The 113,288-nt window shown below is 71.4% G+C and carries 98 protein-coding genes and 2 pseudogenes (1 of these 100 running past the window's edge); 55 read left to right on the forward strand and 45 right to left on the reverse strand.

The window, feature by feature from the left end; all coding sequences use genetic code 11:
- Positions 1–285, reverse strand: a 285-nt coding sequence (locus ACH4DZ_RS27510) for an NAD-dependent epimerase/dehydratase family protein (protein ID WP_398290026.1), incomplete at its 3' end; no start/stop codon positions are given.
- 83 nt (positions 286–368) lie between these two features.
- Between ACH4DZ_RS27510 and ACH4DZ_RS27515 the strand changes: the two genes are divergently transcribed.
- Complete coding sequence (locus ACH4DZ_RS27515; protein WP_398290027.1) at positions 369–950, forward strand: TetR/AcrR family transcriptional regulator; 582 nt, start codon at positions 369–371, stop codon at positions 948–950.
- A gap of 600 nt (positions 951–1,550) precedes the next feature.
- On the opposite strand, the gene ACH4DZ_RS27520 is transcribed toward ACH4DZ_RS27515, so the two are convergent.
- Positions 1,551–2,528, reverse strand: coding sequence for a GlxA family transcriptional regulator (locus ACH4DZ_RS27520; protein WP_398290028.1), 978 nt, complete (start codon positions 2,526–2,528; stop codon positions 1,551–1,553).
- A gap of 160 nt (positions 2,529–2,688) precedes the next feature.
- Here ACH4DZ_RS27520 and ACH4DZ_RS27525 point away from each other — a divergent pair, with 160 nt between their 5' ends.
- Together ACH4DZ_RS27525 and ACH4DZ_RS27530 are read left to right on the forward strand one after the other, a co-directional pair.
- Complete coding sequence (locus tag ACH4DZ_RS27525; RefSeq protein WP_398290029.1) at positions 2,689–2,997, forward strand: putative quinol monooxygenase; 309 nt, start codon at positions 2,689–2,691, stop codon at positions 2,995–2,997.
- A 974-nt stretch (positions 2,998–3,971) separates the two neighbouring features.
- The gene (locus ACH4DZ_RS27530; RefSeq protein ID WP_398290030.1) at positions 3,972–5,015 is read left to right on the forward strand and encodes an NUDIX domain-containing protein; all 1,044 of its coding nucleotides are present in this window, start codon (positions 3,972–3,974) and stop codon (positions 5,013–5,015) included.
- 140 nt (positions 5,016–5,155) lie between these two features.
- Here ACH4DZ_RS27530 and ACH4DZ_RS27535 read toward each other — a convergent pair whose 3' ends face one another.
- On the reverse strand, positions 5,156–6,511 hold the full coding sequence (locus ACH4DZ_RS27535; RefSeq protein WP_398290031.1) for a dipeptidase: 1,356 nt from the start codon (positions 6,509–6,511) through the stop codon (positions 5,156–5,158).
- A 176-nt stretch (positions 6,512–6,687) separates the two neighbouring features.
- Between ACH4DZ_RS27535 and ACH4DZ_RS27540 the strand changes: the two genes are divergently transcribed.
- The 3 genes from ACH4DZ_RS27540 (at position 6,688) to ACH4DZ_RS27550 (ending at position 9,959) form a co-directional block, all read left to right on the forward strand.
- Complete coding sequence (locus ACH4DZ_RS27540) at positions 6,688–7,902, forward strand: geranylgeranyl reductase family protein (protein WP_398290032.1); 1,215 nt, start codon at positions 6,688–6,690, stop codon at positions 7,900–7,902.
- 111 nt (positions 7,903–8,013) lie between these two features.
- Positions 8,014–9,297 (forward strand): sensor histidine kinase, encoded by a 1,284-nt coding sequence (locus ACH4DZ_RS27545; protein WP_398290033.1) that lies wholly within the window; start codon positions 8,014–8,016, stop codon positions 9,295–9,297.
- Positions 9,294–9,959 carry a response regulator gene (locus ACH4DZ_RS27550; RefSeq protein ID WP_398290034.1) on the forward strand — a complete coding sequence of 222 codons (666 nt, stop codon included), beginning with the start codon at positions 9,294–9,296 and terminating at the stop codon, positions 9,957–9,959. The genes ACH4DZ_RS27545 and ACH4DZ_RS27550 overlap by 4 nt, the downstream gene beginning before the upstream one ends.
- On the opposite strand, the gene ACH4DZ_RS27555 is transcribed toward ACH4DZ_RS27550, so the two are convergent.
- Both ACH4DZ_RS27555 and ACH4DZ_RS27560 read right to left on the reverse strand, forming a co-directional pair.
- Positions 9,920–10,204: a DUF6332 family protein gene (locus ACH4DZ_RS27555; protein ID WP_398290035.1), complete on the reverse strand. Its 285-nt coding sequence runs from the start codon at positions 10,202–10,204 to the stop codon at positions 9,920–9,922. The two genes, ACH4DZ_RS27550 and ACH4DZ_RS27555, sit on opposite strands and share 40 nt — an antisense overlap.
- 72 nt (positions 10,205–10,276) lie before the next feature.
- Positions 10,277–11,788 carry an MFS transporter gene (locus tag ACH4DZ_RS27560; RefSeq protein ID WP_398290036.1) on the reverse strand — a complete coding sequence of 504 codons (1,512 nt, stop codon included), beginning with the start codon at positions 11,786–11,788 and terminating at the stop codon, positions 10,277–10,279.
- 85 nt (positions 11,789–11,873) lie between these two features.
- Here ACH4DZ_RS27560 and ACH4DZ_RS27565 point away from each other — a divergent pair, with 85 nt between their 5' ends.
- A complete protein-coding gene (locus ACH4DZ_RS27565) occupies positions 11,874–12,287 on the forward strand; it encodes a MarR family winged helix-turn-helix transcriptional regulator (RefSeq protein ID WP_398290037.1) in 414 nt (137 codons plus the stop codon).
- Positions 12,288–12,362: 75 nt separating this feature from the next.
- Here the strand turns inward: ACH4DZ_RS27565 and ACH4DZ_RS27570 are convergent, their stop codons facing one another.
- Positions 12,363–13,265 (reverse strand): NAD(P)-dependent oxidoreductase, encoded by a 903-nt coding sequence (locus ACH4DZ_RS27570; RefSeq protein WP_398290038.1) that lies wholly within the window; start codon positions 13,263–13,265, stop codon positions 12,363–12,365.
- 167 nt (positions 13,266–13,432) lie between these two features.
- Here ACH4DZ_RS27570 and ACH4DZ_RS27575 point away from each other — a divergent pair, with 167 nt between their 5' ends.
- Both ACH4DZ_RS27575 and ACH4DZ_RS27580 read left to right on the forward strand, forming a co-directional pair.
- A complete protein-coding gene (locus tag ACH4DZ_RS27575) occupies positions 13,433–13,699 on the forward strand; it encodes a hypothetical protein (protein ID WP_398290039.1) in 267 nt (88 codons plus the stop codon).
- A gap of 45 nt (positions 13,700–13,744) precedes the next feature.
- The gene (locus tag ACH4DZ_RS27580; protein WP_398290040.1) at positions 13,745–14,491 is read left to right on the forward strand and encodes a carbonic anhydrase; all 747 of its coding nucleotides are present in this window, start codon (positions 13,745–13,747) and stop codon (positions 14,489–14,491) included.
- A gap of 102 nt (positions 14,492–14,593) precedes the next feature.
- Here the strand turns inward: ACH4DZ_RS27580 and ACH4DZ_RS27585 are convergent, their stop codons facing one another.
- The 4 genes from ACH4DZ_RS27585 to ACH4DZ_RS27600 form a co-directional block, all read right to left on the reverse strand.
- Positions 14,594–15,415: a DUF2382 domain-containing protein gene (locus tag ACH4DZ_RS27585; protein WP_398290042.1), complete on the reverse strand. Its 822-nt coding sequence runs from the start codon at positions 15,413–15,415 to the stop codon at positions 14,594–14,596.
- A gap of 98 nt (positions 15,416–15,513) precedes the next feature.
- A complete protein-coding gene (locus ACH4DZ_RS27590) occupies positions 15,514–17,022 on the reverse strand; it encodes a tripartite tricarboxylate transporter permease (protein WP_398290043.1) in 1,509 nt (502 codons plus the stop codon).
- A 1-nt stretch (position 17,023) separates the two neighbouring features.
- Positions 17,024–17,581: a tripartite tricarboxylate transporter TctB family protein gene (locus ACH4DZ_RS27595; protein WP_398290044.1), complete on the reverse strand. Its 558-nt coding sequence runs from the start codon at positions 17,579–17,581 to the stop codon at positions 17,024–17,026.
- Positions 17,578–18,561 (reverse strand): Bug family tripartite tricarboxylate transporter substrate binding protein, encoded by a 984-nt coding sequence (locus tag ACH4DZ_RS27600; protein ID WP_398290361.1) that lies wholly within the window; start codon positions 18,559–18,561, stop codon positions 17,578–17,580. Before ACH4DZ_RS27600 ends, ACH4DZ_RS27595 begins: the two co-directional genes overlap by 4 nt.
- A 313-nt stretch (positions 18,562–18,874) precedes the next feature.
- On the opposite strand from ACH4DZ_RS27600, the gene ACH4DZ_RS27605 reads away from it, so the two are divergent.
- Both ACH4DZ_RS27605 and ACH4DZ_RS27610 read left to right on the forward strand, forming a co-directional pair.
- A complete protein-coding gene (locus ACH4DZ_RS27605) occupies positions 18,875–20,596 on the forward strand; it encodes an ATP-binding protein (protein WP_398290362.1) in 1,722 nt (573 codons plus the stop codon).
- Positions 20,593–21,339 carry a response regulator gene (locus ACH4DZ_RS27610; protein WP_398290045.1) on the forward strand — a complete coding sequence of 249 codons (747 nt, stop codon included), beginning with the start codon at positions 20,593–20,595 and terminating at the stop codon, positions 21,337–21,339. The genes ACH4DZ_RS27605 and ACH4DZ_RS27610 overlap by 4 nt, the downstream gene beginning before the upstream one ends.
- A 122-nt stretch (positions 21,340–21,461) precedes the next feature.
- On the opposite strand, the gene ACH4DZ_RS27615 is transcribed toward ACH4DZ_RS27610, so the two are convergent.
- Positions 21,462–22,241, reverse strand: a complete 780-nt coding sequence (locus tag ACH4DZ_RS27615) for a DeoR/GlpR family DNA-binding transcription regulator (protein ID WP_398290046.1) — start codon at positions 22,239–22,241, stop codon at positions 21,462–21,464.
- Between the two features lie 162 nt (positions 22,242–22,403).
- Here ACH4DZ_RS27615 and ACH4DZ_RS27620 point away from each other — a divergent pair, with 162 nt between their 5' ends.
- The gene (locus ACH4DZ_RS27620; protein WP_398290047.1) at positions 22,404–23,309 is read left to right on the forward strand and encodes an SIS domain-containing protein; all 906 of its coding nucleotides are present in this window, start codon (positions 22,404–22,406) and stop codon (positions 23,307–23,309) included.
- Between the two features lie 10 nt (positions 23,310–23,319).
- Positions 23,320–24,174, forward strand: coding sequence for a ketose-bisphosphate aldolase (locus ACH4DZ_RS27625; RefSeq protein ID WP_398290048.1), 855 nt, complete (start codon positions 23,320–23,322; stop codon positions 24,172–24,174).
- 107 nt (positions 24,175–24,281) lie between these two features.
- On the opposite strand, the pseudogene ACH4DZ_RS27630 reads toward ACH4DZ_RS27625, so the two are convergent.
- A pseudogene (locus ACH4DZ_RS27630) lies at positions 24,282–24,508 on the reverse strand (phytanoyl-CoA dioxygenase family protein); the annotation flags it as partial.
- 115 nt (positions 24,509–24,623) lie between these two features.
- On the opposite strand from ACH4DZ_RS27630, the gene ACH4DZ_RS27635 reads away from it, so the two are divergent.
- Positions 24,624–25,412, forward strand: coding sequence for a helix-turn-helix domain-containing protein (locus tag ACH4DZ_RS27635; protein ID WP_398290049.1), 789 nt, complete (start codon positions 24,624–24,626; stop codon positions 25,410–25,412).
- On the opposite strand, the gene ACH4DZ_RS27640 is transcribed toward ACH4DZ_RS27635, so the two are convergent.
- Positions 25,393–26,559 carry a methyltransferase gene (locus ACH4DZ_RS27640; RefSeq protein WP_398290050.1) on the reverse strand — a complete coding sequence of 389 codons (1,167 nt, stop codon included), beginning with the start codon at positions 26,557–26,559 and terminating at the stop codon, positions 25,393–25,395. The two genes, ACH4DZ_RS27635 and ACH4DZ_RS27640, sit on opposite strands and share 20 nt — an antisense overlap.
- A 96-nt stretch (positions 26,560–26,655) precedes the next feature.
- On the opposite strand from ACH4DZ_RS27640, the gene ACH4DZ_RS27645 reads away from it, so the two are divergent.
- Both ACH4DZ_RS27645 and ACH4DZ_RS27650 read left to right on the forward strand, forming a co-directional pair.
- Positions 26,656–27,318, forward strand: a complete 663-nt coding sequence (locus ACH4DZ_RS27645) for an alpha-ketoglutarate-dependent dioxygenase AlkB (RefSeq protein ID WP_398290051.1) — start codon at positions 26,656–26,658, stop codon at positions 27,316–27,318.
- Between the two features lie 50 nt (positions 27,319–27,368).
- Entirely contained in the window at positions 27,369–28,610 is a 1,242-nt protein-coding gene (locus ACH4DZ_RS27650; protein ID WP_398290052.1) for an ROK family protein, read from the forward strand.
- A gap of 55 nt (positions 28,611–28,665) precedes the next feature.
- Here ACH4DZ_RS27650 and ACH4DZ_RS27655 read toward each other — a convergent pair whose 3' ends face one another.
- The 5 genes from ACH4DZ_RS27655 to ACH4DZ_RS27675 form a co-directional block, all read right to left on the reverse strand.
- On the reverse strand, positions 28,666–29,601 hold the full coding sequence (locus ACH4DZ_RS27655; protein ID WP_398290053.1) for a phosphotriesterase: 936 nt from the start codon (positions 29,599–29,601) through the stop codon (positions 28,666–28,668).
- The gene (locus ACH4DZ_RS27660; protein ID WP_398290054.1) at positions 29,598–30,182 is read right to left on the reverse strand and encodes a DUF4865 family protein; all 585 of its coding nucleotides are present in this window, start codon (positions 30,180–30,182) and stop codon (positions 29,598–29,600) included. The genes ACH4DZ_RS27655 and ACH4DZ_RS27660 overlap by 4 nt, the downstream gene beginning before the upstream one ends.
- Before the next feature lie 17 nt (positions 30,183–30,199).
- On the reverse strand, positions 30,200–30,808 hold the full coding sequence (locus ACH4DZ_RS27665; RefSeq protein WP_398290055.1) for a TetR/AcrR family transcriptional regulator: 609 nt from the start codon (positions 30,806–30,808) through the stop codon (positions 30,200–30,202).
- A 552-nt stretch (positions 30,809–31,360) separates the two neighbouring features.
- On the reverse strand, positions 31,361–31,906 hold the full coding sequence (locus ACH4DZ_RS27670) for an ATP-binding protein (RefSeq protein ID WP_398290056.1): 546 nt from the start codon (positions 31,904–31,906) through the stop codon (positions 31,361–31,363).
- A 217-nt stretch (positions 31,907–32,123) separates the two neighbouring features.
- A complete protein-coding gene (locus tag ACH4DZ_RS27675) occupies positions 32,124–32,447 on the reverse strand; it encodes a hypothetical protein (RefSeq protein ID WP_398290057.1) in 324 nt (107 codons plus the stop codon).
- Positions 32,448–32,825: 378 nt separating this feature from the next.
- Here ACH4DZ_RS27675 and ACH4DZ_RS27680 point away from each other — a divergent pair, with 378 nt between their 5' ends.
- Positions 32,826–33,959, forward strand: a complete 1,134-nt coding sequence (locus ACH4DZ_RS27680; protein ID WP_398290058.1) for a PLP-dependent cysteine synthase family protein — start codon at positions 32,826–32,828, stop codon at positions 33,957–33,959.
- An 83-nt stretch (positions 33,960–34,042) separates the two neighbouring features.
- Here the strand turns inward: ACH4DZ_RS27680 and ACH4DZ_RS27685 are convergent, their stop codons facing one another.
- Complete coding sequence (locus ACH4DZ_RS27685; protein WP_398290059.1) at positions 34,043–34,528, reverse strand: SRPBCC family protein; 486 nt, start codon at positions 34,526–34,528, stop codon at positions 34,043–34,045.
- Between the two features lie 139 nt (positions 34,529–34,667).
- Positions 34,668–35,510, reverse strand: coding sequence for a DeoR/GlpR family DNA-binding transcription regulator (locus tag ACH4DZ_RS27690; RefSeq protein WP_398290060.1), 843 nt, complete (start codon positions 35,508–35,510; stop codon positions 34,668–34,670).
- 315 nt (positions 35,511–35,825) lie between these two features.
- Here ACH4DZ_RS27690 and ACH4DZ_RS27695 point away from each other — a divergent pair, with 315 nt between their 5' ends.
- A complete protein-coding gene (locus ACH4DZ_RS27695; protein WP_398290061.1) occupies positions 35,826–38,216 on the forward strand; it encodes a hypothetical protein in 2,391 nt (796 codons plus the stop codon).
- A gap of 58 nt (positions 38,217–38,274) precedes the next feature.
- On the opposite strand, the gene ACH4DZ_RS27700 is transcribed toward ACH4DZ_RS27695, so the two are convergent.
- The 4 genes from ACH4DZ_RS27700 to ACH4DZ_RS27715 all read right to left on the reverse strand — a co-directional run bounded on the left by ACH4DZ_RS27700 (position 38,275) and on the right by ACH4DZ_RS27715 (position 42,987).
- A complete protein-coding gene (locus ACH4DZ_RS27700; protein WP_398290062.1) occupies positions 38,275–40,710 on the reverse strand; it encodes a right-handed parallel beta-helix repeat-containing protein in 2,436 nt (811 codons plus the stop codon).
- A 178-nt stretch (positions 40,711–40,888) separates the two neighbouring features.
- Positions 40,889–41,494: a hypothetical protein gene (locus ACH4DZ_RS27705; protein ID WP_398290063.1), complete on the reverse strand. Its 606-nt coding sequence runs from the start codon at positions 41,492–41,494 to the stop codon at positions 40,889–40,891.
- Between the two features lie 160 nt (positions 41,495–41,654).
- A complete protein-coding gene (locus tag ACH4DZ_RS27710) occupies positions 41,655–42,479 on the reverse strand; it encodes an MOSC domain-containing protein (protein WP_398290065.1) in 825 nt (274 codons plus the stop codon).
- Between the two features lie 46 nt (positions 42,480–42,525).
- On the reverse strand, positions 42,526–42,987 hold the full coding sequence (locus tag ACH4DZ_RS27715; RefSeq protein ID WP_398290066.1) for a DUF6643 family protein: 462 nt from the start codon (positions 42,985–42,987) through the stop codon (positions 42,526–42,528).
- A 275-nt stretch (positions 42,988–43,262) separates the two neighbouring features.
- Here ACH4DZ_RS27715 and ACH4DZ_RS27720 point away from each other — a divergent pair, with 275 nt between their 5' ends.
- Positions 43,263–44,561, forward strand: coding sequence for a TerD family protein (locus ACH4DZ_RS27720; RefSeq protein WP_398290067.1), 1,299 nt, complete (start codon positions 43,263–43,265; stop codon positions 44,559–44,561).
- Positions 44,562–44,595: 34 nt separating this feature from the next.
- Here the strand turns inward: ACH4DZ_RS27720 and ACH4DZ_RS27725 are convergent, their stop codons facing one another.
- Positions 44,596–45,771, reverse strand: a complete 1,176-nt coding sequence (locus ACH4DZ_RS27725; RefSeq protein WP_398290069.1) for a glycosyltransferase — start codon at positions 45,769–45,771, stop codon at positions 44,596–44,598.
- 58 nt (positions 45,772–45,829) lie between these two features.
- Here ACH4DZ_RS27725 and ACH4DZ_RS27730 point away from each other — a divergent pair, with 58 nt between their 5' ends.
- Positions 45,830–46,615, forward strand: a complete 786-nt coding sequence (locus ACH4DZ_RS27730) for a glutamate racemase (RefSeq protein ID WP_398290070.1) — start codon at positions 45,830–45,832, stop codon at positions 46,613–46,615.
- Between the two features lie 120 nt (positions 46,616–46,735).
- The gene (locus ACH4DZ_RS27735) at positions 46,736–47,293 is read left to right on the forward strand and encodes a hypothetical protein (RefSeq protein ID WP_398290071.1); all 558 of its coding nucleotides are present in this window, start codon (positions 46,736–46,738) and stop codon (positions 47,291–47,293) included.
- A gap of 33 nt (positions 47,294–47,326) precedes the next feature.
- Here the strand turns inward: ACH4DZ_RS27735 and ACH4DZ_RS27740 are convergent, their stop codons facing one another.
- Positions 47,327–48,361, reverse strand: coding sequence for an O-antigen ligase family protein (locus tag ACH4DZ_RS27740; protein WP_398290072.1), 1,035 nt, complete (start codon positions 48,359–48,361; stop codon positions 47,327–47,329).
- Between the two features lie 263 nt (positions 48,362–48,624).
- On the opposite strand from ACH4DZ_RS27740, the gene lnt reads away from it, so the two are divergent.
- The 4 genes from lnt to ACH4DZ_RS27760 are packed head-to-tail and all read left to right on the forward strand — an operon-like array spanning position 48,625 to position 53,607.
- Entirely contained in the window at positions 48,625–50,253 is a 1,629-nt protein-coding gene (gene lnt / locus ACH4DZ_RS27745) for an apolipoprotein N-acyltransferase (RefSeq protein ID WP_398290074.1), read from the forward strand.
- A 26-nt stretch (positions 50,254–50,279) separates the two neighbouring features.
- Positions 50,280–50,753 (forward strand): NUDIX hydrolase, encoded by a 474-nt coding sequence (locus ACH4DZ_RS27750; protein ID WP_398290075.1) that lies wholly within the window; start codon positions 50,280–50,282, stop codon positions 50,751–50,753.
- Positions 50,754–50,813: 60 nt separating this feature from the next.
- Positions 50,814–51,614 carry a 3-hydroxybutyrate dehydrogenase gene (locus ACH4DZ_RS27755; protein WP_398290076.1) on the forward strand — a complete coding sequence of 267 codons (801 nt, stop codon included), beginning with the start codon at positions 50,814–50,816 and terminating at the stop codon, positions 51,612–51,614.
- Between the two features lie 58 nt (positions 51,615–51,672).
- Positions 51,673–53,607, forward strand: a complete 1,935-nt coding sequence (locus ACH4DZ_RS27760; RefSeq protein WP_398290077.1) for a helix-turn-helix domain-containing protein — start codon at positions 51,673–51,675, stop codon at positions 53,605–53,607.
- Positions 53,608–53,717: 110 nt separating this feature from the next.
- On the opposite strand, the gene ACH4DZ_RS27765 is transcribed toward ACH4DZ_RS27760, so the two are convergent.
- Complete coding sequence (locus tag ACH4DZ_RS27765; RefSeq protein WP_398290078.1) at positions 53,718–55,163, reverse strand: MFS transporter; 1,446 nt, start codon at positions 55,161–55,163, stop codon at positions 53,718–53,720.
- Between the two features lie 330 nt (positions 55,164–55,493).
- Here ACH4DZ_RS27765 and ACH4DZ_RS27770 point away from each other — a divergent pair, with 330 nt between their 5' ends.
- Complete coding sequence (locus tag ACH4DZ_RS27770; protein WP_398290079.1) at positions 55,494–57,713, forward strand: NADP-dependent isocitrate dehydrogenase; 2,220 nt, start codon at positions 55,494–55,496, stop codon at positions 57,711–57,713.
- Positions 57,714–57,857: 144 nt separating this feature from the next.
- Here the strand turns inward: ACH4DZ_RS27770 and ACH4DZ_RS27775 are convergent, their stop codons facing one another.
- A complete protein-coding gene (locus ACH4DZ_RS27775) occupies positions 57,858–59,123 on the reverse strand; it encodes an alpha-L-fucosidase (RefSeq protein WP_398290080.1) in 1,266 nt (421 codons plus the stop codon).
- A gap of 206 nt (positions 59,124–59,329) precedes the next feature.
- Here ACH4DZ_RS27775 and ACH4DZ_RS27780 point away from each other — a divergent pair, with 206 nt between their 5' ends.
- The 3 genes from ACH4DZ_RS27780 to ACH4DZ_RS27790 all read left to right on the forward strand — a co-directional run bounded on the left by ACH4DZ_RS27780 (position 59,330) and on the right by ACH4DZ_RS27790 (position 64,197).
- Positions 59,330–62,305, forward strand: a complete 2,976-nt coding sequence (locus ACH4DZ_RS27780) for a carbohydrate binding domain-containing protein (protein WP_398290081.1) — start codon at positions 59,330–59,332, stop codon at positions 62,303–62,305.
- A 125-nt stretch (positions 62,306–62,430) separates the two neighbouring features.
- Positions 62,431–63,672 (forward strand): acyl-CoA dehydrogenase family protein, encoded by a 1,242-nt coding sequence (locus ACH4DZ_RS27785; RefSeq protein ID WP_398290082.1) that lies wholly within the window; start codon positions 62,431–62,433, stop codon positions 63,670–63,672.
- Between the two features lie 120 nt (positions 63,673–63,792).
- Positions 63,793–64,197 carry an SseB family protein gene (locus tag ACH4DZ_RS27790; RefSeq protein WP_398290083.1) on the forward strand — a complete coding sequence of 135 codons (405 nt, stop codon included), beginning with the start codon at positions 63,793–63,795 and terminating at the stop codon, positions 64,195–64,197.
- A gap of 237 nt (positions 64,198–64,434) precedes the next feature.
- Here ACH4DZ_RS27790 and ACH4DZ_RS27795 read toward each other — a convergent pair whose 3' ends face one another.
- From ACH4DZ_RS27795 to ACH4DZ_RS27810, 4 genes are all read right to left on the reverse strand, one after another.
- A complete protein-coding gene (locus ACH4DZ_RS27795) occupies positions 64,435–65,418 on the reverse strand; it encodes an AraC family transcriptional regulator (protein ID WP_398290084.1) in 984 nt (327 codons plus the stop codon).
- An 87-nt stretch (positions 65,419–65,505) separates the two neighbouring features.
- Entirely contained in the window at positions 65,506–65,928 is a 423-nt protein-coding gene (locus tag ACH4DZ_RS27800; RefSeq protein ID WP_398290085.1) for a MarR family winged helix-turn-helix transcriptional regulator, read from the reverse strand.
- A gap of 99 nt (positions 65,929–66,027) precedes the next feature.
- The gene (locus tag ACH4DZ_RS27805; protein ID WP_398290086.1) at positions 66,028–66,378 is read right to left on the reverse strand and encodes a VOC family protein; all 351 of its coding nucleotides are present in this window, start codon (positions 66,376–66,378) and stop codon (positions 66,028–66,030) included.
- A 151-nt stretch (positions 66,379–66,529) separates the two neighbouring features.
- A complete protein-coding gene (locus ACH4DZ_RS27810) occupies positions 66,530–67,111 on the reverse strand; it encodes a TMEM165/GDT1 family protein (RefSeq protein WP_398290087.1) in 582 nt (193 codons plus the stop codon).
- Positions 67,112–67,481: 370 nt separating this feature from the next.
- Here ACH4DZ_RS27810 and ACH4DZ_RS27815 point away from each other — a divergent pair, with 370 nt between their 5' ends.
- Positions 67,482–67,871 carry an SseB family protein gene (locus ACH4DZ_RS27815; RefSeq protein WP_398290088.1) on the forward strand — a complete coding sequence of 130 codons (390 nt, stop codon included), beginning with the start codon at positions 67,482–67,484 and terminating at the stop codon, positions 67,869–67,871.
- Positions 67,872–67,880: 9 nt separating this feature from the next.
- On the opposite strand, the gene ACH4DZ_RS27820 is transcribed toward ACH4DZ_RS27815, so the two are convergent.
- Genes ACH4DZ_RS27820 through ACH4DZ_RS27835 form a run of 4 tightly spaced genes read right to left on the reverse strand, consistent with a single transcriptional unit; the run spans position 67,881 to position 72,050 of the window.
- Entirely contained in the window at positions 67,881–68,912 is a 1,032-nt protein-coding gene (locus ACH4DZ_RS27820; RefSeq protein WP_398290089.1) for a LacI family DNA-binding transcriptional regulator, read from the reverse strand.
- Positions 68,909–69,814, reverse strand: a complete 906-nt coding sequence (locus ACH4DZ_RS27825; protein ID WP_398290090.1) for a carbohydrate ABC transporter permease — start codon at positions 69,812–69,814, stop codon at positions 68,909–68,911. Before ACH4DZ_RS27825 ends, ACH4DZ_RS27820 begins: the two co-directional genes overlap by 4 nt.
- Complete coding sequence (locus ACH4DZ_RS27830; RefSeq protein ID WP_398290091.1) at positions 69,811–70,734, reverse strand: carbohydrate ABC transporter permease; 924 nt, start codon at positions 70,732–70,734, stop codon at positions 69,811–69,813. Before ACH4DZ_RS27830 ends, ACH4DZ_RS27825 begins: the two co-directional genes overlap by 4 nt.
- Positions 70,731–72,050, reverse strand: coding sequence for an extracellular solute-binding protein (locus ACH4DZ_RS27835; RefSeq protein WP_398290092.1), 1,320 nt, complete (start codon positions 72,048–72,050; stop codon positions 70,731–70,733). Before ACH4DZ_RS27835 ends, ACH4DZ_RS27830 begins: the two co-directional genes overlap by 4 nt.
- 309 nt (positions 72,051–72,359) lie before the next feature.
- On the opposite strand from ACH4DZ_RS27835, the gene ACH4DZ_RS27840 reads away from it, so the two are divergent.
- Entirely contained in the window at positions 72,360–74,408 is a 2,049-nt protein-coding gene (locus ACH4DZ_RS27840; RefSeq protein WP_398290093.1) for a beta-galactosidase, read from the forward strand.
- A gap of 328 nt (positions 74,409–74,736) precedes the next feature.
- Positions 74,737–76,305: an arabinogalactan endo-beta-1,4-galactanase gene (locus ACH4DZ_RS27845; protein WP_398290094.1), complete on the forward strand. Its 1,569-nt coding sequence runs from the start codon at positions 74,737–74,739 to the stop codon at positions 76,303–76,305.
- A gap of 103 nt (positions 76,306–76,408) precedes the next feature.
- Here ACH4DZ_RS27845 and ACH4DZ_RS27850 read toward each other — a convergent pair whose 3' ends face one another.
- Complete coding sequence (locus ACH4DZ_RS27850; protein ID WP_398290095.1) at positions 76,409–77,920, reverse strand: AMP-binding protein; 1,512 nt, start codon at positions 77,918–77,920, stop codon at positions 76,409–76,411.
- 187 nt (positions 77,921–78,107) lie between these two features.
- On the opposite strand from ACH4DZ_RS27850, the gene ACH4DZ_RS27855 reads away from it, so the two are divergent.
- The 9 genes from ACH4DZ_RS27855 (at position 78,108) to ACH4DZ_RS27895 (ending at position 87,168) form a co-directional block, all read left to right on the forward strand.
- Complete coding sequence (locus ACH4DZ_RS27855; RefSeq protein WP_398290096.1) at positions 78,108–78,509, forward strand: nuclear transport factor 2 family protein; 402 nt, start codon at positions 78,108–78,110, stop codon at positions 78,507–78,509.
- Positions 78,510–78,561: 52 nt separating this feature from the next.
- Positions 78,562–79,050, forward strand: coding sequence for a fluoride efflux transporter CrcB (gene crcB, locus ACH4DZ_RS27860; RefSeq protein ID WP_398290097.1), 489 nt, complete (start codon positions 78,562–78,564; stop codon positions 79,048–79,050).
- Entirely contained in the window at positions 79,047–79,421 is a 375-nt protein-coding gene (gene crcB, locus ACH4DZ_RS27865; protein ID WP_398290098.1) for a fluoride efflux transporter CrcB, read from the forward strand. The genes crcB (ACH4DZ_RS27860) and crcB (ACH4DZ_RS27865) overlap by 4 nt, the downstream gene beginning before the upstream one ends.
- Positions 79,422–79,508: 87 nt before the next feature.
- Positions 79,509–80,417 carry a FadR/GntR family transcriptional regulator gene (locus ACH4DZ_RS27870; RefSeq protein WP_398290099.1) on the forward strand — a complete coding sequence of 303 codons (909 nt, stop codon included), beginning with the start codon at positions 79,509–79,511 and terminating at the stop codon, positions 80,415–80,417.
- Positions 80,414–81,883, forward strand: a complete 1,470-nt coding sequence (locus ACH4DZ_RS27875) for an amino acid permease (protein WP_398290100.1) — start codon at positions 80,414–80,416, stop codon at positions 81,881–81,883. Before ACH4DZ_RS27870 ends, ACH4DZ_RS27875 begins: the two co-directional genes overlap by 4 nt.
- A complete protein-coding gene (locus ACH4DZ_RS27880; protein WP_398290101.1) occupies positions 81,880–82,911 on the forward strand; it encodes an asparaginase in 1,032 nt (343 codons plus the stop codon). Before ACH4DZ_RS27875 ends, ACH4DZ_RS27880 begins: the two co-directional genes overlap by 4 nt.
- 273 nt (positions 82,912–83,184) lie before the next feature.
- Positions 83,185–84,108 (forward strand): glutaminase, encoded by a 924-nt coding sequence (locus ACH4DZ_RS27885; protein ID WP_398290102.1) that lies wholly within the window; start codon positions 83,185–83,187, stop codon positions 84,106–84,108.
- A 178-nt stretch (positions 84,109–84,286) separates the two neighbouring features.
- Positions 84,287–85,693, forward strand: coding sequence for a polyprenol phosphomannose-dependent alpha 1,6 mannosyltransferase MptB (gene mptB / locus ACH4DZ_RS27890; RefSeq protein WP_398290103.1), 1,407 nt, complete (start codon positions 84,287–84,289; stop codon positions 85,691–85,693).
- Positions 85,690–87,168 carry a glycosyltransferase 87 family protein gene (locus ACH4DZ_RS27895; RefSeq protein ID WP_398290104.1) on the forward strand — a complete coding sequence of 493 codons (1,479 nt, stop codon included), beginning with the start codon at positions 85,690–85,692 and terminating at the stop codon, positions 87,166–87,168. The genes mptB and ACH4DZ_RS27895 overlap by 4 nt, the downstream gene beginning before the upstream one ends.
- Before the next feature lie 59 nt (positions 87,169–87,227).
- On the opposite strand, the pseudogene ACH4DZ_RS27900 reads toward ACH4DZ_RS27895, so the two are convergent.
- Both ACH4DZ_RS27900 and rho read right to left on the reverse strand, forming a co-directional pair.
- Positions 87,228–88,136, reverse strand: a pseudogene (locus ACH4DZ_RS27900) (D-alanyl-D-alanine carboxypeptidase family protein); the annotation flags it as partial.
- A gap of 114 nt (positions 88,137–88,250) precedes the next feature.
- A complete protein-coding gene (gene rho / locus ACH4DZ_RS27905) occupies positions 88,251–89,396 on the reverse strand; it encodes a transcription termination factor Rho (protein ID WP_398290105.1) in 1,146 nt (381 codons plus the stop codon).
- Positions 89,397–89,747: 351 nt separating this feature from the next.
- On the opposite strand from rho, the gene ACH4DZ_RS27910 reads away from it, so the two are divergent.
- The 4 genes from ACH4DZ_RS27910 to ACH4DZ_RS27925 all read left to right on the forward strand — a co-directional run bounded on the left by ACH4DZ_RS27910 (position 89,748) and on the right by ACH4DZ_RS27925 (position 94,020).
- On the forward strand, positions 89,748–90,935 hold the full coding sequence (locus ACH4DZ_RS27910) for a flavin-dependent monooxygenase (RefSeq protein WP_398290106.1): 1,188 nt from the start codon (positions 89,748–89,750) through the stop codon (positions 90,933–90,935).
- 39 nt (positions 90,936–90,974) lie between these two features.
- On the forward strand, positions 90,975–92,255 hold the full coding sequence (locus tag ACH4DZ_RS27915; RefSeq protein WP_398290107.1) for a cytochrome P450: 1,281 nt from the start codon (positions 90,975–90,977) through the stop codon (positions 92,253–92,255).
- Between the two features lie 107 nt (positions 92,256–92,362).
- Positions 92,363–92,704, forward strand: a complete 342-nt coding sequence (locus tag ACH4DZ_RS27920; RefSeq protein WP_398290108.1) for a YciI family protein — start codon at positions 92,363–92,365, stop codon at positions 92,702–92,704.
- Positions 92,701–94,020 (forward strand): RNA polymerase sigma factor, encoded by a 1,320-nt coding sequence (locus tag ACH4DZ_RS27925; RefSeq protein WP_398290109.1) that lies wholly within the window; start codon positions 92,701–92,703, stop codon positions 94,018–94,020. The genes ACH4DZ_RS27920 and ACH4DZ_RS27925 overlap by 4 nt, the downstream gene beginning before the upstream one ends.
- Before the next feature lie 9 nt (positions 94,021–94,029).
- Here ACH4DZ_RS27925 and ACH4DZ_RS27930 read toward each other — a convergent pair whose 3' ends face one another.
- Positions 94,030–95,613 (reverse strand): alpha-amylase family glycosyl hydrolase, encoded by a 1,584-nt coding sequence (locus ACH4DZ_RS27930; RefSeq protein ID WP_398290110.1) that lies wholly within the window; start codon positions 95,611–95,613, stop codon positions 94,030–94,032.
- Between the two features lie 143 nt (positions 95,614–95,756).
- Between ACH4DZ_RS27930 and ACH4DZ_RS27935 the strand changes: the two genes are divergently transcribed.
- The 7 genes from ACH4DZ_RS27935 to corA all read left to right on the forward strand — a co-directional run bounded on the left by ACH4DZ_RS27935 (position 95,757) and on the right by corA (position 103,134).
- A complete protein-coding gene (locus ACH4DZ_RS27935) occupies positions 95,757–96,491 on the forward strand; it encodes a class I SAM-dependent methyltransferase (RefSeq protein ID WP_398290111.1) in 735 nt (244 codons plus the stop codon).
- A gap of 310 nt (positions 96,492–96,801) precedes the next feature.
- Positions 96,802–96,909, forward strand: coding sequence for a K(+)-transporting ATPase subunit F (kdpF, locus tag ACH4DZ_RS27940; RefSeq protein WP_398290112.1), 108 nt, complete (start codon positions 96,802–96,804; stop codon positions 96,907–96,909).
- A 7-nt stretch (positions 96,910–96,916) separates the two neighbouring features.
- Positions 96,917–98,581, forward strand: a complete 1,665-nt coding sequence (gene kdpA / locus ACH4DZ_RS27945) for a potassium-transporting ATPase subunit KdpA (protein ID WP_398290113.1) — start codon at positions 96,917–96,919, stop codon at positions 98,579–98,581.
- Positions 98,578–100,701: a potassium-transporting ATPase subunit KdpB gene (kdpB, locus tag ACH4DZ_RS27950; RefSeq protein ID WP_398290114.1), complete on the forward strand. Its 2,124-nt coding sequence runs from the start codon at positions 98,578–98,580 to the stop codon at positions 100,699–100,701. Before kdpA ends, kdpB begins: the two co-directional genes overlap by 4 nt.
- Before the next feature lie 34 nt (positions 100,702–100,735).
- The gene (locus ACH4DZ_RS27955; protein ID WP_398290115.1) at positions 100,736–101,365 is read left to right on the forward strand and encodes a potassium-transporting ATPase subunit C; all 630 of its coding nucleotides are present in this window, start codon (positions 100,736–100,738) and stop codon (positions 101,363–101,365) included.
- A gap of 145 nt (positions 101,366–101,510) precedes the next feature.
- Positions 101,511–101,924 (forward strand): VOC family protein, encoded by a 414-nt coding sequence (locus ACH4DZ_RS27960; protein WP_398290116.1) that lies wholly within the window; start codon positions 101,511–101,513, stop codon positions 101,922–101,924.
- Between the two features lie 127 nt (positions 101,925–102,051).
- Complete coding sequence (gene corA, locus ACH4DZ_RS27965; protein ID WP_398290117.1) at positions 102,052–103,134, forward strand: magnesium/cobalt transporter CorA; 1,083 nt, start codon at positions 102,052–102,054, stop codon at positions 103,132–103,134.
- A 48-nt stretch (positions 103,135–103,182) separates the two neighbouring features.
- Here the strand turns inward: corA and ACH4DZ_RS27970 are convergent, their stop codons facing one another.
- Positions 103,183–104,004 (reverse strand): alpha/beta fold hydrolase, encoded by an 822-nt coding sequence (locus tag ACH4DZ_RS27970; protein WP_398290118.1) that lies wholly within the window; start codon positions 104,002–104,004, stop codon positions 103,183–103,185.
- A gap of 164 nt (positions 104,005–104,168) precedes the next feature.
- Positions 104,169–106,241 (reverse strand): ATP-binding protein, encoded by a 2,073-nt coding sequence (locus ACH4DZ_RS27975; protein ID WP_398290119.1) that lies wholly within the window; start codon positions 106,239–106,241, stop codon positions 104,169–104,171.
- 169 nt (positions 106,242–106,410) lie between these two features.
- Here ACH4DZ_RS27975 and ACH4DZ_RS27980 point away from each other — a divergent pair, with 169 nt between their 5' ends.
- Both ACH4DZ_RS27980 and ACH4DZ_RS27985 read left to right on the forward strand, forming a co-directional pair.
- Entirely contained in the window at positions 106,411–107,316 is a 906-nt protein-coding gene (locus ACH4DZ_RS27980) for an MEDS domain-containing protein (RefSeq protein WP_398290120.1), read from the forward strand.
- Positions 107,313–108,281: an anti-sigma factor RsbA family regulatory protein gene (locus tag ACH4DZ_RS27985; RefSeq protein WP_398290121.1), complete on the forward strand. Its 969-nt coding sequence runs from the start codon at positions 107,313–107,315 to the stop codon at positions 108,279–108,281. The genes ACH4DZ_RS27980 and ACH4DZ_RS27985 overlap by 4 nt, the downstream gene beginning before the upstream one ends.
- A 33-nt stretch (positions 108,282–108,314) precedes the next feature.
- Here ACH4DZ_RS27985 and ACH4DZ_RS27990 read toward each other — a convergent pair whose 3' ends face one another.
- Positions 108,315–108,893, reverse strand: coding sequence for a TetR/AcrR family transcriptional regulator (locus ACH4DZ_RS27990; protein WP_398290122.1), 579 nt, complete (start codon positions 108,891–108,893; stop codon positions 108,315–108,317).
- Between the two features lie 111 nt (positions 108,894–109,004).
- On the opposite strand from ACH4DZ_RS27990, the gene ACH4DZ_RS27995 reads away from it, so the two are divergent.
- The gene (locus tag ACH4DZ_RS27995; protein WP_398290123.1) at positions 109,005–111,203 is read left to right on the forward strand and encodes an MMPL family transporter; all 2,199 of its coding nucleotides are present in this window, start codon (positions 109,005–109,007) and stop codon (positions 111,201–111,203) included.
- Between the two features lie 53 nt (positions 111,204–111,256).
- On the opposite strand, the gene ACH4DZ_RS28000 is transcribed toward ACH4DZ_RS27995, so the two are convergent.
- Both ACH4DZ_RS28000 and ACH4DZ_RS28005 read right to left on the reverse strand, forming a co-directional pair.
- Entirely contained in the window at positions 111,257–112,003 is a 747-nt protein-coding gene (locus tag ACH4DZ_RS28000) for a GntR family transcriptional regulator (RefSeq protein WP_398290124.1), read from the reverse strand.
- Positions 112,004–112,183: 180 nt separating this feature from the next.
- Positions 112,184–113,288, reverse strand: the 3' portion of a protein-coding gene (locus ACH4DZ_RS28005; protein ID WP_398290125.1) for a serine hydrolase domain-containing protein. 50 nt of this gene lie beyond the right edge of the window; only the last 1,105 of its 1,155 coding nucleotides appear in the window; the start codon falls outside the window, past its right edge — the gene reads right to left on this strand; its stop codon occupies positions 112,184–112,186.

Raw genomic sequence — 113,288 nt, forward strand, 5'->3', positions numbered from 1 at the left:
GGCGAGGGCCTCCTGCTCCTCGCGGACGCACCGCGCGAGGGCCTCGGGTGAGGTGAAGTCGTTGCCGAAGGCGAGGTGGATGACGCCGTCCGCCTCCTGGGCGCCGGTTTGCAGCGTCCGGAGGTCGGTGAGTTCACCCCGCAGTACCTTGGCGCCGGCGGCCTCGGCGTGTGCAGCGGAAGCGTTGGAACGGGCGAGAGCGGTGACCGTATGGCCCGCGCCGAGCAGTTCGGCGACGACGGCCGAGCCGATCAGCCCGGTTCCGCCCGTGATGAAGACACGCATGGCTGGCTCCTCAATGTGATGCGACAGATGTCGCATCACCATACGTCTGATGCGACACCTGTCGCATCGACTAGGATGGCCGCATGCCCAGATGGAAGCCGGACGCGCGCCAGCGCCTGATCGTGGCGGCGCTTGAGTTGTTCACCGAGAAGGGTTACGACGACACGACGGTGGCCCAGATCGCCGAGCGCGCCGGGCTCACGCGGAGCACCTTCCACCGCCACTTCGCCGACAAGCGGGAGATGCTCGCGGCAGGGCAAGAGACTCTCAGCCGCCTGCTGGCCGAAGGGATCAGCGCCGTCGCCCCTGACGCGACACCGATGACGGCCGTCGCGGCGGGCCTGGAGCGCGCCTCGATGCAGATGACCTCCTTCAACCGTGAGCTCGGGCCGCTGATGCACGCGGCGGTCGAGGCGAACGACGAGCTGAAGCAGCGCGATGCGTCGAAGAGCACAGGCATGGCCGCGGTCATGACCGACGCGCTGCGGGGCCGGGGCGTCCCCCAGGCCGTGGCGCAGGTGGCTGCGGAGCTCGGCGTCCTCGCGTTCAGGACCGGATTCGCCCGATGGACCGACCCCGCCCGAGATGCGAACCCCGGCGAGCTGGCACCCCTCACCCGCGCCGCCCTCGACGAACTCCACATGGCGGTCACGGAGCTGCGCTAGTACTCCAGTGGTACTTCACCATTCCCGCTGGTCAGACGCAGTCTTTCGAGCGTAGCGGGCTGATGGTGCCTCAGTGGCCGGTTCCGGGAAGCTGTCATGGACGGCGGCCCTAGAGGTGCAGGCTCGGGACATGATGGCGGACTTCGTTACGGGACGCTGGAGTGCCGAACTCGGTACAACCAGTGGTGCCCGGGTGGAGTCGAACCGACTGAACGCGGTGTTCCGCGTGTTCAGCCGACCCACTCGAAGGTCGGTCCGCCGCTCGGTAGCCGGGCAGGATCCGGTCCTGGGCCCGTCGGTCCCCACCTTCGTGCCGTCCTCCAGCCGCGCCGCTCGGCCATGGCCGCCCACGCCTGCCTGACTGTCCTGCGAGCCGGAGAACTGGACGCGGACAGAGCAGAAACGGATTCCCCCCCAGCTCATCCACCTCAGCGTTGCCGAAATCAGGCGCCTGATCACCCGACTCACCGGCCGCCGTCCCACCCCGGTCGACCACATCCTGCACTGGTCGACATGACAAGTACCGTTGCAGTACTGGAGCTCATTGGCTCGGGCGGCGATCTGGGCGGCTTCGCGCAGCTCCGCTCGCCTTGACTGTCGTCAGTCCTGGTCCGTGCCTCCTTGGCGTAGGGCCCGCAGGGTTGTGCCCCGGCGGCGGCGGACCAGTTTCCGCAAAGTGCTGGTGTTGCGGTAGCCGACACGGTCAGCGATGGCGTCAGGGTTCAGGGATGTGGTGCGCAGCAGGAATGTCGCCTCGTCGAGGCGGATTTCCTGGACGAAGTCCAGAGGTGACATGCCGATCACCGACTGGGTGGTGCGCTGCAGTGTCCGTTCACTTATACCCAGAGCCTGGGCAGCTGTCCTGAGTGAAGGTGGGTCGGACATGTGGTCGCGTGCCCAGCGCTCGAACGCGGCTACTACAGGATCGGCTTGGGCCAGCAGGGTTGGAGCGGCGAAAGCGGCTTGCGAGGGACGGTCCCCGATCAGGAGATATCGGGCAACTGTATCGGCCAGGGTCGGGCTGTAGCGGTGCACTACGGACAACGCGAGGTCGATGTGCGCGAAGGCCGCGCCCGCTGTGGTGACGGGGCCGTCGTGGACCAGGGTTCGCGAGTCGTCCAGGTGCACCTTCGGGTAGCGGGCGCGGAAGGCCGGCCCCGCCCACCAACTGGTGGTGGCGCGTCTCCCGTCAAGAACTCCGGACTCCGCCAGGAAGAAGCTGCCGGTACACGCGGCTGCGAGTTCGGCCCCGGTCGCGTGTGCCTCGCGTGCGAGCGCCGTAACCCACGCGTTGGCGTCCGACCGCACACTCGCGATGATCCGGTCGACGCTTTCGAGCCCGACCGCAGGCAGCAGCAACAGGTCTGGGGTGTCGGTCAGTTGGGCAAGGGGCCGGGTTGTCAGGAGCAGTCCGTTGCCCGTGCGGACCTGCGAACCGACGCTCACGGTGCTTACGGCGAACGGGACAGAGTCCGACCCCTGCTCCCTCCCCAGCGTGTTGGCCGCTCCGAGCACATCAAGGACGGCGCAGAGTCCGGAGTCGAAAATTCCGTCAACAACAGCAACAGCAATGCGCATGACGGAAACAGTACTGAAGGAGTCGCTTCCGCCACTTCAGGACGGATCACGGTCCCCGTACCTTCATCAGTAAGCGGTGCGGAACGATCACTTGTCCCCGCACCGTCCACCATGAACAAGCCCTCCGGACGAGATGTCTGGCAGAACGAAGGACGACGACATGACGCTCAAGCTGGGTGTGCTGGCACTGCTGAAGGCCAAGCCGGGCAGTGAGAACGAGCTCGCGGCGTTTCTGGAGAGCGGGGGCAAGATCGTGGCCGACGAACCCGCTACCCGCACCTGGTACGCATTCCAGGTCGACGACAACACCTTCGGCATCTTCGACACCTTCGAGGATGAGGCGGGCCGCCAGGAACACCTGAACGGGAAGATCCCCGCCGCCCTCGGCGAGGTCGGCGACTCCCTGCTCGCCGACGCCCCCGATATCCGCCTGACCAACATCCTCGCCGTGAAGGACGGCTCCTACTGAGGTTTTCAGGGTGGGGTCGGTGGTGCGAGGGTCAAGCCGGTGGCGGTGAGGCAGCCGTCGATCAGGTGGGGCCGGAACCGGATCCCGCGTAAGTGCCTGACGCTGTCGAGATCTTGTTCCCGGTGGGCGGCAACGGGGCAGGTAGTACCTGGAGCCCTGGTCGTATCCGAGATCCCCGACGGCATCGGGCACTGAAGGTCCGCGGCGCGCTCGGGCGGGCAGACGGGCGTGCAGGTGCGCGTCGACCCGGCCGATCCGGGCCCATGCCCGCAGCCGCTCCGCGAGCGGGAGGCAGGCGACGGCATCCGAAGCGGCGAGGACGAGGACCGTACGGCGGGCCGGCAGCAGCCCGGCGAAGGCCGCCGGGCCGCCGATACGGACCTCGGCGAGGTCGACGTCGTGAGGAAGTCCATGCGCTGTCTCGGTAGCGGGCCGGGCTGCCGTCTTTGCTTCGCAGTAATTCGCAGTAAGAGGGTCGTAGTGCAGGTACACCTGCGGAATGAGTGCGGGTAGTCCGGGGCCTCCGAAACGGAAGTACGGAAGTACAGCGCGGCACAGGTATGGAACAGCACCTCCTCCGGTGGCGACACGGTCCCTGGCCCACTTTGGGGCAGCGGCCACGGCCACTTCGAGATCCGCCGGATCAAGGGCGCCACCGGTCAGTAACTTGCTCTTCCCCGGCACCTGCCAGGCTGTCCGGATGAAGCGCCACCGCACCGACCGCAAGACCGGCAAGGTCACCATCGCCACCGTCTATGCGGTCACCAGTTGGCATGAGCTGCCCGGTGTGGAGGGTACGTACAGCGAGGTGACGCTCGCGATGGAAGAGCGGATCGTAGGCATCTGCAGGGAGTCTGGGAGAAGGAGGTGGTGGGAGCAGGGCTGTGGACCCCCTCCTTTCCCCTACCTCTCCCAGACGAACCGGCGAATCCGGCTCCGCCGCTGGAAAGCGGCCTTCCCACCCTGGAGTACTAGTGATTGTCGTCTGGATCAACGGTGCGTTCGGTGCGGGGAAGACCACCACCGCACGGGAACTGATCGACCTGATCCCGAACAGCACACTCTTCGACCCCGAGCTGATCGGCACCGGGCTGGCGCACCTGCTGCCAGCCAAGCGCCTGGCCGAGGTCGGCGACTTCCAGGATCTGCCGATCTGGCGGCGGCTCGTGGTCGACACGGCCGCCGCGATGCTCTCCGAACTCGGGGGCGTGCTCGTGGTCCCCATGACCCTGCTCCGCCAGGACTACCGCGACGAGATCTTCGGCGGACTCGCGTCCCGCAGGATCGCGGTACGCCATGTGCTTCTCGCCCCGGCGGAAACGATCCTGCGCGAACGAATAGCCGGCCGGGAGGTCCCGCCGGACCTCCCCGACGGGGAGATGCGGGTGCGCCAGTGGTCGTACGACCAGATCGAGCCCTACCGCGCCGCACTCGCCGGCTGGCTCTCCGCCGACGCCCACCCCGTCGACAACGGCACACTCACCCCGTACGAGTCCGCCGTGCGCGTCGCCGAGGCCGTGCACAGCGGATCCGTGCCGGTCTGCGACATCGTGCAGACCCCCGAACCGACCTCGGAGACCGTCGCGGCGGGGGTACTCCTCTTCGACGAGCAGGACCGGGTGCTGCTCGTCGACCCGACGTACAAGGCCGGGTGGGAGTTCCCCGGCGGCGTCGTCGAATCCGGCGAGGCACCCGGGCGCGCGGGCATCCGCGAGGTCGCCGAGGAGACCGGCATCCGGCTCACCGAAGTCCCCCGGCTGCTGGTCGTCGACTGGGAACCCCCGGTGCCCCCCGGCTACGGCGGTCTGCGCCTCCTCTACGACGGCGGCCGGCTGGACGCCGTCGGGGCCCGGCAGATGCTGCTGCCGGGCCCCGAACTGCGCGGCTGGCGCTTCGTCACCGAGGAGGAGGCCGCCACGCTCCTGCCGCCCGTCCGCTACGAGCGACTGCGCTGGGCACTGCAGGCGAGGGAGCGGGGGGCGGCGCTGTACCTGGAGGCAGGGGTGCCCCAGGGATAGCGAACGCTCATTTTCAGCCCGTCCGGCGTGTGCCGTTCAGCCCGTCCGGCGTTTGAGGACGAGGCCGTTCAGGCCGATGGGGGGTCTGGGGGCGCAGCCCCCGGAATCCCGGGGCACGCCCGAGTCGGGGCGTGCCCGGTTCACCCCGCCGCGTAGTTCCGCAGGAACAGCGCCTCCGCGACGGCGAGCCGCTCCAGCTCGTCGGGCGACACGCTCTCGTTCACCGCGTGAATCTGCGCCTCCGGCTCGCTGAGCCCGATCAGCAGGATCTCCGCCCGCGGGTACAGCGACGCGAGCGTGTTGCACAGCGGAATGGACCCGCCCTGTCCCGCGTACTGCATCTCCGCGCCGTCGTACGCGACACTCATCGCCTCGGCCATCGCCGCGTACGCCGGGCTCGTGGTGTCGGCACGGAACGCCTGCCCCTGTCCGATCTGCTCGGTGCTCACCCGCGCTCCCCACGGCGTGTGCGCCTCCAGGTGGGCCTGGAGCAGCTTGGTCGCCTCGACGGCGTCGACGCCCGGCGGCACGCGCAGACTGACCAGCGCGCGGGCGCCGGCCTGCACGGACGGGGTGGCGCCGACCACCGGCGGGGCGTCGATGCCGAGCACGGTCACGGCGGGCCGCGCCCAGATGCGGTCGGCGACCGTGCCGGAGCCGATCAGCTCCACACCGTCGAGCACCTTGGCGTCCTTGCGGAACTGCGTTTCGCCGTACTGCAGGCCCTCCCACGTCGAGGAGCCCACGAGCCCGTCGACCGTGGTCGAACCGTCCTCGGCGCGCAGCGAGTCGAGTGCGCGGATCAGCGCGCTCAGCGCGTCGGGGGCCGCGCCGCCGAACTGGCCGGAGTGCAGATTGCCTTCGAGGGTGTCGACCTGGACGCGGACGAGCGTCATGCCGCGCAGCGCGGTGGTGACCGTCGGCACACCGACCCGGAAGTTCCCGGAGTCGCCGATGACGATCGCGTCGGCCGCCAGCAGCTCCGGGTGTTCCTCGGCGTACCGCTCCAGACCGCCCGTGCCCTGCTCCTCCGAGCCCTCCGCGACGACCTTGACACCGACCGGGACGCCGCCGTTCGCCTTGAGCGCGCGCAGCGCCAACAGGTGCATGACCAGGCCGCCCTTGCAGTCGGCGGCCCCGCGCCCGTACCAGCGGCCGTCCCGCTCGGTCAGCTCGAAGGGCGGCGTCTCCCAGCCGGCCTCGTCGAGGGGCGGCTGCACGTCGTAGTGCGCGTACAGCAGAACGGTCTTCGAACCCTCGGGGCCCGGCAGGAAGCCGTACACCGACTGTGTGCCGTCGGGGGTGCCGAGCAGGGCGACGTCCTGGAAACCCTCGGCGCGCAGCGCGTCGGCCACCCAGTTCGCGGCGCCCTCGCTCTCGCTGCGCGGGAACTGGTCGAAGTCCGCCACCGATGCGAAGGCCACCAGCTCGGTCAGCTCCGTCTTCGCCCTGGGCATCAGGGAGACGACGGTCTCGGCGACCGGATTCGACGACATGGGCACGCTCCTCGTGGGTGCGACGTTGTACGAGTGGGTACGGCTGCGGATGAGCGCGCGAACGGGTGTGCGCGCTGCATACGCTGCCGATCCTCCCACAGCGGTCTTCGCCGGACGCCGCCGTAGGATGCGTGGAGTAGGTGCGGCAGGCGGCTGGATCGGAGCAGCAGACCATCGTGAGCAGCGAGAACTCTTCGGACGACGGACAGGACGACGGGCAGCGGGTGTGGGACGTCGTCGTGGTCGGGGCGGGACCGGCGGGCGCCTCGGCCGCCTATGCGGCGGCGGTCGCGGGGCGCCGCGTCCTGCTGCTGGAGAAAGCGGAGTTGCCCCGCTACAAGACGTGCGGCGGCGGCATCATCGGACCCACCCGTGACGCGCTGCCGCCCGGTTTCGAGCTGCCGTTCCGGGACCGGATCCACGCGGTCACGTTCTCGCTGGAGGGCAGGTTCACACGGACGCGGCGCTCCAAGCAGATGCTCTTCGGGCTCATCAACCGGCCGGAGTTCGACCAGCAGCTCGTCGAGCACGCGCAGAAGGCCGGCGCCGAACTGCGTACGGGGGCCACGGTCTCGCGGGTGGAACAGCACGGCTCGGCGGTCCCCGACCGGCGCTCGGTCGCCGTCGTCCTCCAGGACGGCGAGACGCTGCTGGCGCGGTCGGTGGTCGGCGCGGACGGCAGCGCCAGCCGGATAGGAGCGCACGTCGGGGTCAAGCTCGACCAGGTAGACCTCGGCCTGGAGGCGGAGATCCCGGTGCCGGAGACGGTCGCGGAGGACTGGAAGGGCCGGGTCCTCATCGACTGGGGCCCGCTGCCCGGCAGTTACGGGTGGGTGTTCCCCAAGGGCGACACCCTCACCGTCGGAGTCATCTCGGCGCGGGGCGAAGGCGCCGCCACCAAGCGGTACCTGGAGGACTTCATCGCCCGGCTCGGCCTCGCGGGCTTCGAGCCCAGCGTCTCGTCCGGGCACCTGACCCGCTGCCGCGCCGACGACTCGCCGCTGTCGCGGGGCCGGGTGCTGGTGTGCGGGGACGCGGCCGGTCTGCTGGAGCCGTGGACCCGCGAGGGCATCTCCTTCGCACTGCGTTCCGGGCGGCTCGCGGGGGAGTGGGCGGTGCGGATCGCCGAGGCCCACGACGCCGTGGACACGCGACGGCAGGCGCTGAACTACGCCTTCGCGATCAAGGCGGGGCTGGGCGTGGAGATGAGCATCGGCAGGCGGATGCTCACGATCTTCGAGCGCCGGCCCGGAGTGTTCCATGCCGCGCTCACCGGTTTCCGGCCCGCCTGGAAGGCGTTCGCGGGGATCACCCGAGGCTCCACCTCGCTGGGTGACATGGTCCGTTCGCACCCGATGGCGGAGCGGGCCCTGAGCAGGATCGACCGCTGACAGTCCGCCGCTGACGCCGAGGGTCGGCCCGGGGCCCGGGCGCGTACTCCGCCGGGAGTACGCGTGATCACCACGCTCGGCGGACGCCCCGGGCGGGCCGTGGCGTCTAGCGTGGCGGGCATGGCAGAGCAGCGCACACGCCGGTGCGGCGGACCCCCCTGGGCCAGGGGCGGTCCACCGGGCAGCCGGTGGCACGGGCCCCCGTGGTGGAACCACCGCGGGGAGGAGGAAGAGGGCGGCGGCCGTCCCCGTCGGCCGTGGCGTTCGACGCTGCTCCTCACCGCGTTCGTCATGGTCGGCAGCACATTCGCCGCCGAGGCGCAGCCCGGGCGGGAGCAGCTCGACGGCCTCGCGCGGGCCCTGCTCCTCGGCGGCGCACTCCTGCTCCTGTGGCGGCAGCGGTACCCGGCGCTGGTGGTGTGCGGCACCGCGGCCTCGGCCCTTGTCTACCTCAGCGCGGGATACCCGTACGGACCGGTCTTCCTCACGGTCGCGCTCGCCTGCTTCAGCGCGGTCGTCGCAGGGCACCGCGGACCTGCCTGGGCCGCGCTCGGCACCCTGTGGACGGTCCATCTCCTGGTGGGGCACTGGCTCTACCGGTGGCTGCCGCCGGAGGGCGACCCGGCGTCGTCGTGGGGCGAGGAGGTCGCCGTCGCCGCCTGGATCGTGGCGATCCTCGCGGTCTCCGAGCTGGCCCGTGCCCGCCGGGAGCAGGGGGACCGCGACCGGGCGGAACGCCGTCAGGCGGCCGGGCGGCGCGCCGACGAGGAACGGCTGCGCATCGCCCGCGAACTGCACGACGTCCTGGCGCACAGCATCTCGGTCATCAACGTCCAGGCGGGAGTCGGCCTCGCGCTGCTCGACTCCGACCCGGAGCAGGCACGTACCGCGCTCACCACCATCAAGGCCGCGAGCAAGGAGGCGCTGGGGGAGGTGCGCCAGGTGCTCGACACGCTCCGGACGCCCGGGGACGCGCCCCGCGCTCCGGCGCCCGACCTCGACCGGCTCCCCGAACTCGTGGAACAGGCCGCGGGCGCCGGTCTGACCGTCGCCGTCGAGAGCGGGGACGGGGGCCGGAACCTCTCGCCGGGCGCCGATCTCGCGGCCTTCCGCATCGTCCAGGAGGCGCTGACCAACGTCGTACGGCATTCCGGGTCACGGCACGCGCGTGTGCGGGTCGACCGGACGGGCGACGCCCTGCGGCTCCGTATCGACGACGACGGCCCGGCGACCGGAGAGGAAGCGGGCGGCAGCGGCAACGGACTGGCCGGAATGCGGGAGCGCGCGGCGGCCCTGGGTGGCACGATCGAGGCCGGACCGCGCAAGGACGGAGGGTTCCGCGTGCTCGCCGTGCTGCCGCTGAAGAAGTCCCGCATGCCCGGGGAGGACCGGTGATCCGCGTACTGCTCGCCGACGACCAGTCTTTGGTCCGCGCGGGATTCAAGGCGCTGCTGGACGCCCAGCCGGACATCGAGGTGGTCGGGGAGGCCGCGGACGGGGCGGAGGCCCTGCGGGAAGTACGCCGACTGCGGCCCGACGTCGTGCTGATGGACATCCGGATGCCGGTGCTCGACGGCCTCGCCGCGACGCGCCGCATCACCGGCGCGCCGGACCTGGCGGACGTCAAGGTCGTCATGCTCACCACCTTCGAACTCGACGAGTACGTCTTCGAGGCGATCCGTTGCGGGGCGTCCGGCTTCCTCGTCAAGGACACCGAACCGGAGGAACTCCTGCGTGCCGTCAGGGCGGTGGTCGAAGGCGACGCGCTTCTGTCGCCGGGCGTGACACGTCGGCTCATCGCCGAGTTCGCGGCCCGCTCGAAGGAGCCGGCCGCGGCGGACGCGCTTGCCGAACTCACCGGGCGGGAGCGGGAGGTGATGGCGCTGGTCGGCATCGGACTGTCGAACGACGAGATCGCGCGACGCCTTGTGGTGAGCCCGCTGACGGCCAAGACCCATGTCAGCCGCACCATGGTCAAGCTGGGCGCCCGCGACCGGGCCCAACTGGTCGTGCTGGCCTACGAGTCGGGGCTGGTGCGGCCGGGCTGGCTGGGCTGAGGCCCCTGCCGGAAGCGCGTCAGCACCGAGATCACCCGTAGGAAGAACAGGGCGGTCGCGAGCGCCGTTCCGGTGACGAGGAGGGCCCTCTCGACCGTCGTCGGCAGGTCGAGGAGCAGTGCGGGGCCGGCCAGGACTCCGAACAGCACGGCCGCGGCGAACGCGGCGCTGGCCAGGGCGTATCCGATCTCCACGGTGATCGCGTCCCGCTCGGACTGCATCCGTCGCCCCCTGGTGTGTCCCATACGGGGAGTGTCACAGCTGTGCGCCCGGCAGGGCAAGGAAGCCCGCCGGACGCACGATGCCGAGGCCGGGGATCAGTCGCGTACCGCCACGCGTCCGTCGTCCTGCTGCTCCTGCGTCCTGTGCGCCGTTTCCGGGGCGGGGTCGGACTTGGCGACCAGGATCGTCGTCCGCGGCGTACGCTGCCGCCGCAGCCCGGTGGCCGTGATCAGCAGGCCCGCCAGGGTGACCGCGGTCACCACGACGAGACCGGGCCGGTAGCTGTCCAGGATCGCCTGCGGCGAGGAACCGCCGGACGAGTTCGCCGCCACGACGGCCGTCACGATCGCGAGGAAGATCGCGCCGCCCACCTGTACCGAGGTGTTGAGCAGACCAGAGACCATGCCCTGCTCGTGGTCGTCGACGCCGTTGGTGGCCTGGATGTTGAGCGAGGGGAAGACCAGCGCGCAGGCCGCGCCGATCAGCAGCATCGACGGCAGGATCACCGCCGCGTACACGGGGTCGAGGTCGACGCGCAGGAACAGCGCGTAACCGGCCACCATCAGGGCGAAGCCCAGCACGAGGAGACGTGGCGTCCCGAACCGGTCGACGATCGCGCCCATCTTCGTCGCCGAGAGCGCCACGAGCGCGCCCGCGGGCAGGAAGGCGAGAGCGGTGTGCAGGGCCGACCAGCCGAGCAGCGACTGCATGTACAGGGTGACGAGGAACTGGAAGCCGACGTACGAGCCGAAGAACATCATGGCGCCCAGCTGGGCGCGGACCTGGTCGCCGGAGCGCAGCACACCGAGCCGGATCAGCGGGCTCGCACTGCGCAGCTCGACACGTACGAAGACGGTGAGCAGGACCGCGACCGCGAGGAACGACAGCAGCGTACGGGCCGAGGTCCAGCCCGCCTCGGGTGCCTCGACGACGGTGAAGACGAGCAGCAGCATCGAGGCGGTGCCGATGACGGCGCCGGGGACGTCGTATCCGCGGTGGGTGCGGTCGCGTTCGCTGCGCGGAATGAGCTTGAGGCCGGCGATCAGGGCGAGGACCGCGATCGGCGCGGGCAGCAGCATGGTCAGCCGCCAGCTGGCCTCGGTGAGCAGCCCGGACAGGACGAGGCCCATCGAGAACCCGGTGGCGGCGCAGGTGGTGTAGATCGACAGGGCGCGGTTGCGCAGCGGGCCCTGCGGGAACGTCGTGGTGATGATCGACAGCCCGGCGGGGGCGGTGAACGCCGCGCTCAGGCCCTTGATGAACCGGCTCGCGATCAGCAGCGGTCCGGAGTCGACCAGCCCGCCGAGCAGGGAGGCGAGGGCGAAGACGCCGAGGGCCACCAGGAAGACCCGGCGTCGGCCGAGGAGGTCGGCCGCGCGGCCGCCGAGGAGCAGCAGGCCGCCGTAGCCGAGTATGTAGCCGCTGACGATCCACTGCAGGGTCGAGGTGGAGAGGTCCAGTTCGGAACCGATGGACGGCAGGGCGACGCCGACCATCGACACGTCGAGCGCGTCCAGGAACATCGCGGCGCAGAGCACCAGCAGGGTGCCCCACAGGCGAGGCGTCCAGTGTCCCTGGGACGCGGGAGCGGTGAGCGGAGAGGTCATGTGCGCCACAGTACATGCGCATGCATTGAATGCAAGTGCATTTAATTCCGATGCAACAAAGTCGGGCTCTTGGTAAGGTGCGGCCATGGCGGCTGTGGAGAAGGCCGAGCAGGGGCTCGTGGACCGATGGCGCGACATCCTCGCGGTGCACGCGCGCACGCTGTGCGAACTCGACCGCGCGCTGCATCAACACGGCCTGGGCGCCAGCGACTTCGAGGTTCTCGACGTACTGGCCGCGGGCGCCTCCGCGGATGGCGGGAACGCCTACCGCGTCCAGGAGATCGCCGAGCGGGTGCATCTGAGCCAGAGCGCGCTGTCCCGGCTGATCGGCCGCCTGGACAAGGACGGCCTCGTGGAGCGCTGCATGTGCCCCGAGGACCGGCGGGGCGTACGCGTGTCCCTCACCGAGAAGGGGCGCACCCTGCACGGTGAGGTGCTGCCCCTCCAGCGGGCCGTGCTGGAGCGGATGCTGACGGGCGGGCCGGGGTCGGGGGACTGACCGGCGCCCGCCGGTCCTGCGGCTCGGCTCGGGCGGCTCACCCCAACTCGGCCCTCGGCTGCCTCGGTTGGGGCCCTACCGGGTGGTCGTCCCGTCGGAGTCCTCGTCGAAGCTCGCGAAGTAGGCGGCGGCCATGTCCTCGTCCGCGTGGCCCTGCGCGGCGGCCCTGGCGAAGCGTTCGGCGCTCGCCGCCGCGACGTCCAGGCGGACCCCGTGCTGCTCGCCGGCCTCGACGATGAGACGGGCGTCCTTGCCCGCGGTGGACACGGCGAAGGCGGCGGGCGACAACCGGTCCTCCAGGATGAGGGCGCTCTTGGCGTGCAGGTACCCCATGTCGAGCGGGCCGCCGGCGATGACGTCGAAGAAGCTCTGCGGATCCACGCCGAGCGCCTTGGCCAGGGCGAGGGTCTCGCCGGTCGCGCTGGTGGCGGCGATGACCCAGCTGTTGGCGACGAGCTTGAGACGGGTGGCGCTGCCCGCCGCCCCGTCCTCGCCCGTCCACACCGTACGGGCGCCGACCGCGTCGAAGACCGGTGCCGCGGTGGCCCGGCCGTCGCTCGGTCCGGCGGCGAGGACGAGCAACTGCCCCGCCTCGGCGGGCTGTCGGGTGCCGAGCACGGGCGCGTCGTAGAAGACCAGGCCCTTGTCGCGGGCGAACTCGGCCAGTCGGCCGACGCTGTCGATGCCCGCGGTCGTCGACTGGATCCATGTCGTGCCCGTGCGCAGGGCGGGCGAGGCCTGCCGCATCACGTCCAGCGCGGCGGGACCGTCGTACAGCATGGTCAGGACGACATCGGCGCCCTCCACGGCCTCGGCGGGCGTGCCGGCGATGTGGGCGCCCTCGGTGGCGAGGGGTTCGGCCTTGTCCCGGCTGCGGTTCCAGGCCCGGACGGTGTGTCCGGCCCGCGCGAGGTTACGGGCCATCGCGGCGCCCATGATCCCGGTGCCGAGGACACTGACAGTGAGCTTGTCGGTCATGACATCAACTTCCCTATCCGTTCGGTGCGGGAAATGCCCGCCCGCCGACCATCCTGACCCCTTACCGGTCAGCCCTGATCAGTAACTCACCAACAGGAGTCAGCGGTCCTCGGGGCTCGCGGGGCGTAGTTACGTTGGCGGTTTCCGCGTCGTCCTGGGGGCCGCACTTGAGAACCGCACTCTGGATCGTCCTTGCGACCCTGCTCACCTACGTCACCGGGGCCGGCCTCTACAACGCGGCCCGCAGCGACGACAGGGAGACCCTGATCGGCAACGTACTCCTGAGCTGGTCCGTCGGGTGGTACGCGGTCAGCAGTTGGCGGCACGCGTACGGTTCGACGCGCCGACGCGCATCCTGGGCCGAGGCGGGAGCGGGTGGGGCAAGGGCATCTCTCGGAATGGCCAAGAGTGGTTCAACAACCGCTCAGGATTGAGCAACCCGAACAGAGGGGCGGCGGGGCGGACATACGTTCCCCTCCGTGATCTCTGACCCAGCACCCCACATAACCGCCGGCGCGACGCCCACCGCCCGGCGCTCTCTCCTGCGTGCCGCTCTCGCCGGGACCGCCGTCGTCGGCGCGGGGCTGACCGCCGGCGCGGGACCCGCGCTCGCCGCGGCCCCCGGCGCCGCGCGCAAGCGGCCCACCACCGCCGCGGAGGCCCTGCGGGAGCTGTCGGCGGGCAATCGCCGCTGGCGTACCTTTCGCGAGAAGCATCCCGACGAGTCTCCCGCCGTCCGGCAGACACTGACGACCGGTCAGCACCCCTTCGCGCTCCTGCTCGGCTGTATCGACTCCCGGGTGCCTCCGGAGCTGGTCTTCGACCAGGGCCTCGGTGATCTGATGACCGTCCGCAGCGCGGGCCAGGTCCTCGACGAGGCCGTGCTCGGCAGCCTCGCGTACGGGGTGCTCGAACTGGGCATCCCGCTGCTGATGGTGCTCGGGCACCAGTCGTGCGGAGCCGTGAAGGCCACGGTGGAGGCGGACGAGTCGGGTGCGGAACTGCCCCGCCACATCCAGTACCTGGCCGACCAGATCAGCCCGGCCATCGACCGCGGCACGGAGGGCGACGCACGCGTCGACGCGACGATCGACGCCAACATACGGCTCGTCCGCTCACGGCTCGCCGCGGAGCCCGACCTCGCCGCCAAGGTGGACTCGGGGGCGTTGCGGATCGTCGGCGCCCGCTACGAACTGACCACCCAGCTGGTGCACCGCGTCGGCTGAACCTCGTGACGACGGTCGACCCGACCGGCACGGCCGCAGGTTCGAACCACTCAAGGGTTCGAACCTGCGGCGCGTGCGGACCTTCGGCGCGGCGCGTGCGCACTACCGGCGCGGGCGGCCCTCGTCGTCGTTCTCGATGCCGTCGGCGGCGATCCGTTCCTTGCGGACCTGCCCCCTGACGGTCTCCTCCTCGGTGACCTCCTCGGTGCTCAGCCGCACCCGCTCCACCGGAACCGCCTCGGTCTCGACGACGGGGCGCTCGGCGTGCAGCGTGACCTCGTGCTCGGCCTCGGAGATCTCCGCGCCCGACATGGCGTCGCCCGCGTTGGCGTCCGTGATCGGCTCGCGCACGACGCGTACCTCCTCGTGACGCAGGGGTACCGTCTGCTGGACCTCCTCCGTCACCACGTACTTGCGCAGCCGCGCCCGGCCCGTCTCGTACCGTTCGGCGCCGACGTGCATGTGCTCCTCGGACCGGGTCATCGCCTCGTCCTCGGACGTGGCCATGTCCATGCTCCCGGTGCCGGCGGCCGCGGTCGTCCCGGCGGTGCCGGAATGGGCCCAGCCGCCCCCGCCGGCCTGGTTCGCCTGCTGCCAGGCGTCGTCCCAGGCGATGCCGTAGTGCTCGTACAGCCGGACCTCCTCCGACTCGGACAGGTGGCCGCCGCTGTCGACGTCGACGTTGGGCGCGTCCTTGACCATGCCCTTGGCGTAGGGCACCTCAAGGTGGTCCTCGACCACGACCGCATCCCGGATCGGCACGAACGACTCGCTGGTGCCGAAGAGGCCGGTCTTGATGCTGACCCATTCCGGACGGCCGGTCGCATCGTCGAAGAAGACGTGGTTCGCGTCCCCGATCTTGCTGCCCTCGGCGTCGTACACGGGATGCTCCAGTACTGCCGGTATCTGCTCCTGGGTGATCATCCTTCAGCACCCTCCTTCTGGGTCCGGTGTGCTGTCCGGGTCACCGCGACAGAAGGCATGAAACATAGTAAAAGCGACAATAGTGATGGAAGAGGCAACTACTTGGCGACCGGGTGGGGCCTCGCGCGGACGCGGGTCGCGAGTTTTCGCAGCAGAGGCCAGATCAGCAGCAGGGCCGTCACCGCGTACACGGTCACCGCGAAGGGGGTGTCGACCAGCCCCGAGACGCTGCCGTCGCTGATCTGCAGGGCGCGCCTCAGCTGCTGCTCGGCGTTGGGGCCGAGGATCACGCCGATGACGGCGGGCAGCACCGGCAGTCCGTAGCGCCGCATGCCGAAGCCGATCAGGCCGATGATCAGCAGGATCACCAGGTCGATGACCTCGCCGCCGACCGCGTACGCGCCGACCGCCGCGAAGAACAGGATTCCCGCGTACAGGTACGGGCGGGGGATGCGCAGCAGCTTCGCCCAGACCGGGGCCAGGGGGAGGTTGAGGGCGAGCAGCAGGATCATGCCGACGAAGAGGGAGGCGATCAGGCCCCACACCAGGTCGGGCTCGCGCTCGAAGAGGAGCGGGCCCGGCTGGATGCCGTACTGCTGGAAGGCCGCCAGCATGACCGCCGCGACCGCCGTCGTGGGCAGGCCGAGCGTCAGCATGGACACCAGCGTGCCCGCCGCGGAGGCCGACGCCGCCGACTCGGGACCCGCCACTCCCTCGATCGCGCCCTTGCCCCAGTCGTCCGGGTGCTTCGACAGCCGCTTCTCCGTGGCGTACGACAGGAACGTGGGGATCTCGGCGCCGCCCGCCGGGATCGCGCCGAACGGGAAGCCGATCAACGGCCCGCGCAGCCACGACTTCCAGGTCCGCCGCAGGTCGTCGAGGCCCAGCCAGGGCCGGCCCACCGGGATCGGCTTGCCCGGGCTGCGCCGCAGGTGCGCCGCCACCCACAGGGCCTCGCCGATCGCGAACAGGCCGACCGCCACGATCACCACGTCGATGCCGTCGGCGAGTTGCAGCGAGCCGAAGGTGAGCCGCTGCTGCCCGGTCATCTGGTCCAGGCCGACGAGACCCAGGGTCAGACCGATGAGCAGGGACGCGAGACCTCTGATCCGGGACGAGCCCAGCACCGACGTCACCGCGATGAACGCCAGCACCATGATGGCGAAGTAGTCCGGCGCGCCGATGTCCACCGCCAGGTCCGCGACCGTCGGGGCGAGCGCCACCAGCAGGAGCGTACCGATCAGGCCGCCCGCGAAGTGCCCGATGGCGGCGGCCGCGAGCGCCTGCGCGCCCCGCCCCGCCTTGGCCATCGGATTGCCCTCCATGGCCGCGACCACGGCGGCGCTCTCACCGGGTGTGTTGAGCAGGATGGAGGTGGTCGAACCGCCGAACATCGCCCCGTAGTAGATCCCCGCGAACATGATGAACGCGCCGATCGGTTCGAGTCCGTACGTCACCGGCAGCAGCAGCGCGACTGCCATCGCGGGTCCGATGCCGGGCAGCACGCCGATCGCGGTGCCGAGCAGCACACCGAGGGCCGCCCACAGCAGATTGACCGGCGTGAGGGCCGTACCGAAGCCGTCCATCAGGGAGTTGAGGGCGTCCATGTCACAGCACTCCCATCAGCGGGCCGCCCGGCAGCGGTACCCCGAGCAGGTTGTTGAAGACGACGTACGTGACGAGGGAGAGGACAGCCGCGATCAGAGGGTCCTTGTCGAGGCGGCGGCTGCCCAGCGCGAAGGCGGCGCCCCAGAAGAGGAGGGCGCCCGCGACGGGGAAGCCGAGCGGTTCGATGAGGACGGCCGAGCCGAGGAACACCCCGGCGAGCAGCGACACCGTCCGCCAGTCAGCCGGTTCGGACAGGTCGACGTCCTCGCCGCCCTCCGCCTCGCCACGGCCGCCGCGCAGGACGTCGACGGCGAGCAGCGCGGCGATCACGAGCAGGCCGACGCCGACCACGACCGGGACGGTCTTCGGTCCCACGGGCCCGCGCTGGGTGATGTCGACGTCCATGGTGAGCGCGTCGGTCAGGACCAGCACGCCGAGCGCCAGCAGCAGGACGCAGACGCCGAGTTCGGAGTGCTCCCGCAGCCAGGTGCGGCGCGTGCCGGCGGGCGCCGGGGGTGTCGGCGGCGTCGGGGAAGCGTCGGTGGTCCGCGTCGTCACAGTCCCAGCTCCTTCAGCACCGACACCACGCGCTCGTCCTGGGCGTCCAGGAAGTCGCCGAACTTCGCACCGGTCAGGAAGGCGTCGTCCCAGCCGTTCGTCTTCAGGGACTTCTGCCACTCGGGGGAGCCGTGCAGCTCCTCGACGAGGCGTACGAGCTTGTCGCGTTCGGCGTCGGACAGGCCCGGCGGGGCCACGATGCCGCGCCAGTTGGTGAAGTCCACGTCGTAGCCGGACTCCTTGAGGGTGGGCGCGTCCAGCTCGTCGACCCGCTCGGGGCCGGTGACCGCGAGCACCCGCAGCTCGCCCGCCTTGATCTGGTCGAGGTACTCGCCGACGCCGGACACCCCGAAGGCGACCTTGTTGCCGAGGATCGACGCGAGCAGTTCGCCACCGCCGTCGAAGGGGATGTAGTTGACGTCCTTCGGGGCGATGCCCGCGGCCTTCGCCATCAGCATCGGCGCGAGATGGTCGGGGCCGCCGGGCGAGGAACCGCCCCCCACGGGCAGCTTGCCGGGATCCGCCTTCCAGGCGTCCACGAGCTGGTCGACCGATTCGTACGGGGAGTCCTTGGAGACCACGACGACGTCCTGCTCCTCGGTGAGCCGGGCGATCGGGGTGGTGTCGGCGAGGGTCTTGGGCGCGTCGTTGGAGCGCACCGCGCCCACCACACCGAGACCCATCGACATGGCGAGCTTGCCGTTGCCGTGCTCGCTCACCAGCCGGCTCAGCCCGACGGTGCCTCCGGCGCCCGGCAGGTTGAACACCTCGATGTTGTGCGTGAGTTCGGCGTCCTCGGCGTTCTTCGCCGCCGTACGGGCCGTGATGTCGTAGCCGCCGCCGGGCGTGTTGGGGACCATGAAGCGCAGGCCGGGGATCTGGGTGCCGGTCTCGGCGCCACTGCCGGCCGTGAGCAGCGGAGGTCCCACGAGCACGAGCACGGCGGCCCCGAACAGGGCGAGGGGAGCGCTCAGGCGCACGAGTTCCACCACCTGTGGATGAGATGTGGGGAGGGGCGCCCCCGTACTGGAGCAGGGGGGATACGGGGACGCCCTGGATGGGGGGGGAGGGTGACGTGGGCCACATATTGCCCGCGCGTCGCGTGGCTGTCTCTCTTGCGGAACCAACGGAGGTTGTGGTCTTTGTGTCAGCCCCGGACCGCTCCCTTTTCCCGGCCGCGCGCGGGGGCCATGATGGTGCGAGCCGGCAGCCGAGCCGTTCGTCGCCGTGTCAGCACGAGAGATTGAGTCCGTCGTGGTCGCCGTCCTCCGTCGCCAGACCCTCGCGGGCGAGATGCTGGTGCTGCAGCTCGCCATCGTCGTGGTGGTGCTGCTGGCCGTCGCGGCGGTCTCCCTCAGCCAGTCGGAGGCGACCTTCAACCGCGTCGAGGGCCGCCGGGTCATCGCGCTCGCCGAGCAGCTGGCCGCGAACCCCCTGACCCGCAGCCAGCTGACACAGCCGGCGCCGCGGCTGGCCCTCGCCCCGCTGGTGAACTCCACGCAGACACAGTCCGGGGTCACCTCGGTGACGGTCGCCGACGCCGACGGCCGGATCGTCAGCTCCACCGACCCCACCGCGGTCGGCGGCCGGCTCTCCCTCGGTGCGGGGGTCGCCGACGGCCGCGGCTGGTCCGGCTCGCTGACGCTGGACGGCAGCCGCGAACTCGTGGCCCAGGTACCGGTGCTCGGCGCGACGCAGGAGAACCTCGGACAGCCGCTGGGTACGGTGATGATCGGCGAGGCGGACCCGACGGTGTGGCAGCGGCTGAGCGGGGCGTCCTCGTACCTCCTCGCCTATCTGGGCATCGCCAGCGGGCTCGGCCTGGCCGGCTCCTTGCTGCTGGCCCGGCGCGTCAAACGGCAGACACTCGGCCTGGAACCCCGCGAGATCGCCGGCCTCGCCGAGCACCGGGAGGCGATGCTGTACGGGATCGCCGAGGGCGTGATCGCGCTGGACCCGCAGCACCGGCTCACGCTGGCCAACGACATGGGGCGGCGCCTGCTCGACCTCCCCGCGGACTGCGTGGGCCGCAGTCTCGCCGAACTCGGCATCGAGGGACGGCTGCGGGATGTCCTGGCGGGGGACCGGGAGAGCGCGGCGGGTGCGGGGAACGGGCACGGCGACCGCGGGAAACGCGGCGCGGGCGGCGAACGCGACGAGGTCGTCGTCCTGCACGGCCGGGTGCTGGTGATGAACCGGATGACCGTCGCCAAGGACGGCCGCCCGCTCGGTTCGGTCACCACTCTGCGCGACCGTACCGAACTGGCAAGACTGGAACGGGAGATCGGATCCTTCCGCAGCTCCTCGGAGCTGCTGCGCGCGCAGGCCCATGAGTTCGCCAACCAGCTCCACACCATCTCGGGGCTGATCCAGATCGGTGAACAGGACGAAGTCGTGCGCTACATACGCGCGTTGAACCAGCGCCGCCAGTCGCTGGACGTCACCCTCAGCCGCCGTGTCCGCGACACCGCGGTCGCCGCCCTGCTGATGGCGAAGGCCTCGCTGGCCGCCGAACGGAAGGTCAGCCTGCGCATCTCGGACGCGACCGCACTCGACCGGCTCACCCCGGAGGACGCCGCCGATGTGGCGACGGTGGTCGGCAACCTCGTCGACAACGCCGTCGACGCCGCGTCCGTCGCGGCGGCGGGCCGTGACCCCCACGGTCGCGAGGCGTTCGACGGCCATGAGGCACCCGGCGACCATGGGGCGCGCGGCGGCCACGAGGCGTGGGTCGAGGTCGAACTGCGGCAGGACGCCTCCAGCGTGGAGATCGTGGTCCGCGACTCGGGCCCCGGCGTCGCTCCCGAACTCGCCCGGGAGGTGTTCTCGCACGGCTTCACCACCAAGGCCGCCCAGGAGGGCGAGCGCGGGATCGGCCTGGCGCTCACCCGGCTGGTCTGCGAACGTCACGGTGGCGAGATCTCGGTGACCAACACCCCCGACGGGGCGATGTTCACCGCACGCATGACCGTCAGCCACCTCACCGACGCGGTGGCGGAAGGAGCGGCACGATGAACGGGGCGCCCGGTGGGGCAGACACGATCGACGTACTCGTGGTCGACGACGACTTCATGGTGGCCCGGGTCCACCGCGCCTTCGTCGACCGCGTCGAGCCGTTCCGGGTCGTGGGGGTCGCCAGCACCGGCGAACAGGCCGCCCGCGCGGTGGACGAGCTGCACCCCGACCTCGTCCTGCTCGACCTGTATCTGCCGGACGTCTTCGGGCTCGACGTCATCCCCCGGCTGCGTACCGCGGGACACGACTGCGACGTCATGGTCATCAGTGCGGCACGGGAGACCGACACGGTCCGCGGCGCCGTCCGGCACGGCGTGGTCGACTACCTGCTCAAGCCCTTCGAGTTCGAGGACCTGCGGGCCCGGCTTGAGCGGTACGCGGTCCAGCGCGGCCGTGTGCTCGCCACCGTCGTGCACGGTCAGGCCGATGTCGACCGGGTGCTCGCCGGAGCGGCCGTGCCCGCCTCGGCGCCCGCCACCCTGCCCAAGGGTTTGAGCGTGGAGACGGCCGCGCTGATCGAACGCACCCTGCGAACCGCGCAGGACACCCTGTCCGCCGCCGAGTGCGCGACCCTGGCCGGCATCTCCCGCGTCAGCGCCCGCCGCTACCTGGAGCACTTCCACTCCACCGGCAGCGCCGAGGTGACCCTGCGCTACGGGGCGGCGGGGCGGCCCGAGCGCCGCTACCGCTTCCACGGACACCCCCGGGCGGCCCGACGACCAGGCGACGAGGCCCGAACCTAGGGCGCCTGGCCCACGTCCCACGCGGGCTTCGTCCGGCCGCGTCACCCAGCGGCCCCTCGGCCCCCGCGAGCCGGGCGAAGCCGGGGGCGGGTACGGGTGCGGGTCGCGCCGGACGACGGCTCTCACACCCTGACGACCCCGACGCCCGCCTCCTCGAACCGCTCCACCGTCTCCTGGTCCGCCCCCGCGTCCGTGACCAGCGTGTCCACCGAGCTCGCCGGGCAGATGCGGGCGAAGGCCCGCTGCCCCAGCTTGCTGGAGTCGGCGGCGACGATCACCCGCTCGGCGCGCTCGCACAGCAGGCGGTTGATCGCGGCCTCCGCCTCGTCGGTCGCCGCGGCGCCATGGGCGACGTCGAAGGCGACCACGCCGAGCACGGCCACGTCCAGGGAGATCTGGCCGAGCACGCCGTCGGCGAGCGGGCCGACCAGCTCGTACGACTGCGGACGGGCGACGCCACCGGTCAGCACGATCTTGAACTGGGGGCGTACGACCAGTTCGCCGGCGATGTTGAGGGCGTTCGTGACGATGGTGAGGGCGGGGGAGCCGGCGGCGAGGTCGCTGTGCAGGGCCAGGGCGCGGGCCACCTCCGTGGTGGTCGTGCCACCTGTCAGGCCCACCACCTCGCCGGGGGCCACGAGATCCGCCACGGCCTTCGCGATGCGCTGCTTCTCCGAGGCGCGGCGGGCGGTCTTGTAGCGCAGGGGCAGTTCGTACGACACCCCGTGGACGACCGCCCCGCCCCGGGTGCGTACGAGCATCTGCTGGTCCGCGAGCTGGTCGAAGTCGCGCCGGATCGTCGCGGCCGACACCGCCAGGTCGGCCGCCGCCTCCTCCACATCGAGCCGGCCACGCTCGACGAGCAGTTCCAGCAGCGCCTGCCAGCGGGCGTCGCGCGACATCCGCACTCTCCGTCCCTCGATCGTCCCAGAGATCGTGACAGTGCCCGTTCTCCGATCTTGCGGCGACCCTAACGCACGTCGTTCACCGTGGAATGCTTGATTGTGCTCGAAAACTCGCTATATCTTGCACAAACAAGCATTTCACCATCGGGAGGCCGCGGCGTGAGCCATGTCGAGAACGAACTGATGTCCCAGCCCGAGTGCTGGGTGCGGGCCGCCGGGGAGGCCGCGGAGCACGCGGCCGTGCTGCCCGCGCCGGGCGAGCGCGTCGCGCTGGTCGGCTGCGGCACCTCGTGGTTCATGGGGCAGGCCGTCGCGGCCCTGCGCGAGCAGGCGGGGCAGGGTGAGACGGACGCCTTCGCCGCGTCCGAGTTCCCGCACGGCCGCTCGTACGACCGGGTGATCGCCCTGACCCGCTCCGGCACCACCACGGAGGTGCTCGACCTGCTGGGCCGGCTGAAGGGGCGCACCCGCACGGTGGCGATCACCGCGGATCCGCGAACTCCCGTGCTGGAAGCGGCAGATGACGTCGTCGTACTCGACTACGCCGACGAGGAGTCGGTCGTCCAGACGCGGTTCGCGACCACCGCGCTCACCCTGCTGCGCGCCCATCTCGGCCTGCACACCGACGCCGTCGTCGCCGACGCCCGCACCGCGCTGGCCGAGCCGCTGCCCGAAGGACTCGTCGACTGCACGCAGTTCACCTTCCTGGGGCGGGGCTGGAGCGTCGGGCTCGCGAACGAGGCCGGACTCAAGATGCGCGAGGCCTCCCTGGCGTGGACCGAGGCCTACCCGGCGATGGAGTACCGGCACGGCCCGATCAGCGTCACCACCGCCGGCACCGCGACCTGGATGCTGGGCGAGGCGCCCGAGGGGCTGGCCCAACAGGTCCGTGACACCGGGGCGTTGTGGGTGGACGGCGGCCTGGACCCGCTCGCTGAACTCGTCCGCGCCCAGCGCCTCGCCGTGGCCGTCGCCGCCGCACGGGGGCTCGACCCCGACGAGCCCCGCCACCTCACACGCTCGGTCGTCCTAGGTGATCCCGCCACCACGCCCGCCACGCCCTGAAGGACGGTCCATGCCTCTCGTAGCAGCCGGTGAGCTGGTCTCCCGGGCGGCCGCCGCCCGAACCGCCGTCGCCGCGTTCAACGTCATCACGCTGGAGCACGTCGAGGCCGTCGTCGCCGGCGCCGAGGCGGCGAACTCCCCCGTCATCCTCCAGATCAGCGAGAACGCGGTGAAGTTCCGCGGCGGACGGCTGCTGCCGCTCGCCCGCGCCACCGCCGCCACGGCCGAACACGCCGCGGTCCCGGTCGCGTTGCACCTCGACCACGTGCAGAGCGACGAACTGCTCCGGCAGGCGGCGGACGCCGGTTTCGGTTCCGTCATGTACGACGCCGCCCACCTGCCCTATGCCGAGAACCTCGCCGCCACCCGGGCCGCCGCGGACTGGGCGCATGCCCAAGGTCTGTGGATCGAGGCCGAGTTGGGTGAGGTCGGCGGCAAGGCGGGGCAGCGTCCGCTGGACGCCCACGCGGCGGGGGCCCGTACGGATCCGGGCGAGGCACGCGCCTTCGTCGCCGACGCGGGTGTGGACGCCCTGGCCGTGGCCATCGGCAGCAGCCACGCCATGACCACCCGCACCGCCGCCCTCGACCACGACCTCCTCAAGCGGCTCACCGCCGCCCTCGACGTACCGCTCGTCCTGCACGGCTCGTCCGGCGTCCCGGACTCCGAGCTGAGGGCGGCCGTCACCGGCGGCATCACCAAGGTGAACGTGGGCACCGCCCTGAACATCGCGATGACGGACGCGATCAGGCAGTTCCTGACCGCGCACCCCGAGGCGGTGGACCCGCGCAAGTACCTCGTGGTGGCACGTGAGGCCATGGCGGAGGCGGTGACCCGGATCATCGGCGTACTCGACGCCCGCTGACCCGCTGCCCCGCAGAGCCGCTCACCCGTCCACCGGGCCATCCGCCGGACCCTCCGACGGCAGTTCGGCGAGCTTCTCGAAGAAGAACTCGTGCTTGAGGAACGACACCGGTTGCCGTCGCTGTCGTTGCGCCGACCGCCGTGCCGGAGTCCGTGGTGCAGAAACACCGCGGTGCCCGCCGGGCAGACCAGCCGTGACTGGCCGAGCAGGTTCTGGTGGCGGCCGGTGTCCGACTCGTTCGTACACCGGAGACGGCTGCCCGGCACGCTCAGGGTGCCGCCCATGTCCAGGGTCACGTCCTGCGGTAGTACATCAACTGGACGTCGAAGGCGTCCGCCACCGTGCTGTCGTACGGCACGTCGGGTACGCCCCGGCCCAGGAAGCCGATCGCCTCGGCGTTCAGCTCCGCAGGGACCACCCCCTCTCACCACCACTGGTAGTTTTTCACCATGCTGGAGACGACCATCCACCTCGGCGAGCCACCCGTCGTGGCCGACGCGGGCGTCGGCGTGCACGGTGTCGCGAGCCGCACGGACGTCTTCCGGCTGCCCGAGCTGTGGCAACTGCACCTCTACCAGTACGAGGCCGAGCTGACCGTGGACGGCACACCGCACCTCGTCCGGCCCGGCCGGGTCAGCCTCGTACCGCCCGGCGCGAGGGTCCGCTACCGCTACCAGGGCCGCTCGGAACACCTGTACGCACACCTGCGCATCGCCGCCACCGGGACGCCGCGCACCGTACCCGTGCTGCAGGACGCCGGAGCCGAACTCCCCGTGCTGACCGGCCTGTTGCTTCAGGCGGTGGCCTCCGCGCCGGGCGAACCCGAGCGCACCAGGGCCGAGGTCTGGACCGCGCTGTGGCGCGTCGCCCACCTGACTCCGGCCGCCGATCGCCCGGGCCCGCATCCGGCCGTCACCGCCGCGATGGCGTACGTCGAGGGCAATCTCGCCGCCCCGCTCACCGTGCCCGCGGTGGCCCGCGCCGCGGGCGTCTCGCACAACCACCTGACCCGGCTCTTCCGCGCCGCGACCGGCGGCACCGTGGTCGCGTACATCCGCCGCCGCAGGCTCGATCGCGCCCGGCACCTGCTGCGGGCCTCGACCCTGTCCATCCCGGCGGTCGCCGCGTCGGTCGGCATCCCCGATCTGCAGGCCTTCAACAAGGCCTGCCGACGCGAACTCGGCGGATCGCCGCGCTCCCTGCGCGGCGGGACCGGTGCTACTCCTGCCCCTGCTTGACGGCCTTCAGGACCACGAACTTCGCGTCGCTCGCGACCAGTTCGCTGTTGCCGAAGAGGCGCCGCAGCTTCACGTGATAGCCCAGATGGCGATTGCCGACCACCCACAGCTCCCCGCCCGGCCGCAGCGCGCGGCGCGCCCCGACGAACATCCGCCACGCCGTGGCGTCGGTCGTCGCCTGGTGCGAGTGGAAGGGCGGGTTGGTCAGCACCAGGTCGACGCTGTCCTCCGGCACACCGTTCAGGCCGTCGTCGACGCGGAACTCCGCCTTGCCGTGCTCGGCCGCGCCGTCGGTGTTCACCCGGTACGTCGCCTCCGCCGAGGCCACCGCCTGGTACGACTCGTCGACGAACAGCACCTCGCTCTCCGGCTGCGCCAGTGCCACCGCGGCACCGACGACACCGTTTCCGCAGCCCAGGTCCACGACACGCGCGGCCCGGCGCCCGTACGGCAGGTGCTGCAGGAAGAACCTGGTGCCGATGTCCAGGCGCTCGGCGCAGAAGACGCCCGCCTCGTTGACGACCGTGCGGCCGGAGACCGGGCCGATGCCGTCGGGCAGCGTGTAACTGAGCGGCCAGGGGTTCGCCGACGGCACGATTCCGGGGTTCGGCGTGCAGAAGATCAGCCGGGCCTTCTTCTCGGCCAGTGACGTCCGCGTCGGTCCGATGATCCGCTCGAACAGCTTGAGCGTCGAGGTGTGGATCTCCTTGACCATGCCGGTGCCGACGACGACGGTCCCCTCGTGCACGGAGGGCGCCAGCCGCAGCAGCTGGTCCTCCAGCAGCGCGAGGCTCTTCGGCACGCGCACCAGCAGCACGTCGACGCGCTCGGGCACCGCGTCCTGCGTGGTGAGAAGACGTACGGAATCCTGGTCGGCGTCGTTGCGCGACAGATTGGCGCGGGTCGCCTCCCGGGTGAGGAACGAGTCGGTGATCTGCACCGGCGCGTGCGCCCGGAGGGCCGTGGTGAGAGCACCCCAGCGGTCACCGACCACGACGACCGTGCCGTCGAGCGCCTGGCCGCTGTCCGCGAGATGCTTCAGCAGGTACTCGTCGGAGGCGTCCCACGCACGGAGCTGGTCACGGGAGTCCTCGGGGAAGCGCGCCAGCATCAGCTCGGCCGAGGGGGTCGTCATACGGTCGGTCATTGGGTCCAGGCTAACTGAGGCGCAGCTCAGGGACGCCCGGTGACCACGTGAGGGTACGGCGTGAGCGGGTGCGGACCCTGCGGGAGGATGGGAGCCATGGACGCCGAACTGTTTCCCAGGAGCCGCAGGGAGATCGCGCCGGGCGCCGTGCACGTGCCGGACTGGCTGTCGCCCGGGCGCCAGAAGGAGCTGCTGGAGGCCTGCCGCGACTGGGCCCGGCCGCCCGCGGGACTGCGCACTGTCCGTACCCCGGGCGGCGGCACGATGACCTCCCGGCAGGTCTGCCTCGGATGGCACTGGTATCCGTACGGGTACGCGTCAACGGTCGTCGACGGGGACGGGGCGCCCGTGAAGAAGTTCCCCGCCTGGCTGGGGGAGCTGGGGCGCCGGGCGGCCCGGGACGCCTTCGCGGACGGCACGCAGGCACCCCCGTACGAGTACGACATCGCGCTGATCAATTTCTACGACGCCGACGCCCGCATGGGTATGCACCGCGACAGCGACGAGAAGTCCGACGCCCCCGTGGTCTCGCTGAGTCTCGGCGACACCTGCGTCTTCCGGTTCGGCACCACCGGGTCGAGAGGCCGCCCCTACACGGACGTGGAACTGCGCAGCGGCGACCTGTTCGTGTTCGGCGGCCCGGCCCGGCTCGCCCACCACGGCGTGCCGCGCGTCCACGCGGACACGGCGCCACGCGAGTTGGGACTGACCGGCCGGCTGAACATCACCCTGCGGGTGAGCGGCCTCCGGAGCGTGTGACCGGCTGCTGACCGGTCACCCGGCCACCGGATCATGGGAGACTCGCCCTCATGAGCGGTGATGCGGCCCCCGGCGCGGTGGGAGAAGGAAGCACCAGGACACGGCTGGACCGGGGGCGGGGTGCGCTCGGACCCGCGTTGGAACTCGTGCACACGGGACGCGCGCCGACCCGGGCCGTGCTCACCGCCGAGCTGGGTGTGACCCGTGCGACGGCGGGCGCGGTCGCCGCGGAGCTGGAAGCGCTCGGTCTGATCCGCGTCGACGCCCGTCCGGGCGCCGCGGCCGGTTCGCAGGGCCGCCCCTCGCACCGGCTGGAACTCGCCGAGGACGGCCCCGTGGCCCTTGCCGCCCAGGTGCACGCCGACGGCTTCCGGGCCGCCCTGGTCGGCCTCGGCGGCCGTCTCGTGGCGACCGCGCCCGGCTGCGAGACCGTGGACGCCGACCCGGCGAAGGTGCTCCGCTCGGTCGTGGAGGCGGGCGCCGAACTGCTCCGGGAGACGGGCCGCCGCTGTGTGGGCGCCGGAGTGGCCGTCCCGTCGGCCGTCGCCGAACCCGAGGGCACCGCGCTCAACCCGCTGCACCTGGCCTGGCCGGCCGGCGCGCCCGTGCGGGAGATCTTCGCGGAGTGCGTCCGCGCGGCCGGCATCACCGGTCCGGCGTTCGCGGCCAACGACGTCAACCTCGCCGCGCTCGCCGAACACCGGCACGGCGCCGGCCGCGGCGCGCGCGATCTGCTGTGCGTGGCGACCGGACACCGGGGCGTCGGCGGTGCGCTGGTGCTCGACGGGCGGCTGCACACGGGCAGTTCGGGCCTCGCGCTCGAAGTCGGCCACCTCACGGTCAACCCGGAGGGCCGCGCCTGCCACTGCGGCAGCCGGGGCTGCCTGGACGTCGAGGCGGACCCCCTGGCGTTCCTGACGGCGGCCGGCCGCGACCCCGGCCCCGAGGTGTCGCTGCTCCAGCAGTCCAACGAGCTGATCCGCGACCACTACGCCGAGCTGGGCGTACGCACCGCCGTCGAGGCGCTGATCGACCGGCTGGGCCAGGGCCTCGCGGGCCTGGTCAACATCCTCAACCCGGACCGCATCATCCTCGGCGGCCTGCACCGGACCCTCCTCGACGCCGACCCGGAGAGGCTGCGGGCCGTCGTGGCGGACCGGAGTCTGTGGGGGCAGAGCGGCGGCGTACCCATCCTGGCCTGCACGCTGGACCACAACAGCCTGGTGGGCGCGGCCGAGTTGGCGTGGCAGCCGGTGCTGGACGACCCGATCGCGGCTCTGGCACACGCCTGAGCCGCTCCGAAGCGCGACCGCCTGCCGTCGGCCCCAGGGCGCGTCGGCCGTGGGTCTACGTCCACCCGACGGCGTACGCCCGTTGCGGATTCGCCGTCAGGATCTGCTCCACCAGCTCACTCCCCAGGGCGAGTTCGAGCCTTGGACGGACGCGGCGCAGCAGGTACGGCATGCCCGGCCCGCCGTTCACCGAGCGGGCCCCGGCCGTGGTCGTGTCCCCGCCGAGGAGCAGCCGGTCGCCGAACCCGGCGTCGGCGAGCTCCCGTACGGCTTCGGGCATGCGCCAGTCCGTCGCGTGGTTCGCCCGTGAGGGGCCGTCAAAAGCCAGGTAGGCGCCGGACTCGGCGGCCTGCCGGTGCACCACCGGGTCGGGGGAGCGGTTGAGGTGCCCGAGGATCACACTGCTCGGCGCCACCCCCGACTCACCGCACAGCAGATCGAGTACGTCGAGCGCGCCCGTGCCCAGCTCCAGGTGGACGGCGACGGGCGCCCCCGTGGCGTGGTGCGCCTCGGCCGCCGCGGTCATCGTCCAGCGGGCATGCGCGTCGAGCGCGTGGAAACCGCCCGCCACCTTGATGAAGCCCGCACGCACACCGGACGTGGCCAGCCCTTGCGTCAGCTCGGACACGAAGAGGTCGGCGAGCCCGCCCCGCAGCCGGTCGAGCACCTCCGGCGCGTAGTGGACGGCCTGGTGCAGTCCTGTGGCGGCCACGACATGCACCCCGGCGGCGCGAGCGAGCAGCGGCAGGTCGGCGGCCCGCCGCCCGAGGCCGTACGGGGTCCACTGGGCGACACTTCCGCCGCCCGCCGCGCCGAACGCGGTCAGTTCGGCCGTCGCGGCGCCCGCGTCCCGCAACTCCTGCCCCGGCAGGCGGGGACTGCTGAAGAAGAGATGGTCGTGGGCGTCGCAGACCCCCAGCTCGGCCGGCGGCACGTCTCCGAGGACCGTACGAACCGTACGAACGGTACGAGCCCCGGGCGCCCCGCTCACCAGTGCCGTCCCCGACGCAGCCGGTCACGCCCCGGCGCCGACAGATGCAGCACGCGGTAAGTCTCACCGTCGGCCTCGGGCGGGTCGTGGGCCCAGAGGGAGAAGTGCGCGACCTCCCAGTGACGTGGGTCGACGGCGGCAGCGGCGCCCACGGCCCCGTCCAGCGCGGCCAGGCGCCGCGTTTCCCGCACGGCCTCCCGCGCCACCTCGGTCGGCGGCACGCCCTCGGGGACGCGCACCCGCCTGCGTACCGCGACTTCGGGCGTCGCACCGGCGGCGCCGCCGTCCTCGTACGCCAGGCCCGCCCAGTGCTGCACCACGGGGCGCCCGAAGTCGTTCACGAGCCCCTGGAAGCCGGGCCCCCAGAGGAAGGAGTTCATGCCCTCGGGGGTGTCCCACAGGTAGAACGGCGCGTACTGGTTGACCGGCGAGCCGTCCACGCCGCGCTCCCGCAGCAGATAGACCTTCATCCCGAGCCCGTCCCAGTCGTCGAGCAGATGCCCGACACGGGCCACCCGGTCCCGGACGACGCCCATGTCGTAGTCCGCGGGCAGGGTGATCTCGTACTGCATGGCGTGCATCGGTGCCTCCCGGCGGCTCAGGCCTTGGTGGGTGTGGGCGAGTTGCCGGAGGGGGAGCGGAGTGCGAGGAGGGACAGCAGCCCGCGCACCCCCGTGTCGAAGGCGGCGGTCGAGCCGGACGCGCGGGCCAGCACGTAGCCTCCCTGGACCGTGGCCACGATCGTCGCGGCGATCTCCTCGCCGTCCAGCGCCGACGCGAACTCGCCCCGCTCCTGGCCCTCCTCGACGATGCCGGCCAGCCGCTCGCACAACCAGTCCAGCGTCTCGTCGACGGGCGCGCGCAGTGCGTCGCTCACGACGACGTCCGGATCCATGGTCAGCCGCCCGACCGGACAGCCGCGCAGGACATCGCGCTCGCGCCGTAGATACGCCTCGATCCGCTCGGAAGGGGAACCGGGCCCGCCGAGAACCGCTTCCGCGGTGGCGCGCATCTCCTCCGCGGTGCGCCGGATCGCGGCCAGGGCCAGCTCGGACTTGCCCGTGAAGTGGTGGTACATGCTGCCCTGGCCGGCGCCCGCCCGCTGCAGGATCGCTTTCGGGCTCGTGCCCACGTAGCCGCGCTCCCACAGCAGCTCGCGGGTGGCTTCGATCAGACGCTCCGGAGTGCTCACACCGCCACTGTACATACTAGTAGTTACAGAGTCGAGGGTCGGCCGAAGCCGCTTGGAGCAGCTGAAGCCCCCGTTCCTACTCCCGCGGAGGTACGCGTACTGCCGCTGGCCGTACGACGCCCCGGACCCCCTCCCGGCGCGAGCCTCGAAGCATCATCCGGAACCCGGCACCCGCAACCCGGAACCGCCGTGATCGCCGGGGTAGGGCTCGCCGCGGGGGCGCTCGCGGGTCTGCGCCCGGCCCGGCGGGCCGCCCGTCCGGACGTACTGAGGGCCATCGCCGCACAGTGAACGCCGGATGCGCCGAGATGCTTCGGCTGCGGGCCGCTGGGGGCCGTTCGCGCAGTTCCCCGCGCCCCTGGGAGCGGGCTGCGCCCCTACGCCCTGGGAGTGGGGCTGCGCCCCTACTCCCACCCTCCCGTACCCCTTCAGCCCGTCCGGCGTTTGAGGGCCGGGGGTTCGGGGGCGGAGCCCCTGAGTACGTGACGGGAACGGGCAGGGGCGGCGGGGGCGAAAACCAGACCGCCACCCCCACCCCCCGCCGCGAAGCAACCTGTCACCGCCCGGTCAGCCGGCAACGGCCGACCGGGCGGGAGCGTGTCCACTCTCAGGAGCCGGCGCCAGCGCATCCCCGGCATGCTCCACCTCCACGAACCCGCCCCCGCCCGACGCCGCGACAGCGGTGTACGGCGGCCGGACGGGCAGCGCCGCCGCGGCGGACGGAGCCGTGAGGGTGAACCACACGACCTTCCCCGACTCGCCGTCCGGCCGCACACCCCAGCTCTCACTCACCGCGGCCACCATCGAAAGACCACGTCCGCAGGTCGCGAGGGAGTTGGCGTCCCGCACCTCGGGAAGGCGCGGGTCGCGGTCGTGCACCGAGACGGTGAGCCGGTCGAGCAGCAGCTCGATCTCGACGGTGCAGAGCTTGTCGGGCCGGGCGTGCAGATGGACATTGGTCAACAGCTCGGTCACACCGAGCGCGGCCCGGTCTATCAAGGGATCCAGACGCCAGTAGCGCAACTGCGCAGATACGATTCTGCGGACCTGGCCGATCCGCGAGGGCAGAGCGTTGAGCTCCACCGTGCAATGTTTGCTTGGCTGGCTGATCACGGCTGCGACTCCCCGAATTGAGGTCCGGAAGAAGACGAGTGCGGATCCAGCGGGCTGCCTGCGCGCGCCGACCGCCTGCTGTCGGTGGCCGGCGGGCTGGTTCGCAGCGTTATCGCCGGTAAACCCAGAGTGACGTGACAACAGAGTGGCTCAGGAGGCGCGCTCCCGCAACTCGCGGTGATCTCGGCGGCCGGACGAACGGCGCCCTGCGCGGGGCTCAGCGCACGCGTCCCGCCGCGTCGCGCACGGCCTCGATGAACCGACGGGCGGCCGGCGGACCGGGCTCTCCGGGAGCCGGATCGTGGTCGCCGAGGGTGAGCAGATAGCGGGTGCCGTTGACGTCCGCCAGCGCCCGGTCCGCCTGGGCGAACCACGGCTTCGACGCACGGACCGCCTGCACCGGCGCGCTGTCGATCTCACTGCCGTAGCTGGTGAGCAACTCCAGTCTGCCGTCGCTGATCCGGACCTGCCCGGCCCGGGTGAGCGAACGCAGCCGCTTCCCGATCCGCACGCCTGTGGCTGTGAACTCCGGCTCCGCCATGTGCCCCACCCCCTTGTGCGCTCGGTCGTGCCCCGTCGTGCATGCCAGTCGTGTACCCCGTGGTGAAGACGGGGCACGCCTTGTCGTGCGTACGGCGCGGGTCCCGTTCTCTTGTGCGTCCCGCCGGGACCGGCGTCCTCTGCGTGCAGTCTGCCCGCGCGGGGCGTCGAGCACCAGTGCGCATCACGGCGTGGCACATGCCCTCCGGCGCACTCGCGTGAATGCGCCCCCCAACCGCTCGGTGTTCGCCCGCACCAGGAGTCCCTTTGAGGTTCCCAAAGGAGTGTTTATGCAGGTGAGAAGCGTGTGCAAGGTGCCTATGATCGAGGCGTCCGACCGCGCGACCCGACGTCGGCAGCCACCCGAAGGAGCCCCGCCGTGACCACCCCACAGCAGGCCCGCCCCCACGAGCCGACGGCCACGCTCGATGTCGACCACAGCGACGCGGAGTACCGGCACTGGCTCAAAGAAGCCGTGCGGAAGGTCCAGGCCGACGCGAACAGATCGGCCGACACCCATCTCCTGCGTTTCCCCCTGCCCGAGCGCTGGGGCATCGACCTGTATCTCAAGGACGAGTCCACCCACCCCACCGGCAGTCTCAAGCACCGGCTGGCCCGCTCGCTCTTCCTGTACGGGCTGTGCAACGGCTGGATCCGGCACGGCCGCCCCGTCATCGAGGCGTCGAGCGGCTCCACGGCCGTCTCCGAGGCGTACTTCGCCAAGCTGATCGGGGTGCCGTTCATCGCGGTCATGCCCCGCACCACGAGCCCGGAGAAGTGCCGCCTGATCGAGTTCCACGGCGGCCGGTGCCACTTCGTCGACGACCCGCGGACGATGTACGCGGAATCGGCGGCCCTGGCGGCACAGACCGGCGGCCATTTCATGGACCAGTTCACGTACGCGGAGCGGGCCACGGACTGGCGCGGCAACAACAACATCGCCGAGTCGATCTACCGCCAGCTGGAGCTGGAGCGCTACCCCGAGCCCGCGTGGATCGTGGCCACCGCGGGGACCGGCGGCACCTCGGCGACCATCGCACGCTATGTGCACTACATGCAGTTCAACACCCGTATCTGTGTGGCCGATCCGGAGAACTCCTGTTTCTTCGAGGGCTGGACCACGGGTGACGCGGAGGTCACCACCGACTGCGGCTCGCGCATCGAGGGCATCGGCCGCCCGCGGATGGAACCCAGCTTCGTACCCGGGGCCGTCGACCGGATGATGAAGGTGCCGGACGCGGCGAGCGTGGCGGCCGTGCGGGCGCTGGAACAGGCCATCGGGCGCAAGGCGGGCGGCTCGACCGGCACGGGCCTGTGGAGCTCGCTGAAGATCGTGGCGGAGATGGCGGCGGCGGGCCGGACCGGGAGCGTGGTCACGCTGCTGTGCGACCCCGGGGACCGCTATCTCGACAAGTACTACTCGGACGACTGGCTGGCCGGTCAGGGACTGGACATCGCGCCCTACGCGGCCACGATCGACGCGCTGCTGGCCACCGGGATCTGGCCCGCCTGAGCGGCCCGTCCCCGGCGCCCTCGGGGTGGCGCGAGCCCGGGTGCGCGCCGGAGGGAGCCGCGGGCCTGCCGGGACGGCGGCCGTCAGGGCGCGTGCGGCGAACCGATCCGCCGGTCCAGCTTCCCCACCGCGTGGCGGAACGCCCGGCCCAGCCCCGCCCGGCTCAGCCTCGTCACCAGGCGGAACGCCGCCGTGCCGTCGGCGGCCAGGGTCCACCGCACCCGCGTGCCGCGGGCGCCGTCCGGAGTGAGCCGCCACTCCTCGACGAGGGCGTGCACGCCGGGGGCGTTCGTCACGTCGACGCGGTACGCGTACACCTCGTGGGGCTCGGCCGCGACGACCGTCTCCTCGAAGCGGGTGCCGCCCCTGAGACGGATCCGCCGTCCGGAGCCGCCGTCGGCCGACCGCGCCGAGGAGACGGCGGAGAACCACTGCGGCCAGCCTTCGACGTCCTCGGCCAGCGCGCGGTAGACCGCCTCGGGGGACGAGGTCACCCCTTTCGCGAACACCAGACGCACGGGAGCGTTCTCGACGAAGTCGAGTTCTACGGGGCGCAGTCGATGGACCATGCGTACGACCCCTTCGCGGGAACGAAGTCGGGAACGAGCCCTGAACGCAGTCCCGCGACACGGCAGTCGGCGGGGCGGGGTCACCATAACCGGCGGCACGTCAGATGTCTTTACCGTCCATGGAAGCCCGGGCGGACACTCAGGCGTCCGACGCGTCCTCGTCCTCGGCCTCGGGTTCGCCCGCCACCATCAGGCGCCGCAGGTGCTCGGAGATCTCCGTGCGCGCCTCCGCGGGCAGCCCGTCGTCTGTCACCAGTGTGTCGACCTGTTCCAGCGCGGCGAACGAACTCAGCCCCACCGTGCCCCACTTGGTGTGGTCCGCGACCACGACGACACGCCGTGCGGACTGCACGAGTCGCCGGTTCGTCTCGGCCTCCGCCAGGTTCGGCGTGGACAGACCCGCCTCCACCGATATGCCGTGCACCCCGAGGAAGAGCACGTCGAAGTGGAGTGCCTCGATCGCCTGGTCCGCGACGGGACCCACCAGTGAGTCCGACGGTGTGCGCACGCCGCCCGTCAGCACGACCGTCGCCGCGCCCTGCCGCTGCCCCGACGTGCGCTGCGCCGAGTGGAAGACGTCGGCCACCCGCACCGAGTTGGTCACGACCGTCAGGTCCGGCACGTCGAGAAGCTGATGGGCGAGCGCGTACGTCGTCGTGCCGCCGGACAGCGCGATCGCCGTGCCCGGGGCCACCAGCGACGCGGCGGCCCGCGCGATGTCCTCCTTGGCCGTCAGTTCCAGGCCCGACTTGGCCTCGAAACCCGGCTCGTGCGTACTCGCCTCGACCACCGGGACGGCACCGCCGTGCACCTTCTCCACCACGCCCTGCCGGGCGAGCGCGTCCAGGTCGCGACGGACCGTCATGTCGGACACGCCGAGTTTCCTGGTCAGTTCGTTCACGCGGACGCCACCGCGCCGCCGGACCTCGTCCAGGATCAGAGCGCGCCGCTGCTCCGCGAGCAGGTTCTGATTCTCGCTCACGTCCGCTCCGGTTCCCTTCGCCTCGACCCGCCCGACATACCCCTGTGCAGCCCCTGCGCCGAACACCGGCAAGGACATTCCCCTCACCTGTGGTCCGCGGGACGCCCCATCCTCGCACGGGCCTCCGCAGGCCGCGCCACTGCCTGTGGCGACGCGCACACGTCACGCTGCCACCTCGTGTCCGCCACCGTCACACGGATCGGGGAGATTCCGTGACGAGTGGTGCGCGCAGGGTCAACAGAGGAGATCCTTGTATCTGGACACGACACATGGACATGACACATGCCGCACGGGCATCACGGGGGACACACGACAGTGGAGCGTCTACAGAAGCACGGACCGCTGAGCGGGGCGACCGGTCCGGGGCCGCAGCAGGCGGCCGACACCGCGCTGGAACTCCTGGTCCACGGCGTCGGAGGCACGACGCCCCAGGAAATGCTGAACGATCCGCGCACGGTCCGGATCACCGGCGACGACACGGCCGCGGTCTTCCGCCGCGCCGACGACGTCGAGGCCGAGACGAACGCGACGCGGCGGCCCGCGGAGCACCAGGGCAAACCGATTCCCGAGGCGTACGTCTGGTGCAACCTCACCTCGGGCAACGGCTCGCGGGCGCTGTGGCTGCTGCTCCTGCCGTTCATGGTGGTCAACCTCGCCCACTGGATGCGGCCCACGGTGAGCGACAACCGCAAGCCCGCGGTACGGCTCTACGGCCTGCTGGTGCGCCTGGCGGGACTGACCCTCACGGTGCTCCTGGTCGCCGCGGCCTGCGAGGTCGCCCTCGACCTGGCCGCATGGCAGTGCGCGGGGACGCCCGACTGCGCCAGGGAGCACTCCTGGCTCGGCTTCCTCTCCCCGGCGGTCTCCGACGGCGGCTGGTGGAGCCAGCCCGGCCGCCGCCTCGCCCTCGCCTCACTGGTGCCCGCCGCTCTCACAGGTCTCCTCTGGTACCTCTCGCACCGCACCTGGAGCGCGTACGAGTCCCAGCAGCCGAGGCCGCGCGAGAACGAGCCGGAGGAGGAGGACAGCAGGGCCGGGCTCGGCCGCCCCGGCTTCTGGTACGGACGCCGGCTGGTCGCCCGGCTGCGGGTCGCCCACACCGCCGCGGGTCTGCTGACGATCGCCGCGGCGGTCGGCGCCGCCGCCGCCCGTCACGACCGCGAGGCCGGCGGGCCGGCCGCCCTGAACGTGCTCGGCTGGCTCCTGAACGGGTCGCTCGTGCTGGGGGCGGTCTTCGTGCTGTGGGTCGTCTGCAGCCGGGGCCGCAGCGAGCACCGGCTCGACCGGCAGCTCGACGCGGCCCTCGTGCGCCGGCTGCCCCTCGGCTCGCTCGCCCTGCTCGTCCTCACCTTCGTCTACGCGGGCTGGTCGCGTCCCGAATGGAGTTCGGACCACCGGCTGTCCGGCGGCGGCACCGCCTTCGGCACCATCGCGCTGGTCGAGTGCCTGCTCGTGATCGCCCTCGGGGCCGTGGCCCACGTCCTCTACCGCGCCCAGCCGGATCCCCGTACCGCGATGCGGGGCCTGGCGGGGCCCGCCGTCGCGATGCTGGCCTGCGCGCTCGGCGGGGTGATGTCCGGCGGAGTCTCCCAGCGCGTCGCCGACTGGCTGGACGGCACCGGCGGCACGATCGCGGGACCGCCCGTGCTGCTGACCTGGCAGGCGTCCGTCATCCCGCCCCTGCTGCTGGTCCTGTTCGTCCTCGTCGGCTGGCTGGCCCGGCGCACGGTGGTGCTGCGCCGCACCGAGACGGCCGCGGTGGAACGCGCCTACGAGGACGAGCCCAAGGACGAGTCCACCACCCGCCGCATCGCGAGCATCCGCGCCATGGCCTCCCTCACCGACCGGGCCCCCCGGATCATCGGCGTCACCTCCGTCGTGACGCTGATCCTGGGCGGCCTGGCACTCGCGGGCGCCCTGGCCACCCAGGACGCCCCGGGCGAGGCGGCCCGCGGCACCTACCCCGTCGTACGGGGCGCGGCCGAGACCGCCCAGGCACTCGGCTCCTGGCTGATCGGTGTCGGCTTCATACTGTTCGTCACCTGGGGCCGCCGCGCCTACAAGGACCAGACCGCCCGCCGCACCATCGGCATCCTGTGGGACGTCGGTACGTTCTGGCCGCGCGCGGCACACCCCTTCGCGCCCCCTTGCTACGCCGAGCGCGCCGTCCCCGACCTGACCTGGCGCATCGCCGGCTGGACCCGCGCCACCGGCGGCCGTCTCGTCCTCTCGGGCCACTCCCAGGGCAGCGTCCTCGCCGCCGCCGCGGCCTGGCAGCTCGAACCGGCGGTACGCAAGCGGGTAGCGCTGCTGACCTACGGCTCACCGTTGGAGCGGCTCTACGGGCGCTGGTTCCCGGCGCACTTCGGGCCCGCGGCGCTCAGCGGCCTGCACCGGGACGTCGACTGCTGGCGCAACCTGTACCGGGCCACCGACCCCATCGGCGGCCCCATGCGACTGCCCGGCGACTGCGGGCCCAAGGTCGACCGCGAGGCCCTGGAGGACCCGCTCGCGTACTGCCGGTCGGAGAAGCACCCGCTGCCCGCGCCGATCCTCGGGCACTCGGACTACCAGGCGGACCCGGTCTTCGCCGAGGAGCGGGAGAAGCTGCTCGCCCGGCTCAGGCCCGACATCCCGGCACCGCGACCGGGCACCGGGCCCGCGGAACCACAGGGCGACCCCGGAGCGGAACCGACATCGACCTAGACCCAGGTCCAATTCCAGGTCCAGGGACGGGGACGGGGACGGGAACGGGAACCGGGGCTCAGGGAAGCTCCGGCAGGTCCTCCGCGTACAGCAGGGTGAGGTCGTCCGTGCTCGTCTCGGCGAGCTGGGCGACCCGCCCCGCGTGCCGTTCCACCATGGCCTCGAAGGTCTGCCGCGCGGTACGGCCGTTGCCGAACGCGGGCCCCTTCGGGATCGCCGTGAAGTACTTGACCAGCTCCTGGTCCGTGCCGGGTGCCAGCCGGTACTCGTGCTCCTCCGCCTGCTGCTCCACGATCCGCAGCAGTTCCTCGGCGCCGTAGTCGTCGAAGGTGATGGTCCGTGAGAAGCGGGACGCCACACCGGGGTTGACCGACAGGAAGCGCTCCATCTCGGCCGTGTAGCCCGCGACGATCACGACCACCGCCTCCCGGTGGTCCTCCATCAGCTTCACCAGGGTGTCGATCGCCTCGCGGCCGAAGTCGCGCCCCGAGTCCTCCGGCGACAGCGCGTACGCCTCGTCGATGAACAGCACGCCGCCGCGCGCCCTGTCGAACGCCTCCTGCGTACGGATCGCCGTGGAGCCGATGTGCTCGCCGACCAGGTCGACACGGGACACCTCGACGAGGTGCCCCTTCTCCAGGACACCGAGGGAGGCGAGGATCTCGCCGTACAGCCGGGCGACCGTCGTCTTGCCGGTGCCGGGGGAGCCGGTGAAGACGAGATGGCGCCGGGCGGAGGCGGCCTTGAGGCCTGCCTGCTGGCGTCGGCGGCCCACCTCGATCATGTCGGTGAGCGCCCGCACCTCGCGCTTGACGCTCTCCAGGCCCACCAGCAGGTCCAGCTCGCCGAGCACGGCCTCCGAGGTGCGCGAGGGCCGCTCCGGCTCCGACGCGGCGACCAGCGGCTCCTGCTCGGTGACGCGCTGGCCCGGGATGGCGCCCAGCAGACCGGAGGACTGCCCCGCGGTCTGTACGACGGGTTCCGGGGCCGGGGTTCGCGCGTGGGCGCTCTCGTCGCTCGTGCAGTCCTCGACCAGCGGCCCGGTGCCGGCCGCCTGGTCGCCCCCGGCGTCGGCGAACTCGTAACCACCGCGCGCGCACCGCTCCGTACGGCACTTCTTCAGGGTGGCGCGGCAGCCGTCGATCACATGGAAGCCGTATCCGCCGCTGCCCGTCACCCGGCAGCCGTGGAAGCTGCCACGACCGCCGGCCGACACGTAGAAACCCGCCTCCGCGGGCGAGGTGACCGTGCACCGCTCGATCGTGGGATCGGCGCCCTTGGTGACGATCACGCCCGTCTGCGTGCCGTCGATCGTGCAGGCGGAGAGCGTCCCGCCGCTGCCGTGGTCGCGGAACCAGGCGCCCGTCGCGGCGTCCCGGATCCGGCAGTCGTCGAGCTGCGCGGTGGCGCCGTCGCTCACCGACACGGCCGTGTTGCGGACCTGGGTGATGTCACTGTCGACGACGTCGGCGCGCGAGCCGCGGTCGAGCACGAACAGGGCGTCCGGCACGTCGTGCACCCGGCAGGATTCGAGGACGACCGTCGCGCCGTCGCTGACCCACACCGCCGGGTAGTCGCCCGTACTGTCGTGGATCTCGCACTGGTTGGCGTCCACCCGCGTGCCGGGATCCCAGACCGACAGGCCGTTGCGCCCGAACTGGCGCACGGTGGAGCGCGTCATGGTGAGGACCGACCGGGACCGCAGGTCGACCGCGTTCTCCGGGATGTCGTGGATACGGCAGTCGGCGAGCGTCAGCACGGCGTCCGTGTCGAGCGTGACACCGTCCGACGTCGTACGGTGCACATCGCAGTCCGTGAGGTGCGCCGTGGCCCGCGCGGAGATCTGTACGCCGCTGCCCCTGACCTCGTAGACCTCGCAGCCCACCGCTTCGAGGGCGGACTGCTCGCCGGTCACCGACAGGCCCGCGCCCGCCGTGTGGTGCACCCGGCAGCGTTCCAGCCGCGGATGGGCACCGCCGCGCACCGAGACGCCCGACTGGCCGGCGGCCACGACCTCGCACTCCTCGAAGACCCCGCCCCCGCCGTCGAGCACGGAGATGCCGACGCCGGCCGGATTGTCCACCGTGCACCGCCGCACCGTCGGGCGCGCGCCGCCGCGCACCTCGATGCCGGCCGCGGACCGGGTGACGATCCGGATGTCCATGAGCTCCGGGGTGCCCTCCTCGACGAGCAGCGCGGGCGCGGCCGAGTCCTGGCCCTCCACGAGCAGGTCCTGGACCACGGCGGAGGCACGTACGGTCAGCGGCACTCCGTCGACGGGCGCGATACGCACGGAACCGGCCGATCCCTCGGGGCCGCGCAGCGTCACCGCCCGCTCTATGACGAGGTTCTCCCGGTAGGTCCCGGCGGCGATGGTGAGCACGTCACCGTCGGCCGCGGCCTCCAGGGCGGCGGCGAGCGATGCGTACTCACCTGTACGGCGCCGCCACCGCGACGTGCCGGTGTGCGTCACCTGGACCGTGCCCTGTGCCATGGCGCTGCTGTGCCCCCACCTCGTCGTACGCGGGTCCTGAGAAGCCGTGTTCCGAGCGCCTGGCCGTCAACTCGGCTCGCGGGGAACGGGAAACAGCCTCTCATGACGGTGCCGAACACCTCGGCCGGTCCACCGTAGCGTGCGCGGGGCCGCGCGGTTGACCGGAGCGCGGAGGCCGTCAGCTGCCCGTGCCCGTCCTGCCCCAGTCCGGCCCCGCCCGGGACCACGCCTGGTCCCAGCGGTCGTACCGGCGCCGCACCATGCGCCAGACCAGCAGACGCCGGGTGCCCTCGACGAGGCCCGCGCAGGCGGCGGCCGTACCGAATCCGGCGAGGACGGCGTGCGTCGCGGCGGTCGCGGTGTCCAGCGGCCGGCCGACTATGCGGCCCTGCCCGTCCGTCCACACCGTGAAGTGGTCGCCGCGCTCGGGGGTCTTGAGGTCCGCCATGGCCGTGCCCCGGCGCGCGGTGCCGTCCGGAGCCGTCCAGCGGGCCACCACCCGGCTGTGGGAGTCCCGTCCGGAGGCCGTCTCGGGGTCGGGGTCCAGCGGAGTGCGGTCCGATCTTCCGATCACGGTCGCGACCACCGGGTAGTTATTCTCCCGCTGCTCCCGCACGGACCGCTGGAGGGCGTCCCCGGCGATCCCGCCGACCAGCACACCGACCAGGGGCGCGGCGACGAGGATCAGCAGAAGTGCCCCCAGCGCCAGCCACGCCTCGAAGAGATCCGTCGTACGCCGCAGCGGATTGCGCCGCCAGCGCCAGAGTCCCCGAATCGCCCGCACCGCTCCGCACCCCCTCCGCGTCCGTGATAACCCCCCTCGGAGCCGTTCACGCGCGCGGCCGGGCAAGAGAGAGGGAAATCACCCCTCCTGCCGGCCCCTCATGAACTCCTCCCACGGACTCAACGGCTGTGCCCGGCGTGGGTGTTCCCCGGGCGAAGTCCTATTCGAGGATCCGCACCGGGTCGCCCACCCGGACCGAGCCGGGGGACTCCGGCACGAGATTCTGCCCGAAGACCAGCTTGTCGCCGAAACGGCGGTGCCGGGCGAGGGTGCGCAGCGGCTCCCTGCCGCGCTCGGCCGTCGTTTGGTCGGTGGTGGTCACGACACAGCGCCCGCACATCTTGGCGACGCGCAGGACGACCTCGCCGACGGCGATCCGGGACCAGTCGTCCTCGGCCCAGGCGTCGGTGCCCTCGACCACGATGTTCGGCCGGAAGCGGTTCATGGGGAGCGGGCCCTCCTCGGGCCGGTCGCCCCGCGCGATCAGCGTGTTCAGGGCGTCGAGCGAGGCGAGCGTGGTGACGAGCAGGGGGTAGCCGTCCGCGAAGCTGACGGTCTCGCCCGGCCGCGCGAACCGCGGGTCGACGGGTCTGCGGGTGGCCGGGTCGTCGAGGTGCACGAGTCGCACCTCGATGCCGAGGAAGTCACTGAACCAGGCGTCCGCCGTGACCCCGGCGGGGACCCCCTCCACCTTGTCGTTCCAGATCTCCACCGTCGTGGTGCCGCCCGGTTCGGGCACGGGGACGGTCAGTGGCTCACGGCCGGGCGCGGACACCAGGATCGCGCCGCCTGCCAGTGCTCCGACGGAGACCAACGCCATCCGCGGTCGCGCGCGTTGGGTGATGATCCTGTTCTTCTCGTCGGTCAGCACCCAACGCCGGTCGCCCGCCGGACCCCATGGCTCCACGACGACCTCGTGCGGGGCGTACCCCGCGGCCGCCTTCAGCGGGTAGACGTGGATCGAGTGCAGTACCGGCTTCGACATGAGGTCATCCTGCCGGAGGGCTCGGACGACCTCGGCCGCATCCCCCTCAGTAGCCGCGGTACTGCTGGTTGTTGTACGGGTCCTGGTACGGCGCCGGAGCGGGGCGCGGGGCCGCGGGGGCGGGACGCGGTGCCGCCGGACGCATTGCCTCGTAGCCCGTGCCGCCGCCGTTCATGGGGCGCTGCGGCTGCGGCGCCTGGGGGCCCGGGTAGCCGCGCGGCGCGCCGTTCTGCTGGGGGATGTACGGGGCCGCGGCCTGCTGCAGCGGAGCCGGTTGCTGGGCCTGGGGGTAGCCGTACTGGGGAGCCTGCTGAGACGGTGCGGCGGGCAGAGCGGGCAGCGCCGACGGAAGCGCGGGCAGGTTGCCGCCCGTGTCGTATGCCGCGGGGACCCGGATCGGGGCGATCTGCGGGGTTCCCCGCTCGGCCACGAGGGAGTCGTAGATCGGGGTGTCCGGGAAGGAGGCGGAGTAGTAACCGCCGCCATAGGTGGAGCGGGGGGAGGTCATGGGACATAAGTTAAGCCCACGATGTGCTGGTTGGGGAGACCGATAAGAGGGTTGTTTTCCGTGTCGGCAATGACGCGGGACCCTCAATGCGAGCGAATTTGGCGAAAAAGGGCAGCGGAGACTGCCAGGATCGTGTAAAGGCCGAGTTCCGGAGGGGTTACCCACGAGTCGGTCGCCGATCTTCCGGGCCCGGTCATGGGCGTTCGCCGCTCGGGGGATTAGGTTGGCGCGGAACGGGCGAACGTACCGAGTCGCGGTCGTCGCGGAGACACCCGATGGGGGCGGACATGTCAATGCCTAAAGGATCGAACGTCGCGGTGCCGACGACGGGGTTCCGCGTCGAACTGGGCTGGCGGACGGGTCCCGGAGTGCCCGACGCGGACGCCTCGGCGCTGCTGCTGGCGTCCGGGAAGGTCCGCTCCGACCAGGACTTCGTGTTCTACAACCAGCCGGCGCACTCCTCCGGCGCGGTGCGCCACGAGGGCAAACGCAACGCCGGCGGCCAGGTGAACGACACACTGTTCGTCGACCTCGCGCGCGTGGAGCCCGGGATCGAGACGGTGGTCCTCGCCGCCTCCTCCGACGGCGGCACGTTCGGACAGGTCCCCGGGCTCTACATCCGTATCCTCGACGCACAGCAGGGCACGGAGGTCGCGCGCTTCGACAGCGAGGGCGCGGGTGCCGAGACCGCGTTCGTGCTCGGCGAGTTCTACCGCAGACAGGGCGCCTGGAAGTTCCGTGCCGTCGGACAGGGCTACGACAGCGGACTCATGGGACTGGCCACGGACTTCGGGATCACCGTCGACGAGCCGCAGCGGCCGGCGCCGCCCGCCCCCGTGACCCTGCCGGTCACGGCCGCCCCGCCCGTCTCGGCCCCCCGGCCGATGGCACCGCCGCCCGCCCCTCCGGCACCCCCGGCCCAGCCAGCGGCCCCCGTACGCCTGACCAAGGTCACCCTCACCAAGGACGCCCCGTCCGTCTCGCTGACCAAGCAGGGCGGCACCTCGGGTGTGATGCGAGTGAACCTCAACTGGACGGTGCGCAAGCAGTTCTCGGGATGGCAGGCCAAGCTGGGCCGGGCGATCGCCATGCACGCGGACCTCGACCTCGACCTGTGCGCCCTCTACGAACTCTCCGACGGAAGCAAGGGCGTCGTCCAGGCCCTGGGCAACGCGTTCGGAGCGCTGCACCAGCCCCCGTTCATCCACCTCGACGGCGACGACCGGACCGGCGCGTCGTCGAGCGGCGAGAACATCAGCGTCAACCTCGACCACATCCGGGACTTCCGCCGCATCCTCATCTTCGTGACCATCTACGAAGGGGCACGCTCCTTCGCCGACCTGGACGCCTCGGTGACCCTCCAGCCGCTGCACGGCGCACCCGTCGACTTCTCCCTCGGCGAGTGCACCGTGCCCTCCACGGTGTGCGCGCTCGCCCTCATCACGAACACCGGCACCGACCTCGTGGTCCAGCGCGAGGCACGCTTCCTCGTCCCCGACCGGGGCGTGAGCCCGCAGCGCACCGTGGACTACACCTACGGCTGGGGCATGAACTGGACCCCGGGCAGGAAGTGAGCCCACCGGACGCGCCTCTGTCCCGCGGAAGCGCTCACTGCCGCTCGGGCGCCGCCTCGGGCCGGGCGTAGGTGCGGCCCTTCCAGGCCGCGCCGCGCCCCCTGTAGTGCTGCACCGCGGAATCCACGGTCATGAAGAGGTACATCAGGGCCGTGAAGGGAAGCAGCGGGGCGAGCGCGAGAGGTTGCCGGTAGTACCGCAGCATCGGCAGATACGTCGCCGTCATCACCAGCCACGCCAGTCCGCCGGCCGCCGCCGCCAGGTGGACGCCCGTCACGACACCCACGACGAGCGCCACCGGCGGCACCAGATACACCACGACGAGACCCGCCACGGTGCCGGCCAGCACCAGCGGGTTGTGCCGCAACTGGGCGTACGCGCTGCGCGAGACCATCCGCCACAGATCGTGCAGCCGCGGATAGGGACGCACACTGTCCACGCGCTCGGCGAGGCCCAGCCAGATACGCCCTCCGGACCCCTTCACGGCCCTCGCCAGCGCCACGTCGTCGATGACGGCCTGCCCGATGGCGTCCGGGATCCGGGCCCGCTCGGCGGCCGTGACGCGCAGCAGGACACAGCCCCCCGCCGCGGCAGCGGTCCGTGAGCCCTCCTCCGCGATCCACCGGAACGGATACAGCTGCGCGAAGAAGTACACGAACGCGGGCACCACGAGCCGCTCCCAGACGCTATGCACGCGCAGCCGCGCCATCTGGGAGACGAGATCGAAGTCCCCGGTCACGGCCGAGGCCACCAACTCCCGCAGGCTGTCCGGCGCATGGGCGATGTCCGCGTCCGTGAGCAGCAGATACTCGGGTGCACGCGCGCGTGCCAGGCCGATGCCGTGCCGTACGGCCCAGAGCTTGCCGGTCCAGCCCGCGGGCGGCTCCCCGGGCGAGCCGACGGTCAGCGGCAGTCCGCCGTACCGCCGCCCCAGCTCACGTGCCAACTCCCCGGTGCCGTCCGAACTGCCGTCGTCGACCAGGAAGATCTCGGCCCGCCCCGGATACTCCTGCGCGAGGAGCGACGGCAGGCTCTCGGGCAGGACGGCGGCCTCGTCGCGCGCCGGCACCACCACACCCACGGACGGCCAGCTGTCCGGCTCCCCGCGCGGCGGCAGCCGCAGGTCCGTACGCCAGAAGAAGCCCTGGCCGAGCAGCAGCCACAGCCAGGCGGCCAGCGATCCGACAGCGGTCCACACAAGGGCGCTCACCCGCCGCAGTCTGCCCCACCGCCGCGGCCCGCAGAGCCGAATCGACTATGGTGACCGGGTGAAGATCGCGCTCATGGACTCCGGAATCGGACTGCTCGCGGCGGCCGCCGCGGTACGTCGGCTGCGCCCCGACGCGGAGCTCGTTCTCTCCTCGGACCCCGGCAGCATGCCCTGGGGGCCGCGTACGCCCGAGGACGTGACCGCGCGCGCCCTCGCCGTCGCGGAGGCCGCCGCCGCGCACCGGCCCGACGCCCTGATCGTCGCCTGCAACACCGCGTCCGTGCACGCCCTGCCCGCCCTGCGGGCCCGCCTGGAGCCGGGGATCCCCGTCATCGGCACGGTCCCCGCGATCAAACCGGCCGCGGCGGGTGGCGGACCCTTCGCGATCTGGGCCACGCCGGCCACCACCGGCAGCCCCTACCAGCGGGGGCTCATCCGCGAGTTCGCCGACGGAGCGAGCGTCACAGAAGTGCCCTGCCCCGGCCTCGCGGACGCCGTCGAGCACGCCGACCAGGCGGGCATCGACACCGCGATCGCCGCCGCCGCCGCGCGCACCCCCGACGATGTGACGACCGTCGTCCTGGGCTGCACCCATTACGAACTGGTCGCCGAGCGCATCCGCGCGGCCGTGCAGCGGCCCGGCACGGCACCGCTCGTCCTGCACGGCTCGGCCGGCGCCGTGGCCGCGCAGGCACTGCGCCGCACCGGCGAGGCCGCGGCCCCGCAGGCGCCCGAGCAGGGCACGCTCACGGTGCTGCTCGGCGGCCGGGAGGGCGTACTGCCCGCCACCGCGCTGACGTACGACGAGGGCCGACTGCTCCAGGCGGTCAGCCCCGCCCGCTGAACCCGCCCGCCGGCCCGAGCGCGCGGCGGCGCTCGTCCGGCGGAGGCTTCGCCTCCACGCGCGACGGTCACGGTCCGCGATCAGGTGCCCTCTCTGCGGAACGTGAGTACGCTCATTGGCATGACGGACCACCCCCACGGCGAACAGGGCGCTGCCGACGCCCCGCATACCGAGGTCTGGCACGGCCGCGCGTCCAACCGTATGCAGTGGCTGCTCGCGAGCATCGGCGCCGCCTGCCTGGCACTGGGCATCCAGCTGGCCGTCGATTCGACATGGACGTCGGGCATCGCCGCCCTCGCCATGTCCGTGGTCGGCTGCATCGCGGCGGGGCTTCTCGTCCTCTTCGGGACGCTGGCGTTCGTGCATGTGGCCGTGAAGGTCGACAAGGAGTGCCTGGAAGTACGCTGCGGCCACATGGGCGTCCCGCGCCGCCGCATCCCCCTGTCGCACATCACGGGAGCCGACTTCGCGCCCCGGGTCACTCCGCGGCAGTGGGGCGGCTGGGGGTACCGCTGGCGGCCCGACCAGGGAACCGCCGTGGTCGTCCGACGCGGCGAGGGACTGGTGCTCCTGCTGGGCGACGGGCATACGTTCACCATCACGGTGGACAACGCCGAGGCGGCCGTGCGGGTGATCCGCGACCGGCTGAGGCTCGCCGCCACGGGCCGGACCCTCTGACGCCGTAGACACTGTTCCGCCCGGGTCCGCCGGCTACCCCGTGGAGGAGGTCGGCGCGGTCGGTGTGGGACGCGCTGTGGCCAGGCCCGCGAGCAGGCCCGCGCCCGCCGTGACCGTCGTGAAGCTCAGAGCGTTGCCGACCGCGGCGATCGCGGCCAGCGCCGTCAGGGCGGCGCCCGCGGTGAGCACGACCGGGGTGGGGCGTGGTGACCTCCACAGGGCGTACAGCACCCAGCCGAACACCGCGGCGAGCAGGACCATGCCCAGGACCCCCTGCTCGGCGGCCTGCTGGAACGGTGCCGAATGGGGTTTGCCGTCGGGCGGCAGCGTCCGCGTGACGGTCGGGCTCAGCTCCGCGAAGCGTCCGGGGCCGATGCCCAGCCCCGGTTCCCGGGCCGCCATGTCGAGCGCGTCGTGCCACAGCAGCACCCGGTGCGGGGTGAGCTGCCCCTCCAGGGACGAGGTCAGGCCGTCCGGCAGCGCGTTCTCGGCCGTCGCCCAGGTCGCGCCGGTCACCAGGGCCACGGCGAGCGCGAGACCGCCGAGCCCCACCGCCCGGCGGCGCATACGGTCGGCGGCGAGCGAGCAGAGCAGCACTCCCAGACAGGCCACGAAGCCCGACGTCGATCCCAGGACGGCCGCGGTGACGGCGATACCGGCGGCCAGCAGCCGCAGGGCGAGCCGCAGTCCCGGCGGGCGGGCCGCCCAGGCCGCACAGCACGCGGCTCCCGCGGAGAGGGTGAGCAGCGCGGCGGTCGCGCCGGTCTGGCCGAGCGGTGAGGTCACCTGACTGCCCGGATTGATGTGCGGGGCGGCCACGGCGAGACCGAGTCCGGCGAACGCGCCCGCACCGGGCACGGCGACCGGCAGCAGTTCGCCGCAGATCCGCCCCACCGCGTAGCCGGCGGCCACGGCGAGCACCGCGAGCAGGACCCCCTCGGGCCGTCCTCCGCGCGCCGCGGCGGTGATCAGGGACCAGGCGGCGCACGCGCCGAGCACGACGACACCCGTCGCGTCCGACGCGCTGCGTCTGCCGTGTGCCGACGCCGGACCGGTCGCCGAAGTCATCCCCGTGGACCCCACCCCGACGCCCCCCGACCTGTGACGGGCCCCGTCCGCCCGGCCGGAAACGGCCCGTACGTCGAAGGCTCCGGCACACCGTAACGGGTGATGCGCCGGTTTGTGGACGAGTTGCGCAGAAACGATGCGGCAGGTGAGGACAAACGCCCGGCCGGTACCTGGTCAGCACCCGGTCAGCACCTGGGCGACGCCCGGTCGGGCGCCGGGGGCCGCGCTGTCGGCGCCGCGGTCACGCGCCGTAGACTCCCCGGGTGACCGCCACAGCGACCCCCGTAGACGAGCCGGAACAGCTCGAACCGCAGGACCGGCCCGTCTCGCGCATGGTTCGCCTGGCGCGACGGCTGCTTCCGGCCGCCGCCGCGGCACTCTCCGGGGTGCTGCTGTACGTCAGTTTCCCGCCACGCACCCTGTGGTGGCTGGCCCTGCCGGCCTTCGCGATCCTCGCCTGGTGCCTGCACGGCCGCACCTGGAAGGCGGCCCTCGGCCTCGGCTACCTCTTCGGCCTCGGCTTCCTGCTGCCGCTGCTCGTCTGGACCGGCGTCGAGGTCGGTCCCGGACCCTGGCTGGCGCTCGTCGTCATCGAGGCGGTGTACGTCGCGCTGGTCGGCGCCGGCATCGCGGCCGTCTCGAAACTGCCCGGCCGGCCGCTGTGGGCCGCCGCCCTGTGGATCGCCGGTGAGGCGGCACGCGCGCGTGTGCCGTTCGGCGGCTTCCCCTGGGGCAAGATCGCCTTCGGCCAGGCCGACGGGGTCTTCCTGCCGCTCGCGGCGGTGGGCGGCACCCCCGTGCTCGGTTTCGCGGTCGTCCTGTGCGGCTTCGGCCTGTACGAGACCGTCCGCCTCGGCCTCGAAGCGCGGCGCACCCGTGTCGTACGCCGGGGCGCCGCCGCGGTGACCCTGCTCGCTCTCGTCCTTCCCGTGGCGGGCGCCCTTGCCGCACGCTCCCTCGTCAGTGACAGCGCCGAGGACGGCACCGCGACCGTCGCCGTCATCCAGGGCAACGTCCCGCGCGCGGGACTCGACTTCAACTCCCAGCGCCGCGCCGTCCTCGACCACCACGCACGGGAGACCGAGCGCCTTGCCGCGCGGGTCAAGGCGGGCAAGGTCGCCCAGCCCGACTTCGTGCTGTGGCCGGAGAACTCCTCCGACATCGACCCGTTCCGCAACCCCGACGCCTACGCCGTGATCGACAAGGCGGCCAGGGCGATCGGCGCGCCCATCTCGGTCGGCGGCGTCGTGGAGAAGAACGGCAAGCTCTACAACGAGCAGATCCTGTGGGACCCGGTGAAGGGCCCCGGCGCCACCTATGACAAGCGTCAGGTCCAGCCGTTCGGCGAGTACCTCCCGATGCGTTCGCTCCTCGGCGCCATCAACGAGAACTGGACGTCCATGGTCCGCCAGGACTTCAGCCGGGGCGACAGGCCGGGCGTGTTCACCATGGCGGGCACCCAGGTCGGCCTCGCGACCTGCTACGAGGCCGCCTTCGACTGGGCCGTGCGCGACACCGTCACCCACGGCGCCCAGATCATCTCCGTACCGAGCAACAACGCCACGTTCGACCGCAGCGAGATGACGTACCAGCAGCTCGCCATGTCCCGCGTCCGCGCCGTCGAGCACAGCCGGACCGTCACCGTCCCGGTGACCAGCGGCGTCAGCGCCGTGATCATGCCGGACGGGAAGATCACCCAGCGCACCGGCATGTTCGTGGCCGACTCCCTCGTCCAGAAGGTGCCGCTGCGTTCCTCCGAGACCCCCGCCACACGCTTCGGGATCGCGCCCGAGATGGTGCTGGTCCTGATCGCGGCGGGCGGACTCGGCTGGGCGGTGACGTCGGCCGCGCGCGGACGTTCGGAACGCGGTGGTCGGAACGCCGCAGGGTGACGGGACCGGCCCGTTAGGGTCGATCCATGGCAACTCCTGACTTCATCCGTACGATCCGGGCCAGCGCGGGCCGGCAGCTGCTCTGGCTTCCCGGAGTCACCGCCGTCGTCTTCGACGACGAGGGCAGAGTCCTGCTCGGGCGCCGGGTCGACACCGGCAAATGGGCCGTCATCGCCGGAATGTCGGAGCCGGGGGAGCAGCCCGCGGCCTGTGCCGTCCGCGAGGTCTACGAGGAGACGGGCGTACGGTGCGTCGCCGAGCGGATCGTTCTCGTCCAGGCACTGAAGCCGATCACGTACCCCAACGGTGACATCTGCCAGTTCATGGACATCACCATCCGGTGCCGGGCCGTCGGCGGCGAGGCCCGCGTCAACGACGACGAGTCCCTGGAGGTCGCCTGGTTCGCCGTGGACGCGCTGCCGGACCTGAACGAGCACGGGCTGGTCCGGATCAAGCAGGCGCTGTCCGACGAGCCCACGTGGTTCGACCCCACGACCTGAGGGCGAAGTGTGGGTTGTAACCACATGGGTCGAGCCGGAAGGGCTCCCTAGGGTCGAAGCATGACCGCGCGCAGCGTCCTCGCAGGCCCCCACGTCCCCTCCGCCGACCTCGGCGGCCGTACCGCCCTTGTCACCGGCGCCGCAGGTGGAATCGGCCGCGCGTGCGCGCTGCGGCTCGCCGCGGCCGGCGCGAAGGTGCGGGCGGTCGACCGGCGGGCCGAGGGGCTGGAGACGCTCGCCGAACAGGCCCGGGGTCTCACGGGAACCGTCGAGCCGCACGTCCTCGACCTCACGGATCTGGACGCGGCGGAATCCGCCGCGGCGGGCACCGACATCCTCGTCAACAACGCCGGACTGCAACTGGTGCGGCCCATCGAGGAGTTCCCGCCCGACACCTTCCACACCGTGCTGACCGTGATGCTGGAGGCACCGTTCCGGCTCATCCGCGGGGCGCTGCCGCACATGTACGGGCAGGGGTGGGGCCGCATCGTCAATGTGTCCTCCGTCCATGGGCTCCGCGCCTCTGCCTTCAAGTCGGCCTATGTGGCGGCAAAACACGGTCTGGAGGGTCTCTCCAAGACGGCGGCGCTCGAAGGCGCCCCCCATGGAGTCACCTCGAACTGTGTGAACCCCGCCTATGTGCGCACACCCCTGGTCGAGAAGCAGCTCACCGACCAAGCGGCAGCCCACGGCATACCGAGGGAGCGGGTGCTGACGGAGATCCTGCTGCAGGACAGTGCCGTCAAACGCCTCATCGAACCCGAGGAGGTCGCCGAGGCCGTGGCGTACCTGTGCGGCCCTGCCGCGTCCTTCGTCACCGGCACCTCGCTGGTGCTCGACGGCGGCTGGACCGCGCACTGAGAGGAAGTTATCCACAGGGCAGGGCAGGCTGTCGGCGCGACGGGTCATTCTGGTGGACATGTTCCGTGATCAATCGAAGTCGGCCGGGCGCCCCGAGGCGAGCGCGGAGACGCCCTTCCTGAAACTGCTGGCCAGAGGCGCGTCCGCCGACGCGTACGAGCAGCCGGTGCTGCTCGCCCGTGCGGACGGCCTGGCGCCCGGCCGCATCGCCGCTCTGGAGGACGCCAAGGTGCTCGCCCTGCGCGTGCGCTCGGAGATGGAGGGGCGCCGCAGACGCGAAGCCGAGCTGTCCGCGCTCTTCGAGACGGCCCACGACCTGGCGGGACTGCGCGACCTCGACGCCGTGCTCCAGGCGATCGTGCAGCGCGCCCGCTCGCTGCTGAGCACGGACGTCGCATACCTCAGTCTGAACGACCCGGCGAAGGGCGACACGTACATGCGGGTCACCGAGGGCTCGGTCGCGGCGCGCTTCCAGCAGCTGCGCCTGGGCATGGGGGAGGGGCTGGGCGGACTCGTCGCCCAGACGGCCTGGCCCTACGTCACGGACGACTACTTCCGCGACGACCGCTTCCGGCACACCCTGACGATCGACGCGGGGGTACGGGACGAGGGGCTGGTGGCGATCCTCGGCGTGCCCCTCACACTCGGCCCGCACGTCATCGGTGTGCTCTTCGCCGCCGACCGCCGTGCGCGGGTCTTCGAGCGGCAGGAGATCGCGCTGCTCGGCTCGTTCGCGGCCCTGGCGGCGGCTGCCATCGACGCCGCGAACCTGCTCACCGAGACCCGTCAGGCACTGGCGGACCTGGAGCGGGCCAACGAGATCATCGGGGACCGCAGCGGGGTCATCGAGCGGGCCTCGGACGTCCACGACCGGCTCGCCGAGCTCGTTCTGCGGGGCGGCGGGGTCCACGACGTGTCCGCCGCGGTCTCCCAGGTCCTCGACGGCACCGTGCGCTTCGCCGACGCGGGAGCGGCACTCGGGGACGCGGTAGAGGTGTCACGAGCCGAAGGCCACGCCGTCCGCCACGGGGACGACTGGGTCGCGGCCGTCGCCGCCGGCGGAGAACTGCTCGGCGCCCTGGTGCTGGACGGCCAGCCGGGACTCGACCCCGTCGACCAGCGCACCCTGGAGCGCGCCGCCATGGTCACCTCGCTCCTGCTGCTCGCCCGGCGTTCGGCCGCCGAGGCCGAACAGCGCGTCCGTGGCGAACTGCTGGACGACCTGCTCGACGCCCGCGACCGCGATCCCCGGCTGCTGCGCGAGCGCGCGGCCCGGTTCGACGCCGACCTCGACTCCGTCCATGTGGTGCTGGCCGCCCGCCTGGACACCCCGGTGGCGGACGCCGACCAGGAGGCGGCCGCCCGGCGCAGACTGTGGTCCGCGGCGTCCCACCTCGCCGCCACCCGGCACGGACTCGCCGCGGCCCGTGACGGGGGCACCGTCCTGCTGCTGCCCCTCGGCGCCGGCGACACGGCGACGGAGCTGGCCCGCCGCACCGCGAGAGACCTGGGCACGGCCGTGCACGAGGCGGTCACCGTCGGGGCCTCCGCGCCCGTCCGGGATCTGGCCGTGCGACCGGAGGCCGTGGCCGAGGCCTATGCCGAGGGGCACCGGTGCCTCGACGCGCTGCGGCTCCTCGGCCGCCCGGGAGACGGCGCCGCCGCCGAGGACTTCGGGTTCCTGGGGCTGCTGCTGGCCGGCAGCAGGGACATCCCCGGCTTCGTCGAGCGCACCATCGGGCAGGTCGTCACGTACGACGAGAAGCGCGGCACGGATCTCCTGCGCACCCTCGACGCGTACTTCGCCTGCGGGATGAGTCCGGCACGTACCAAGGACCAGCTGCACGTCCACGTCAACACGGTCGCGCAGCGCCTGGAGCGGGTGGGCCGACTGCTCGGCCACGAGTGGCAGAGCCCGGCCCGCGCGCTGGAGATCCAGCTCGCCCTGCGACTGCACCGGTTGTCGTCCTCGGCGCCTCCCGGAGAGCACTGACCCCCGCACGCGGCAGACGAGCGGGGGCCGGCCGCCGCACAACGGCCCAGGCGATACCGGCCGGTGCCGACCGCTGCCCAGAGGATGCCCGACCAGTTGTCGGCCGGTGCTCAGACGGTACGGGCGTCCGCGGGGCGAGTCTCCTCCGCGGCCTCCGCGCCCGGCGGCGCAACACCGGACGGCCCGGTTCCGGCGTCCGCCCCCGCATCCCCGTCGACGTCCGCGAGGTCGCGGTGGCGGGTCTCCTTCGCCACACCCACGGCGATCAGGGTCAGCACGGCCGCCCCGATCACGTACAGGGCGATCGGGGTCGAGCTGTCGTAGTCCGCCAGCAGCGCGGTCGCGATGAGCGGTGCGGGCGCGCCCGCGGCCACCGACGAGAACTGCGCGCCGATCGAGGCCCCGGAGTACCGCATGCGGGTCGCGAACATCTCCGAGAAGAACGCGGCCTGCGGCGCGTACATGGCTCCGTGCAGGACCAGACCCACGGTCACGGCGAGGATCAGGTTTCCGAAGCCTCCCGTGTCGATGAGCGCGAAGAACGGGAACATCCACAGTCCGATACCGGCCGCGCCCAGCAGGTACACCGGCCGGCGGCCGACCCGGTCGGACAGGGCGCCCCACGCCGGGATCGCCGCGAAGTGCACCGCGGAGGCGATGAGCACCGCGTTCAGCGCGGTCTGCTTGGACAGGCCGGTGGACGTGGTGGCGTACACGAGGATGAACGCGGTGATCACGTAGTAGCTTATGTTCTCCGCCATGCGTGCGCCCATCGCGATGAGGACGTCCCGCCAGTGGTACCGCAGCACGGAGACCAGCGGCAGCTTCTCGGCGGCCCCGTCCTGGACCGACCTGCGCGCCTCGGCCTGGGCCAGCGCGGCCTTGAAGACGGGTGATTCATCGACAGAGAGACGAATCCACAGACCGACCATGACGAGCACTCCCGACAGCAGGAAGGGAATGCGCCAGCCCCAGGCCGTGAACGCGGCGTCCGAGAGCAGGGCCGTCAGCAGCGACAGCACACCCGTCGCCAGCAGTTGTCCGGCGGGCGCCCCGGTCTGCGGCCACGAGGCCCAGAACCCGCGTCGCCGCGCGTCCCCGTGCTCCGACACCAGCAGGACGGCGCCGCCCCACTCCCCGCCCAGGGCGAAGCCCTGCACCAGGCGCAGCACGGTCAGCAGCACCGGGGCCGCCGTACCGATGGTCGCGTGCGTGGGCAGCAGCCCGATCGCGAAGGTCGCCCCGCCCATCAGCAGCAGACTCAGGACCAGGAGTTTCTTGCGCCCGAGCCGGTCGCCGTAGTGCCCGAAGACCAGCGCCCCGAGCGGCCTGGCGGCGAACCCCACCGCGTACGTCAGAAACGACAGCAGGGTGCCGACGAGCGGGTCGGAGCCCGGGAAGAACAGCTTGTTGAACACGAGCGCGGCGGCGGATCCGTAGAGAAAGAAGTCATACCACTCGATGGTGGTGCCGATCAGGCTCGCGGCGACGATGCGCTTGAGGCTGCTGGGTGGTGTGGAGGCTGGTGGTGGGGGAGCGGTTGCTGCGGAGGCCATGTGCACCACTTCCGGGTGTTCGGCGGGGACGGGTACGTACCGGCACACCGTAGGAAGACGCAGGTCAGGCGCACATGTGGTGGGACAACATAGTTCTGCCCGGAGAAGTGCGTGCGCCCACCATGACGGATGCCGGAACGCACAGTGACGACCCCGGCCGCCCAGAGGCGGAGCCCGAACTGCCCGGAGGCGGAGCCCGAATAGCCCGGAGGCCGCCGCCCAACCATCCTTGGCGGAGTTGTACAGCCTCCTGTCCGGTCCGGCGCCATCACGAGATATCTTGATGTCGAGCAATGTTGCAGACTTTGCAGACGTGGAGCGGAGCACCCGGTGACTGACTCGACCATCATCTATACGCACACTGACGAGGCCCCGGCCCTGGCGACTTATTCGTTCTTGCCGGTGGTCCAGGCGTACGCGTCGCAGGCCGGTGTCACTGTGGAAACCCGTGACATCTCGCTGGCCGGGCGGATCATCGCCCTCTTCCCCGAGTTCCTTCAGGAGGGGCAGCGCATCCCCGACGCCCTCGCCGAGCTGGGTGAGCTGGCCAAGACGCCCGGGGCCAACATCATCAAGCTGCCGAACATCTCGGCCTCGATCCCGCAGCTGAAGGCCGCGGTCGCCGAGCTGCAGTCGCAGGGCTACGCGCTGCCGAACTACCCGGACGACCCGAAGACCGACGAGGAGCGCGACATCCGCGCCCGCTACGACAAGGTCAAGGGCAGCGCCGTGAACCCGGTGCTGCGCGAGGGCAACTCCGACCGCCGCGCCCCCGCGTCGGTCAAGAACTACGCCAAGGCCCACCCGCACCGCATGGGCGCCTGGACCGCCGACTCGAAGACCAACGTCGCGACCATGGGCGTCGACGACTTCCGGTCCACCGAGAAGTCCGTGGTGATCTCCGAGCCCGGCTCCCTGCGCATCGAGCTGACCGGCGACGACGGCTCCACCACCGTCCTGCGTGAGTCCGTACCCGTCCTCGCGGGCGAGGTCGTCGACGCCTCCGTCCTGCACGTCGCCGCGCTGCGCGAGTTCCTCACGGCGCAGATCGCCCGGGCCAAGGCCGACGGTGTGCTGTTCTCCGTGCACCTCAAGGCCACCATGATGAAGGTCTCCGACCCGATCATCTTCGGCCACGTGGTGCGCGCCTTCTTCCCGAAGACGTTCGCCCGGTACGGCAAGACGCTCGCCACCGCCGGTCTGACCCCGAACGACGGTCTCGGCGGCATCTACAAGGGCCTTGAGTCCCTGCCCGAGGGCGCCGAGATCAAGGCGTCCTTCGACGCCGAGCTCGCCGAGGGCCCCGAGCTGGCCATGGTCGACTCCGACAAGGGCATCAGCAACCTGCACGTCCCCTCCGACGTCATCGTCGACGCCTCCATGCCGGCGATGATCCGCACCTCCGGCCACATGTGGGGCCCGGACGGCGCGGAGGCCGACACCCTCGCGGTCCTCCCGGACTCCAGCTACGCCGGCGTCTACCAGGTCGTCCTCGACGACTGCCGCGCCAACGGCGCCTTCGACCCGTCGACGATGGGCACCGTCCCGAACGTCGGTCTGATGGCGCAGAAGGCCGAGGAGTACGGCAGCCACGACAAGACCTTCGAGATCGCGACCACCGGCACGGTCCGCCTCGTCGACCAGTCGGGGAACGCCGTCCTCCAGCAGGCCGTCTCCGCCGGCGACATCTTCCGCGCCTGCCAGACCAAGGACGCCCCGATCAGGGACTGGGTCAAGCTGGCCGTCACCCGCGCCCGCGCCACCGGCGACCCGACCGTGTTCTGGCTGGACGAGAGCCGCGCGCACGACGCGAAGCTCATCGAGAAGGTCAACGCCTACCTGCCGGAGCACGACACCGAGGGCCTGGACATCCGTGTCCTGTCGCCCGTCGAGGCGACCAAGCTCTCCGTGGAGCGCATCCGCCGCGGCGAGAACACGATCTCGGTCACCGGCAACGTCCTGCGCGACTACCTGACCGACCTGTTCCCGATCCTGGAGCTGGGCACCAGCGCCAAGATGCTCTCGATCGTCCCGCTGATGAACGGCGGCGGCCTCTTCGAGACGGGCGCCGGCGGCTCCGCGCCCAAGCACGTGCAGCAGCTGGTCAAGGAGAACTACCTGCGCTGGGACAGCCTGGGCGAGTTCCTCGCGCTGGCCTCCAGCTTCGAGCACCTCGCGCAGACCACGGACAACGCGCGCGCCCAGGTCCTCGCCGACACGCTCGACCGCGCGACGGCCACCTTCCTGGAGAACGACAAGTCGCCGAGCCGTCGCCTCGGTGGCATCGACAACCGCGGCAGCCACTTCTTCCTCGCGCTGTACTGGGCGCAGGAGCTGGCCGGGCAGACCGACGACGCGGAGCTCGCCAAGGTGATCGCCCCGCTCGCCGAGACGCTCACCTCGCAGGAGGAGACGATCGTCGCCGAGCTGAACGCGGTGCAGGGTGCCCCCGCCGAGATCGGCGGGTACTACCAGCCCGATCCGGCCAAGGCCGCGGCTGTCATGCGGCCGTCCGCGACGCTGAACGCGGCGCTGGCCACGCTGGCCTAGTCCGAGGGCTCCGCCGCGCGCCCGGCCGTTCGTCCGCGGGCGCGTCGTGGCCGGTCGCGCAGTTCCCCGCGCCCCTCTTCGGGGCGCGGGGTTCGCTGTATCCGGACTCCGTCTCGGTACGGGTCCTGCGCGACGGTACGTCGGTCAGAGGCGGCCCGTCCCCGTGTAGAGGTCCAGCTCCCCCTCCAGCTCCACGGCCAGTACGGTCGCCTCCTCGTCCAGATCGGCCGGCGCGGGCGCGTCGATCCAGGTCACCCCCGGTACGGTGTCCAGGCCGCCCGTGACGTGGTGGCCGAGCTCCGTGCCCGTGCCGAGCACCGTGACACGCCGTACGCCGTTGCGCAGGCCCCGTACCGACACGGAGTCGCGCGGCGCGTCGAAGCACACCAGATAGAGCGTGCGCCGGTCCGCGGACAGGGTGCTGGGGCCGTAGTGGTGCCCGGCGGGCAGCCCGGCGACCGTGCCGTACACGGCGTCCGAGTGCCGCCCGATCCACGCGCCGAGGCCCTCCATGCGGGCGATCTGTTCCTCGGGGATCGTGCCGTCCGCACGCGGACCCGCGGCCAGCAGCAGGTTGCCGCCCATGCCGATGGTCTCGGTGAAGTACCGCACCAGTTGCCGCACCGACTTGAAGTCGCGGTCCTGCGGCCGGTGACTCCATGAGCCGTTGATGGTGAGACACAGCTCCCACGGGCCGTCCGGGGCCTGGAGCGGGGCACCCTGTTCCGGCGTGGCGTAGTCGCCGTGGCCCGGCATCCGGCCGTTGAGGACGGTGTCCGGGTTGCCCGCGAGGATCAGGCCGGCGAGTTCGTCCATCCGCCACTGCTCCTCCGTGCGTTCCCACTCGCCGTCGAACCAGAGGATGTCGGGCCGGAAGCGTTCGACGAGTTCGCGTACCTGCCCGTCGCGGTACGCGAGATAGCGTGCCCAGGCCGCCGGGTCCTCCTGGCCGGGCTCCGCCTGCGAGTACGCGTTGAGCGGGACGACGTACGGCCCGGGGTGCCGTTCGGTCGCGTAGTCCGGGTGGTTCCAGTCGGAGTGCGAGTAGTAGAGGCCGACCTTGAGATCCCGGGCGCGCAGCGCCTCGACGAACCCGGTGACGAGGTCGCGGCCGGCCGGGGTGTCCCGGACCACGTCGAGATTGCGGTGGTCGGTGTCCCAGAGCGCGACGCCGTCGTGGTGCCGGGTGGTGAGGACGGCGTACCGGGCGCCGACGCGGGCGAACAGGTCGGCCCAGGCGTCGGGGTCGTAGTGCGAGGCGCTGAAGCCGTCGAGCTGTTCCATGTACTGCTCGTGGGTCATCTCGCCCGTGTAGAAGGACCAGGACTCGGCGGCGCCACCGACGGCGTAGACGCCGTAGTGGATGAAGATGCCCAGCTTGGCAGCGGGAAACCAGGGTTGCATCGGCATGTGTCCACGCTAGGCGCGCGCCCTGCTCGCCGCGTGGGCGCCGGTCACCACTACTGGTCCGTTCTCACCCTTGGGCTCTCGCGCCGCGCGATCCCTTTACGTGGCTGTCATGCACCTGTAGCTTCCGCGCTGCAAGAGGTTTCTGGAACTTGCCGGTTCTTCTTGCAGGGCAACTCGGCGCCCCACGGCCCGCATTGGAGACGCTCATGGGACGTACACCCCTCGGTCGGTCGCGGCGCCCGCTCCTCGCGGCGGTGGTGGCGACCGGACTGCTCGGCGCACTCGCCGGGCCACCGGAGACAGGCCCGGTCGCGATGGGGACGGCCGCCGCCGAAGCGAACACGGCGACCGTCTTCTACTACACGAAGACGAAGAACTGGTCGTCCACCCATCTGCACCACGCGCCGGACGGCGGCACGTGGACCACCGCGCCGGGCACGAGGATGGAAGCGGCCTGCACGGACTGGGTGAAGAAGACCGTCGACCTCGGCCCGGCGGCCGGGCTCGCGGCCACCTTCAACAACGGCGGCGGCACCTGGGACAACAACGGCGGCGCCGACTACGCACTCGGCACCGGGAACATCACCGTCAAGGACGGGGTGATCGCCCACAGCGACCCATGCGCGGGCACCGAACCGGCCGAGGGCAACAAGGTGACGGTCTACTACTCGACGGCCACCACCGGCTGGACGACGGCCAACATCCACTACGCGCCGGCCGGCGGTACCTGGACGACCGCGCCCGGCACCGGCATGGAGGCCGCCTGCACGGGCTGGTGGAAGAGGACCCTGGACATCGGCGCGGCGACCTCACTGAAGGCCGCCTTCAATAACGGCAACGGTGTCTGGGACAACAACAACAGCGCCGACTACGCCCTCACCGCCGGCACCTCGACCGTCGAGGACCGTACGGTCACCAAGGACGCGGCGGACCCGTGCGCCGCAGTGGAGCCGGACACCGAGGCACCGACCGCGCCCACCGGGGTGACCGCGAGCGCCACGAACACCTCCGTCGTCCTGAGCTGGGACGCCTCGACCGACGACACCGGAGTGACCAAGTACCAGGTGACCCGCACCGGCGGCACCAAGGGCACGGCCGTCACCGACATCGGCTCAACGGTGTTCTCCGACACGGGACTTGAGGAGAGGACGAGGTACACCTACACGGTGAAGGCGGTCGACGCGGCGGGGAACACCTCGCCCGTCTCCACCGCGGCCACCGCGACGACCGGCGAGAAGGCCCCCGGGCCCGCCTCGGGCACCCCGCTGGGCACCGACCCCCGCAAGGACCCCGTCTACTTCGTCCTCACCGCCCGCTTCCACGACGGCGACAGCTCCAACAACCGGGGCGGCAGCCAGCACACCAAGTCCGGCAACGCCGCGAACAACGACCCCATGTTCCGGGGCGACTTCAAGGGCCTGATCGAGAAACTCGACTACATCAAGGCGCTCGGCTTCTCGGCGGTCTGGGTCACCCCGGTGGTCCTCAACCGCTCGGACTACGACTACCACGGCTATCACGGCTACGACTTCTACAAGGTCGACCCGCGCCTGGAGTCGGCGGGCGCCTCCTACCAGGACCTGATCAACGCGGCGCACGCCAAGGGCATGAAGATCTACCAGGACGTCGTCCACAACCACAGCTCCCGCTGGGGCGCCAAGGGCCTGTTCACCCCCACCGTGTACGGCGTCCGCGACTCGCAGTGGAGCTGGTACTACGACGAGCGGAACGAGGGCTTCGAGTACGACGGCCTCACCGTCGAACCCAAGTCCGGCAAGGCCTACTACAACGGCGACCTGTGGTCGACGGCCGAACCGTCCGGCAACACCTGCCTCAACTGGGGCAAGCCCACCGGCGGCAAGAGCGCCGAGGGCTACACGCTCTACAACTGCCAGTGGCCGGGCCCCACTTCGGGCATGTTCCCGAAGGCGCTCTACCACCAGTGCTGGATCGGCAACTGGGAGGGCGAGGACGCGCGCTCCTGCTGGCTGCACGAGGACCTGGCCGACTTCGACACCGAGAACACCACGGTCCAGAACTACCTGATCGGCGCGTACGACAAGTACATCGACATGGGTGTCGACGGCTTCCGCGTCGACACGGCCGTGCACATACCCCGCGTCACCTGGAACCGCCGCTTCCTGCCCGCCATCCAGGAACGCGTCACCCAGAAGTTCGGCGCCGAGGCCGCGAAGAACTTCTTCGTCTTCGGCGAGGTCGCGGCCTTCGTCAACGACAAGTGGAACCGCGGCTCGGTCAACCACTCCGCGCAGTTCTACACTTGGAAGGAGCGCAAGGAGTACAGCGCCGACGACGAGGCGGCGGCCCTGGAACAGTTCACCTACGAGAACGACCAGGGCACGGGAAACCAGCCGACGTCCACCAACGCCTTCCTGAACGGGAACAGCTACCACACCCCGGACCGCAGCCGGTTCTCCGGCATGAACATCATCGACATGCGCATGCACATGAACTTCGGTGACGCGCAGAACGCCTACGGCAACGGCAAGGACTCCGACGACAGCGTCAACGACGCCACGTACAACGTCGTGTACGTCGACAGTCATGACTACGGGCCGAACAAGAGCAGTGAGCGCTACACCGGCGGCACCGACGCGTGGGCCGAGAACATGGCCCTGATGTGGACCTTCCGCGGTATCCCCACCCTGTACTACGGCTCCGAGATCGAGTTCCGGAAGGGCAAGAAGATCGACTGCGGTCCGACCTGCCCGCTGGCCACGACCGGTCGCGCGTACTACGGCGGCCATCTCGCCGGCAGTGTGACGGCCTCCGACTTCGGCACGGTCGGCTCCGCGAGCGGCGAGGTCGCCGACACCCTCGCGCAGCCCCTGGTCAAGCACCTCCAGCGGCTCAACCGGATCCGCCGGGCCGTCCCCGCCCTGCAGATGGGCCAGTACTCCACCGAGGGCATCAGCGGCTCGATGGCCTTCAAACGCCGGTACACCAGCGGCTCGACGGACAGCTTCGCCCTGGTCACGGTCACGGGCGGCGCCACCTACACGGGCATCCCGAACGGCACCTACACGGACGCCGTCACCGGGGACGTGAAGACCGTCTCCGACGGCACGCTGAGCGTCGGCGCGCCCGGCAAGGGCAACCTGCGCGTGTACGTGCTGAACGGCCCGGGGAAGATCGGCGCCGACGGCCCGTACCTGAAGTAGGCGCGGGGGCGGCCCACTCAACGGGATCCGGTTGGCGGTATCCGGTGGGTACAGGAGGCACTGGTCGCGTGTTCAATCACGGGTACCGCGTCACATACGGACCGCCCCACCCGTCAGGAGGCACCGTGATCGCCCCTCCCGAGCCAGGACTGACCGAACGCGAACTCATCGACCGGGCGATCGCCCTGCGGCCCGCGCTGCTCGAACGGCAGGCACGGGCAGAGGAGTTGACGCGCTACCCGCAGGAGACGCACGACGACTTCCTGCGGGCCGGCTTCTACCGGACCCTGCAGCCGCGCCGCTACGGCGGATACGAGTTCGGGCTGCCGACCTTCTTCCGCGTGGTCACCGAGATCACCCGCGGCTGCCCCTCCACCGGCTGGGCCCTGTCCCTGACCGCCGCCCATGTCCTGCAGTTCGCCGCGCAGTTCGACGAGCGGGCACAGGACGAGGTCTTCGGCGCCGACGGCGAGTTCCGCGCCGCGTCCACCGTGGCACCCGTCGGCCTCGCCGAACCGGACGGCGACGGCGGGGTCGTCCTGGACGGCACCTGGCCGTACTCCTCCGGCTCCCCGTACTCCACCCACTACCTCGGTCAGACCCTGCGCGCCCCCGAGAAGCCCGGCGACCCGCCCGGACCGATGGTGCTGTTCGTCGCCCCGCGCGCGGTGTGGACACTCGTCGACGACTGGCACGGCGTCCTCGGCCTGCGCGGCAGCGGCTCCAACAGCGTCCGCATGGACCGGGCCCGTATCCCCGAACACCTCACCCGGGAGCTGAGCCTGCTCGACCTGCCCGTCGAGGGCGGCACCCCCGGCTCGAAGCTGCACGGCAACGCCCTGTACGCGGGACGCGCGCCCAGCGTCTACCACGGGGAGCTGGCGGCCATCATGACCGGCATCGCGTACGCCGCCGCCGACGAGTACACCCGGATCCTCGCCGGCCGCCCGCTCACCCTGGAACCGGACCGTACCCGCTCGGAACTGCACGACTACCAGCGTCACCTCGGCGAGGCGCTCGGCCAGATCCACACCGCGCGGGCCGCCCTCCAGCGCAACGCCGAGGACTACATGGAGGCCTGCCGCCGCAACGTCTTGGGCGAGGCGCCCTTCACCCTCGCCGACGACAACCGGCTCGCGATCGTCTTCCTCACCGCCGGCCGCATGGCCTGGGACGCCCTGCAGAACATCCTCTTCCGCACGGCCGGCTCCCGCCACGCCCGGGACGGGACGCGGATGCAGCGCTACTTCCGGGACGCCGCCACGTACTGGTCGCACATCGGGGCGAGCATGGCCGAGCCACTGGCCCGGCGCGTCGGCCGCGACCGGCTGGGACTGCCCTCGCACGACATTCCGCTCATCCCGTGACCGTTGCGTGACGGGTGTGTGGAGTGGGCATGGCACCCCGCAGGACGGGTACGCAATCAGCCGCGCCCGAGTCGGACACGACACGGGCGGCCTGTTTTCGCCACTACGTCTGGATGTGCCATGGAGATTTCCTCGAACGACAGCGCCACGGTGGAGGCCCAGCGCGCGCTGAGCGTCCTGGCCGAGAACGCCGGGGACGGCGCGGCGCTGGACACACTGGCCGGTAGTGACGTGCTGGTCCCGGTGCCCGACGACGCCCAGGACGAGACGGTGGCAGACCCCACGGTCGTGGCCCTGCCCGTTCTCGAACAGCCGGGCTCCGACCCGCTGGTCCCGGTGTTCACCTCGGAAGTGACGATGGCCGAGCTGCTGCCGTCCGTGTCGCGCTACCGCCTCGTCCCGCTGGGGACGCTCGCCGCGCAGTGGCCCGCCAGCGACCTCTCGCTGAGCATCGACGCCAGCACGCCGCACGGCCTGACCCTCGACTCCCAGGGGGTACGCACCCTGCTGGCGCCCCGCGCCTGAGAAGGGCGGTGCGGACGGGGGTCGGGCCCGGCCACCTGTCGGAGGGGAGCGGCCGGGCCCTGGGGCGCGGGCGTGTTCCCGCTCCCGCGCCCCTGGTCCTCAACCGTGCGGGATGAACGGCGCCGACACCGTTCATCCCCGACGCACGGGCGCCGTGATCAACGGTAGGCCGACACCCGTGCCGGAATCGCTCCGCAAAGCGCGGCCCTTGTCCGGTATGCGCGGTGGCGTCCGTCATCAGGACCGCAGCGTCTGCGCGGGCGAGGTCCCGAACCGGGTCCGGTAGCGCTGCGCGAAGCGCCCGAGATGGCCGAACCCCCACCTGTACGCCACCTCCGTGACCGTGATCGTCGCGGGATCGGCCGCGAGCAACTGCTCGTGCGCCCGCCGCAGGCGTACCTCGGTGACGTAGGCGGTGGGGGACATCCCCACATGTTTGCGAAAGGCCTCCTGGAGGGCGCGCACCCCGATCTGGGACAGCAGGGCCAGCCGCGCCGCGTCGTAGTGCTCGTCCGGCCGCTCCTCGATCGCCTCCATGACCCGTCTGACCGTCGCGGGCCGCGCCGCCGGCACGGGCGCCTCCAGAGCGCCGCGGTAGGAGTGGCCGCACGCGAGCAACAACCCTTCCAGCAGGGTCTGTTCTATCCGTGACCGGATCAGGGGCCGGCCCAGCAGTCCGTCCGGGGTGTTCCTCTCCCGCAGGCACCACAGCGCGAGGTCCGCCCAGCTGCGCCCGGCCCCCCGAGTGACGTCGATGTACGTCTCGAAGGACGGCGGACGCCGTACGGGCCCGCCGAGCAGGGCCTCCAGCCGCTCGTGCAGGGCCGCCATGTCGATCTTCACGGTGAGGGCACGGCAGTCGGGCGACCAGTCGTCCACCCTGATCCCGCGTTCCGGCCTGAGGAACACCGCACGCCCGGGAGCGGTGTACGCCGACGCCCCGTACCCCTGTCTGCAGCGGAAGCGGCCGGTGAGCGGCACGGTCACGTGGTAGACCCGCGGCTGCGCGAAGTCGATCGTCACCTCGGTACCGAAACCGATCTCGCCGACGGTCAGCGCGCCGAGCTCGGCCACGCTGAGCCGGGTGAGGAAGTCCTCGGCCCGGCCCGGCACTTCGAGGCGAAGGTCGTAGTAGTGCTGCGCGATGACGACACGGGACTCGTCCACACAACGCGTCTCGTAGCTGCTGACCCCGGCCTGCCGCTCTTCGTCTCCGACCACTGTGATCCCCCCGACACAGCCCGCGCCGTCCTGCGCACGGCGACCCATGTGACGGTACGGGATGCGCCGCGCCCGGCGGAAGGATCTTCAGGCGTCGGCCAGCATGCGCGCCAGGGCGGCGCGCTGCAGGGGGCGGACCTGAGCGTGCAGATCACGGCCCTTCCGGGTGAGGGCCACCCAGACGCCGCGCCGGTCCTCCTGGCAGATGCTCCGCTCCACCAGGCCCTCCTTCTCCAGCCGTCCGATCAGCCGGGAGAGGGCGCTCTGGCTCAGATGGATCCGGTCGGCGATGTTCTGCACGCGGCACTGCTCGGCGGGGGCCCGGCCCGTGCTCACGTGGGCGTCGGGGGCCGAGGTGCTCGACACGAGGATGTCGAGCACCTCGAAGTCACTGGCGCCCAGTCCGTGCGGATGGAGTTCGCGATCGATCTCGCACATGGTGCGCGCGTGCACCGACAGGATGTCCCGCCACTGGTCCTCCAGCCGGGAAGCGGCCTTCTCTGCTGCCATGTCCGCACGGTAACAGAGAAAGGGCCGCTTGTTGAGCATGCAACTAGTGCAGTTGCATACAGTTGTCCGGCTTCAGGATCAGGCTGTCAGGCCGCGGGATCAGGACGCCTCCTGGACCAGACCGACGGCGTTGCCGTCCGCGTCCTTCACGGAGGCGATCAGCATGCCGCCGCCGACGTCCTGGACGTCCTGGACCACCTCGGCGCCGGCGCCGACGAGACCGGCGAGGCCCGCCTTGATGTCGTCGACGTACCAGTAGGGGACGGGTCCGGTCAGACCCTTGGCGTGGCCGTGCGGGTCGAGCCCTACCTCGGGCCCGCCCGGCGCCCGGAAGCCCACGTAGTACGCCTCGTCCACGTACGGCTCCACTCCGAGGAGCGCGCCGAACAGGGCCTTGGCGCGGGCGAGGTCCTTGACGGGGTAGTTGATGGTCTTGAGGCCTTCGGGCATGACGGGCTCCTCCGCGTTCGTGATGGCACCGGTGTTCGTTCGTCCGCCGGTCTCCCAGCGGTTTCTCGCCGGTGCCCTCACGCTACGGCCGGGTGGTGCCGGGCCGCTTCTCCGATCCTGACCAGTCATGTGCGGGGCGGTCGGCGGCCCGTCAGCCCGCGAAGATCTCCACCACCGACCAGACGGCGAGGCCGAGCATGCAGATCCCGCCGACGCGCTGCACGGTCCTGAGGGGTACGCGCTTGGCGATGAAGCGCCCGGCCAGCAGCGCCAGCGCGGAGACCGACATCAGGGCCGCCGCCGAACCGACGGCCACGGACGCGACCCCGTTCGTGGCAGCGAGGTTGGCGGTCGTGATCTGCGTCAGATCGCCCCACTCGCTGATGAACACGGCCATGAAGGCAGTGGTGTAGACGGGCCAGAAGCCGGTGACGGTACGGCCGCCGGCGTCCTCCTCGTCGTCCCCGCCCCCGCGCAGCAGCATGAAGGCGCCGAACGCGAAGAGGGCGGCCGAGACGGACTTGACGGTCCAGTCGGGCAGCAGGCCGATGAGGCTTCCGGCGCCGACCGCGATTGCGACATGGACGATGAACGCGGTGGACGTACCGAACCACACGTAGAGCGGCCGCATACGCGTACCCATGGCCAGCGACGCGAACATCGTCTTGTCCGGCAGCTCGGCGAGGAAGATCAGCCCGAAGGCGGTGAGGATCGCCAGAGGGTCGAGATGCATTCCGGTGGCTTTCTGTAGGGACCGGGCCCCCGGATCTTCGCGAAGCGCCCTCGATCGGGGCGACGGGAGAACCGATCGGCCCGGCATGTCGGGTGCGCCGCGAAATCGCGGGCACGGCAATGCCTGGCCGAAGGTCTCGTCCACCCGTGTGTTCACACGGGCCCGGCCACCGGGAACCCGAGGGCTCCAGCGTGTCGACGACCGGTTCGCAGGACTACTCCCCTTCGCAGTCACTCAGTGTACAGGGCATCTGTATCGTCGGCGCATGGGGACGGGATGAGTGGGTAGAAGAGGTGCATTCCGCGCGGATGGATCATCTTCGGGCAATCGGGTCTCCGGGGGCCGCGCGGGGAGGACGGAACGCGGCACCATGAACACGACCGACGCGACCGGCGAAGACACCGCCGAGGTGATCCTCCGGGCCCTGAGCGTGCTGGCCCACGACGGAGGGGACCGGCGCGCGCGGGCGACGCTCGCCGACAGCGACGTACTGATCCCGTCCTACGGCTCGGACGACGACGGGGATCCGATGACACTGATCCTGCCGGTCACGGAGCGGACCGTGCTGGTCTTCACCTCGGAAGCACGCATGGTCCACTCCCTGCCGGGCGTCCGCCACTACTGTCTCGTCCCGCTCGGCACGCTCCCGGCGTACTGGCCGGAGAGGAACCCCTCGCTGACCATCGACGCCGGCTCACCGGACAGCGTGATGCTGACCGCCGAGGGCGTACGGACACTGCTGTCCGCCGACCACCGGTGAGCCCCCGCCTCAGGTCGACTGGCGTTTCACCAGCTCCGTCGGCAGGATCACCGCCGCCGGGTCCTCTCCGCCGATCTGGGCGAGCAGCACCCGGACCATCTCGGAACTGATGCGGTCGTAGGGCTGGCGGATCGTGGTGAGTTCGGGGCTCGCCGCGACCGCCGCCGAGGAGTCGTCGAAGCCACCCACCGCGACATCCCCGGGAACGGACCGTCCCGCCCGGTGCAGCGCGCTCAGCACGCCCTGCGCCATCAGGTCGGACGCCACGAAGACCGCGTCCATGTCCGGCGCCCGCTTCAGCAGGAGCTCGGCGCCCGCCTCTCCGCCGGCCCGGCTGTAGTCGCCGGACGTGACGAGGCGTTCGTCCAGGTCGATGCCCGACTCGGTGAGCACCTCGCGGTAGCCCGCCAGCCGCTCGACACCGCCGGGGGTGTCCAGCGGGCCGGTCACCATGCCCACCCGGCGCCGGCCGAGCGACACCAGATGGCGCACCATGTCCCGGGCGCCGTCCCGGTCGTCGGCGGCCACGTAACTGATCTTGGAGCCGACGCCGATGGGCTTGCCGCACATGACGAGCGGCACCCCCGCGTCGCGCAGTTGCTCGGCCACCGGGTCGCCGGAGTGGCTGGAGACCAGCAGCACCCCGTCGACGTGACCCGCCGTGATGTACCGCGTGATGCGGCGCCGCTCGTCCTCGGTGCCCGCCAGCATCAGCAACAACGGGATGTCGTGCGCCGCCAGTGCCTGCGTACAACCGCGCAGCAGGACGTTGAAGTTGGGGTCCTCGAAGAACCTCTCCTGCGGTTCGGTGAGCAGGAAGCCGATCGAGTCCGAACGTCCGGTGATCAGCGAGCGGGCGTGCCGGTTCACGACGTAACCCGTCTTGCGGATGGCGGCGTTGACCGACTCCTGGGCGGCGGGGCTCACATAGTGGCCGCCGTTCAGGACGCGTGACACCGTCCCCCGTGAGACTCCGGCCTCGCGCGCGACGTCGTGGATCGTCGGCGGTCGGCGCCGGCCCCCCGATTGGCTCATGGTCACGACTTTACGGCTCCCGACAGCAGATCGAGACTCCAGAACCGCTGGATGACCAGGAAGAGCGCGACGAGCGGGATCACCGCGAGCAGCGCGCCGGTGATCACCAGCGTGTAGAGGGCCGGGGTGTTGGAGCCCTGTTCGAGGAGGGTGAACAGACCGAGGGTGATCGGGAACTTCTCGTCGTCGCTGAGCATGATGTACGGCAGCAGGAAGTTGTTCCACACCGCCACGAACTGGAACAGGAAGACCGTCACCAGTCCGGGCACCATCATCGGCAGCGCGATCCGGGTGAAGATCCGCAGCTCGCTCGCCCCGTCCATCCGCCCCGCCTCGACGACGTCGGCGGGCACGGCCGCGGCGGAGTAGATCCGCGCGAGATACACGCCGTACGGGGACAGGACCAGCGGCAGCAGCACGGACGCGTACGAATCCGTGAGGTCGGCCTTGGCCATGAGGAGGTACTGCGGGATCGCGAGGATCACGGGCGGCATCAGCACGCCCGCCAGCAGGATGTTGAAGACGGTCTCGCGTCCGCGGAAGCGGTAGATCGCGAGGGCGTAGCCGCTGAACGCCGAGACGACGGTCGACATGAGGGCGCCGAGTCCCGCGTAGAGGGCGGAGTTGCCCATCCACTTCCAGTACACGCCGTCACGGTAGGCGCTGAGGTCCCTGACGTTCTCGGTGAAGCCCGTGCCCGGCAGGAACGTGAACGTCGAGAACAGTTCGCTGCCCGACTTGGTCGCCGCGATCACCACCCAGGCCACCGGCAGCAGGCAGTAGAGCGCGCCGATCAGCAGGGTCACCGTCGGGACGAAGGCGATGCGGCGGCGCAGCGGCGGCCCCTGCGCGGTGCCGGGCGTCGTGCCGGCGGCGGGGGCCGCCTTGCGGACGGCAAGAGAACTCATCGTGCTGCCTCCTGCTTGTTACGGGAGTTCGCGGCCCGCAGGAAGCCGAAGGACAGGACCAGCGTGACCAGCGCGATGATCACCGCGGTCGCCGCGGCGGAGTAGATGTCACCCTTGCCGAAGGCGTCCTGGTACACCTTCATCAGCGGACTCCAGGTCGTGGAGACGGAGTTGGTGAGGGGCTTGAGCGTGGTCGGCTCGCTGAACACCTGGAGCGTCGCGATGATCGAGAAGAAGAAGGTGAGCACCAGCGAGGGCACCACCATCGGGATCTTGATCCTGAGCGCGGTCTGCAGCGGGGTGGCGCCGTCCAGCTCGGCCGCCTCGTACACCTCGGCCGGGATGGCCTGCAGCGCGGTGTAGATGACGATCATGTTGAAGCCGGTGCCGCCCCACACCGCGATGTTGGACAGCGCGATGTACAGCGGCCCGCCGTCCAGCAGATCCGGCTGCGGCAGGCCCAGCCGGTCGAGGACGAAGTAGAAGGGGCTGACGTCCGGCAGATAGAGGAAGCCCCAGAGCATGGCGGCGACGACACCGGGAATGGCGTACGGCAGGAAGATCGCGAGGCGGGTGACCGGTGCGAGACGGACCCGGTCGGCGTCGAGCATCAGCGCGAAGAGCAGCGCGAGCCCCAGCATCACCGGGACGACGATGGCGCCGTACCCGAGCACGCGCAGCGCTCCGGCGAGCAGCTCGGAGTCGGTGAGGGCGTCGGTGTAGTTCTCCAGGCCGGCCCAGACCTCTTTGCGGGCTCCTGAACCGAGTCCCAGGCCCTTGACCTGGACCTTGTGCAGACTGAGCCAGACCGCGTACCCGATGGGCAGCGCGAAGAACAGGACGAACAGGATCGTCGCGGGGAGGAGGAAGGCATACGGGGCCCCCTTGACCCCGTACGACTTCCGGCGTGCGGTCGTCACTCCGCGACCTCGAAGCCCTGCTTGTCGAGGTCGGCGACGGTGTCGTCCTGCATCTTCTTCAGGGCCGCACCGAAGTCCGACTTGTTCTTGGCGGCCGCGCCGAAGGCGTCCCGGAACGTCGTGTACGCGACGTTGACGTTCGGGCCCCAGGCGGACGGGGCGGTGGTCTTCGCGATGGCGGAGGCCTGGGTGTAGAAGTCCGGCTGGTTCGAGAAGTACGCCGGCGGCTCGGTGAAGGCGTCACTGGTCTGCGCGGTCGTGGCGGCCGGGTAGATACCGCCCTCCTTCGCGAGTGCGGTCAGCGCCTCGGGGTCCGTGTTCAGCCAGGTGGCGAACTTCGCGGCGGCCGACTTGTGCGAGGAGTCCGTGGTGACGGCCGTGGACGAACCGCCCCAGCTGCCCGTGACGTTCTCGGCGGCGGACCACTGCGGCAGCGGGGCCATCGCCCACTTGCCCTTGGTGTCGGGCGCGGCCGTGGTGAGGGTGCCCGGCGCCCAGACCGCGCTCACCCAGGCGATCTGCTTACCGGTGTTCAGCGCCTTGTTCCAGGCGGGCGTGTACATCGGCTGGTTGTCGATCGCGCCCTCCTCGACGAGGCCGCCCCAGAAGTCGGCGACCTTCTGCGAGGCCGCGTCGTCGATGCCGACCTTCCACTTGTCGCCCTCGGTGGTCCACCACTTGGCGCCGGCCTGCTGCGCGAGACCGGCGAACAGCCCGGAGTCGTTGGCGGAGAACGTGGTCAGGTCCGTCTCCGGCGCCTTCTTCTTCAGCGCGCGGGCGGTCTCGGCGAACTCCTCCCAGGTCTTCGGGACTTCGAGGCCGTACTTCTTGAACAGGTCCTGGCGGTAGTAGAACATCATCGGTCCGGAGTCCTGCGGGATCGCGTACACCGCGTCCGAGCCCAGCGTGGTCTGCTGCCAGACGCCCTCGGCGAACTTGTCCTTCACCCCGTCCACGTCACCGGCTATGTCGGCGAGCGCGTCGTTGCTGACCAGCGTCGGCAGGGCCTGGTACTCGGCCTGGACCAGGTCCGGGGCCTTCTTGGCCTTGTGCGCGGTGAGGATCTTGGTGACCAGTGTGTCGCCGGACGCCTGCTTCTTGACCGTGACCTTGATCTGGTCCTTCTTGCCCTGGCCGTCGTTCCACAGGTCGGCGACCTTGTCCATGCCCGGCGTCCAGGACCAGTACGTCAGCGAGACCGGCCCCGAGTCGGCCTCGCTGTCGTCATCCGAGGACCCGCAGGCGGCGAGTGCGGTGGCGCCGAGCGTGACGGCGACCGAGATGGTCACGAGGCGACGCAGCTTCGTGTGTGGCATGGATGTATCTCCCTGACCGTGGTCTCCGCCTGCTGCGGAGGCCTGCCCCTTTTTCTGTGCGGCTCGCCTCCGGGGCGCTTCAGCCGGTGTCGAGAGCACGACCGTGCTCAGCCCTTCGGGCCTCCGCGCGCTCGCGCCCTCGACACCGGCGCGCCCCTACGGCTCGCTAGTGCTGCTTCTGTGAGCGTTCACAGTAGAGAAACATCCCGGACACTTGTCAATGGTTGTTGCTGTGCGGTTATGTTGGGCTCGCGCCGCTGAAACAGTGTGTGCACGTTCCCAAATGATCGAATTACCGGGAGACAATCCATGCCGGAGACCACCCCCAGGGGCCTTGCGCGGCTCGCCTTCGGTGGGGACTACAACCCCGAGCAGTGGCCGGAGTCCGTCTGGCCCGAGGACGTCCGGCTGATGCGCGAGGCCGGCGTCACGATGGTCAGCGTCGGGATCTTCTCCTGGGCACTGCTCGAACCCTCGCCGGGTACGTACGACTTCGGCTGGCTCGACCGGGTGCTGGACCTGCTGCACGAGAACGGGATACGCGTCGACCTCGGTACGCCGACCGTCGCGCCGCCCGCCTGGTTCTACCGGGAGCACCCCGAGGCGCTGCCGGTGGCCGCCGACGGCACCCGTTACGAGTTCGGCTCGCGCGGCGCCATCTGCCACAGCAACCCGCACTACCGCGCCGCCGCCGCGAACATCACCGAGCGGCTGGCGGAGCGGTACGCCGCACACCCCGCGCTCGCCCTGTGGCACGTCCACAACGAGTACGGGGTCCCGGTCTCGGCCTGCTACTGCGAGAACTGCGCGGCGCACTTCCGCCGCTGGCTCACCGACGCGTACGGCACGGTCGGCGCGGGCGGTACGGTGAACGCGATCGACGCGGTCAACGAGGCCTGGGGCACGGCCTTCTGGGGTCAGCGGTACGCGGACCTCGACCAGATCAACCCGCCCCGGCTGGCCCCGACGGTCGGCAACCCCGGCCAGGCGCTCGACTACAAGCGGTTCGCCGACGCGACCATGCGTGAGAACTTCGTGGCCGAGCGGGACATCCTGCACCGCCTGGCGCCCGGCATCCCGGTCACCACGAACTTCATGACCGCCCTCAGCCAGTGCGACTCCGTCGACTACTGGGCCTGGGGCCGCGAGGTCGACCTGGTCAGCAACGACCACTACCTGATCACCGACGGCCGCCGTACGCACGTCAACCTCGCGATGGCCGCCGACCTGACCCGTTCCGTGGCGGGCGGCGCCCCCTGGCTGCTGCTCGAACACTCCACCTCGGGCGTCAACTGGCAGACCCGCAACCCGGCGAAGGCGCCGGGCCAGATGGCCCGTAACTCGCTCGCCCACGTGGCCCGGGGCTCCGAAGGCGCGATGTTCTTCCAGTGGCGGCAGTCACGGCGCGGCGCGGAGAAGTTCCACTCGTCGATGCTGCCGCACGCGGGCACCGACTCGCGCGTCTGGCGCGAGGTGGTCGAACTCGGCTCGGCCGTCGACTCGTTGAGCGTGGTTCGCGGCACCCGCACGGTGGCCGACGCGGCCGTCCTGTGGGACTGGCACTCCTGGTGGGCGCAGAACCTCCAGTGGCGCCCGAACGAGGACCACGACCCGCGTGAGCGCGCCGACGCCTTCTACGAGGCCCTCTACGACCGGCACCTCACCGTCGACTTCGCCCACCCGGAGGCCGACCTGTCGGGCTACCCCCTGGTGGTGGTCCCGGCGCTCTACCTGATGACCGAGGCCGCCGGGCTCAACCTGAAGGAGTACGTCGAGAACGGCGGCACACTCGTCGTCTCGTACTTCTCCGGCATCGTCGACGAGCACGACGCCGTGCACGACGGCGCCTACCCCGGGCCGCTGCGGGACGTGCTCGGCCTGACCGTCGAGGAGTTCTCGCCGCTCCTCGCGGGCGACCGGGTGCGCCTCACCGGTCCCGACGGCTCCGAACTCGCCGGCGACGTGTGGAGCGAGTTCGTCGTGCCGCGCGGCGCCGAGACCGTGTGGACGTACGCGGACGGGCTCGCCGCCGGGCATCCGGCGGTCACCCGGCACCGGCTGGGCGCGGGGTCCGCGTGGTACGTGTCCACGCGGCTGGGCGCCGCCGGGCTGGACGCGCTGATCGGGTGGGCCGCGGATGACGCGCGGATCGCTCCGCGCGCCGATCTGCCCCGGGATGTCGAGGTGGTGCGGCGGGTGGGGGAGTCGGGGGCGTTCCTCTTCGCGATCAACCACTCCGGTGTCGAGGTCAAGGTGCCGCTCGACGGGCACGGTACGGAGGTGCTCCGCGGTGAGCGGGTCGCGGGGCGGCTCGCGGTGCCGGCGGGGGCCGTACGGGTCGTGCGGCTCGACGACTGATCCGACCTGCGGATTTCGCCCCCGCCGCCCCTACCCTCCCCCATCGTCACTGCATGGGGGCTTCGCCCCCTCGCCCCCTGATCGCGCTTCGCGCTCGTCCTCAAACGCCGGACGGGCTGGAGAGTCGCGGACGGTCCGCGAATCTTTCAGCCGTCCGGCGCTTGAGGACCGGGGGTTCGGGGGCAGCGCCCCCGAGTACGTGACGATGGGGGTCCCCCCGGTCGAGCGAAGCCGAGACTGGGGGAGGGAAGGGGCGGCGGGGGCGAGTAGAACCCCCGTCACCACGCGGGGATCACATCCACATCACGTCGAAGGGACAACGACGACGATGTTCCATCCCAGACGCACACTCAAGGCCCTGCTGCTGCCCCTGGCAGCCGGACTTGCCCTGACCGCGCTGCCGGCGCAGAGCGCGAGCGCGGCAAGCACCCTCACCAACCCCGGCTTCGAATCGGGCAGCGCCGGAACGGCCGCCCCGGCCGGCTGGACGGCCTACTCGGCCGGAGGCCAGGCCGCGGCCTCCTTCACCGAGTCCGGCGGCCACGGCGGGAGTTACCGGCTCACGCACTACTCGGCCTCCGCGTACAAGGTGGAGACCTACCAGCACCTCTCCGGCCTTACCAACGGCACCTACAAGCTCACCGCCTGGGTGCGCTCGGGCGGCGGCCAGAACTCCGCGTATCTCGCGCTCAAGAACTGCGGCAGCGCGGAGCAGCGCACCGACATCCCGGTGTCGTCCAGCGGATGGCTCCGGATCGTCACCTCCATCGCGGTGACGAACAACCAGTGCACGATCGGCGTCAACTCCGACGCCAAGGCCGGCAACTGGATCAACGTGGACGACCTGACCTTCACGTCCGGCTCATCAGCCCTGTCCATCAAGGGTTCTGACGTATCGTCACTCGCCAAGAGCGAGGCCAAGGGCGGCGTCTACAAGAACAGTTCCGGCACGACCGGTGACGCCCTCGCCATCCTCAAGTCCGCCGGGCAGAACTACGCCCGCCTCAAGGTGTGGGTGAACCCGGCCGACGGCTACAACAACAAGGCGCGTGTCCTCGCCGTCGCCAAGCGCGTCAAGGCGCAGGGCATGAAGCTCCTGGTCGACTTCCACTACTCGGACACCTGGGCCGACCCGGGTGTCCAGTCCAAGCCCGCCGCCTGGTCCGGACACACCTACAGCCAGCTGAGGACGGACGTCTACAACCACACGTACGACGTTCTGAACGCCCTCAAGGCCCAGGGCACCACGGCCGACATGGTGCAGGTCGGCAACGAGATCAACGGTGGCATGCTCTGGAACGAGGGCTCCACCTCGAACTGGTCGCAGCTCGCCGGACTCCTCAACTCGGGCTACGACGCGGTCAAGGCGGTCAGCTCCGGTACGACCGTGGCGATCCACCTCGCCAAGGGCGGCGACCTGGCCGGTACCCGCTGGTGGTTCGACAGCGCCGTGTCCAACGGCGTGAAGTTCGACGTCATCGGGTTGTCCTACTACGGCTACTGGCACGGCACGCTCGCCGACTTCCAGACGACCCTGGACGACGCGGCGTCCCGCTACGGCAAGCCGGTGTACCTCGCGGAGACGGCCTATCCCTTCCGGCTGGACAGCGAGGACCCGACCGAGAACATCATCGACCTCGCGAGCGAACTGGTGCCCGGCTATGCCGCCTCGACGGCAGGTCAGACCCAGTGGATGAAGGACGTCGCGAGCATCGTGGAGGCCGTCCCGAACGGCCGCGGGCTCGGCATCTTCTACTGGGAGTCCACCTGGACCGCGGTGACCGGCAACGGCTGGGACCCGACGGACCCCTCGTCCGGCAACGGCTGGGAGAACCAGGCCCTGTTCGGCTACGACGACAAGGCGCTGCCGGCGATGGCGTGGTTCAGCCACCGGTGACCGCCCGAACGTAACTCGGCGAAGGCGTAACGGGAGGGTGGGTGGAAACGGGTACCCGTTTCCACCCACCCTCCGCCCGCTCTCCCTCCCCGGAGGGCTCCCGTCACTCCCGCCGGAACGGCTCCCGCAACTTGAACTTCTGCAGCTTCCCGGTCGCCGTGCGCGGCAGCGACTCCACGAAGTCGACCCGTTTGGGAGTCTTGAAACCGGCGAGCCGCGTACGGCAGTGGGCGATCAACTCCTCGGCGGTGACGCCGGATCCGTCCGTCACCACGAGCGCGGTCACCAGCTCGCCCCACTTGGCGTCCGGAATGCCGATCACCGCCACCTCGCGCACCGCCGGATGCGAGGTGATGACGTCCTCCACCTCGATCGACGAGACGTTCTCGCCGCCGGAGATGATGACGTCCTTCTTGCGGTCGGAGATCACCAGGTAACCGTCGTCGTCGAGGTATCCGCCGTCCCCGGTGTGGAACCAGCCGCCCTCCTGGGCCTTCGCCGTCTCCTCGGGCTGCTCCCAGTAGCCGTCGAGATTGTGGTTGGACGCGGTCAGCACCTCCCCGTCCACGTCGACGTCGACACGTACGCCGAGAGCGGGCGCCCCTGCCCGCCCGAGCCTGCGGGCCCGCTCGGCGGGTTCCAGGTCGTCCCACTCCGCCCGGCCCCGGTTGACCGTGACGAGCGGTGAGGTCTCGGTGAGCCCGTAGATCTGGATGAACTCCCAGCCCAGCTCGACCGTCACCCGCTCGATCGTGCGCGTCGGCGGCGGCGCGCCCGCGCAGACGATACGGACCCGGTCGCGGCCGGGCATCTCGCCCTCCCAGGAGGCGGCGGCGTCGAGCACCGCGTTCAGGACGGCGGGCGCCGCGCACATCAGGGTGACGCCGTGCCGCTCGACACGGCGCAGGATCTCGGCCCCGTCGATCTGGCGCAGCACGATGTGCCGGCCGCCGACGCCCGTCACGCCGTACGGCATGCCCCAGCCGTTGGCGTGGAACATCGGGAGCGTGTGCAGATAGACGTCACGGTCGCTGATCGTGGTGTGCAGGCCGAACACGGTCGCGTTCAGCCACAGGTTGCGGTGGGTGAGCTGCACTCCCTTGGGGCGAGCGGTCGTTCCGGACGTGTAGTTGACACTGGCCGTCGCGGCCTCGTCCGGCGACGCCCAGTCCCGCGGTTCGGCGTCGGCGAGAAAGAGGTCGTCGTCGTCGCCGAGGACGAACTTGTGCTTGACGTCGAGCGTGTCGAGCACCTCCGCACAGGAGGGGTCCGCGTAGACGACCGAGGCGCCGGAGTGCCGGACGATGTAGTCGATCTCCGACCGGGTGAGCCGGAAGTTCACCGGCACGAGGACACGCCCCCAGCCGGAGACACCGAAGAACGAGGTCAGCAGGCGCGCCGAGTTCTGCGAGATCACCGCGACCCGGCCGCCCACCGGCACGTCCAGCCGGTCGAGTCTGGCCGCCTGCGCGCGGGCGAGCCTGGCCAGTTCCCGGTAGGTGAGCTCGCCGAGGCTCGGCCCCGGCTGTTCCGGTTCGTCGACGACGGCGACGCGGTCCGGGTAGACATGGGCCGCGCGGTCGAGGAAGTCACGGACGGTCAGCGGGTAGTACACGACAGCACCTCCGGTTCGATGGTTCCTTCCTACCTCGCCCGGCCGCCCGCGTACCCCGTGGACCCGATGCGGATCGACGGCGCCCCGTTGCGGACCGGTGCGGCCGAAGGGTACTGTCCGAAACACCTAATCAATATGTTGAGTATGAGTACGCATGTGAGTACGCAAGAGAGAGTGAGAGAGGTGGATGATGACGCACCCCTTCCGCAAGGCGGTCGAGGACGGCGACCACGCGGCCGTCGTCGATCTGCTCGCCGAGGACGTCGTGTTCACCAGCCCGGTGGTCTTCAAGCCGTACGCCGGGAAGGCGATCACCTCCGCGATCCTGGGCGCCGTCATCGAGGTGTTCGAGGACTTCCACTACGTCCGGGAGATCGCCGACCCCGACGGCCAGAACCTCGCCCTCGTCTTCGAGGCTCGGGTGGGCGACCGCGCCCTCCAGGGCTGCGACCTCCTGCACTTCGGCGAGGACGGCCGGATCGACGACCTCACCGTCATGGTCCGGCCCCTGTCGGCGGCCCAGGCACTCCAGGCGGCCATGGCGGCCCGCTTCGACGCCATCGCCCAGGAGGCGTCGGGCGGCTCCTGACCGGCACCGGCGGTTAGCCTGATCCCCGGCCCGAGATCAGGAGACACCGCGCATGACCAGCCCCCACCCGGAGACGGTGGACGAACCGGCGGGACCGGGTGTGCCCGCCCGGCGCGCGCCGGTGTGGCGAGGGCAGGGGCCGGCCGTGGCGGTGGTCGCGGTGGGCGGCGCGGCCGGCGCGTCGGCGCGCTACGGGGCCGCACTGCTCTGGCCCGCGCAGCCCGGAGGCTTCCCTTGGACCACGTTCTGGGTCAATGTCGTCGGCTGCTTCGTGATCGGCGTCTTCATGGTTCTGATCACCGAGGTGTGGGCTCCCCACCGGCTGGTGCGCCCCTTCTTCGGCACCGGGGTGCTGGGCGGCTTCACGACCTTCTCGACCTACGCCGTGGACATCCAGCAGCTGATGGACGAGGGTCACCCCCGCACCGCCCTCGCCTACCTCGCGGCCACGCTCCTCGCAGCCCTCGCGGCGGTATGGACGGCCGTGGCGCTGACGCGCCGTCTGTCGGCCCGGTGGAGAGCGGGGCGGGCCCCCTCGTGAACTGGGTGCTGGTGATCGTCGGTGGCATGGTCGGCGCGCCCCTGCGCTACCTCACCGACCGCGCGGTGCAGTCCCGGCACGACTCGGCCTTCCCCTGGGGCACCCTCACCGTGAACGTCGTCGGCTGCCTGGTCCTGGGCGTCCTGACCGGCGCGGCCACCGCGGGAGCGGCCTCCTCCTCCCTGCGGCTGCTGCTCGGTACGGGCCTGTGCGGGGCGCTCACCACGTACTCGACCTTCTCGTACGAAACGCTGCGGCTGGCCGAGAGCGGAGAGCGTTTCCACGCCACCGTCAACGCGATCGCGAGCGTGGCCGCGGGGCTCGGGGCGGCTTTCGCGGGGGTCGCGCTGGCCCAGGCCGTCTGGACGTAGCCACCGGGCAGGGTGATCCGGCTGTCGGTCTGCCGCCGGCCGGGCCGACCTTGACAGTCACCCGCCGTGCCGCGCAGGATCACCCCCGTGAACCTGTCAGACAGCCAGACAGCCGGCTCCGTGCCGCGGCGCATCAGCGCCATGGAAGCCGTGCTCGGGCATCTTCGTGGTGCCATAGAGGGCGGTGAGTACGCCGTGGGGGACAAGCTGCCCTCCGAGGCGGAGCTGTGCCGACGGCTGGAGGTCAGCCGGCCCGTGCTGCGGGAGGCCCTGCGCGCCCTGCAGACCATGGGTCTGACCGTGTCAAGGACCGGCAAGGGCACGTTTGTCGTGTCGACAGGACCCGTCGAGGACCCCACCTTCGGCGACTACACGGCCAGTGACCTGATGGAGGTCCGCCGGCACGTCGAGATCCCGGTGGCCGGATACGCGGCGGTGCGCCGGACCCCCGAGGACCTCGACCACCTGGCGCACCTGCTCGACCGGATGGAGCGCGAGCGGGACACCACCGCGTGGGTCGCCATGGACACGCTCTTCCACCTCGCCGTGGCGCAGGCCGCCCAGAACCCGGTCTTCCGCCGCGTGATCGAGGAGATCCGGGACGCGCTGGCCCGACAGTCGGCGTTCCTCAACGAACTGGCGCCGCGGCAGGCAACGTTCGCCCCGTCGCGACGCCCGGCACGTCCTCTCGCTGCACCGGCCGAAAGCCCAAGTACGTCCAGTACGAGGCCTTCCGACCGGCACACCGAGAGCACGCACCGGACGCCGCTCCTCAATGGGCAAACGTTGCCTGCCGCGGCGCTCGGTGGCCGTCGCGAGCAGTCCAACCGTGAACACCGCGCCATCGTCGAGGCACTCGTCGACGGCAACGCGGCCGACGCGACGGATGCCATGGCACATCACCTCGACCGCGTCGAGACGACCCTCACCGCGATCGTGCGCCCCGAGCGCGCCGACGTCGCGGGCACCCCCACAGAAGGCGAAACGCAGGCGTGAGCGAGCAGTCCCTCGAAGAACAGACGCAACAGACAGCACAGGAGGAGCGGAAGAGGCGGCCCAGCGGTCACGTCGACGCCGGCGACGCGGGGTACAGCAAGTCCCTGAAGTCCCGGCACGTCAACATGATCGCCATCGGCGGGGCCATCGGCACCGGCCTCTTCCTCGGCGCGGGCGGCCGGCTCGCCGACGCGGGCCCGTCCCTCTTCCTCGCGTACGCCGTCTGCGGAGTCTTCGCCTTCCTCGTCGTCCGCGCCCTCGGCGAGCTCGTCCTGTACCGGCCGTCCTCCGGCGCCTTCGTGTCGTACGCCCGGGAGTTCCTCGGCGAGAAGGGCGCCTACACCGCGGGCTGGATGTACTTCCTGAACTGGGCGACCACCGGAGTCGCCGACATCACCGCGGTCGCCACCTACACCCACTACTGGGGCATGTTCTCCGACATCCCGCAGTGGGTGATCGCCCTGATCGCGCTGGCGGTCGTGCTCACCGTGAACCTCATCTCGGTGAAGATCTTCGGCGAGCTGGAGTTCTGGTTCGCCATCGTCAAGGTCGGCGCGCTCGTGGCCTTCATGCTGATCGGGATCTTCGTCCTGGTCACCCAGCACCCCGTCGACGGAGCCACCCCCGGCCCCTCCCTCATCAGCGACAACGGCGGCCTCTTCCCCAACGGCCTGCTGCCGATGCTGCTGATCGTCCAGGGTGTCGTCTTCGCGTACGCCTCCGTCGAGCTGGTCGGCGTCGCGGCGGGCGAGACGGAGAACCCCGAGAAGATCCTGCCGAAGGCCATCAACTCGATCATGTGGCGCGTCGGACTCTTCTACGTCGGCTCGGTGCTCCTCCTGTCCATGCTGCTGCCCTGGAACAAGTACACCGCCGGGGAGAGCCCGTTCGTGACCGTGCTCTCGAACATCGGCATCCCGGCCGCGGGCGGTGTGATGAACCTGGTCGTGATGACCGCCGCCATGTCCAGCCTCAACTCCGGGCTCTACTCGACCGGCCGCATCCTGCGCTCCATGTCGATGGCCGGCTCGGCGCCCAGGTTCACCTCGGTGATGAGCCGCAGCCAGGTCCCGTACGGCGGAATCCTGCTCACCAGCGGTATCTGCGTGCTCGGCGTCGGGCTCAACTTCGTCGTCCCCGCCGACGCCTTCGAGATCGTGCTCAACTTCGCCGCGCTCGGCATCCTCGCCACCTGGGGCATGATCATGATCTGTCATCTGCAGTTCTGGCGGAAGTCGCAGGAGGGCGAGGTGGACCGGCCGGGCTACCGGCTGCCGGGCTCGCCCTGGACCGAACTCGTCACCCTCTTCTTCCTCGCCTGCGTCCTGGTCCTCATGTACGCGGACGGGGGAGCGGGCCGCACGACGGTCCTGTGCCTCCCGCTGATCGTGGCGGCGCTGGTGACCGGCTGGTACGGCGTACGCGGCCGGGTCACCGCCCTGCGCAACGGCAAGGCGGACGCATGAGCCCCAACGCCTTTTCCGGATGCGGGACTTCGCTCGGTGCGGCACCCTCCATCAGGGAGCCGCTGCACGCGCCCGTCGCCCATCTCGTACGCGGCGGTGTCATCGAGGGCATCCACTACGGCTCGGTGGTCGTGCTGGCCGCCGACGGGAGCGTGGACCTGCAGATCGGTGACATCGAGGCCGCCTTCTACCCGCGGTCGGCCGTCAAGCCCGTACAGGCGGTGGCGATGGTACGGGCCGGGCTGCCGCTCGACGGTGACCTGCTCTCGCTGGCGGCGGCCAGCCACTCCGGCGAGGAACGCCACCTCGCCGGCACCCGGCGGATCCTGGAGCTCGCCGGACTCACCGAGGACGACCTGCGCAACGTCCCGGACCTGCCCTTCGACCCGGTCGTCCGCGAGGACTGGATCCGCGCCGAGCGGCTTCCGTCGCGGCTCGCCCAGAACTGCTCCGGCAAGCACGCCGCGATGCTCTATACGGCACGCCTCAACGGCTGGTCGCTCGACGACTACCTCGATCCCGCGCATCCCCTCCAGCAGGCGATCGCGGAGATCGTCGAGGACCTGACCGGGCAGTCCGTCGCCCGGGTCACGGTCGACGGCTGCGGCGCCCCGCTGTTCGCCGTCTCGCTGCACGGCCTCGCGCGCGCCGCCGCCCGGATCACGACGGCCCCGTCCGGCACGCCCGAGGCGCGGGTGGCCGACGCGATGCGCGAGCACGCCGAGATGGCGTCCGGCTCAGGACGGGACGTCGCCGCGCTGATGCGTGCCGTACCCGGGCTGCTCGCCAAGGACGGTTTCGAAGGCGTGCAGGTCGCGGCGCTGCCGGACGGCCGGGCCGTCGCCGTGAAGATCGCCGACGGCGCCGACCGGGCACGCGTACCCGTCGCCGCGGCGGCCCTCGCCCGCGCCGGTGTCGACCCGGCGGCACTCACCGAGTTCTCCGGGGTGCCGCTCCTCGGGGGCGGCGCGGTGGTGGGCCACATCCGGCCGACCCGCGCGCTCGACCCACTGAACCGCCCCGCCTGACACTCGCGGGTCACTCCGTAGGGGTGGGCGGGGTTGGCTGGGGCCCGTTGTGAACCGGCGGCCGGTGGGGGTTGCCCGCGCAGTTCCCTTTAAGGGGCGCGGGGAACGGCGCAGTCTTTCGTTTTTGGGGGCGCGGGGAACGGCGCAATCGTTTGGCTCTCCGGGGGCGCGGGGAACGGCGCAATCCTTCGCTTTTCAGGGGCGCGGGGAACGGCGCGGCCGACCCCCACCCACCCGCACCCGCCCACAACCCGCCGACGGCAGAATGTGATCATGCGCTCGCCCCTGACCTTCCAGCCCGTCCTGGACCGTATCGCCGCCGAGATCGAGAAGACCCCGGGCCGCGGCCGACCCGCCGACTACATCCCGGCCCTCGCGGCGTGCGACCCCGACCGGTTCGGCATGGCCGTGGCAGAGCTGGACGGCACGGTGTACGGAGTCGGCGACTGGCGCCAGCCCTTCTCGACCCAGTCCATCACCAAGGTCTTCACCCTCGCCCTGGACCTGGCCCACGAGGCCGACGCGCTCTGGGAACACGTCGGCCGCGAGCCCTCGGGCAACCCCTTCAACTCGCTCGTCCAGCTGGAGTACGAGAACGGCATCCCCCGTAACCCCTTCATCAACGCGGGCGCCCTCGTCGTCACCGACCGGCTCCACACCCAGACCGGCGACGCGGCGGGCACCCTCGTCGACTTCCTGCGCGCGGAGAGCGGCAACGAGCACCTCGCCATCAACGAGGAAGTGGCCGCCTCCGAGTCCGCCCACGGCGACCGCAACGCCGCGCTGGGCCACTTCATGGCGTCCTACGGGAACATCGGCAACCCGGTCCCGGTGCTGCTCGACGAGTACTTCCGGCAGTGCTCCGTCGAGGCATCCTGCGCCGACCTCGCCCTGGCCACCGGCTTCCTCGCCCGCCACGGCATCCGCGCCGACGGCACCCGCCTCCTGACGATGAGCCAGGCCAAGGAGGTCAACGCGGTCATGCTCACCTGCGGCACGTACGACGCGGCCGGCGAGTTCGCCTACCGCGTGGGCCTGCCCGGCAAGAGCGGTGTCGGCGGCGGGGTCATCGCCGTCGTCCCCGGCCGCTGCACGCTCTGCGTCTGGAGCCCCGGCCTGGACGGACACGGCAACTCGGTCGCGGGAGTCGCCGCCCTCGACCGCTTCACCACCATCACGGGCCTGTCGGTGTTCTGAGCAGCCACCCGGACAGCCGCCCGTATCGGACAGGCGCCCGTATCGGACGGCCGCCCGTATCGGTCAGCAGCCCGGACCAGTCAGCCGCCCGGATCGGTAAGACGGCGGTCATGCCGTGGCTGCCGCTCCGAGGCGGACGCGTCGCTTTCCGGCCACCCCGCATTGACACGCTGACCGAGTGTTGGCCAAGGGTTTCACCGTCGATCTGCGTCGCTGTCAGCTGCTCGGGCTCGCGGGCTCGGTCGTCCTCGCGGCGGGAGGCGAGACGGCCGGCGCCCTGCCCGTCCGGGAGCTGCCGTCGCTCGCGTCCGGACGCGCGGCACTCGGCCTGGTCGGCGTGTACTTCGGAGTCGTTCTGCTCATCGCCGCCTGGGCGCTGCTGGGGTGGGTGATCCGCGGGCCCGAACCGCCGACTCCCCGTGCCCTGCTGGTCGTCCTCGCCGTGTGGGCGATCCCCCTGCTGCTCGCTCCGCCCCTGTTCAGCCGGGACGTCTACAGCTATCTGGCCCAGGGCGCGATGGTCGACGCGCACATCGACGTCTACACACACGGCCCCGCCATGCTGGGCGGGCCCCTCGCGGACGAGGTGGCGCCCGTGTGGCGGCGGACGGCGACCCCGTACGGGCCCGTCTTCCTCGCAGTCGCCTCCGCGCTTTCCGGTCTCACGCGGGGCGAGGTGCCGGCCGGACTGTTCGGCATGCGGGTCGTGGCGCTGCTCGGCGTGGCGCTGATGGCCGCCGCGCTGCCGAAGCTCGCCCGGCACAACGGCGCCGACCCCGCCGCCGCGCTGTGGCTGGGCGCGCTCAACCCGCTCGTGCTGCTGCACCTGGTGGCCGGAGCGCACAACGACGCCATCATGCTCGGCCTCCTCGGCGCCGGACTGGTGGCGGCCCTCGGCCGCCTGCCCGTCCTGGGCGCCGTCCTCGTCACCCTGGCCGCACTGGTCAAGGCCCCGGCCGTCCTGGGCCTGGCGGCCGTCGTGGCGCTCCAGATGCGCGCCGGGCGGGGCACGGTGCGGTCCCTCGTCACCACCACGGCCGCCGCGCTCGCCACCACCGTCGCCGCGACCGCCGCGGCCGGTACGGGATACGGGTGGATCGCCGCGCTGAAGACACCCGTGTCCCCGCACAACTGGTCGCCCACCAGCCTCCTCGGCCGCGCCACCGGCGACATCCTCCGCGGCCTCGGCAGCGATCTCGCCCCGTACGCGCTGCCCGTCTGGCACATCCTAGGCCTCGTGCTCACCGGTGTCGTCGTCGCCGGCATCTGGCTGCGCCGCCCCCGCGTGAGCCCCGTCTACGCGCTGGGCCTCAGCCTGGCGACGGTGGCCGTGCTCGGCCCGGCCGTCCGGCCCTGGTACGCACTGTGGGGCCTGTTCCTCATCGCCGCGGCGGCGCCCAGCGCGTCCGTACGCCACCGGGTGGCCGCCGTGACCGGAGTGCTCGCCCTCGGCGTCCTGCCCAGCGGGGGGCCGCCCGACAGCGAGCAGCTGGCGCTCGCGGTGTCGGGCGGGATGCTCGCGCTGGTCGTCCTCTGGCAGGCGCACCAGACGTCGAACGCCCCCGTCCTGGGGCGGACGGCATGAGGCTGCCGCCCACCGACCGGCGGCGTCTGCTGTTCGTCCTCGTCCTGGCCACCGCCGTGGCCGTCTTCACCGCGACCGTGCCGCTGCTGCGGGACTGGTTCGACCTGCGCGTCTATCACGGAGCCGTCGACACCTGGGTCCACCACGGCGGGCACCTCTACGACTACCGGGTACCGGGGACGGCGTACGGCTTCACGTATCCGCCGTTCGCGGCGGTATCCATGCTGCCGATGGCCCTGCTCGGACTGCACACCGCGATCGCCGTCGGCCTGCTGCTCAACCTCGCCGCGACCGCCTTCGTCCTGCACACCCTGTACGTCCTGACCGGACGCCGACTGCGCCGGTACGGCCTGTTCGGGCTCGCCGTGGGCGTCTGTCTGCTCGCGCTCCTCGAACCGGTCCGCGACACCTTCAGCTTCGGCCAGGTCAACCTGCTGCTGCTGGCCCTCGTCCTCGCCGACGCCCGGCTGACCGCGAACGGACGGAGCCGCTGGGCGGGCGTCGGGATCGGTCTCGCCGCGGCGGTCAAGCTCACGCCCGCGATCTTCATCGTCCTGCTGCTGCTCGCCCGGCGCCCGCGCGCGGCGGCCACCGCCACCGGGGTCGCGACGGCCGCCACCGCGTTCGCGGCCCTGGCCGCGCCGGACGCCTCCCGCTTCTACTGGACCGACGCGGTCTGGGACACGTCCCGTATCGGCCGCCTCGCCTATGTCTCCAACCAGTCGCTGCAAGGCGTACTGGCCCGTCTCGCCGACCCCGCCGAGCCGAGCCGTGCCGTCTGGGCGCTGCTCGCGCTCGCCGTCCTCGGGGTGTGGGTGTGGCGGGCGCGCCGGGCCCTCGCCAGGGGTGACGTCCTCGGCGCCTTCGCCCTCACCGGACTCGCCGCCTGCCTGGTCAGCCCCATCACCTGGGTGCACCACCTCGTCTGGCTGCTGCCCTCGCTGGTGATCCTCGCCGAGGCGGGCCTGCGGCAGCGGCGCGGCCGGCTGCTGTGGCTCGCGTCGAGCCTGTACGCCCTGCTGTGCAGCAGCGTCGTGTGGCTGTGGTTCGACGACGCGTCGGGCATCGGCGGCTTCGTCGGCAGCAACGCGTACGTGTGGATCACCCTGGGGCTGCTGCTCGGGCTGCCCGTCGGTCAGCGGCGGGCGGCAGAGCGTCGGCCGTGGAGGCGCAGGGCCAGTGCCACGGCGCCCGCGCCGAGAACGGCGGCGCCCGCGACTGTCAACGCCGTCGCCGGCCCGCCGCCGGGAGTGCCGGAGTCGTCGGCGGCCGTGCCCGCGGGCGCCGAAGGACCGGCCGGTGGGGCGGCGGCCGGACCGCGGCCGGGCCGCGCCCCGGCGGCCGGACCCGCGGTGGCCCGCGACACGGGACGAGGCAGGAGCGACCCGACCGGCTCGACCCGGCCGGCGGCCCCGAAACCCCAGTCGAGCAAGGAGCGCGCCTCCTCGTACACGGCGAACCGGCCGCCCTCCTGAGGGTCCATCACGGTGACGACGAGGGTGTGCCCGCCCCGGCGCGCGGCGGCGACGAGCGTGCTGCCGGCCCGGGAGGTGGACCCGTTCTTGATGCCGATGAGCCCCGGATAGGGCGCGACCCCGTCGGCACCGGAGAGCAGCCGGTTGGTGTTCTCGATCTCGTACGCCCAGCCGTCGCCGGGGAACTTCGCGCGGACGGTGGCGCAGTAGCGGACGAAGTCCGTGTTGCGGAGCCCCGCGCGCCCGAAGACGGCCAGGTCGTACGCGGACGACACCTGGCCGGGCATGTCGTAGCCGTCGGGAGAGACGACCTGGGTGTCACGGGCGCCCAGGGACCGGGCCTTGGCCTGCATCTGCGCGGCCGTGGCCCGCCAGCCGCCGTTCATCTCGGCGAGTACGTGGACGGCGTCGTTGCCGGAGTTGAGGAAGACGCCCCGCCACAGGTCGGACGCCCGGTAGGTACGTCCCGCGCGGACTCCGACCAGGCTGCTGCCGGGGCCGATGTCCGCCAGGTCCGCCTCGGTGACGGTGTGCCGGACCGCGGAGGGCAGCACCGGGAGCACGGTCACCGCGAAGAGGGTCTTCAGTGTGCTGGCGGGCGGCAGTGCGAGGTGCGCGTTGTGTGCCGCGAGCACATCGCCGGTGTCGGCGTCGGCCACCAGCCACGACCGGGCGGACGTCTCCGGCGGTACGCCGGGCGCTCCTGCCCGGAGCCGGACCTGCGTCCCGGGACGGTCCAGCATCGAGGGCGGCGAGGGTGGCGACGACGATGAGGGAGGCGTGGGCGGGGGATTGGCGGTGCTCGGCGTGGGCCCGGTGTGTGCGCCGCCCGTCCTGACGTGGGGCCCGGTGACGTTCGTGTGCGCCCCGCCGAGGGCCGCGACCGGTCCCGGCACGAGGGCGAGCGCCCCGACGACGCAGAGGGCGGAACAGGAGACGGCCGTGCGGGCAGGGAGTCCGATGGTCATACCGCAAACGTAGGAACGCGCAGGTCGCAAGGCGAACCGCCTCGGCCGAACGGACCTGCCGAACACCCGGATGCCGCAGCGGACGCCGGCGCGTGTCTCGGGCGCCCGGCCTGCCTACTGGCTGCCCGGCACCGTCTGCTGGACCTGCCTGAGAAAGGTCGCGTTGTTCGGGGTCTGCCGCATCCGCTCCAGCAGGGTCTCCAGACCGGCCTGGCCGTCACCGCGGGAGTGCAGGGCGCGCCGCAGACCTCGTACGGCTGTCAACTCGGCGGCCGGGATGAGGAGTTCCTCGCGGCGGGTACCGGAAGGGGTGATGTCGACGGCGGGGAAGACACGGCGGGACGCGAGGGTGCGGTCCAGCCGGAGCTCCATGTTCCCGGTGCTCTTGAGCTCTTCGAAGTAGTAGTCGTCGGCGCGGGAGCCGGTGTCCACGAGGGCCGTGGCGACGATGGTGAGCGAGCCGCCCTCCTCGGCGAGCCGCGCCGCGCCGAAGAGCCGCTTGGGCCCCTGGAGCGAGGCCGCGTCGACACCGCCGCTGAGGGTGCGGCCCCCGGCGGCGGCCGCGTTGTTGTGCGCCCGGCACAGCCGGGTGAGCGAGTCGAGCAGGATCACGACGTCCTGGCCCGCCTCGACGAGCCGCTTGGCCCGCTCGACGGCCAGCTCGGCCAGCGCGATGTGCTGCTTGGGGCTCTGGTCGAAGGTGGAGGCGAACACCTCACCGCGGACGGACCGGCGCATGTCGGTCACCTCCTCGGGGCGTTCGTCGAGGAGCACCACCATCAGATGGGCCTCGGGGTCGTTGCCGGCCACGGCGGCGGCCAGCTGCTGGAGCAGCACGGTCTTGCCGGTCTTGGGCGGGGCGACGATCAGACCGCGCTGGCCCTTGCCGATGGGCGCGACCAGGTCGACGAGGCGGGTGGTCAGACCGCCCGCGGGGTGTTCGAGACGCAGCCGCTCCCGCGGGTGCAGCGGGGTCAGGTCACGGAAGTGCGGCCGGCCGCGTGCCTCGTCGGCGGGGCGGCCGTTGATCCGCCGGATCTCGGTGAGTGCGCGCTGCCGGCCGCGCAGTCCTTCGACGCGGTCGCCCTTGCGCAGGCCGTACCGGCGGATCAGAGCGGTGGATACCTGGAGGTCGGCCGCTCCGGGGAGCAGGTTCTCGGCGCGCAGGTGGCCCTGCCCGTTCGAGGTGAGGTCGAGTACGCCGGTGGCCTGCTCCTGGTCTGTGACGGGAGTGGGCGGGCGTTCGAGTGTGGTGGTCATGAGGGGTGTCCTTTCGCGGACGGAATCGAGTTCTTGGATGGGGTCACGCAGGTGGGGGAGAGGCCGGAGCAGGGGCGGTGACTGCACGCCCTGCACGGCGGAACGCGTCACTTCTCGAAACGCGTACCGCTGATGAACGCGGTACGGAGAGAGGTGCTGCGAAGAAGATGCTGCGCGCCGGTCGGGAATCGACGGGCGGACCAGCGGGAGGAGAGGAAATCGGCACCGGCGCCTGTAAGCAGGCGTACACAAGTGCTGATGGCACTGTAGCACCATCTCGTCCGGTGCCGCCGGAAGCGGCCGGATCCCGGGGCGTTGACACCGGTGGTGCCTCGCGCCACGGTGGTCGGCATGGTCGATGCCGGGATCGTCGAACGCTTACGGGAACTGCGACCGCTGATCAGGCAGAACGCGCTGCGGGCCGAACACGACCGGCGGGTGCCGGACGAGGTCGTCGCCGCGCTGAGCGGCACCGGTGTGCACCGGATGAACGTCCCCGCGCGGTACGGCGGCTACCAGACCCCGCTGCACACCCAGGTCGCCGCCTTCGCCGAGATCGCCCTCGAATGCGCCTCCACGGCATGGGTGACACTCAGTCACGCGGGAGTCTCGTACATCGCGGCACTCTTTCCCGACGAGGCACAGGACGACTTCTTCACCGGCCCGGCCGGTCCCGATGTCAGGATCGGCGGCACGCTCGTCCCCGGCGCCACGGCGGTGCCGTACGACGGGGGCTATCGGGTGGACGGCGCCTCGGGCTTCGCGACCGGCTGCCATCACGCGGACTGGCATCTGCTGACGGCCGCGGTCGTCCCGGCCGACGGACGGCCCCAGGAGGGACCGCCCGAGATGCTGTGGATCGCGGTACCGATGTCCGAGCTGGAGATCCTGGACGACTGGGACACCACGGGTCTCGCCGGTACCGGCAGCAACACGGTCGTGGCCCGGAACATTCCCGTCCCCGCGCACCGGGTGCTCCCGGTCGAGTCGATGCTCGCCGGCCGGACCCCGTCGAAGACCAACGCCGACAACCCCTTCTACCGCATGCCCGTGCTGCCGCTGTTCTGCGCCTGGACGGCGTCGGCGGCGCTGGGTCTGGGGCGGGCGGCGCTGACGGAGTTCGACGAGCGGGTCCACCGTCGCGGTATCACGTACACCTTCTACGAGCGGCAGAACGAGGCCACCGTCACCCATCTCCAGTTCGCCGAGGCCCGGATGAGGATCTCCGCCGCCGAACTGGTGGCCGGCCGGCTGATCGCCGAGATCGAGACCAAGGCCCATGACGGCGACGCGTACACACCGCGGGGGAGGGCCAGGATCCGCGCCGAGTGCGGCTATCTCACCCGGCTCTGCAAAGAGGCCGTCGATCTGCTCGCCTCGGCCGCCGGCGCCTCCTCGCTCCAGCGGTCCGTGCCCCTGCAGCGCATCGCCCGGGACATCAACGCCCTGACCCTGCACTCCTTCGTCAACCCCGCCACCAACCTGGAGATCTACGGCCGCGTACTCTCGGGCGTCGACCCGGGCACCCCCTTCCTGTGACGGCCTCCGACTGCCGTCGACCGCAGTCAGGAGATCGCGTTGGACAGCACGGCAGCCGAACCGTCGAACAAGACGTCAGGCACATCAGGTACGTCCGGCGCGCCGCACCGCCTCGCCCCGGCCGGCGGCTGCCCGCACGCCGACAACGCGCGCCTTCTCGCGCGCGGAGCCGTGGCGCCGGTCGTCCTGCCCGGCGGGGTGGACGGCATGGCGGTCCTGGGGCACGAGGCGCTGAAGGAGTTCCTCGCACACCCTCAAGTAGCCAAGAACGCCGGGCACTTCACCGCGCTGCGGGAGGGACGCATCGCCCCCGGATGGCCCCTCGCGACCTTCGCGACGGTACGGGGCATGACGACCGCGGACGGCGACGACCACCGGCGGCTGCGCTCACTGGTCAGCAAGGCGTTCACCGTCCGGCGGGTCGAGGAACTGCGCCCGCGCATCGAGGAGTTGACCGCGGGACTGCTCGACGACCTGGAGCGCGCGGCCCGGGACGGCGGGGGAGTCGCCGATCTGCGCGCGCACTTCGCGATGCCGCTGCCGATGGGCGTCATCGGCGAACTGCTGGGCGTGGACGCCGAGTTCCGCGACCGGCTCCACCACCTCTCCAACCAGGTCGTCGCCACCGACATCGGCCCCGAGCGTGCGCTGGCCGCCAACCGCGAACTGATGGCCGTCCTCGGCGCGGTCGTCGAGGCCAGGACCGAGCGGCCGGGCGACGACCTCACCAGCGCGCTGATCGCCGCCCGCGACGAGGGCGGCGACCGGCTCACCCACGAGGAACTCCTCGGCACCCTGGTCCTGATGATCATCGCCGGGCACGAGACCACACTGAACCTGATCACCAACGCCGTACGCGCCCTGTGCGGCCACCGCGACCAGCTGGCGCGCATCGTGCGGGGCGGGGCGAGCTGGGCCGACGCCGTCGAGGAGACCCTGCGCTGGGACGCACCGGTCAGCTACTTCCCCTTCCGCTACCCGGTCGACGACCTGACCGTGGACGGCACCGTCATACCCCGGGGCACACCCGTCCTGGCCGGCTACTCGGCCGCGGGCCGTGACCGGGCCGCGCACGGCCCCGACGCCGACCTCTTCGACGTCACCAGGCCCGCCGGGCCCGGCGCCGCCCGGCATCTGTCCCTCGGCCACGGCGCCCACTACTGCCTGGGCGCCCCACTGGCCCGGATGGAGTCCGCCATCGCCCTGGAACGCCTGTTCACGCGCTTCCCCGGCCTCGACCTCGCCGTGCCCGAGGCGGACCTCACCCGCGGCGCGAGTTTCGTGGGCAACAGCGTCCGGACACTCCCCGTACGGGTGTGACGTCGGCCCGCCGAGGTCATCATGGGTGGGGTGTCGATCCGGCGCGGACCCGTTCGTCGGTGGGGTGCAAGGACAGCTGCGTACCGGGATCGGTACCGGGAGGAAACATGAAGTACGTGATGTTCATCTGCACACCCGTCGACGGTGAGGAGCTGAGCCCCGAGGAGCTCGCCGACGACCCCCGTTTCGCCTCGTACATCGACCACGTGCGCGCCGGTGGCATGGTGCAGGGCGGGGCACGGCTGCGGCCCGCCGCCGACGCCACCACCGTCCGCGTACAGGGCGACGAGGTACTGCTCGGCGACGGCCCGTTCGCGGAGTCCAAGGAGTACATCGCGGGCTTCGACATCATCGAGGTCGCCGACCTCGACGAGGCCATCGCGCTCGCCTCCCGCCATCCGGCCGCGCTGGGCGGTGGATCGGTGGAAGTACGGCCGATCTGGGAATGAACGACGGCGAAGAGGTGGGGGACGGTGGAGGGCCGGACGGTGCCACAGAGGCGGACGGCGGCGTCGAGGAGGCCGCCGCCGCCGCCTTCCGCGAGGAATGGGGCCAGGTCGTCGCCACCCTGATCCGGGTGACCGGCGACTGGGACCTCGCCGAGGAGTGCGCACAGGACGCCTACGCCCAGGCCCTGGACCGGTGGCGGCGCGACGGAGTGCCGCGCCGCCCCGGCGCCTGGCTGACCACGACCGCGCGCAACCGCGCCATGGACGTGACGCGCCGCAGAGCGGTGGGGGCGGCGAAACTGCGGGAGGTCGCGATGCTGACACGGGACGGGGGACCCGGCGGCCCGCGGGACCCGGACTCCGACGACGACAGCGGGGTGACGGACGACCGGCTGCGGCTGATCTTCACCTGCTGCCATCCCGCGCTGCCCGTCGAGGCCAGGGTCGCCCTGACCCTGCGCACCCTCGCGGGACTCACCACACCCGAGATCGCCCACGCCTTCCTCGTCCCCGAGGCGACGATGGCGCAACGCCTCGTCCGGGCCAAGCGGAAGATCCGCAACGCCGGAATCCCGTACCGGGTGCCGCCCGCGCATCTGCTCCCCGAACGCACGACGGGGGTGCTGGGCGTGCTGTACCTGCTGTTCAACGAGGGGTACGCGGCGTCGTCCGGCGCCGACCTGATCCGTACGGACCTCTGCGCGGAGGCCGTCCGGCTGGCCAGGGTGCTGGCCCGCCTCATGCCCGACGAGTCCGAGGTGCTGGGCCTGCTCGCGCTCCTGCTGCTGCACCACGCCCGGCGCGGCACCCGCGTGGACGCGGCCGGGGAGCTGGTCACGCTGGAGGACCAGGACCGTACGGCGTGGGACCGGGCGGAGATCGACGAGGGCGCCGCCCTGCTGGGGACCGCGCTGCGCCGGGGGCGGCCGGGCCCGTACCAGATCCAGGCGGCCGTCGCGGCCTGTCACACCACCGCGGCCACGGCACAGGACACGGACTGGGCGGACATCGCCGGACTGTACGGCGAGCTGGAACGCCGGGTGCCGTCGGCCGTGGTGCGTCTCAACCGCGCGGTGGCCGTCGGTATGGCCGAGGGCCCGGAGGCCGGACTGGTCCTCGTCGCGGACCTGGAGGAGGGCGGGGAGCTGGCGGGCTACCACCTGCTGCCCGCCACCCGGGCGGACCTCCTGCGGCGCACGGGACGTCTGGAGGAGGCCGCCGAGGCGTACGGAGACGCGCTGGAGCTGGTGGAGAACGACGCCGAGCGGCGCTTTCTGCGGAGGCGGCTCGCGGAGTGCCGGCTATGGGACCGATGAGCCGCCGGGCTACCGGATCAGCTCGAAGATCCCGTACCCGAACGCCTCCGCGGTGACCGTGCCGCCGTCGGTGACGACACCGGACGCTTCGAGCACCCGGCCGGGCCGGAAGTCCCCGAGGGAGCAACTCGTCGGCTCCTGGCGGGGGTTGACGACCACGAGATACCGCCCGCCGCGTACGTGCACGAAGGGGTAGCCCGCGTGCACGACCTCCACCGAGCCGTCCGGACCGAGTTCGGGGGTGGCGGTACGCAGGGCGATGAGACGGCGTACGAGGTGGAGGAGGGACGTGTCGTCGGCGCGCTGGGCGGCGACGGTGGGACGGCCGGGATCGGGGTCGACCGGGAGATAGGGGTGCTCGGACGTCGAGAAGCCGGCGTTCGGGCCGTCGTCCCACTGCATCGGCGTACGGGAACCGGCGCGGTTGTAGGCGGGGCCGAGCACACTGCCCTCCGTGTCGGGGAGGTCAGGGATGTACCGCATGCCGATCTCGTCGCCGTAGTAGATGGCGGGCAGGGTGGGCCAGGTGAGCTGGAAGACGAAGGCGACCGGGAGCTGTTCGGCCGAGCGCGGACCGCAGTTGAGGCGCGAGAAGTCGTGGTTGGCGGTCGGCAGCGAGATGAAACCGCTGTCGCCGAGGGCCGTCGACGCCTGCCGCCAGGCCTCCACGAAGGGCCGCGGCGACCCCTTGCCGCTCGGGTCGAAGAAGCAGTCGAGCGGATCCCATTCGAGGTTGACGGTCCCCGAGCCGTTGCTCCACAGCGAGCGCAGCGCGAGGCCGTCCGTGGGACCGCCGAACTGGAGGAAGAAGTCCGTGTGGAACCCCGCGGGGACGGACACCTCCGGCTCGCCCCACTCCGAGAGGATCACCGCGTCCGGGTGCGTACGGTCCAGCCAGTGACGCAGCTCCGTCCAGATCCCGCTCGTCCGCGCCTTGTCCGGGTCGTCCTTGACGAGCGAGGCGGCCATGTCGACGCGGAAGCCCGACAGACCGAGACCCAGCCAGTGGTCCATGATCGTGCGCAGCGCCTCCCGGTTGGCGCGCGGGCCCTCCGCGTCCACCGGCTGACGCCACGGCTCGGCCGGACTCATGCGCGCGTAACCGAAGTTGAGGGCGGGCTGGAAGGCGAAGAAGTTCGGCAGGTACGAACCCGGACGGCTGCCGGGCGAGGGCACGAAACCCTCCGGGCGGCCCTCCGTCGCCCAGATGTAGCGATGGTCGTCGGGATCGTTCGCCGACGCGGTGAACCACGGGTGCCGGTCGGAGGTGTGTCCCGCGACCAGATCGAGGAGCACGCGGATGCCGCGACCGCGCGCCCGGTCGACGAGCTCGGCGAGGTCGTCGTTCGAGCCGTAGCGCGGGGCCACGTTCAGGTAGTCGGAGACGTCGTACCCGGCGTCCCCGAAGGGCGAGGCGAAACACGGGTTCAGCCAGACGGTGTTCACCCCGAGCCAGGCCAGATGGTCCAGGTGCTCGCAGATGCCGTCGAAGTCACCGATCCCGTCGCCGTTCGAGTCGGCGAACGACTGCGGGTAGATCTGGTAGAAGACCGCGTCGGCCAGCCATGCGGGTGCGGGGCGGAAGGAGCTCATGGGGCAGGTACAGCCTTTCCCTGGGCGGAACGTCCTCGATGTCGAGGGTGACAGTGCCCGGGACCGTCCGAAAGGCCACGCCTTGGCCGGAGCCCGGCCGGTAAGCCCTCGGGAGCCCGGCGAAAGCCCTAAGCTGATCGACGATGTTCACCCCTCAGGGCCCCACGTTCCGCGAACTCGCCGTGCAGGCGCTGTCGTCCGTCGAGCACGGCTACGACCTCCTCGCACCGAAGTTCGACCACACCCCGTTCCGTACGCCGGACTCGTTCCTGCGGTCCGTCGAGCGGGCCCTGACGGACATGGGCCCGTTCGGGAGCGGGCTCGACCTGTGCTGCGGCACCGGCGCGGGCATGGACGTGCTGGGCACCGTGTGCCGGGAGAGCGTCACCGGCATCGACATCAGCGCGGGCATGCTCGCCGAGGCCCGACGGCGTGAACGGCCCGGCGGGCCGCCCGCCACCTGGGTGCGCGGCGACGCCCTCGCCCTGCCGTTCGGCCCGGTCTTCGACCTGGTCGTGAGTTTCGGGGCGTTCGGACACTTCCTGCCCCGCGAACTGCCGGGGCTGTTCGCACAGGTCCACTCGGTGCTCAGGCCCGGCGGCCGGTTCGCCTTCCCAGTCATGGCGCCGGCCCGCCCCGGCTCGCCCGGCTACTGGGCCATGCTCGGCTTCGACGCGGCGATGAAGCTGCGCAACGCGGTGTGGCGTCCTCCCTTCGTCATGTACTACCGGGAGTTCCGGCTCGGCGACGTGCGGCGTGAACTGACCCGCGCGGGCCTCACGGTCGAGCTGCACGCCCTGCCCGAGTTCGGCCGCCGGGACGACGGCAGCCCGCGCTGCCGGATGGTGATGGCCACGAAGCCCGGACCAGCGGTTTAGCCGCTCCAGGCACACTCCGGGTCGTTTTGGGCCCCAGCTCCACAGCGGTGCGTCGCAGCGGCGTATGAGATCCGTCAAGAGCGTGCGGAACGGCGTCAGAGAGCCGTCAACGTGCGCCGCGAGCGGTTCCTTCGGATGTTTGCTCTGAAGGTCAAGGCGTTCGGCCGGGGCACTGGCGCGGTCCGCCAGGGCACCGGCACCGCATCCGGAACCACATCCAGGAGCTCACGATGGCCGATGTGGCCTTCGTCGTCACCACGATCGCGGTCTTCGCGCTGGTGGCCCTCGTCGCCAAGGGGGTGACGAAGCTGTGACCGCCGACGCCGCATCCACCATGGAGATGGGCATCGGCCTGATCGTGGCCGTCGCCCTGCTGGGCTATCTCGTCGTCGCCCTTGTGTTCCCCGAGAGGTTCTGAGCACGACATGAGCCTCGTACTCGCCGGCATCCTTCAGCTGCTGGCACTCATAGCGGCGCTGGCACTCGTCCACCGCCCCCTCGGCGACCACATGGCCCGGGTCTACTCCTCCGACCGCCATCTGCGTGTCGAGAAGTGGATCTACAAGGGCATCGGCGCCGACCCGGACACCGGGATGCGCTGGCCCGCGTACCTGCGCGGAGTCCTCGCCTTCTCCGCCGCGGGCGTGCTCTTCCTGTACCTGCTCCAGCGGCTGCAGGGGGTGCTGCCCGGTTCGCTCGGCTTCTCCTCGATCGATCCGGACCAGGCATTCAACACCGCCGTCTCCTTCGTCACGAACACCAACTGGCAGTCCTACTACGGCGAACAGGCCATGGGCCACGTCGTGCAGACCGCCGGTCTGGCCGTGCAGAACTTCGTCTCCGCGGCCGTCGGCATCGCGGTCGCCGTCGCCCTCGTACGAGGCTTCGCGCGCTCCCGCGACGGCGACCTCGGCAACTTCTGGGCGGACCTCGTCCGCGGTGTCGTCCGCATCCTGGTACCGCTGTCCGTGGTCGCCGCGATCGTCCTGGTCGCCTGCGGAGTGATCCAGAACTTCTCCGGCATCCACGAGGTCGGCCAGTTCGCGGGCGGCTCGCAGCAGTGGAACGGCGGCGCGGTCGCCTCCCAGGAGGCCATCAAGGAGCTGGGCACCAACGGCGGCGGCTACTTCAACGCCAACAGCGCCCACCCCTTCGAGAACCCCACGCCCTTCTCGAACCTCTTCGAGATCTTCCTGCTGCTGGTCGTCCCGTTCTCGCTGACCCGCACCTTCGGCCGGATGGTCGGCAGCCTGAAGCAGGGCTACGCGATCCTCGCCACCATGGCCACCATCTGGGTCGGCTTCGTCGCCCTGATGATGTGGACCGAGTTCGCCCACCACGGCCCCGCGTTCGACCTCGCGGGCGGCGCGCTGGAGGGCAAGGAGACCCGCTTCGGCGTCGGTGCCTCGTCGATCTTCGCGGTGTCCACGACCCTGACCTCGACCGGCGCGGTGGACTCCTTCCACTCCTCGTTCACGGGCCTCGGCGGCGGCATCACCCTGCTGGGCATGCAGCTCGGCGAGATCGCACCCGGTGGTACAGGGTCCGGTCTCTACGGCATGCTGATCATGGCGATCATCGCGGTGTTCATCGCCGGCCTGATGGTCGGCCGCACCCCCGAGTACCTGGGCAAGAAGATCGGCACCCGCGAGATCAAGTTCGCGGCCCTGTACATCCTCGTCACCCCGGCCCTGGTCCTCGTCCTCACCGCCGCGGCCATGGCCCTGCCGACCCCCGGCAACTCGATGACCAACACCGGGGCCCACGGCTTCTCCGAGATCCTGTACGCCTACACGTCCGCGGCCAACAACAACGGCTCGGCCTTCGCCGGTCTGAACGCGGACACCCAGTGGTTCAACACCACCCTGGGTCTGGCGATGCTGCTCGGCCGGTTCCTGCCCATGGTGTTCGTCCTGGCACTGGCCGGTTCGCTCGCCGGACAGAGGCCCGTACCGGCGACCGCGGGAACCCTGCGCACGGACAAGCCGCTGTTCACCGGACTGCTGGTGGGCGCGATCCTCGTCCTCACCGGTCTGACGTATTTCCCCGCGCTCGCGCTGGGTCCGCTGGCGGAGGGGCTGGCATCATGACGACACACATACCCACCGACACCGACCCCGACAGCGCCCCCGGTACCGACACCGGCGCACCGGCCGGGCGCAGCGTCGGCGAAGGCCGGGTCGGCGTAGGTCTCTTCGACCCGAAGCAGCTGGTCAGATCGCTGCCGGACGCCTTCCGCAAGCTCGACCCGCGGGTGATGGTCAAGTCCCCGGTGATGTTCGTGGTGCTGGTCGGCTCGGTCCTGACGACGGTCTTCTCGTTCAAGGACCCGGGCGACTGGTTCGGCTGGACGATCAGCGCCTGGCTCTGGCTGACGGTCGTCTTCGCCAACCTGGCCGAGGCGGTGGCGGAGGGCCGCGGCAAGGCGCAGGCGGACACCCTGCGCAAGGCCAAGACCGACACGGTCGCGCGCCGGCTGTCCACGGACAGCGGCTCCGAGGAACCGGTGGCCGGCACCGGGCTGCGCATCGGCGACCGGGTCGTCTGCGAGGCCGGCGACATCATTCCCGGCGACGGTGACGTCGTCGAGGGCGTGGCCTCCGTGGACGAGTCGGCGATCACGGGGGAGTCGGCCCCGGTGATCCGCGAGTCCGGCGGCGACCGCTCGGCCGTCACCGGCGGCACGAAGGTGCTGTCCGACCGCATCGTCGTCAAGATCACCACGAGGCCCGGCGAGACCTTCATCGACCGCATGATCAACCTGGTCGAGGGCGCCGCCCGGCAGAAGACGCCCAACGAGATCGCGCTGAACATCCTGCTCGCCTCGCTGACGATCGTCTTCCTGCTCGCGGTGGCCACGCTGCCGCCGTTCGCGGACTACGCGGGCACGCACCTCACGATGGTCGTGCTGGTGGCGCTGCTCGTCTGTCTGATCCCGACCACGATCGGCGCGCTGCTCTCGGCGATCGGCATCGCGGGCATGGACCGGCTGGTGCAGCGCAACGTCCTGGCCATGTCCGGCCGGGCGGTCGAGGCCGCCGGTGACGTGTCCACGCTGCTGCTCGACAAGACGGGCACCATCACGCTCGGCAACCGCCGGGCCGCCGAGTTCGTGCCCGTCGCAGGGACCACCGAGGCCGAACTGGCCGACGCCGCCCAGCTCTCCTCGCTGGCCGACGAGACCCCCGAGGGCCGTTCCGTCGTCATCCTGGCGAAGGAGCGGTACGGGCTGCGCGAGCGCCACCAGGGCGAGCTGGCGCACGCCGAGTGGATCACCTTCACCGCCCAGACCCGGATGTCCGGGGTCGACGTCGACGGACGCAGGGTCCGCAAGGGCGCGGCCGGCTCGGTCGTCGCCTGGGTGAAGGAGCGGGGCGGCACGGTCACCGAGGACGTGGCGAGCCGGACCGACCGGATCTCCGAGGCGGGCGGCACCCCGCTGCTCGTGGCCGTCGACGACGCCGAGGGCGCCCGTGTGCTGGGTGTCATCCACCTCAAGGACGTGGTCAAGGACGGGATGCGCGAGCGGTTCGGGGAACTGCGCCGCATGGGCATCAGGACCGTCATGATCACCGGCGACAACCCGCTCACGGCCAGGGCCATCGCCGAGGAGGCGGGCGTCGACGACTTCCTCGCGGAGGCCACCCCCGAGGACAAGATGGCGCTCATCAAGCGTGAGCAGGCGGGCGGCAAACTCGTCGCGATGACGGGCGACGGCACGAACGACGCGCCGGCGCTGGCCCAGGCGGACGTGGGAGTGGCCATGAACACCGGCACCTCGGCCGCCAAGGAGGCCGGGAACATGGTCGACCTCGACTCCGACCCGACCAAGCTCATCGAGATCGTCGAGATCGGCAAGCAGCTCCTCATCACCCGGGGCGCGCTGACGACATTCTCCATCGCCAACGACGTCGCCAAGTACTTCGCGATCATCCCGGCGCTGTTCGCGGCGGTCTACCCGGGCCTGGACGAGCTCAACATCATGCGGCTGTCCTCGCCGGACTCCGCGATCCTCTCCGCGGTGATCTTCAACGCGCTGGTCATCATCGCCCTGGTGCCGCTCGCCCTGCGCGGAGTGCGGTACCGGCCGGTCAGCGCCGACCGGCTGCTGCGGCGCAACCTCGGCGTCTACGGCCTGGGCGGACTGATCGCGCCCTTCATCGGCATCAAGATCATCGATCTGCTCCTCTCCCTCGTCCCCGGGCTGTGACTCCCCGGCCTTTCCCGAAAGCGTGCTGATCGTCATGAACAACTCGGTCACGAACACCGCCCGGCTGCTCGGCGCGGGTCTGCGTGCCCTGCTGGTCCTCACCGTGGTCTGCGGGGTGCTCTACCCCCTCGCCGTGACGGGCGTGGCCCAGGCGCTCTTCCCCACGAAGGCGAACGGGTCGGAGATCACCTCGGGCGGCAGGGTCGTCGGCTCCTCGCTGATCGGCCAGCAGGGCTACGGCCTCGACTACTTCCAGCCCCGGCCCGCGGGCGGCCTGGGCGAGAACTCGGTCAACACCCAGTACGAGCTGATCCTCTCGGGTGCCACCAACCGCTCCGGCGACAACGCCGGACTGATCGCCTCGGTGAAGGAGGCCAAGGCCGAGGTCGTCAAGGACAACTCGACGGCCGGCTACCAGGTCAGGCCGTCCCAGGTCCCCGCCGACGCGGTGACGTCCTCCGGATCCGGCCTCGACCCGGACATCTCCCCGGCGTACGCCGACCTCCAGGTGCACCGGGTCGCCGAGCGGAACGGCCTGCCCGTGGCCCGGGTGCGGGCGCTCGTGGACCGGCACACCGAAGACCGCACGCTCGGCTTCATGGGCGAGCCCCGGGTGAACGTCCTCGAACTCAACACCGCACTCAGGAACCTCATCAAGGGCTGACGCCGGGGTGACCGGGGCCGGTGATGAGTGGGGCCGGCGCCGACGGAGGTGGTCGGGAGGGGCCGGTCGCCTGGTCCGGGCCGTTGTCAGTGGCCCGCGCTAGTCTGCGGACAACTGCTCGTTTCGTCCGATCTGGGAGGTTTTCATGGCTACACGCCTCAACCCCTACATCAGCTTCGACGGCGACGCCCGGCCGGCGATGGAGTTCTACCAGGAGGTCTTCGGCGGCGCGCTGGTGCTGAACACCTTCGGGGACTTCGGTTCGCCGGGCACCCCGGAGTCCGACAACATCATGCACGGCATGCTGGAGACCCCGAGCGGCTTCACCCTGATGGGAGCCGACACCCCGCCGGGCGTGGAGTACACGCGGGGCGGCAACTTCTCGGTGAGCCTGAGCGGCGACGACGAGACCGAGCTGCGCGGCTACTGGGACAAGCTGTCCGCCGGGGGCACGGTCTCCGTCCCGCTGGAGAAGCAGATGTGGGGCGACGTCTTCGGCATGTGTACGGACCGGTTCGGCATCCCCTGGATGGTCAACATCGGCCAGGCACAGCAATAGCGACAGGCCCCGGGAGCGGGCGGCCCCACGGGACCGCCCGCCCCGGTCGCGCCAGGCACCTGCGGGCGAGGCGGTCGCGGACCGATGGCACACTGACCCGGTCACCGAAGGAGCCCCGTCAGTGCCCATGATCCGCAACCTCAGCAGAGTGGTCCGCCGCGCCTATCGCCGCACGGTGGACCTCAGCCATCCCGCCCGTTCCCCCCTCGGCAGCGCGGTGGAGAACTGCGTGGTCTACCGCGAGGGCGGACGGCAGCCCGGCGACTGGGCGCCGGGCGAGGCGGTCCGCCGGACCCGCGAGGGCCGGGACGGCTTCGTCTGGATCGGTCTCCACGAGCCCACCGAGGAGGAGTTCGCCGACCTCGCCAAGCTGTTCGGCCTGCATCCGCTGGCCGTCGAGGACGCGATCCACGCGCATCAGCGGCCGAAGGTCGAGCGGTACGACGACACGCTGTTCGCCGTCTTCAAGACCGTCCGGTACGTCGAGCACGAGCAGCTCACCGCGACCAGTGAGGTCGTGGACACCGGCGAGGTGATGGTCTTCGTCGGCCGGGACTTCGTGATCACCATCCGGCACGGCAGCCACGGCTCTCTCGGTCCGCTCCGGGAAGCCCTGGAGAGCCTGCCCGACCAGCTCCGGAAAGGGCCCTCGGCGGTCCTGCACGCCATCGCGGACCAGGTGGTCGACGACTACCTCGACGTCACGGACGCCGTACAGAACGACATAGAGGCCGTCGAGACCGCGGTCTTCGCCGAGCGCACCGCCCGCGGCGACGCCGGTCAGATCTACCAGCTCAAGCGCGAGCTTCTCGAACTGAAGCGTGCTGTGGTGCCCCTGTACCGGCCCCTGCAGATCCTCGCCCATGAACCGCCGGCCGCCGTCTCCCTGGAGATACAGCCGTACTTCCGTGACGTGGCCGACCACCTGGCCCGTGCCACCGAGCAGATCAACGCCTTCGACGGGCTGCTCGACTCGATCCTCCAGGCCCATGTGGCCCAGGTGACGGTCGCCCAGAACGAGGACATGCGCAAGATCACGGCCTGGGCCGCCATCGTCGCCGTCCCCACCATGATCTGCGGCGTCTACGGCATGAACTTCGACCACATGCCGGAACTGCACTGGACGTACGGTTATCCGCTGGCCCTCGGTGTCATCGCCACCCTCTGCCTCGGCATCCACCGGGGGTTCCGGCGCAACGGCTGGCTCTGAGCCCGGCCCGCCGAGGACGGAGGCGCGGGCTCGGCACCGGCGTCGGAGTCAGCTCTTGATGAAAGCCAGCAGGTCGGCGTTGAAGGACTGCTCGAACTCGCCGACCAGGCCGTGCGGGGCGCCCGGGTACGTCTTGAGCGTGGCGTCCTTGACGATCTGGACCGTCTTGAGGGCGGCGGCCCCGATGGCCACGATCTGGTCGTCCTCGCCGTGCGCGACCAGCGTGGGGACGTCGATGCCGCGCAGGTCCTCGGTGAACTCCTGCTCGGAGAACTGCTCGACGCAGTCGTACGCGGCCTTCAGGCCGACCTGCATGCTCCACAGCCAGAAGGAGCGGCGCAGACCTTCCGACACGGCGGCACCGGGCCGGTTGAAGCCGTAGAACGACTCGCTGAGGTCCCAGTAGAACTGCGAGCGGTCCGCCTCGACGCCGGCGCGGATGCCGTCGAACACCTCACGAGGGGTGCCCTCGGGGTTGTCCGCCGTCTTCAGCATCAGTGGCGGCACGGCGCCCAGCAGGACGACCTTGGCGACCCGCCGGGTGCCGTGGCGGCCGATGTAACGGGTCACCTCGCCGCCGCCGGTCGAGTGACCGACCAGGATCACGTTGTCGAGGTCGAGGCCCTCGATGAGTTCGGCCAGGTCGTCCGCGTACTGGTCCATGTGGTTGCCCTGCCACGGCTGATCGGAGCGGCCGTGGCCACGACGGTCGTGGGCGACGGCGCGGAAGCCGTTGTCGGCCACCAGACGGGCCTGCCCGTCCCAGGCGTCCGCGTTCAGCGGCCAGCCGTGACTGAAGACGACCGGCTGACCGGTGCCCCAGTCCTTGTAGAAGATCCCGGTGCCGTCGCTGGTGGTGAAGGTTCCCATCGGGGGTGCCTCTCTTCTCGTGTAGTCGCGTGCTCAGCCGAAGGAGTGGCCCGCCGCCCGCGGGCCCGTGGTGCCGCGCCGGTGGACATGCTTTCGACACTAAGCTCGTGCGCCGTTTCCGCAATCCGTCGTCCGGCCGTGTCGGCGGACCGGGCAGTGGGACGTCAGAGATCCACTTCATCCGCCACGCCGTTCAGCGCGAGCCGTATCGCCGCCTCCGGGCCCAGCCCACGGCCCTCGCGCACGGCTTCGGCGAAGCCGGTGTCGCCGAGAGCGGCCCGGAGACGGCGGGCGTACTCCCGGCGGAAGACGGTCGTCTCGATGTCGCCGAGCTGGGGGAGTCCGGCCGTGTACCAGAGCCGGGTGCCCACGCCCAGGAGCCGGGCCGCGCGCTCGGGCTCGCCGGCGGCGGCCTCCGCCGCGATCAGGAGGTCGGCCACGGCTGCCGCGCCGAACCGGTCATGGACGCGCCACTTGGCCGCCAGCGCCTCACGCGCGGAACGCAGCGCCGCCTCCGGCCGCCCGAGCCCGATCCCGGCGAGGGCGACGAAGAAGTCGCCCCAGGCCCGCATCCACAGCTCGCCCCGCTTCGCGCAGTCGACGCGCAGCCGCTCCGCGACCACCGCGCACCGCTCGAACGCGCCCTGCCCGGCCAGCAGATACGCCTGCACCGCCAGCGTCAGCAGCTGGAAGAACTCCGCGCCGCCCCCGCCCCCGGGCCCCTGGATGTTGCTCCCGTACAGCAGGGCGGACCGCGCCGACTCGCCGCGCACCGCGAGACTCGCTCCCGTCAACGGCAGTGCTGCAATGGGCAGTTGACGCTCCTGAGCCAGCCACACATACGCCGCGCTCACCGATTCGGCCGCGTCCACGTCGTCCGGTACGACGGTGACCAGCCGGTGCGCCCAGGTCGCCAGGGTGTGCCCGGGGACGCCCTCGGGCGCCCGGCGCAGCGCCCGCTCCAGATAGCCGCCCCCCTCGTCGGCGAAGCCGCACGCGAACCAGAAGTACCAGAGCGTGCCGGTGAGTTCGAGCGCCGACTCGGGCTCCGGCGCCGCCAGGCTCTCCTCCAGCGCGACCCGCAGATTGGCGTGCTCCACACTCAGCCGTTCGGCCCACATGCGCTGGCCGGGGCCCAGCCACTCGGCCTCCCCCTGCCGGGCGATCCAGCGGAAGTAGTCGAGATGACGGGCGCGTACGGCGTCCTGTTCGCCGAGGCCTTCCAGCCAGTCGGCGCCGAAGGTGCGGAGGGTGTCGAGCATGCGGTAGCGCCCGGCCACGCTGTCGCTCTCACGGGTGACGATCGACTTCTCGATGAGTGACGCGAGCAGGGTGAGGATCTCCTCCGCGTCCAACGGGCCCCCGTGGCACACGAATTCGGCGGCCTCCACGTCCCAGCCGCCCGCGAACACGGACAGCCGGGCCCACAGCAGCCGCTCCAGCGGGGTGCACAGCTCATGGCTCCAACCGATCGCCGTGCGCAGCGTCTGATGCCGGGCGAGCCGGGGCCGGGCGGGCGAGACGAGCAGGTCGAAACGGGAGTCGAGGCCCCGCAGCAGACGGTCGAGAGGGAAGCCGCGCAGGCGTACCGCCGCCAGTTCCAGGGCGAGCGGAATCCCGTCGAGCCGGGCGCAGACCGCCGCGACGTCGGCCCGGTTGGTGTCGGTCAGCGCGAACGACGGCACTGCGGCGGCGGCGCGGGCCGTGAACAGCGCCACCGCGTCGGCATGCTCGCCGAGCGGCAGCGGCGTCACCGACAGCAGATGCTCACCGGGCACGCCCAGCGGCTGACGGCTGGTGGCAAGGACACGTAACTCCGGTACGCGCGCCAGGAGTTCCTGGACGACACGGCCGCACTCGGCGAGTACGTGCTCACAGGTGTCCAGGACGAGCAGCAGGGGCCCGTCGTCGAGATGCTCGCAGACCGCCACCAGGAGCGGGCGGAGCGTCTGCTCGGTCAGCCGTGTCGCCTCCGCCACCGAGTTCGTGAGGAGGTCCGCGTTCTGCAGGTCGGAGAGTTCCACCAGCCATACCCCGCCGGGGAACGCGGTCTGTACGGCGTGTGCGGCCCGCAGAGCCAGCCGGGACTTGCCGACGCCTCCGGGGCCGGTGAGGGTGAGGAGGCGGGTGGCATCCAACAGCGAGCCTATTCGGGCGAGTTCGGGGGTGCGGCCGACGAACGTATTGGGCTCGGCGGGAAGATTTCCGCTCCTGCCGCCGCGTACCGAGGCGCCCATCGCTCCTCCTCACCCGACCGATGGCGGTCACCCTAACGCTCGGCGACGCCCGTGTCCGAGTCCCGGCGGGGTGACGGAAATCGGGTACTCATCATCTCGCAGAGGTGTCGACCGGCGTAGCGTGGAAGCGTTCCGGCACACCGAGCGGGAGATCTGGGAGGTGCGGGAAATGGAAGTTGTGCCCGCGCTCAGAGCGGTCGGAGAGATGCGCTCCGGAGACCATCTGCTGCTCGGTTACGACGCGGACGAGGAGCGCGAGACCGTGGTCGCCGCGTTCCTCCTCGACGGGCTCGCCAGCGGGCACCGGGGGCTGGTGCTGGGCCCGGCCGATCTGCCGGCCGAGCTCGCGCTCACCTTCCTGGAGTCCCGCGGCTGTGCCGTCGACGACGAACTCGCCGCCGGCCGGCTGACGGTGGACCCGCACCTCGGGACGCCCGAAGGACTGTGGGACCTCGACGAGGTGATCCGTCGCGAGACGCGCCGCGCGGTCGGGGACGGCTATCTCGGCCTGCGCGTCAGCATGGAGATCATGCGCGGCCAGGCGGGCAAGGGACTCAAGACGCTGCACGACAGCGAACTCCTCCTGGAACCCGTCTTCGCGTCCCTGCCGGTCCTCGGCATCTGCCAGTACGACCGCAGGGTCTTCGACGACGTCGAACTGGCGCCGCTCGACGGGCTGCACCACGGGCGGGTCGCCGCCGACCTGGTGTGGCGCGACGAACTGCTCTCCATCACCCGCACCTTCGCCCCGCCGGGCCTGGCGCTCGCCGGCGAGGTGGACGACACGAACGTGACGGCCCTGGCCCGGGCCCTGCAGGCCGAGACCACCCGCGCCCGGGCCCGTCCGGTCAACGGCACGAGCATCCGGCTGGACCTGCGGGAGCTGGCGTTCATCGATGTCGGCGCGCTGCGCCTGCTGGTGTTCTCTGCCCTGTCCCTGCACACCTCCGGCGGCAGCCTGGTCCTGCACGGCGTGGCCCCGCACATCCAGCGGCTCATGCGCGTCACCGGCTGGGACAGGATCCCCGGTCTGCGCCTCGACAAGGGCGACGTGAGGGAGGGAGCGGTTCCATGACCCGTCCGGGGTTCGTCCACCAGGCGCTGTGTTACGGATCGGACGAGGACTTCCTCGACGGCGCGGCCCCGTTCGCCCTCGACGGCCTGCACGCCGACGACACCGTCCTCGCGGTCCTCGCGCCCCGGAACATCGGCCTCCTCGGCCGGGCGCTCGGCCGCCGCTCGGGCGAGGTGGAGTTCGTCCGCGCCGACGACTGGTACGGCTGCCCCTCCCGCACCCTGGGCCGCTACCACACCTACTGCGCGGAGCACGACGCGGACGGGGCGGGCCGTCCTTCCCGGGTCCGGATCATCGGCGAGCCCGTCTGGCCGGGCCGCACGGAATTCGAGACACGTGAGTGGATGCGCTACGAATCCCTGCTCAACGTGGCCTTCGCGGGCACCGGCCATTGGATACTCTGCCCGTACGACACCCGCGTCCTGCCGGCCGCGGTGGTCCGTTCGGCGACCCGCACCCACCCCGAACTCGCCCTGGGGGCAGGCGCGGCGACAGCCAGCGACCAGTACGCGGATCCGGCCGACTTCTCCGCCGAGTGCGACGCGGCGGAACCCGGCGAACTGCCCGCCGGCCGTGACGACATCCCCTTCGGCCGCGACCGGTCGGCGCACGTACGGCACGCCCTGCGCAGTTACGCCCGCGGTCTCGGAGTGCCCGAGCAGCGGACGCACGACATGGTCGCAGCGGTGCACGAGGTGATGGTCAACTCCGTGCGCCACGGAGGCGGCCGAGGCGTTCTGCGCCTGCGCAACGACTTCGAGTACGTGATCTGCGAGGTCTCCGACATCGGTACGGCGAGGCCTGCCCCGGCGCCGCCCTTCCCCGGGCATCTGCCCCCGGACCGCCGGGCCGAGCGCGGCCACGGGATGTGGGTGGTGCGTCAGTTGAGCGATCTGCTCACGGAGACCTTCGATCCGGCGGGGTCGGTCGTGCGCCTGTACTTCAAGAGAGCCTTGCCCGTGTGACCGCCCCCGGACGGCGGTCGCGGGGCGTGTCCCTCAGGAGGCCGGACCGGGTGGCAGGGTCGCGAGTCCGGCGCGCAGGAAGGCCATCGCCGTGTCGATGTCGGCTTCCTGGGGCCGGTAGCACACTTCGCTGACCACCGCGGCGGCGGCGGCCGACGCCATGCGCGGTCCGAAGTCGTCGGGAGAGCTGCCCTGCTCCTCGGCGAGGATCTTCGCGCCGAACTTGATGACCTCCGTCAGCCGCGCCTCGGCGACCGCGCGCAACTGCGGGTTCAGTTCCAGCACGCGGTCGGTGAGATCCGCCAGGCCCCTCGGGTCGGCGATCTCCTCGCGCAGCCAGCGCTCCAGCGCGTCCAGGATCGTCAGACCGGGCTCCCGGTCGTGCACGGCGGTCCTGACCCGGTCGGTGACGGAGTCGAACTCCGACATCGCCAGTTCCAGTTTGGACGGGAAGTACAGGGTCACCGTACGGGGTGAGACCTCCGCCGCCGCCGCGATGTCGGCGATCGTCGTCGCCTCGAACCCGTGGTCGGCGAACAGCTCGTAGGCCGCGCGGACGATCGCCTCCCGGCGTCGCGCCTTGCTGCGTTCCCGTAGGCCGTCACTCATCATGGCGCCACTTTACCACCGATAGTTAATTTACATCGGACTGTAAAAATGCTCTAGGGTGTAGAGATGTCGCGGTCCGACAGGGGCCTGCGGGGAGAGGGAGGAAGACGGGCTATGGCGTCACGCCTGTACACCTGGGGACGATGGGCGGTACGCCGCCGGGGCAGGGTCCTGGCCGTCTGGCTGCTGCTGCTCGGCGTGGTCGGAGGCCTCGGGATCACCCTGCACGGCAAGGTGAGCACCGAGTTCTCGGTGCCGGGGATCGAGTCGCAGAAGGCCCAGGAACTGCTGAAGGAGAAGTTCCCTGCCGCCGCGGGCGGGGTGGCCCGGGTCGTGTTCGCCGCCCCCGACGGAGACAAGCTCAGTGAGCCCGAGGCCGAGGCGGCCCTCACCGCGAGCCTGAAGAAGGCCGCCGGGGTGCCCGGCGTCGTGAACGTCTCCGATCCGGCCGGGACCGGGACGGTCTCGCAGAACGGGCGCATCGGCTACTCCGACGTGCTGTTCCGCCAGGCGGCCGACAGCGTGCCCGAGACGTCCAAGGACGCCCTGTCGGACGCGATGGAGCAGGCCCGGGACGCCGGTCTCGAAGTCGAGTTCGGCGGCTCGGCGATGCAGCCGAAGACCGAGGTCGGCGGCCCGGCGGAGATCGTGGGCGTCGTCATCGCCTTCGCCGTCCTGGCCTTCGCGCTCGGCTCGCTGATCGCGGCCGGACTCCCGTTGCTGACCGCCGTCGTGGGGGTCGCGATCGGCGTGCTGGGCGTCCAGTTCGTCTCCCGCTTCGTCGAGATGACCAGCACCGCCACCGTGCTCGCCCTCATGATCGGCCTGGCGGTGGGCATCGACTACGCCCTGTTCATCCTCTCCCGCCACCGCGAGCAGCTCGCCGATCCCGACATGGACGTGGAGGACTCCATCGCGCGGGCCGTGGCCACCGCGGGCGGTGCCGTCGTCTTCGCCGGAGCGACCGTGATCATCGCGCTCTCCGCGCTGGCGGTCACCGGCATCCCGTTCCTCACGATCATGGGCCTGGCCGCCGCGGTGACCGTCCTGCTCGCCGTGCTCATCGCCGTCAGCCTGGTGCCCGCGGTGCTGGGGATGTTCGGCGAACGGCTGCGCCCGCGCCCCCGCCGCTCCGAGCGTGCCCCCGGTTCCTGGGCCCTGGGCTGGGCCCGTCTGGTCACCGGCAAGCCCGTGATCGTTCTCCTGGTGGGTGTGGTCGGTCTCCTCGCGCTCGCCCTGCCCGCCCGCGACCTGCGGCTGGGCCTGCCCGGGTACGCCTCCCAGCCCGTCGACAGCACCCAGCACAAGAGCTACGACCTGCTGAGCGAGGGCTTCGGGGTCGGCTTCAACGCGACCGTCACCGCCGTCGTCGACACCGGCGGGATCCCGGCCGCCGACCGCACCGGGACACTCACCCGGCTGCGTACGAGCCTGGCCGGTGACTCCGGAGTGGCCGCCGTCGCCAAGCCGGTGACCAACCCGGACTCCAGCCTCGCGGTCGTCGCGGTCGTGCCGAAGACCGGCCCGGACGCCCAGGCCACCACGGACCTGGTGCACCGGCTGCGGGACAACGCACCCGGTGTCGACAAGGCGGGCGGCACCCTCTACATCGCCGGCGCCACCGCCGCTGCCATCGACGTCGCGGGCAAACTGTCCGACGCCCTCCCGCTGTTCGTCGCCATCATCGTGATCCTGGCGCTGATCCTGCTGACCATCGCCTTCCGGTCGCTGCTGGTCCCGGTCAAGGCCGCCCTCGGATTCCTGCTGTCGGTCGCCGCGTCCCTCGGCGCCACCGTGTGGGTCTTCCAGAACGGCCACCTCAACGGCGTCCTCGACATCCCGTCCGCCGGGCCCGTCACCAGCTTCCTCCCCGTCCTGCTCATAGGTGTCCTCTTCGGCCTGGCCATGGACTACGAGGTCTTCCTGGTGAGCCGGATGCGCGAGCACTACGAGCGGACGGGCAGCGCGTCCGAGGCCATCGTCCACGGCGTGGCGCGCAGCGGCCGGGTGGTCAGCGCCGCCGCGCTGATCATGGTCGCGGTCTTCGGCGGCTTCGTCTTCAACCACGACCCGATCATCAAGTCCATCGGTTTCGCGCTGTCCTTCGGCGTCCTCGTCGACGCGTTCGTGGTCCGGATGACCCTCGTCCCGGCCGCGATGGCACTCATCGGCCGCCGCGCCTGGGGACTGCCCGGCTGGCTCGACCGGGTCACGCCCGACGTGGACATCGAGGGCGCCAAACTGCCGCAGCGCGCCCCGGCCGGACAGGAGGACGAGCACCGCGAGGCGGTCGGCGCCCCGGGTTCCCGCTGACCGCCACACCCGCCGCCGGCCGGAGCCCCCCCCCGCGCGTCTCCGGCCGGCCGTTACGGCCCGTGCGGCCCGGCGACCGCCGGGAGCGTGAACTCGTAGACCAGTGCTTCCTGTTCCGCGTCCACCACCAGATCGGTGATCTCCAGGGGGCGGGCGTACTGGTCGTGCACCCGCCGCGTCACCCGCACCGAGACCGCGTCGCCGGGCCCGGTGATGGAGTCGCGGTGGTGCAGGGTCAGCCCCGCCCGGCGCATCCAGTCGTACACGCGCCGCAGCTGGGCCGACGACGTACCGTCGGCGCGGTCGCGGTAGCGGGCGAGTTCCTCGACCTCCGAGAGCGCGACCGCGGAGAACGACGTCACCGCGGTCCGCCGCCCGTGCCCGTCCGGGGCGGCGGACTCGTAGCGGTGCACCAGGGTCGGCCGACACGGGGCCAGACCCAGCGCCACCGCATGCGCCGGCGGGGGAGTCTCCCAGGTCACGGTGGCACGGTCGACGGCGCGCGACGGGGTCGTGTCGGCGCCGAGCGGAAAGCCGAGCGACGGGAGGTGCCCGGCCGGCAGGCCGGGCAGTTTCGCATGGGTGCCGCGCCGGTCGGTGGAGACCAGGCCGTCCCGGCGAAGGATGTCCAGCGCCTGCCGGACCGTCTCCCGGCTGGCTCCGAAGTGTGCGGCCAACTGCCGCTCGCCCGGCAGCCGTTCGCCGGGCGGAACGGATCCGTCGCGCAGGGCCCCGAGCAACTCCGAGGCGATCCGCGAGTACAGCGGCTGAGGGTCATCGTGCGTGGTGCTGCGGGCCATGTCCGCGCTCCCCTTGTGACAAGACGTAGCCGTGCGGGCTGTGGACCCGCGCCGCACCAGCCCTGGTCATGGGGCTGGAAGGCGCGGTTCCTCGTACGTGACCATCTCTAGCATTGGTCTAAACCATGCTGGAAGTGCGTCCCGGCGGATCGGCCGATTCCAGCCCGTCCGGCCCTGTCCTCAGAGCGCTTTGTATAGGGCGTCGACGAGCGCCGTCTTCCGTGGGTCGTCGGCGATGTGCGGCCCCATACGGTTCATGACGTACCCCAGGGAGGCACCCGCCTCCGGGTCGGCCAGACCGCAGGAACCGCCGAAGCCGTCGTGACCGACAGCTCGGGGGTTAGGGCCGTAGGAGTGGTTGGAGCCGCTGAGCCAGAGGCCGAGACCGATCTCCGTCTCGCTCCCCAGACCGGCGCCGAGCACCAGGTCGCGGCAGGCGCCCTGTCCCTCGCGGACCCGCTCGGCGGCCTCGGGGGACAGGACGCGGTGCGCCCCGTACGAGCCCCGGCCGGCGAAGATCCCGTACAGCGCGGCGACCGCCCGGGCCGTACCGTGCCCGTTGGCGGCCGGGAGTTCGGCGGCCCGCCACGCCGCCGTGTTGGCCTCGGCCGCGCCCGCCGCCGGGTTCGTCAGCGCTGCCAGCGCCACCGGCGCCAACTGGCTGAAGATCGCCGCCTGCTCGCCCGGCTCGGCGGCCGGCGGATGCACCAGTTCGGCCGCGCGCCCCGCCTCCGCCTCCGGCAGCCCGATGCCGAAGTCGATGCCGAGCGGCCCGGTCACCTCGCGCCGCAGGAACGCGCCCGGCAGCAACCCCGAGACACGGCGCACCACTTCACCGACCAGGAAGCCGTACGTCAGCGCGTGATAGCCCGACGCCGTCCCCGGCTCCCACCAGGGCTCCGTCGCCGCGAGGCGCTTCGTGGTGAGCTCCCAGTCGAAGAGCTGCTCCAGCGAGTGCGGCTCACGCAGCCCGGCGAGACCCGCCCGGTGCGACAGCAGATGCCGTACGAGCACCGACTCCTTGCCAGCGGCCGCGAACTCGGGCCAGTACGCGGCCACCGGAGCGTCCAGGTCGAGCAGTCCGCGGTCGGCCAGGATGTGCGCGCACAGTGCCGTCGGCCCTTTCGAGGTCGACCACACGTTGACGAGGGTGTCCCGTTCCCAGGCGCGCGTCCGGGCCGCGTCGGCCCAGCCGCCCCACAGATCCACCACGACCTCGCCGCCCACCGTGACGCTCACGGCCGCGCCCAGCTCCCCGCGATCGCGGAAGTTCCGCTCGAACGCG

The sequence above is a fragment of the Streptomyces sp. NPDC017991 genome, assembly GCF_044328075.1.
Classification (GTDB): Bacteria; Actinomycetota; Actinomycetes; order Streptomycetales; family Streptomycetaceae; genus Streptomyces.

What these genes read in the sequence shown, in the direction of transcription:
- ACH4DZ_RS27515 (WP_398290027.1), top strand. Translation starts at nt 369, where the DNA reads ATGCCCAGATGGAAGCCGGACGCGCGCCAGCGCCTGATCGTGGCGGCG.
- ACH4DZ_RS27520 (WP_398290028.1), bottom strand. Translation starts at nt 2,528, where the DNA reads ATGCGCATTGCTGTTGCTGTTGTTGACGGAATTTTCGACTCCGGACTC.
- ACH4DZ_RS27525 (WP_398290029.1), top strand. Translation starts at nt 2,689, where the DNA reads ATGACGCTCAAGCTGGGTGTGCTGGCACTGCTGAAGGCCAAGCCGGGC.
- ACH4DZ_RS27535 (WP_398290031.1), bottom strand. Translation starts at nt 6,511, where the DNA reads ATGTCGTCGAATCCGGTCGCCGAGACCGTCGTCTCCCTGATGCCCAGG.
- ACH4DZ_RS27555 (WP_398290035.1), bottom strand. Translation starts at nt 10,204, where the DNA reads ATGGGACACACCAGGGGGCGACGGATGCAGTCCGAGCGGGACGCGATC.
- ACH4DZ_RS27560 (WP_398290036.1), bottom strand. Translation starts at nt 11,788, where the DNA reads ATGACCTCTCCGCTCACCGCTCCCGCGTCCCAGGGACACTGGACGCCT.
- ACH4DZ_RS27565 (WP_398290037.1), top strand. Translation starts at nt 11,874, where the DNA reads ATGGCGGCTGTGGAGAAGGCCGAGCAGGGGCTCGTGGACCGATGGCGC.
- ACH4DZ_RS27570 (WP_398290038.1), bottom strand. Translation starts at nt 13,265, where the DNA reads ATGACCGACAAGCTCACTGTCAGTGTCCTCGGCACCGGGATCATGGGC.
- ACH4DZ_RS27585 (WP_398290042.1), bottom strand. Translation starts at nt 15,415, where the DNA reads ATGATCACCCAGGAGCAGATACCGGCAGTACTGGAGCATCCCGTGTAC.
- ACH4DZ_RS27590 (WP_398290043.1), bottom strand. Translation starts at nt 17,022, where the DNA reads ATGGACGCCCTCAACTCCCTGATGGACGGCTTCGGTACGGCCCTCACG.
- ACH4DZ_RS27605 (WP_398290362.1), top strand. Translation starts at nt 18,875, where the DNA reads ATGCTGGTGCTGCAGCTCGCCATCGTCGTGGTGGTGCTGCTGGCCGTC.
- ACH4DZ_RS27610 (WP_398290045.1), top strand. Translation starts at nt 20,593, where the DNA reads ATGAACGGGGCGCCCGGTGGGGCAGACACGATCGACGTACTCGTGGTC.
- ACH4DZ_RS27615 (WP_398290046.1), bottom strand. Translation starts at nt 22,241, where the DNA reads ATGTCGCGCGACGCCCGCTGGCAGGCGCTGCTGGAACTGCTCGTCGAG.
- ACH4DZ_RS27625 (WP_398290048.1), top strand. Translation starts at nt 23,320, where the DNA reads ATGCCTCTCGTAGCAGCCGGTGAGCTGGTCTCCCGGGCGGCCGCCGCC.
- ACH4DZ_RS27635 (WP_398290049.1), top strand. Translation starts at nt 24,624, where the DNA reads ATGCTGGAGACGACCATCCACCTCGGCGAGCCACCCGTCGTGGCCGAC.
- ACH4DZ_RS27640 (WP_398290050.1), bottom strand. Translation starts at nt 26,559, where the DNA reads ATGACCGACCGTATGACGACCCCCTCGGCCGAGCTGATGCTGGCGCGC.
- ACH4DZ_RS27645 (WP_398290051.1), top strand. Translation starts at nt 26,656, where the DNA reads ATGGACGCCGAACTGTTTCCCAGGAGCCGCAGGGAGATCGCGCCGGGC.
- ACH4DZ_RS27650 (WP_398290052.1), top strand. Translation starts at nt 27,369, where the DNA reads ATGAGCGGTGATGCGGCCCCCGGCGCGGTGGGAGAAGGAAGCACCAGG.
- ACH4DZ_RS27660 (WP_398290054.1), bottom strand. Translation starts at nt 30,182, where the DNA reads ATGCACGCCATGCAGTACGAGATCACCCTGCCCGCGGACTACGACATG.
- ACH4DZ_RS27665 (WP_398290055.1), bottom strand. Translation starts at nt 30,808, where the DNA reads ATGTACAGTGGCGGTGTGAGCACTCCGGAGCGTCTGATCGAAGCCACC.
- ACH4DZ_RS27675 (WP_398290057.1), bottom strand. Translation starts at nt 32,447, where the DNA reads ATGGCGGAGCCGGAGTTCACAGCCACAGGCGTGCGGATCGGGAAGCGG.
- ACH4DZ_RS27685 (WP_398290059.1), bottom strand. Translation starts at nt 34,528, where the DNA reads ATGGTCCATCGACTGCGCCCCGTAGAACTCGACTTCGTCGAGAACGCT.
- ACH4DZ_RS27700 (WP_398290062.1), bottom strand. Translation starts at nt 40,710, where the DNA reads ATGGCACAGGGCACGGTCCAGGTGACGCACACCGGCACGTCGCGGTGG.
- ACH4DZ_RS27710 (WP_398290065.1), bottom strand. Translation starts at nt 42,479, where the DNA reads ATGTCGAAGCCGGTACTGCACTCGATCCACGTCTACCCGCTGAAGGCG.
- ACH4DZ_RS27715 (WP_398290066.1), bottom strand. Translation starts at nt 42,987, where the DNA reads ATGACCTCCCCCCGCTCCACCTATGGCGGCGGTTACTACTCCGCCTCC.
- ACH4DZ_RS27720 (WP_398290067.1), top strand. Translation starts at nt 43,263, where the DNA reads ATGGGGGCGGACATGTCAATGCCTAAAGGATCGAACGTCGCGGTGCCG.
- ACH4DZ_RS27735 (WP_398290071.1), top strand. Translation starts at nt 46,736, where the DNA reads ATGACGGACCACCCCCACGGCGAACAGGGCGCTGCCGACGCCCCGCAT.
- ACH4DZ_RS27740 (WP_398290072.1), bottom strand. Translation starts at nt 48,361, where the DNA reads ATGACTTCGGCGACCGGTCCGGCGTCGGCACACGGCAGACGCAGCGCG.
- ACH4DZ_RS27750 (WP_398290075.1), top strand. Translation starts at nt 50,280, where the DNA reads ATGGCAACTCCTGACTTCATCCGTACGATCCGGGCCAGCGCGGGCCGG.
- ACH4DZ_RS27755 (WP_398290076.1), top strand. Translation starts at nt 50,814, where the DNA reads ATGACCGCGCGCAGCGTCCTCGCAGGCCCCCACGTCCCCTCCGCCGAC.
- ACH4DZ_RS27760 (WP_398290077.1), top strand. Translation starts at nt 51,673, where the DNA reads ATGTTCCGTGATCAATCGAAGTCGGCCGGGCGCCCCGAGGCGAGCGCG.
- ACH4DZ_RS27765 (WP_398290078.1), bottom strand. Translation starts at nt 55,163, where the DNA reads ATGGCCTCCGCAGCAACCGCTCCCCCACCACCAGCCTCCACACCACCC.
- ACH4DZ_RS27775 (WP_398290080.1), bottom strand. Translation starts at nt 59,123, where the DNA reads ATGCCGATGCAACCCTGGTTTCCCGCTGCCAAGCTGGGCATCTTCATC.
- ACH4DZ_RS27780 (WP_398290081.1), top strand. Translation starts at nt 59,330, where the DNA reads ATGGGACGTACACCCCTCGGTCGGTCGCGGCGCCCGCTCCTCGCGGCG.
- ACH4DZ_RS27790 (WP_398290083.1), top strand. Translation starts at nt 63,793, where the DNA reads ATGGAGATTTCCTCGAACGACAGCGCCACGGTGGAGGCCCAGCGCGCG.
- ACH4DZ_RS27800 (WP_398290085.1), bottom strand. Translation starts at nt 65,928, where the DNA reads ATGGCAGCAGAGAAGGCCGCTTCCCGGCTGGAGGACCAGTGGCGGGAC.
- ACH4DZ_RS27805 (WP_398290086.1), bottom strand. Translation starts at nt 66,378, where the DNA reads ATGCCCGAAGGCCTCAAGACCATCAACTACCCCGTCAAGGACCTCGCC.
- ACH4DZ_RS27810 (WP_398290087.1), bottom strand. Translation starts at nt 67,111, where the DNA reads ATGCATCTCGACCCTCTGGCGATCCTCACCGCCTTCGGGCTGATCTTC.
- ACH4DZ_RS27815 (WP_398290088.1), top strand. Translation starts at nt 67,482, where the DNA reads ATGAACACGACCGACGCGACCGGCGAAGACACCGCCGAGGTGATCCTC.
- ACH4DZ_RS27825 (WP_398290090.1), bottom strand. Translation starts at nt 69,814, where the DNA reads ATGAGTTCTCTTGCCGTCCGCAAGGCGGCCCCCGCCGCCGGCACGACG.
- ACH4DZ_RS27835 (WP_398290092.1), bottom strand. Translation starts at nt 72,050, where the DNA reads ATGCCACACACGAAGCTGCGTCGCCTCGTGACCATCTCGGTCGCCGTC.
- ACH4DZ_RS27840 (WP_398290093.1), top strand. Translation starts at nt 72,360, where the DNA reads ATGCCGGAGACCACCCCCAGGGGCCTTGCGCGGCTCGCCTTCGGTGGG.
- ACH4DZ_RS27845 (WP_398290094.1), top strand. Translation starts at nt 74,737, where the DNA reads ATGTTCCATCCCAGACGCACACTCAAGGCCCTGCTGCTGCCCCTGGCA.
- ACH4DZ_RS27855 (WP_398290096.1), top strand. Translation starts at nt 78,108, where the DNA reads ATGATGACGCACCCCTTCCGCAAGGCGGTCGAGGACGGCGACCACGCG.
- crcB (WP_398290097.1), top strand. Translation starts at nt 78,562, where the DNA reads ATGACCAGCCCCCACCCGGAGACGGTGGACGAACCGGCGGGACCGGGT.
- ACH4DZ_RS27880 (WP_398290101.1), top strand. Translation starts at nt 81,880, where the DNA reads ATGAGCCCCAACGCCTTTTCCGGATGCGGGACTTCGCTCGGTGCGGCA.
- ACH4DZ_RS27885 (WP_398290102.1), top strand. Translation starts at nt 83,185, where the DNA reads ATGCGCTCGCCCCTGACCTTCCAGCCCGTCCTGGACCGTATCGCCGCC.
- ACH4DZ_RS27895 (WP_398290104.1), top strand. Translation starts at nt 85,690, where the DNA reads ATGAGGCTGCCGCCCACCGACCGGCGGCGTCTGCTGTTCGTCCTCGTC.
- rho (WP_398290105.1), bottom strand. Translation starts at nt 89,396, where the DNA reads ATGACCACCACACTCGAACGCCCGCCCACTCCCGTCACAGACCAGGAG.
- ACH4DZ_RS27910 (WP_398290106.1), top strand. Translation starts at nt 89,748, where the DNA reads ATGGTCGATGCCGGGATCGTCGAACGCTTACGGGAACTGCGACCGCTG.
- ACH4DZ_RS27920 (WP_398290108.1), top strand. Translation starts at nt 92,363, where the DNA reads ATGAAGTACGTGATGTTCATCTGCACACCCGTCGACGGTGAGGAGCTG.
- ACH4DZ_RS27925 (WP_398290109.1), top strand. Translation starts at nt 92,701, where the DNA reads ATGAACGACGGCGAAGAGGTGGGGGACGGTGGAGGGCCGGACGGTGCC.
- ACH4DZ_RS27930 (WP_398290110.1), bottom strand. Translation starts at nt 95,613, where the DNA reads ATGAGCTCCTTCCGCCCCGCACCCGCATGGCTGGCCGACGCGGTCTTC.
- ACH4DZ_RS27935 (WP_398290111.1), top strand. Translation starts at nt 95,757, where the DNA reads ATGTTCACCCCTCAGGGCCCCACGTTCCGCGAACTCGCCGTGCAGGCG.
- kdpA (WP_398290113.1), top strand. Translation starts at nt 96,917, where the DNA reads ATGAGCCTCGTACTCGCCGGCATCCTTCAGCTGCTGGCACTCATAGCG.
- kdpB (WP_398290114.1), top strand. Translation starts at nt 98,578, where the DNA reads ATGACGACACACATACCCACCGACACCGACCCCGACAGCGCCCCCGGT.
- ACH4DZ_RS27955 (WP_398290115.1), top strand. Translation starts at nt 100,736, where the DNA reads ATGAACAACTCGGTCACGAACACCGCCCGGCTGCTCGGCGCGGGTCTG.
- ACH4DZ_RS27960 (WP_398290116.1), top strand. Translation starts at nt 101,511, where the DNA reads ATGGCTACACGCCTCAACCCCTACATCAGCTTCGACGGCGACGCCCGG.
- corA (WP_398290117.1), top strand. Translation starts at nt 102,052, where the DNA reads ATGATCCGCAACCTCAGCAGAGTGGTCCGCCGCGCCTATCGCCGCACG.
- ACH4DZ_RS27970 (WP_398290118.1), bottom strand. Translation starts at nt 104,004, where the DNA reads ATGGGAACCTTCACCACCAGCGACGGCACCGGGATCTTCTACAAGGAC.
- ACH4DZ_RS27975 (WP_398290119.1), bottom strand. Translation starts at nt 106,241, where the DNA reads ATGGGCGCCTCGGTACGCGGCGGCAGGAGCGGAAATCTTCCCGCCGAG.
- ACH4DZ_RS27980 (WP_398290120.1), top strand. Translation starts at nt 106,411, where the DNA reads ATGGAAGTTGTGCCCGCGCTCAGAGCGGTCGGAGAGATGCGCTCCGGA.
- ACH4DZ_RS27985 (WP_398290121.1), top strand. Translation starts at nt 107,313, where the DNA reads ATGACCCGTCCGGGGTTCGTCCACCAGGCGCTGTGTTACGGATCGGAC.
- ACH4DZ_RS27990 (WP_398290122.1), bottom strand. Translation starts at nt 108,893, where the DNA reads ATGATGAGTGACGGCCTACGGGAACGCAGCAAGGCGCGACGCCGGGAG.
- ACH4DZ_RS27995 (WP_398290123.1), top strand. Translation starts at nt 109,005, where the DNA reads ATGGCGTCACGCCTGTACACCTGGGGACGATGGGCGGTACGCCGCCGG.
- ACH4DZ_RS28000 (WP_398290124.1), bottom strand. Translation starts at nt 112,003, where the DNA reads ATGGCCCGCAGCACCACGCACGATGACCCTCAGCCGCTGTACTCGCGG.